Source organism: Pedobacter sp. NJ-S-72 (assembly GCF_053890575.1).
Window position 1 is genome coordinate 4,332,400 of the sequence record NZ_CM132681.1, and the last position, 115,343, is coordinate 4,447,742.

Consider the following 115,343-nt stretch of genomic DNA (forward strand, 5'->3'; position numbering starts at 1 on the left):
TTGGCAGCCATATTACTTGCTGGCTCCGTAAACACATATAATTCCTGTGCACACGCACGCAAGCTCCCGCCAAGCAGAAAAATTACTGCTGCTAATTGAATATATTTCATTCCGGGGCCTAGATGCTTAAGTGAAAAATGCGCGTTTCTTTGCCCTGTACAACGCCTTTCCCCTTAAGGTAGGTTTCAGACTTTAATTCAGCAGCTTTTTTCTTAAAAGCCGAAGAAGTAATAAAATCTTTGTCCATTATCTTAGCAATAACGGGTCCGTCCAGCGTTTTGCTTTTCGCATTGATAAACTGAAAAACATTCCCGTCAACCTCAGCAACACCGGCATCGTTCACCTTTGTGTCTTTGAAATTAATGGTTGCCGAAAGGTCACCGATAGAAAATCCGGCATCCTGAACTTTATCTCTGATCTGATCCAGATCTACTTTCTGATCTGCTTTAAAAGTAAGCACAAAAACATTCCTGTTAAGATCCGGAGACACATTTTCAATAAAACCAAGGCTTTTCAAAGAGGTTTCTGTGGCTCTTGAACACATAGAACAAGTAAGACCATTAACCTGTAACTCGGCCTTAGAAATTTGCTGGGCGAAAGTATTTCCGCCAATAAATAGCAATAAGAATACAATAGAATATCTGATCGTTTTCATCATGAAATATTTTATAAGATCCTGCTCAGCTTCCTGAAACAGTACCTAATAGATTTGAAATAAATTAATACAATGGAGTAATGGCGAATAAAAATCCGCGATTACTATTCAATTTATTCCTGATCTAATTTCTGAAAACGCAGTTATAGGCATGCAAGGCAAGGCAAGCGCGCGCGGACAAAGGAGGTACTTTGTTTTCTATTTTGCTGAAAATGTTTGGCAAAACAGACTCAACAACCTCTGCAAAGAATGAAGATAGAAATACAGGAAGACTGTAATTTTTAGGAACATCAACTTTCAGACCTGTCTGGTGACTGTCTTTGATCTTAGCATCAACCTTAGTGTTCTTACAGCATGAATTATCTGCTTTAACTGGCTTTTCTGCTTCCTTACATCCACTGCAATGTGCTACTTCCGTCAAATGAATACCAGATAGCTGACCCCCGCAAAAATGCAGACTCAAGGCAACACCTATTACGCTAACAAGGTAAAAGGCACATAATCCTAAAGCTATCTTTTGTTTCAGTTTCATTTAATTTTTTAAATCTGTTCTGATAAATATCAACTAACTAAAATTACCTCTTTTAGAAGTATTAATCCTAATTTAGTTTATCAGTTATCAAATTTATTATAAAATTTCAGAATAATCAAGAAGCCGCCACAAGAAACAGAAAGATTACAAGATTATGCCATACCAGTTTTTAAAAGCAGAATTCTGTCTTAACTTAGCCAAAAATACCATTTAAGATGAAGCCAATCCTTACTTTACTGCTCTTTTTTTGTTTGAACTCTGTTTTTGCTTCCGGGCCAAAACATCAGTATATAAAGATAACAACAGCGCAGGGCGAATGTATCATCATGCTATACAATAAAACCCCGCAGCATCGTGACAACATCGTTAAACTTGTCAAAAAAGGGTTCTATGACGGCACATTGTTTCATCGGGTAATCAATTCTTTTATGATTCAGGGGGGTGATCCTGATTCGAAAAATGCGTCCGCCGGTAAAGAATTGGGCAATGGAGATGTAGGTTATACAGTTCCTGCCGAATTTCGCGACAGTCTTTTTCATAAAAAAGGAGTGTTAGCCGCTGCAAGAGACGATAATCCGCTGATGGCCTCAAGTGGCTGCCAGTTTTACCTCGTACAAGGGAAAAAATTTACTGACGTACAGCTGGATAGCATGGAAGTTAAAAGACTGAAATTTAAAATCCCGCAATGGGAGCGCGAGATCTATAAAAATACAGGCGGCGTACCCCATCTGGATAAGAAATATACTGTTTATGGTGAAGTTGTAAGCGGTTTACCATTAATTGATACTATTGCGGGCGTGAAGACTGGCGCCAATAACCGCCCTCTGGTGGACGTTAAAATGACTATTACACTCTTAAAACGAAGGAAAGCACGTAAACTGGAAAAAGAAATGAGAAAATCCGGAAACACAGAAACTGCTTTTTTGCTTAATCAATAATAAAATATATACTACGATGAAACCTGCACAGCGTGTAAGCTTCATCACAATTAAAAAACAATATATACTACGATGAAAATCCTTTCTTACAACGTAAATGGAATCCGTGCAGCGTCAACAAAAAACTTTGTTGGCTGGTTACAATCAACGGATGCAGATATGATCTGTCTTCAGGAAGTGAAAGCACTTCCCTCACAAATTCCTGAAATAATAGGCATGATTGAAAACCTTGGTTACCATCATTACTGGTTTGCAGCAGAAAAAAAAGGATACAGTGGAGTTGCCATCTTTTCTAAGATTAAACCTAACCATGTAGAATATGGTTGTGGTGAAGAATGGATTGATAAAGAAGGACGCATTTTAAGGGCCGATTTTGATACCTTCTCCTTAATGAGTGTCTATCTGCCATCTGGTTCTTCCGGAGACGAGAGACAGGTTAAAAAGTATGAATTTATGGCGTATTTTGAAAAGTATATCACCAAGCTGCGTGAAACTTACCCAAACCTGATTATTTCTGGTGATTATAATATCTGTCATACCGCAATTGACATACATAACCCTAAATCCAATGCCAATTCTTCTGGTTTTCTGCCACAGGAAAGAGAATGGATGGGCATGTTCCTCGACGCAGGTTTCATTGATACTTTCAGACACATCAATAAAGATCCTCACCATTACACCTGGTGGAGTTACAGAGCAGGCTCAAGAGGCAAGAACCTGGGCTGGCGTATCGATTATCATTTAGCAACCCAACCGATGCTGGAAAGGATTAAACACGTAGAGATTCTGTCTGACGCTATACACTCTGATCATTGCCCGATATTACTGGAACTGAACGGTTAACTTAAACGGCCACTCGGTCTTTAAAATAAATAACCTGATCTGGTGTAATACACAAATCCAGACGAACATCATTTACGTGGGGATCAACAATGGTTCCCACGCTTTTAAAAAAGGACAATCCAACTTTCAGGATATTCTTTCCCACCAGAAAACGGTCATAGAAGCCTTTGCCATAACCAACCCGGTAACCCCGGTCATCAAATGCAAGTAAAGGCACAATAACCATGTCAATAGCCCCCTTATGTTCTTGCTGAGCCATCGGCTCCAGAATATTAAATGAGCTCTTCAACAGTTCTTCTTTGCCTGTATAATGATGATGGGTCATCAGAGAGGTCTTAAAGTCAGCACGGGGAACAATTATTTTAATCTGCGGATGATGCTTTTTTAACCACTCAATAAGCAGAAAGGTATTTGGTTCGTTCTTTTCTGCGATCGGTAAAAAGACGTGTAGTATTTTTACGCTGCTAAAATCAAGCGATGCAAACTGCTCAAGTAACTTTTCACTCAGTTCAGTCACCTGTTTCTGACTAAGTTCTTTTCTTCTTAAAGTTTCCTGTTTTCTGATTTCAGCTTTATTCATATTTTATTATGCTATGCACTGCAAGTTATAAATCCTGCACAAGATTACCATAAAAATTACCTGAACTGTCTGATTACAGGCACAAAAAAAGCCCGCAAAAAAATATGGCTTCGGGAACCACTCCGAAGCCAAAATCAACCTAAACCTAAAACTAAACTATGAAAATTCTTATTTTACTCTTTCTATATATTCACCTGTACGTGTATCAACCTTAACTTTATCGCCTTGATTGATGAACATCGGCACTTTTATTTCAACGTTTGCTCCAACGGTCGCATATTTCAATGCATTTGTTGAAGTGTCCCCTTTAACAGCGGGCTCTGTGTATGTAACTTCCAGCTCAACATGCTGAGGAGTTTGTGCCATAATAGGCTCTTCACTCTCGAATGCTATTACAACATTCATGCCTTCTTTTAAGAATTTAATCTGATCCCCAAATAATGATTTTGGGATGTTAAATTGTTCAAAAGAACTGTTATCCATTACAACGAGGAATTCTCCATCTTCGTATAAATATTGGTAATCATTTGTCTCTACTCTGCAAATTGTTACCTCTTCGTCCGTGCGGAATCTATATTCGACTAATTTGCCGTTTTTAATATTCCTCATTCTAGCCTGGTAGAAAGCTCTTAAATTGCCAGGAGTACGGTGCAAAAACTCTTCTACTTGTATTAACTCTCCGTTGAACCGAAGAATATTACCGCTTTTTACTTCTGATGCTTTTGCCATTTTTTTCTGAAATTCATTGCTCTACCAGCAGTGCTTTCGTGCCGCAAAGGTAAAAACAATTATCGGTTTTACAATAGTTATTTTAAAAATTATATATATAGCTAATTTTCCATCGATTTCTTGACATTAGCCTTGCAATTCAGCACATTTTGCTCTATTTATAGTCAGTTATCTTTATAAAATTATCGCAAAAAGAATACTCATTTTCCTGATTGGACCCAACCAGTACCAGCTTATCAGCGGTAAAATCCCGGATCAATTCATGATACCACTCAATTCCTTGTCTATCAAGGTTAGAAGTTGGTTCGTCCAACAACAAAAGCGGTGTATTGGTACAACAGGCTAAAGCCAGTTTCGTCCGCTGCTTCATTCCCGAAGAAAAATATTTCAGCGCCTTATCCTGTGCCTTCCCCAAACCTAAAAGATCCATCAGATGTGCCGCACCCGTTCCCGGATGAAACTCCTTAAATTTAAAATGAAAATCAATGGTTTCCTGCAGCGTAAATTCTTCAACAAGATCAAGATAAGGTGCAGCAAAACTCACTTGCTTATACCATTTTTCAACCGGAATCAACTTACCATCCTGCGTATAAGTAATATTACCCTCAGAGGGCTCCAGATTACCCAGAATTACACTCAAAAGTGTTGACTTACCAGAACCATTCGGCCCCAGTATTGCATATTTACCGGCAGCCTTAAACCCGTAAGTGAAATTCCTGAAAATCCACTCCTGATTAAATCGCCTGCCGGCATCTTTTAAATCGATTGTCATTTAAAATTTAGCTGCTTGTAGATCCAAAACCTTTCATCACACCTCTATTAGAATTCCTGATAAAATCAACGATTTCATCACGGATTTCAGTAGGTGCAAATTCAGCCTCTATCTTATCAAGAGCTTTGGTCACATTATTATGCTTTACGAACAGTACCCTGTAAATTTCCTGTATCTCATTAATCTTCTCTGAAGAAAACCCACGTCTTCTCAATCCTACAGAATTAATACCCGCATAAGACAAAGGCTCTCTTGCGGCCTTAACAAAAGGAGGAACGTCCTTACGTACCAGTGAACCACCAGTGATGAAAGCGTGAGACCCTACATTAACAAATTGATGTATAGCAACTAAACCAGCAAGAACTACATAATCACCAATGGTAATATGCCCTGCCAGCGTCGTACTATTTGAAAAGATGCAGTTATTACCGACCTCACAATCATGTGCAATGTGCGAATAAGCCTGAATCAGGCAATTACTCCCAATTACAGTCTTCCATTTATCTTTCGTCCCTCTGTTGATCGTCACACACTCCCTGATCGTGGTATTATCCCCGATTTCGGCAGTAGTAACTTCACCTGCGAACTTTAAATCTTGCGGAACGCCGGATATGACAGACCCAGGAAAAATCCTGCAGTTCTTTCCTATCCTTGCTCCATCCATAATTACCACATTAGAGGCAATCCATGTCCCTTCACCAATTACAACGTCTTTATGTATAACAGAAAACGGTTCTATTACTACATTATCTGCTATGATCGCATCAGGATGTATATATGCTAAAGGTTGTATCATGATACGCGTTCGCTATCTTTAACTTTTGAAATTTGAGCCATCATCTCTGCCTCCACTACTATTTTCTCTCCTACCATGCCCACACCTTTCATTTGTGCTATACCTCTGCGGATTGGCTCCATCAGATCACATCTGAAAACTATAGTATCACCCGGCAATACCTGTGCCCTGAATCTCACTTTATCGATTTTAAGGAAATAAGTAAGATAATTTCTTGGATCAGGAACAGTACTCAACACTAAAACCCCACCGGTTTGTGCCATTGCTTCAATCTGAATTACACCCGGAAAAACCGGTGCACCAGGAAAGTGTCCTTTGAAAAACTCTTCGTTCATAGTCACATTTTTCACACCAACTACGTGTGTTTTAGACAATTCAAGAATTTTATCAATAAACAAAAATGGTTGTCTGTGTGGTAAAATGTCCATGATCTGCATCACATCGTAAAGAGGTTTTACTGATGGGTCATAAACATGCTGATTTTTTTTTTTTTTTTTTCTTTTTTGATAGCTGCTTTAATCTTTTTGGCGAATGCAATATTCGCCGCATGGCCTGGTCTTGCAGCCATAATATGTCCTTTAATGTGCATACCAACAAGCGCAAGGTCACCGATCATGTCTAATAATTTGTGTCGTGCTGGCTCATTCTGATAACGGAGTTCCATATTATTCAGGATTCCCTGTGGAGCAACGTCTATTTTTTCTCTGTGGAATATTTTAGCCAGGTGATCTAATTCATCACGCGTAACTTCTTTGTCCACAATCACAATCGCATTATTCAAATCACCACCTTTAATCAGGTTGTTTTTTAACTGATATTCCAGTTCATGCAGGAAACAAAATGTACGGCACGAGGCAATTGCACTTTTAAATTCAGCAATGTTAGAAATTACAGCATGCTGACTGCCCAGAACAGGAGAATTATAGTCAATCATACAGGTAAACCTATAATCTTCAAGCGGCATAGCCACAATCTCCACTTTACGCTCAGCGTCAGTATAAGTGATATTATGAGGAATCTGGAAATATTCGCGGTCAATACTTTGATTAACCAACCCTACACTTTCCAGCGCCTCAACAAAAAGGATCGCACTTCCATCCATAATTGGAGTTTCAGGGCCATCCAGCTTCATTAATATATTGTCAAGATCCATTCCAACAAGAGAAGCCATCACATGCTCAACAGTGCTGATACTAGCTCCATTCTGCGTAATTGTTGTTCCCCTGGCTGTATCTGTAACATTGTCACAGTCAGCATCGATGATTGGTTGACCTGGTAAATCAGTCCTTTGAAATTTAAACCCGTGGTTTTCCGGAGCCGGACAAAAAGTTAAAGTGACACTGGCACCTGTATGCAAGCCTACTCCGTGTACAGAAACTTCGCTTTTTATGGTTTTTTGTTTAACGTTCATTATTGTTTTGTGTGGTACTAATTATACTATGACTGGAGTTTCGCTGTAATTTCAGCCTCTAATTTTGTAATCCGTTTTTCTATTCCCGGCAAATGCTTAAACAAAACAAAACAGATGCGCGCATCCAGTCTCTAAGCGGCTGGGCTGGTGTGCCATGCCATTGTTTATTCTCTTCTGTTATATTGGAATTAATCCCTGCCTGGGCCCCAATCTGAGTTCCTCTTGCTAATGACAAATGCCCGGCAATTCCTACCTGACCGCCAACTACTGATCTTTCTCCTACTTTACTACTGCCGGATATTCCTGCCTGCGCAGCAACAACTGTATGTTCACCAACCTCAACATTATGCGCAATCTGAATCAGATTATCCAGTTTTGAGCCCTTTCTAATAAAAGTTGAGCCCATCGTTGCTCTATCAATCGCGGTGTTGGCACCAATTTCCACATCATCCTCAATCACGACATTACCAATCTGCGCAATCTTAGTATAAGTACCATCGGGTTGCGGTGCAAATCCAAATCCATCACTGCCAATTACTGCATTAGAATGGATGGATAACGACGCATTTTTCCAATCACAGAACGGTTATAGATTTTAACTCCCGGATAAAACGTTCCGCCAGAGCCGATTTTTGAATCTATGCCAATGTGCACCTGCTGTAAAATTTTAGTATTGTCGCCAATCACGACATTCGCATCTATATAAGAGAAAGCCCCTATAAAGACGTTTTTACCTATTTTGGCTGTAGGATGAACAAAAGAAGGCTGTTCAATGCCTGTTTTTTCAGAAGATTGATTTAAAGCTTCATTGTACTTTTCCAGTAAAACAGAAAAAGCACTATATGGGTCCTTCACCTTTACCAGCGTACAGCTGATAGGTTGTGAAGGAACAAAATCTAACCCAACGATAACCACTGACGCGTTCGTTGAATAGATGTAGTTCTCGTATTTCCGGTTAGATAGAAAACATAAGGTTCCTTTTTTCCCCTCTTCTATTTTTGAAAGTTCTGAAACTGTGATAGTTTCATCGCCTTCAACCGTTCCACTTAAAAAGTCGCTTATCTGCTTGGCAGTAAATTGCATTCTACAAAGTTAAATGTTAAATTGATATGAACAAATAATCACAACCCCCTATTTTATCAGCCATTTGACCATTTCGACGCTCTTGTATAATCGGATAAAAAACGGGATAATTATTGGATTATTTTGTTAAATAATGCTAAATAATTCGTGGATAGCAAAGTATATGCTTTCTAACTGTTCTGTCGAGTGATTCCAGGTTAGATAAATCTGATGCTTTTGCAATATCTGTTGTCGCATTATTTTTCATTAAAATATTTATTGTGCTGTTTCCAGCACCAGTATTATAGGCTCTGTTGCTGATTATATCCGTAAAAACAAAGTAAGATACCTCATTCTGGTCAATTCCAAGACTAAATGAAGTATTTTCACTAATCAGCGCCACTCTGCTTGTCTCTGGCGGATCATTACTAATCTCAACCTTATACAAATTACGGTTAACCAGCATGTTACATAACATAGAAAGTATTCTGTCCTGATGTCCGCCCATACTTTTACAGAGGCAAAAATATCCTGATCGTCCAGTTTGGCAAATAGCAACAAGTGCACATTCGTTTCAAAAAACTCTTTTTGAGAGATTTCATTCTTCAAAAAATGCTGCAATGCAGGGGTTGCAAATAAATCCCCGCCATTAATTGCAAGTTCTTTGGCCCGTTTTAAAATTTTCACCAATAACATTTCTCCGGCAATGACTGTTTTATGTAAATAAACCTGCCAGTACATTAGTCTTCTTGCTATCAGAAATTTTTCAATAGAATAAATTCCCTTTTCTTCAATTACCAGCTGATCATCCGCGATGTTAAACATCTTAATAATCCGGTCAAAACTAATTACCCCCTCGCTCACACCCGTAAAAAAGCTATCCCTGTTTAAATAATCCATTCTATCCAGATCAAGCTGGCTTGAGATCAGCTGATGCAGAAATTTCTTTGGATACTCTCCTTTGAATATGGATATGGCCGTGCTTAATTTCCCTTCAAATTCCATATTCAGACGTTCCATCATCAGTATAGAGATGTCCTCATGCTGAATGCCTTTCACTAATGAATATTCCAGTGCGTGCGAGAATGGCCCATGACCAATATCATGGAGTAATATAGCTATCGTTGCGCCCTCTTCCTCATCTTTTGTAATCTCGTGTCCCTTACTGCGTAAGATATCAATAGCCAGGCACATCAGGTGCATTGCACCCAGTGCGTGATGAAAACGCGTATGCAAAGCCCCCGGATAAACCAGGTGCGTCATCCCCAATTGTTTGATATAGCGTAAACGCTGAAAAAAGGGATGCGAGATCAGGTCAAAGATCAATTCTGAGGGTATATTGATAAATCCATATACCGGGTCATTTATTATTTTCTTTTTGTTCAATCTTGGCAAAATAAATTATACGGTACAAAAATTGCTATTTTTATCCGTACTTAAGAAAGAGATATCTCTTTTTAAGGATTTATTTACACCTTATACATACAATAATGCAGGAAACCAGGATTCTATGGGCCGATGATGAGATAAACTTATTAAAACCACATATATTACTATTAAACGAAAAAGGGTACCACGTGACTACATTTACGAATGGAAACGATGCATTGGAGGCTTTTGGCAAGGAGCATTTCGACCTGGTATTCCTGGATGAAAACATGCCTGGCATGAGTGGACTGGAAACTCTTTCTGCCATTAAAAATATAAAAAGTGACATTCCGGTTGTCCTGATTACCAAAAGTGAAGAGGAAAATCTGATGGAGGATGCAATCGGGTCAAAAATTGACGATTATCTGATAAAGCCCGTAAATCCTAAGCAGGTACTACTGACAATCAAGAAGATTATAGATAATAAAAGACTGATCAGCGCGAAAACTTCGATGGCTTATCAGCAGGATTTCAGACGTTTAGGGATGACCCTGAATGATAAACTGAGTTATGAAGAATGGACTGAGGTCTATAAAAAACTTATTTTCTGGGAACTGGAACTGGAAAAACTGGATGAGATCCTCAGATGCATGAGATTTTAACTATGCAGAAGTCTGAGGCGAATACACAGTTTTCTAAATTTATTGAAGACAACTATATTGACTGGGTAAACAAGAGAGGCAAAACACCTTTATTGTCCAATGAACTGCTTAAAAAGAAAGCATTTCCACATATAAACTCAACTACACCTGTCTTTTTTATCCTGATTGACAACCTGAGATATGACCAGTGGAAGATTATCAACCCGCTGATTACAGAGCACTTCAGATTAGATGAAGAAGATATTTATACAAGTATCCTGCCTACAGCGACACAATATGCCAGAAACTCTATTTTTTCTGGTTTGATGCCACTTGAAATGGAAAAACGTTTTCCGTCACTTTGGCAGAATGATGATGAAGAGGGTGGAAAAAACATGCATGAAGAAGCTTTCCTTGCTGATCAGATTAAACGCAGTGTACGTAAAGACTGTAAGTTCAGCTATCACAAAATTCTTACTTACGATGATGGAAAAGCCTTAACTTAACGAGCAGATGAACAACCTGATGCAAAATGAGTTCAATGCAATCGTCTATAACTTTGTAGATATGCTTTCTCATGCCCGTACTGATATGGCTATGATCAGAGAATTGGCAAATGATGATGCAGCTTACCGCTCATTAACACTTTCGTGGTTTGAACATTCTCCTTTATTGGAGCTGCTTAAAAAACTTGCACAGAAACAAGTAAAAGTAATTATCACTACAGACCACGGTACAATCAGAGTAAAACACCCAAGTAAAGTGATCGGTGACAGGAACACGAATACAAATCTGCGCTATAAACAGGGCAGAAATCTGAATTTTAATGCAAAAGAAGTCTTTTTGATCAAAAATCCACATGAGGCACAATTGCCTAAAATAAATATTAGTTCAAATTATATTTTCGCTAAAGAAGACCGTTATTTTGTCTATCAGAATAACTACAACCAGTTTGTGAACTATTATAATGAAACGTTCCAGCATGGAGGGATCTCCCTTGAGGAAATGATGATTCCTGTAGCAACTTACAGCTCAAGATAGTATCTTTAAATGAACATTGAAATCAATCACCCGGAAGAATTAGGCAATGCTGCAGAAGCATTGCTTGGTTTTGCAGGAAACGAAAAAATATTCGCCTTTGAGGGCGAAATGGGTGCAGGAAAAACAACTTTTATCAAAGCACTCTGCAAAAAATTAGGGGTAGAGGATGTTGTAAACAGCCCTACATTTTCTATAGTAAATGAATATGCTGCGGATGGCCAGGTTATCTATCATTTCGATTTTTACAGGATTAAAAACCTGCATGAAGTATTTGATATTGGTTATGAAGAATATTTTTATTCTGGCAATATCTGCTTGATAGAATGGCCTGAGCGAATCAGGGAATTGATGCCTGAAAACTATGTTGAAGTTGGAATTACAGCACTGTCGGAAACGCAGAGATTGTTTTCCTTCACAAAAATTTAATATTTAGGAGCTGTTAATTTCAGCTTATTTTTTCTTAATTTTCAATCAAAAAATCAGATAGACAAAATGGCTACAGGATTACGGGAAGAAATGGCCTCTATTGCTCAGAAAGGGTTGCTACAGCCTAAAGAGACATTGTCAGAAATTAAACAGAAAAGCAATAGCCTTTATATTGGTATTCCAAAAGAGATCTCTTTTCAGGAGACCCGCATAGCGCTTACGCCATTATCGGTGGCACTCTTAGTCAATCACGGGCACAAAGTATTACTGGAAAGTGGTGCGGGTACAGGAGCAAATTTTTCTGACAACGATTACAGTGAACAGGGCGCACAGATTACCTTTAATAAAAAGGATGTTTATGATGCTGATATTATTGTAAAAATTGCTCCGCCTACACTAGAAGAAATAGAACTGATGCACAAGGGTCAGACACTAATTTCTGCTTTGCAAATGGGTGCACTGAAGGAAGGTTATCTCAAAGCGCTGCTCAATAAAAAAATCAATGCATTATGTTTTGAAAATCTGCGGGACGAACGAAGAAATAAATTTTTAACCGTAGTACGCGCTATGAGTGAAATTGTAGGAGCGACTTCCATCTTTATTGCGGCTGAGTATTTAAGCAGCGTTACCGGCGGTAAAGGTCTGATGCTTGGCGGGTTTACTGGTGTCCCGCCTACGGAGATTGTCATTCTCGGCGCAGGAACAGTAGGCGAATATGCAGCAAGAACAGCACTTTCCCTGGGTGCAGAAGTCAAAGTATTTGACAGTTCCATCTATCGCTTGCGCCGTCTTCAGAATAATTTAGGGAGCCGTGTATTTACTTCTGTAATGCAGCCTATAGTCCTTGGAAAAGCAGTAACAACCTGTGATGTGGTTATCGGAGCTATACGCGCTACAAACGGCAGAAGCCCTTGTATCATCATGGAAGAAACTGTTAGCCGGATGAAACCAGACTCTGTTGTTATTGATGTCAGTATTGATCAGGGTGGTTGCTTTGAAACCTCGGAGGTGACTAACCACAAAGATCCTGTTTTCAGGAAACATGATGTGATCCATTATTGTGTACCTAATATCGCATCCAGAGTTCCCAGAACGGCTTCATATGCATTAACTAATATCTTTACCCCAATCCTTGTAGACATAGGTGAAATGGGGGGCCTGATGAGCCTGGTATGGAACAAACCCGGTATAAGAGAGGCGCTGTACATTTACAAAGGCCACCTGACCAGTAAAGACCTGGCTGCGAGGTTTGGCCTGCCTTATAAAGATATTGAGCTACTGGTAGCTGCAAATCAGTAATTAAGTTATTTCGGCTGGTTTAGCTTTCCATACAAACTGAAGATACACCAAAGCCGCTATAGTGATCCCTGTACAGATAAAAAATGTATAGGGTATAGTTTTAATATTGTCTATAAATAACCATCCGGCCAATAAAGCACCCAATCCAATTCCGACTTCAAGGGCGATATACATCGTTGCCATTGCCTTTCCACGGTGTTTAGGGTCACTCAGATCTATTGTCCATGCATTGACTGTTGGCGATAACATACCATACCTGTTGCCACACCATACAATGCCGAAGCTGCCATTAAGGTAAAAGATGAATTAGCAAATCCTATGCAGAGTAGCGAAACTGCGAGTAAACCAAGTGATATTTTTAAGATTAAAACCCGGCCATGCTTGTCTGAGGCTTTACCTGCAACAAATCTGATCAGTAAAGAAGAGAGCGTAAATACCATAAAAAACAAGCCTTTATTACTTGTTCCCAGATACTTGCTCCAATCACCTACAACAGTCAGAATAACCCCATAACTCACATAACTCAGTAAAGTGATCAGGGCTGCAGGAATCACTCTCCATTCAATAATATCCTGTCTTTTAATTTTCAGTAAAGAAAAGCTGAAAGGTTGTTTTTCTTTCAGGGTTTCTTTCATATTTCCAAGGATAACGATCGATGATAAAGCAAAAGCAGAAGAACAGTAAAACAGCACATTAATCGAAAAATGATCAGTAATTGTACTTCCTATTGCTGGTCCGATAGCAAGTCCGGTACTAAAACAAATTCCATGAATCCCCATCGCTTCTCCCCATCTGTTTACAGGAACCAGATCTGCCACGTAAGCTGCGGTAGCAGTTGGTTTAAACCCGGTAGAAAATCCATGAATCAGTCTGAGAAATAAAAATCCGGCAACTGTTGTAAGCACAGGATATAAGAAGCCGCAAACAAAGCAAACGATAGAGCCTACAGCCATCACAGGAACCCGCCCGACGGTATCAGTCAGTTTACCACTAAAAGGTCTGGATATCCCGGCAGTAAGCGTAAACAAGGCAATAATTAGTCCTTTGTAGGAAGCGCCACCCATTGCACTCAGATAAGCAGGTAATTCAGGTATTAACATGTTAAAACTCGCAGAAAAGAGGAAAGAGCTTAAACATACCAGGCCAAATTGCAGGGTATAAATCGATTGATCAGACTTTTGCATATCCACGCAAAAGTAGAGATTAAATCCATAGCAGCTGTTAAGTTTTTGTGATCAAATAAAGATTGTTTTAAGCCCAGAAGACGTATTGTGTTCAGGATGAAAAGCCTATTGAAAGGGTATTAAAGGGATATTGGAAGGGGGTTGGAAGGACCAGGGTCATTGCAAGGTCCTTCCAACGTCCTTCCACCCCCCTCTCAACGTCCTTTCAACAGGGTTTTCAACCCCTTTTCAAACGCTTGTTTGACGCCGAACCGTAGGTAAACCGCTATTTTTAGTATTTTTCGTGAATATAGCCCATCAATCTGGCCATTTCGGCCTTGATTTCAGCGATTGGCTCCATGAAATTATTGTTCATCAGGGAGAAGACCAGCGTTTTTCCTTTTTTGGTTACGAGATAACCGCTTTGATTATAATTATTGGAAAAAGTCCCTGTTTTTGCAAATACAAAGGGATGGTCTGTTTTTGGATATGCATTTTTTAATGTTCCTCTCATGCCTCCGGCAGGCAGCATGCTGAATAGTTTTTGTCTGTTATTCACTTCTTTGTCAATCATTCGAAGCAATACCACCATATCTGCCGGACTAAACAGATTCATTCGGGACACCCCTGATCCATCTACCCAGCGAGGCCTTTGGGGCAAATCTTTCAGGTATTTATTCAGAACATAACGAATTGCGTCTGTTCCGCTTAATTCCCGCTGAAACTGATTTGCATAAACAAGCAGTAATTGTTCTGCAATGAAATTATCACTCGGAAGCAGCATTTCACGAAAGATATCCTCGGATTTCATATTATAAATTGTTTTTGCCGTAACCGGCATAACCATACTGATGAGCTTTACATTGCGATGTAATGTATCCCTGAGCAAGCTTAATGTCGTTGCTGTACCCGTTTTATAAGGAACAAGCTGTATAAAATCATCCGGAACAGCTCTTGAGGGATAATTGAACTCATTGGCTCCCGATTTTCGCATAACTGTAAAATCCTTTCCTTTCATTAAACTGTCTTTGGCAAAGCAATCGTTAAAATGCTGAGGAATAACGCTAATTTTCCCCTTTTCATTTTTGAAAGCAACCAGGTTATCCATCAATGGCAGTTCGGTAATTTCAGCTTGCGTATCATCGTTATAATCATCCCATGCCCATCCCTGACCATAAGCATTACCTGTATATCTGCCTGGAGCAAAAAATAACTGCTTAGAACTTGAGCTTAAAAAATTTAAAACATTGTCGCCCTTCATCCTCCGTTTCAAAAAAGAAGGATCTCCCGTACCCCAGAAAATCAGAGAATCACCCTGTTCTATGTAGCGTAAAGAAGGAATAGAGTCAGGTAACATTTTCAGTCCCGCATAAAAAGTATACAATTTCACATTGGAAGCCGGAATAAAATATTTGTCCGCATCCTTCTCATAAATCACATCACCTTTGTCAAGATCTGACAAGGAAAAACCGATAAAGTGATCATTCAGGATAGGGGAATCCTTTATAAAACGGGCTACATTTTTCGTCATTTGCTGACGCACAGAACAGCTCTCAAAAAACAATAAGATCAACAAAGCTAAAAGAAAAACTGACTGCATTTGCCCTGATAGTTTAAATCTCATTTCTTTGTTTCTCATTGATACAGACCGAATATATTGCTTTTTCAGAGAATATCCGCCTTCAATCGTTTATGTTTGTAACGTTGCAATTACGTTGCATCATTTTTGTTTTACAATGAATATTTTTATCCATTCATCCCAAACCTTAAATTTTTTTAATCCTAATGAATTCAAAGACTAAATTACTGGCCATTGCCGGTATATTTCTTTTAGGTATGTTCTGTAGTGAAACTATTTCCGCACAGAAAAAATCTAAGAAGACATCTGCTTCTGCAGCCACCGCTCCTGTTACTCCAGCCCCAAAAAAGGAAGGACTCAAACCCTTTTCTGAAGTGATTACTGCTAAAGCAAGAATAAAAAATGGATTATTCAAAACTTACAAAGTTGAAGATAAGTGGTTTTTCGAGATCCCTGACACACTATTAAACCGCGAAATGCTTGTGGTTACCCGTTTAAACAGAGAGTTCCTGCCGGTGTGTGTATCAGTTGGTAATCAGCAATATGCCGGAGAGAGTTTAAATAACCAGGTTTGGCAATGGGAACGTCGTGGCAAACAGGTCTTTATTCGTGTACCGGGCTATTCAGTAAGAGCAGACAGTGCTTCGGATATGTATCAATCTGTTAAAAATTCAAACTTATCGACGATTCTTGCCAGTTTTGAGATTAAAGCCTATAACAAAGATACAACGGGTGTAGTGATTGATGTAACTGATTTTTATAATGGCGATGTAGTGGCAATTGGTGCTACAGATGCTTTAAGAAAGGCTTACAAAGCAAGTTCATTAGATGCCGGACGTTCTTATGTTGATACAATTAAAACCTTTCCGATTAATATTGAAGTCGTAACCAGTAAGACTTATAAATCGGCAGAATCCCCTACCGACAATAGTATTGGAGCAGTAACTTTTGAATTCAATACTTCTATGCTCCTTTTACCAAAGAAGCCAGTTAAAGCGAGATTAACAGATTCAAGAGTTGGTTTTTTTGGACAATCACAAATTGACTATGGTACAGATGCACAAAAAGCAGAACGTACATCTTATATCCACCGCTGGAACCTCGTCCCTAAAGATACCGCTGCTTATATGCGCGGCGAATTGGTAGAACCGGTAAAGCAAATTGTAATTTATATCGATCCGGCAACTCCAAAAAAATGGGTTCCCTATTTAATTCTTGGGATTAATGACTGGAACGCTGCCTTTCAGGAAGCAGGATTTAAAAATGCAATTATAGGAAAAGAAGCCCCTACAACTGCACAGGATCCCGAATTCAGCGTAGAGGATTCAAGATATTCTGTAGTTAGGTATTTTGCTTCAAACATTGCCAATGCTTATGGTCCGCATATTTCTGATCCTCGTACAGGGCAAATTCTGGAAACACATATCGGCTGGTATCATAATGTGATGGCCATATTGAGGAATTGGTATTTCATACAAACAGCAGCAGTTAACCCGGCGATCCGAAAAGCCAAATTTGATGATAAACAAATGGGCGAACTGATCCGTTTTGTGTCTTCTCATGAGATTGGTCATACGCTTGGTTTACCACATAATTTTGGTTCAAGTTATGCCTATCCAGTAGACTCTCTTCGTTCTAAAACCTTTACCAATACTCATGGAACTGCACCTTCAATTATGGATTATGCACGTTTCAATTATATTGCACAACCTGGTGATGGCGTAACAAAACTACATCCCGAAATTGGTGAATATGACAAATGGTCTATTAAATGGGGATATACCTGGTTTCCTGGCAATTTAACCCCAAAACAAGAAAGAGAAAAACTGGATGTCTGGACAGTAGCTAAAGCAGGAAATCCTGCATATTTCTATGGCCGCCAGGGAACGAGTATTGATCCCCGTACGCAAAGTGAAGATTTAGGAGACAATGCGATGAAAGCAAGTACTTATGGTATTGCTAATTTGAAACGCGTCCTCCCGAATATAGAAAAATGGACTTATCAAAAGGGAGAAAGACTTTAGTGACCTGAAGGAAATCTATGGTGAGATTATTGCGCAGTACAACAGATATATGGGACATGTCAGAACCAATGTTGGTGGAATGAGTGAAAACTTCAAGACTTATGACCAGAAAGGCGCAGTCTACTCGTATTTGCCAAAGGCTAAACAAAAAGAGGCTATTGCCTTTTTCAATGCACAACTATTTACAACCCCGTTATGGCTGCTCAATAATGAGCAATTGAATAAGTTTGATAATGGACAAGTACTGAATAAAATAAAAGCAGTGCAAACCGGTACACTTAGCAACTTACTTACGCCATCGCGCATTGCAAGATTATTGGATAATGAAGCCAAAAATGGCACTGTAAATGCCTATACGCTTCCTGAATTATTTACAGACCTGAAAACTGGTGTCTTCCCGACAGGCAGACCAGATGCTTTTAAACGTAATTTACAACGCTCCTATGTAGAAACTCTGGCACAACTGATGACTAAAGAAATGGATGTTCCTCCTGGAGCCAGCTCTGAAGCACTTGCTAATTATGGCTTTACGCCGATCGATGTTTCTCTGTCAGATATCAGGCCACTGGTGAGAGCAGAGTTAAAATCACTTTTAACCCTGGCCAAATCAAGGTCTGTGGCAGGTGACAGCTTAACCAAAGCACATTACGATGACCTGGTTATCAGGATCAATGACATTCTTTATCCTAAAAAATAAAAGAGTATAGTCCCTATTTACAGCCCGTAAGCCTTAGAAACTCTTCTTTTTTGAGGCTTACGGGTTTTTGTTTTATTAATCCTGATTATGATTAGCAAAGAAAGCCTGATATATTTACAGGAAAAAAGCGTTGTCTGTTATATGAGAGCAATCACCTCCCTGTCAATTTTTTTAAGTTTCGGGCTGTTTCTTACAGCCTGTAACACTAAAGCCAAAAAAAAAAAATCGCCATCAACGGATAAACTGGATGTAACTACTGTCAAAGGAATCAGGTACACGGAAAACGAGTTTCAGTAATGGTTTATCGTTTGATACAGCAGGCTTTCAGCAGGTACCAAGCTGGATTATCCAGTTTAAATCAGCAGATACAGTACTGGCTTATGATCCCGCTCAAAAAATCATGCAGGGCTTCTATCTTCATCATGACCACGCTAATGTGTTTAATTTTGCCAAAGAATGGTTCAGGTTTAAGCTGATCAGCAAAGACAGCCTGGTTTTCCAACGTCTTCAGGTCACAAAAAAGGTGATTGCAGACGATATCCGTTCGGATGTGAACATGACCTTTTACGCAGACGATTACATCAAAAACAAACTAAAAACGACCGCCGAAAAATTACAGCGACCAAGTAAAGCCGATACAATTTTCATTGCCGAAATGGTTGCAAGGGCGAATAAATATCCCGAAAACAGAGATAGTGTTTTCGCTGGCAGACAAGTTGCCTCTTTGCGCCCCCGCGATAACCGGATTACCGTAGAGCGTTTGAGCGGTGTCGATAAATTAAATGGCATAACCGAATCCGAATCTTATGACTACCTCTATCCGCGATATAAACTAGTTATTCCTGATGCTTATAAAGATTTTGCTTACCAATTTAATGTCCTTGTTGATGAAAAAGGAAAATTACGATTGGGTTATTTCTTTACAAACCTTCCGGAATTCAGAGAAACCCGTAAAAAAGTCCTTGCCGGAATTACCAGTGTATACCTTCAAAATTTACTTATAATTAAACCTGGGAGCACATTAGGCATACCGCATGCAAGCGAAATTACTGTAGATGTAACTGGCAGAAAGACTGCAAAATAAATCTTTCAAAATTATATTTATCAAAAAATGAAGCATTTGCATATTAAAAAAAAAATAATTACTACATTGCAGACTTAATTATTAATACATAATACAATGCAAGAAGGAACAGTAAAATTTTTCAATGTAACTAAAGGTTTTGGATTTATCGTACCAGCGAATGGCGATAGCGAAATTTTTGTACATTCAACAGGCCTTATCGATGAAATCCGTGAAAACGACAAAGTAGAATACGATGTTGAAAGCGGTAAAAAAGGTTTGAATGCGATCAATGTTAAAGTAATCTAGATTATTATAACCATAATTCGTACAAGCTTCCTGATGAGATATCGGGAAGCTTTTTTTTTGCCCTTTAAAATCTGCTTTTGATTTGAAAAGGTTATTTCTTCGACTGCCGGATAAAAAAACAGCAATTACATTCGTTCTCTGTACAAGGCTTTTTTATCTTTAAAAATAAAAGCGCTTATACGCAGCAGGGATGGATAGCAATTACGGACTTTTAATTTCAAAGATAAATGAATTTAAACAGCAGTTTTATCTCAATAAACTGCTTCGCGGCCTCATTTATACCCTTGCGCTGTTGTTTGCCATTTATCTTTTATTGTTTGTTCTGGTGTATTTTCTTCACCCAGCCCCATTAATAAAAACAATCCTTTTCTTTTCTTATTTACTAATCTTACTCGCTTCAACCATCGTTGGTATTGTTAAGTTAAGCTGCGCTCGCTTATTTCAGACTGAGTAAAACCCTTAGTATGGAAGAGTCCGCTGAGATTATAGGAAATCATTTTCAGCCCGTCCGTGATAAGCTACTGAACACTTTACAATTAAAGGCTTTAGCAGATCTGTCACCTGCCCATAATCAGCTGATTTTAGCCGGAATTGATCAGAAAATCAATGAATTGACTCCTGTTCCTTTTAGCAAGGCCATTAACCTGGGAGACAATAAAAAACTGATCAGGTACTTCCTGATTCCACTTGCCTTGATTATACTTATCGGACTCATTGCTCCTGCTATATTAAGGGAAGGAACCAAGAGTTTTGTAGCCTATGATAAAGTCATTCAGCCCATTGCTCCTTTTGACTTCGTATTACAGAATAAAGCCCTTGTAGTTACACAAAGAGATGATTTGCAAATTAAATTAAAACTTGACGGTGACCCGTTGCCACAGGAGGTATATTTGAAACAGGGGCTGAATATATTTAAGTTAGAGAAAACAGCAGTATTTTCCTTTATACACTAAAAAACCTGCAGCAGACACAAGTCATTCAATTTAGTGCCGGTGGTTTTGATTCCAGATCCTATATACTTACCGTTAAGCCAAGACCTGCAGTATTAACAATGGAAGCGAGCCTTAATTATCCAGCTTATCTGAAGAAAAAGAACGAGGTTATTGCCAATGCAGGCGATTTAGTCTTACCCGAAGGAACAGCTGTTACCTGGAAAATTTCAACTGAAAATACAAAACAGCTTTTATTTGCAATGGGTAATCAAATACAGGATCTTCCGGTGCTGAATAATTCGGCGATTTTTAAGGCCGTGCTTAAAAAAAGTCAGGATTACAGGGTAGTCCCAAAAAATGAGTTCTCTTTACATAAGGACTCTATTATGCATAAAATTGAAGTTATTGCGGATCTTTCTCCTTCTATTGAGGTTAAAGAGACTGCTGATTCACTAAGCCTTACGGCTTTGTATTTTACAGGAAATATCCACGATGATCATGGATTCAGTTCATTGAAATTTGTTTATACACTTAAAGAAAATGGGATCGCAAAGAAAACAGTACGAACGGGTATTTCTGTGAAATCCACTCAACAGGAAAATGCCTTTTTCTACTTCTGGAATCTTAAAAATATAGAGATAAAACCTGGGCAGATACTTGAATATTATTTAGAAGTAGCTGATAATGACGCAGTAAATGGTCCTAAAAAAAGTCGCACAGCTGTAAAGATCTATGCAGAACCTAGTCTTGTGCAACTTGAAAAACAGACGAATACCGCCAGCACACAGTTGAAACAGAAAATGGAATCAGCAATTAAACTGGCGGCCCAGGTAGAAAAAGAAAGTAAGAAACTGGGAGAGACATTGCTCGATAAAAAAGAGCTCTCCTTTGAGGATAAAAAAGAAATCAGCCAGCTGCTTGAGAAACAGAAAAAACTGGAAGAAGCAGTAAAGGAAATACAAGAGGCAAAAAAGAAAAACACATTTAATAATGCAGCAGAAAATGATCAACTTAAGGAAGAATTGGCCGAAAAACAGAAAAAAATAGATGACCTGTTTAACAATGTCCTTGATACAAAAACTAAAGACCTGCTTGAAAAATTGCAAAACCTGATTACTCAGAACAACAAAGAACAAACACAGCAGGAACTGAGCAAGATGACTATGGACAACAAATCCTTAAAGAACGAGCTCGACCGGATTTTAGAGTTGTATAAACAACTGGAATTTGAACAGAACCTGCAAAATAAGATTGATCGTTTATCTGATCTTTCAAAGGCACAAAAAGAATTGAGCAAGGCAACTTCCGATAAAAAAAACACGCTGGAATCACTAAAAAAGGATCAGGAGAAACAGCAGCAGGATTTTAATTCCCTGAAAAAAGAAATGAAGGATCTTGATGCAAAAAATCAGGCTCTGGAACGCCCCAATGCATTTAAGCCACAAGAAAAAAAACAACAGGAAATTCAAAATCAGCAGCAGCAGAGTTTAGAAAATTAGGTCAGAACCAAAGACAGAAAGCTTCGGAACAACAAAAAAAAGCCGCTGATCAAATGGAAGAAATGGCACAACAGCTTAAAGACGAGCAACAGTCTTCTGCAGAAATGGAAAGTAATCTCCAGACCGGGGAATTAAGATTATTACTGCAGCATTTACTCAAAACCTCGTTCGATCAGGAAAAGGTGATGCTCAGTTTAAAGAAAATGGCATTTAACGACCCGGCCTACGTTCACAATGTACAATTACAACGTGGAATAAAAGACAATCTAAAAACTATTTCAGACAGCCTCTCTTCTCTGAGCAAAAGGGTACCGCAGATTCAAAGTGCTGTAGGTGAAGAAATGCAGCAGATCAATTTTAACCTGGATAAAAGTCTGGAGAATCTGGCTGAACGGAGAACTTATGAGGCCGTTAAAAATCAACAGTATACAATGACTTCAATAAATAACCTGGCTTTGATGCTTAATGAGGCTCTTGAACAGCTGGAAAAAAACAAGCGCAATTCAAAATCTGGTGGAAAGGGAAAAGGAAAGCAATCTATGCAGGCTTTACAGCAAATGCAGCAACAGCTGAACAAGAGTATGGAGCAGGCCAGACAACAATTGCAAAAAGAAGGTAAACAGGGCAGTGTTCCTAAAGGAGAAATGAGTGAGAGTTTTGCTAAAATGGCACAACAGCAACAGATGATCAGAGAAGCCTTACAGAAGCTAAATTCAGAAGGAGATAAAGACGGAAATGGAAAACCAGGTAATTTAAACCAGGTGATCAAGGACATGAAAAGTACTGAAACTGACCTGATCAACAAAAGACTGGAAGAGGCAACTATTAAACGCCAGCAACAAGTACTGACTAAATTACTGGAAGCCGATAAGGCTGCAAGAGAACAGAATGAAGACGGCAAAAGAGAAAGTAAGGCTGGAAAAGATTTTCCACCTTCCTATCCTAAGTTATTAGAGCAATTTAAAAAGAAACAAGCCAGTGAACAGGAACTGTTTCAAAAATTACCCCCTTCATTAAATTACTATTACAAAAATAAAATAGCAGACTATTTTAAATTGCTAAATTTGCAGCCGTAAATCGTGATCCATGAGTAAGCCAGCAATTAATTTTTTTTCAGAAGACGTTAAATATACCCTTAAAAATAAAACCCTGATCAGAAACTGGATCAATGATACAATCATTGCTGAAGGCTATCAGCTTGAAGAATTAACTTTTATACTTTGTTCTGATGAATATTTACTGGCTATAAACCAACAGTATCTTAACCATGACACTTATACCGACGTGATTACTTTTGATAACTCAGAGACTCTTAAAATGATCGAAGGAGATATCTTTATCAGTATCGAACGTATTCAGGAAAATGCGAAACAATTTAAGGGGACTGTACTACATGAGCTGTGCAGAGTAATGATCCATGGTACTTTACATCTATTGGGCTACAAAGACAAAGGTAAAGCGGCGAAAACCCTGATGACTCAAAAAAAAGAGGATGAATATCTTGCTTTATTTAGTGCTGCATTAGGTAAAACGGCTGTTTAGCCTTTTTTTTTTTATTACCCATCAATTAATTACTCGCTGATTATCAATGCATTACAGCTAAATATTTGCCCTTGAAATATCGGGCCATTTTAAAGCGCTATAAGCTCGTTTTAACTTTTCTTAGAGTTATCTGTTCAAAACAACAATAATCTTATTGTATCGTACCTAAAACCCCAAAAACAGGGGATTAGAGTCAGGTGCCAGCCAGAATATGCCATTTTGCTCAATCTATACTTTTTAAGCCTTAAATCACTTGCAAATAACACTCTTCCGATTAAATCTGGTAAATATCTTTTAAGCCTCCCGCCAATTCAAAAAGCAAATAATTCGTAGCTTTCTGATTTTCCAAATCATTGACTCAGCTCTTTTTTGATATATACTTATAACTCCGTACGTTACTTAATTGTAATATAATATTTAGATGTTTAAACACGTGAATATTATACCCACAAATATTGCTTACTTACTTTTGCCAGTAATTTCTTATCTGATAATTCGTTAAAAATATACTTTGAGCACATTAATTGCAGCAGAAAATTTAGGTCACGCCTATAATGATGAATGGTTATTCAAAAATTTAACCTTGGGCATCCAGACAGGTCAGCGCGTAGCGTTGGTTGGAATCAACGGAGCCGGTAAAAGTACCCTATTAAAATTATTGGCCGAGCGGTTTAATCCGCTGGAAGGGAAAATAGTAAAAAATAAATTTGTAAAGATTGGCTTTCTTGATCAGGAGCCCTCCTTCCCTGATGGATATTCTATTAGTGATTTTATTTTTTCAACAGACAATAAGCAGCAACAGTTAATCAAGGAATATGAAGAACTGATTGAAGATCCAAATCCTGATGAAAAAAAACTTAACCGTTTATACGAAGAATTAAGTGAACACAATGCCTGGGAATATGAGCATGAAATCAAAACGATTTTAAGCCGCATGGGTATTAATCACCTTCAGCAAAAAATCTCAACAACGTTATCCGGTGGTCAGAAAAAACGTCTGGCTCTGGCTAAATTATTGATTGAAGATCCGGAGATTTACGTATTGGACGAGCCTACCAATCACCTGGATATTGATACAATTGAATGGTTAGAGAAATTACTGACTTCAGGAAATAAGACAATTCTATTAGTAACGCATGACAGGTATTTCCTGGATAATGTATGTAATACTATTGTAGAACTTGATAGAGGTAAAATTTATAATTACAATGGTAATTACGCTTATTTCCTTGAAAAGAAATCAGAGCGCGAAGCTTCTGACGAAAGTACTTTCCAAAAAAATAAGAATTTACTGAAGAAAGAATTAGAATGGATGCGTAGAATGCCTGCGGCAAGAACTACAAAATCTCAATCCAGAATAGATGCTTTTTATGATTTAGAAAGTAAAACCAAACAGCGTTCTGATACCGGAAGTGTAACCTTAAGTATGAAAATGTCTCGTCAGGGAAACAAAATCCTGGAGCTGGATCATATTGGTCAGTCTTTCGATGAGAAGAAAATAATTAATGATTTCAGCTATACATTCAAACGTGCAGACCGTATTGGTTTAGCAGGAAAGAATGGTACAGGAAAATCTACATTACTGAATATTATTACTGGATTTCAAATTCCGGAAAAAGGGAATGTAAGCACAGGAGAAACTACTGTTTATGGTTACTATAAACAGGGAGGTCTGGCATTCAATGAAAAAAAAGAAAGAGTAATTGATATTGTAAAATCAGATGCTGAATATATTAAGATGGCTGATGGTTCTATGATTTCAGCATCTCAATTATTAACACTGTTCCTCTTCCCTCCTAAGAAACAACATGGGATGGTCGAAAAGTTGAGCGGTGGAGAGAAAAAGCGTTTACACCTGATGAAGGTTTTAATGCAGAATCCAAACTTCCTTATTCTGGATGAGCCTACCAATGATTTAGATATTGACACTTTAAATGTACTGGAAGAATTCCTTGAGAATTTCCCTGGTGTATTAATACTGGTTTCTCACGACAGGTATTTGTTAGACAAAATGAGTGAGCAATTATTCATTATGGAAGGTGATGGCATCGTTAGTATTTACAATGGTAATTATTCTGAATATAGAATCAGCCTGGATACACCTAAAGAAAAAGCAGAAAGTAAACCTGCTAAAAATGAACAAAAGACCACAGTAGCCCCTGCGAATAAATTAAGTTATAAGGAGCAAAAAGAACTGGATGATTCTGAAAAAAAAATAGCAGAGACTGAAAATGAAATTGATAAATTAACTACCTCCCTTCTTTCTATCAATAGTGCTAACTATATGGAAATACAAGAAGTAACCAAATCAATTGAAAAGTTAAATGCAAGCTTAGAACAAACCATGGAACGTTGGGTTGAATTATCCGAAAAGACCAACAAAACGACTTAATTAAAGAAACGGTTTAGATCAATACTAGCCTTTTTAAAGCTTTAGCAAGCTTAAACAAGCCCGTTGAGCTACAATAAAAATTAACGTTCCACGTGGAACACCTGGACTTCAGGAGAAGAAATACAATGGATGTTTCACGTGGAACATAAATATAAGATAAGATGTTTAAAGAATATGATGTGATTGTTGTGGGTGCCGGACACGCAGGTTGTGAAGCGGCAGCGGCAGCAGCAAACATGGGATCTTCCGTTTTATTAGTCACCATGAATATGGAGACAATTGCGCAAATGAGCTGCAACCCAGCAATGGGTGGTGTAGCAAAAGGACAAATTGTAAGGGAGATTGATGCCATGGGTGGTTACTCTGGAATCATCAGCGATAAGACTACTTTACAATTTAGAATGCTCAATCTATCGAAGGGTCCTGCCATGTGGAGTCCACGTGCACAGAATGACAGAAAGAGATTTGCCGAAGAATGGAGACTAGCTTTAGAGCGTACACCAAACGTAGATTTCTGGCAGGATATGGTTAGCAGCCTGATCATTGAAAACAATAAGGTTACTGGAGTAAAGACCTCAATCAATTGGTGTTGAGATCAGAGCTAAAAGTGTTGTGCTGACAAATGGAACTTTCTTAAATGGGTTAATCCATATCGGAGAGAAAAAGTTCGGCGGTGGCAGAACAGGTGAAAAAGCAGCAACAGGAATTACAGAACAATTAACTTCAATTGGATTCGAAGCCGGCAGAATGAAAACTGGTACTCCCCCACGCGTGGACGGGAGATCATTGAATTATTCATTGATGGAAGAACAATGGGGCGATGAAAATCCTGGGAGATTCTCTTATACCAATGTAGAAAGACCAACAGAAAAAAGATGCTGCTGGATTACTTATACAAACAGCAATGTACATGAAACCTTAAAAGAAGGTTTCGAAAAATCTCCAATGTTTACTGGAAGAATCAAAGGACTAGGCCCGAGATACTGTCCTTCAATTGAAGATAAAATAAACAGATTTGCAGAACGCGACAGACACCAGATCTTTGTAGAACCTGAAGGATGGAATACTTGTGAAATCTATGTGAATGGATTTTCAACTTCATTACCTGAAGATGTTCAATACAGAGCACTGATTCAAATACCAGGATTTGAAAATGCAAAAATGTTCAGACCCGGTTATGCCATTGAGTACGATTATTTTCCACCTACCCAGCTTTCTTTAACTTTAGAAACTAAGTTAATTGACAATCTATATTTCGCAGGTCAGATTAACGGAACTACTGGATATGAAGAAGCCGCAAGTCAAGGTTTTATTGCCGGAATTAATGCACACTTAAAAATTAATGAGAAGGCACCACTGATTATGAAAAGATCAGAGTCTTATATAGGTGTATTAATTGATGACCTGGTTACCAAAGGAACTGAAGAACCTTACCGCATGTTTACCTCAAGAGCTGAACATAGATTATTACTTCGTCAGGATAATGCGGACATCAGGCTCTCCCCTATTGGCCATGCTTTAGGATTGATTAGTGATGAGCGTTTAGACATCGTTCATCAAAAAATTGCTAACTCTGATATATTGTAGCTAGCTTTTACACGTAAGCAAGGAATTGAAATGGCTGAAGCAAATGAGATGCTGGAGAATTTAGGTTCTACTCCTTTAGCACAAAATGTTAAAATAGTCAGTGTCCTTGGCAGACCGCAAGTTGGTATTGATGATCTCAGAAAGGTGAGTAAAAGCCTGGATGAATATCTGATACCATTCGATCAGGAAACTATTGAGCAAGCTGAAATCAAAGTTAAGTATGAAAGTTATTTTCTGAAGGAACAAGAGATTGTAAACAAAATGCAGAAGATGGAGGATAAAGAAATCAATCCTGATTTTGATTATTCGTCATTAGGTTCTTTGTCTAAAGAAGCCAGAGAGAAATTATTGAAGATAAAACCCCGTACTTTAGGACAAGCATCCAGAATTTCGGGAGTTTCACCTTCAGACATCTCAGTTTTGATGGTACACATAAGTAAATAAAACATAATATACTGAATATCAGTATATTATAAACAAAAATAAAGAAGTCTGAAAGTGACTTGATTTTAAGCGATATAAGACACTTTCAGGTTTTTTAAATGTTAGTTATTAAAAAGGTTAGAGATTTTATTATATCGCATATAAATGGCCAAAAACAGCTTATTAAAGATTCTCAGGAGTTTCTTCTATATATTTTCAGGAATTTTCCTGATGTATGGTTGCGCGAGCATTGGACCGGGTCCTCAGGGAGGCCCAAAAGATAAAACCCCACCAAAAGTTTTATCTATGCTCCCAAAAAATTTAACGAGAAATTTCACCGCTAAAAAAATTGTGATTCAATTTGATGAATATTTCAAATTGGTAGATCAATACAAACAATTCTCTATTTCTCCTGATGTAGAAGTTTTACCAACATTAAAAGTAAAAGACAAATCACTGGAAATAACTTTTGCAGATACGCTAAAAAAAAACACTACCTATACACTGAATTTTGGTAAAGCCATTGCTGACGTTAATGAAGGAAATGTAGTCAAAAATTTTAGTTACGTTTTTCTCTCAACAGGCCCTTCTCTTGATTCGTTAAGTATTTCGGGAAATATTAAAGAATCGCAAACTGGTAAACCTTTAATAGAAGGTGTTGCTTTTGTAATTCCTCTGTCCAGGGATAGTATCTTTGGAAAAAAGAAAGCTTCCATTTATACCCTGACTGATAGCAGCGGGAATTACAAAATCAATAACCTGAGAGCCGATACCTACAGGGTATATGGTCTGAAAGAGCCAAGCAGTGATAAAATATATCAGCAGGTTTCTGATGAAATCGGGTTTATAAAAGACCCGATAGTCCTAAAAAAGGATACACAAAATGTAAATATGATCATCTTCAAAGAAGATGCAACTGTATTCAGAATAAACGACAGAAGACTAAATGCGGATGGAAGTATATCCATGAACTTCAATCAGAAGCTGAAAAAACCTGAAATTATCGTCATTGAGCCTAAAGATCTCGATCATAAAAAATTTGTTAAATTTAATAAAACAGGCGATTCTGTAAAGGTATGGCTATGGCTAACAGATTTAAGCTTCGACTCGACTAAAATAAGTGTTACCGATGGTGGTAAATTACTACAAACTGTTAATTTTAACAGGGGGAAAAAAGATTCTTATAAAAGAACTGTTGTAGCCTCAGATAATATAGAAACCAATCTGATCAACCCTAATAAGCCTTTTACTTTAACCTTTGGAATGCCAATAGCGACAGTAGACCCATCCAAAATAACTTTGATGGAGGACTCTGTGGTAAAAACCAATTTTACAGTAGTTCAGGATAGTTCAAATTTCCTCAGCTATCATATACAATATCCATGGAAAGCCAATAATATTTATGAAATAAAGTTTGGTGAAGGCTCTTTTATTGGCTTGTTCGACACTAAAAATAAAGAGTTTCTAAAAAAATTCCAGCTGGCAAAGAAAGACGATTACGGCACACTGATCGTAAAAATAGTTGTACCAGAACCTAATAAACAATTCTTGCTGGAGGTGACAAATGAGGCAAAAACTATTGTAAATAGTTTTTGGTGGTATCTAAAGATACCACCGTTAAATTTGCTAATTACAGAGCCGGAAGATACTTCATACGAATCATTTATGATACGAATAAAAATGGCATCTGGGACACCGGAAATGTTAAGTTAAGACTACAACCAGAAACCATCTATAATGAGCCTAAAGAGCTCTCCATACGGGCAAACTGGGATAGAAATGAGACCATAACATTACCAAAAGAAAAGTAGCTTATCTGAACCAGTCAGCGTACATAATATAGTTATCTGGTAACTTATTTAATAAAGCCCGTTGCTCTTCAGTAATGGGCTTTATTTTTTTTGCAGGCGTACCGGCATACAAAAAACCTGTTTCACAAATCGTATTCTCCAGAACTACAGATCCTGCTCCTATAATACAATACTCTTCTATAATTGCATTATCCATGATTATAGCGCCCATACCTACTAAAACATGGTCTTTAAGCATACAGCCATGAACGATTGCATTATGTCCTACAGAGACCTGTTACCGATCGTTGTAGCCGCTTTAAGATAGGTAGCATGAATAACAGCTCCATCCTGGATATTACTGTCATTTCCAATAGTAATCGTGTTCACATCCCCTCTGATTACTGCATTAAACCATACTGAACAATTCGTTCCCATGGTCACGTCCCCTACTATAGTCGCATTTGGTGCAATAAAGCAATTCTCTCCCCACTTGGGGCTCTTATCTAAAACCGGTAAAATAACGGGCATATTATATATGTTATTAAAAAATAGTATCTGTTAATTGTTCAGCATGGCCTGGATAGTCTGTTGTGTAATGCAGACCTCGGCTTTCTTTTCTTGCCATCGCAGATTTTATCACAGTAAAAGCAACCTGTATAACGTTACGCAATTCGCACAATTTTACTGAAACTTTATTGGCTTTATAAAATTCTTCTGTTTCTTCATGGAGTAAAAACAAACGTCTCATCGCTCTGTCCAGTCTGAAATCAGAACGTACAATACCTACATAATCACTCATCATCAGTTTTTGAGTTTCACGCAGGTTATGTGTAACCAGAATATCTTCATCAGATTGAACAACTCCATCATCATTCCACTCAGGAATATTTTCAGGAATAAAACTTTCCTTAAATCTTTCAACAGCATCCAGGTAAATACGGTGTGCAAATACAGGAGCTTCAAGAAGCGAGTTTGAAGCTAATCTGTTTGCCCCATGTAATCCTGTTGAAGAACATTCACCACAAGCATATAAATTATGAATAGAAGATCTTCCAAATTCATCGACTAAAATTCCACCACACATATAATGTGCAGCCGGAGTTACTGGAATTAAATCTTTAGTCATATCTATTCCTATAGATAAGCACTTCGCATAAATATTTGGAAAATGTGTCAAAATGTCAGCTTTTGCACGGTGCCTTATATCCAGATAAACAAAATCTTCACCCGATTTTTTCATTTCTGAATCTATCGCCCTGGCCACAATATCACGTGGTGCAAGGGAGCCTCTTTCATCATCATATTCGTACATAAATTCGTCACCATTCTTACGCTTCAGAACGCCTCCAAAGCCCCTTACAGCTTCCGAAATTAAGAAGGATGGATACTCACCAGGGTTATATAAAGCGGTTGGGTGAAACTGAATGAACTCCATATTCCTCAATTTTCCCTTTGCACGGTAAACCATTGCCATTCCATCTCCTGTTGCAATTACAGGATTTGTAGTGCTGGAATACACATGGCCGGCTCCTCCGGAAGCAAGCACAGTTACCTTTGCTAGTATCTTTTCCACATCGTTAAGTTCTGTGTTAAAGGCATATACACCAAAACAGTTAATAACTTTAGTGCTTTTGTCAACAAACTCACCGAGGTGATGTTGGGTAATTAACTCCAAACAGAAGTAATGTGTTAATATCTCTATGTTCGGATTTTCATGAATTTGCTTTAATAAAACACTCTCAATTTCATATCCTGTAACGTCTTTATAATGTAAAACACGATGCTCAGAATGCCCGCCTTCCTTCGCCAGATCATAGACACCTGCGGGGTCCTTGTCAAAATTAATTCCGTAATCTATGATCTCCTGTATACGCTGAGGCCCTTCCTTCACTACGATTTCCACAATTGCCGGATCGCAAAGTCCATCTCCGGCAATTAATGTGTCCTGAATATGTTTTTCAAAAGAATCATCTTTATCCACAACAACAGCTACCCCTCCCTGGGCATATTTCGTATTCGATTCATCTTCGTTTGATTTTGTAATAATCAAAACTTTACCATGCTTAGCGGCCTTTAAAGCGAAGCTCAAGCCCGCAATCCCCGATCCTATAACTAAAAAGTCTGTATTCTTCATTGAAATGTTCTGATTCCGCCTTGTTGTTAACAACGTTAGAAATATGTTGATTACTTGTCTAAATAAATAGAGTAACTATTTAAGAATGTTTAAAGCTAAGGTAAAATGAGAATTAGACACAATATTTTAAGTTATTTTTCAGCAACTTTGCATGAGTTATTACTTTTTACTACCAGACAACTAATAAACATCTGAGTATGGATAAGTTTTTAATCTGAAAAATATCTAATTGTAAATCAGCGGATATTTTCTAAAAAAAAGTGATTTATTTGTGGATAAGTATAGAACAAGTTATAAAAACGAATAAATATCCCAGAGTTACAAACATTACTAACACACTAATAAACAATAGAAATCTATTTATATTAAATAATTATTAATTATTGAAACGTTGAAAATGGATACCTTAGAAGAATTGAACAGAAGAGGATTTGTAGAAGAAAGTATCGACCCAACACTTGATCTTTTTGCGGAAATTGAAAAATTAAAAAAAGAGAAAAATGCGATAATTCTTGCACATTACTATCAAGAGCCTGATATTCAGGATATTGCTGACTATATTGGGGATAGTTTAGGACTTTCCCAGGAGGCTGCCAGAACTGAGGCGGATGTGATTGTGTTTGCAGGAGTGCATTTTATGGCAGAAACGGCTAAAATTCTCTCTCCGGAAAAAAAGGTTTTATTACCTGATTTGAAGGCAGGATGCTCATTAGCAGATAGTTGTCCGCCACATTTGTTTAAAAAGTTTAAAGAAAAATACCCGGATCACCTGGTGATTACTTATGTAAATTGTACAGCTGAGCTGAAAGCAATGAGTGATATTGTTTGTACCTCAACGAATGCTGTTCAAATTGTAGAAAGTCTGCCAAAAGAGCAGAAGATTATTTTTGGTCCGGATAAAAATCTTGGAGCATGGGTAGCAAAGAAAACTGGCAGAGATCTGGTTTTATGGAATGGTGCTTGTATGGTGCATGAAATATTTTCACGAGAGAAAATAATCAGGCTAAAAGAGCGCCATCCGAATGCGAAATTTATTGCGCACCCGGAATGTGAAGAAGCAGTATTGCAGATGGCTGATTATATTGGATCTACTACAGGTTTGTTAAATTATTCAATCAAAAGCGATGCAAAAGAATTTATAGTAGCTACAGAAAGTGGTATATTCACCAGATGGAGAAGGCAAATCCTACAAAAACTTTTATTCCGGCGCCGCCGAATAATAATTGTGCTTGTAATGATTGTCCGTATATGAAAAGAAATACTTTGGAAAAATTGTATTTGTGTTTGAAAAACGGATCTCCTGAAGTGACTGTACCAGAGCATATTATAATAGAAGCAAGAAAACCAATTGAAAGAATGCTGGAAATATCAGCAAGTCTTGGATTATAGGTTCCTGACCATTTTTTTACGTTATTAACAAATGTTGAAAATATGAAAAGGTTAAAAAACAGGAGCAAAAACCAAAGGAAAACTCCAGCGGTTAATATTTATGAAAAAAATATGTTTGAGAATAAAGAACGTACAGAATTAGGTGAATTGGGTGAATTTGGTCTGATTGAACACTTAACAAATAATTTTAAAATAAGACATGAAAGCAGTGTCAAAGGAATTGGTGATGATGCTGCAGTATTGCACGCTGGCGATAAAGAAACTTTAATTTCTACTGATTTATTGCTGGAAGGAATTCATTTTGACCTGGCTTATGTACCATTAATGCACCTGGGATATAAAGCCGTTCAGGTAAATTTAAGTGATATTTACGCGATGAATGGGGTTGCAACTCAAATTACCGTTTCTATCGGTGTTTCGAGCAAATTTCCATTGGAAGCAGTAGAAGAAATTTACAAAGGAATAGAGCTGGCTTGTAATAAATTCAACATTGATTTGATAGGTGGTGATACTTCTTCGAGTAAGCAAGGTTTAGTACTGAGTGTAACTAGTATTGGTTATGCTGCCAAAGAGGATATTTGCTACAGAAATGGTGCTAATGATGGTGATTTAATTTGTGTTTCGGGAGATTTGGGTGGTGCATATGTAGGACTTCAGATTTTAGAAAGAGAAAAACAAATTTTTCTGGAAAATCCTAATATTCAGCCTGATCTGGAAGGTAAAGATTATATTATTGAAAGACAATTAAAGCCTGAAGGTAGAAGAGATATTGTAGATCTGCTTGCTCAGATGAAAATTGTTCCAACTTCAATGATTGATATATCTGATGGATTAGCTTCTGATATCATGCATATCTGCAAGCAATCTGAAAAAGGATGTACACTGTATGAGGATAAATTTCCAATTGATCCGATGACTTATGAAACCGCAAGAGAATTGGGCTTAGATCCTACTGTTTGTGCGTTAAATGGTGGTGAGGATTATGAATTGTTATTTACAATCAAACAGGAAGATTATACGAAATTAAAGCATGATGTGGATATTACTGTGATTGGTCATATCACTGATAAACCTTCAGGATGCAAAATGATTTCTAAATCAAATGTTGTTCACGAACTGAAAGCTCAGGGGTGGAACGCATTTAAATTATAAGATTTCATCGTCTATTAAAGCTGGGTCTAAAAATTTACGATCAATTTGTTTCGTGGTTTTTGCACCCAGTTTTTTTATTTTGTCTGCTGTATTTGCAAGGTTTCCAGTACCTGTAGATAATTTTCCCAGGGCTTTGTCATAAGCATCCTGACTTTGACGGATATTTCTTCCAATACTCTCCATATCAGTTACAAAACCTACAAATTTATCATACATACTGCCACTTAAACGGGCTATTTCCAGTACGTTTCTATTCTGTCTTTCTTGTTTCCATATGCTTGAAATCGTGCGTAATGTAGCCAATAAAGTAGATGGGCTTACGATCACTACTTTTCTTTCCCAGGCATAATTGAAAAGTTCTGCATCTTTTTGAACAGCAATACCGAATGAAGATTCTATAGGGATAAAAAGTAAAACGAAATCTGGTGAATTGATTTGATAAAGTGCCTGATAATTTTTCCCTGATAAATCCTGAATATGATTTTTTAAAGAAAGTAAATGCTGTTTAACAAATATTTCTCTTTCTTCTTCTGTTTCGGCCGTTACATATTTTTCATAGGCAATCAGGGATACTTTAGAATCGACCACAATGTGTTTATCTTCCGGCAGATCGATGATTACATCTGGTTGAACCCTGTTGCCCGTTGCGGTACTGAAACTGGATTGTATGCGATATTCCTGATCTTTAACCAATCCTGAACGTTCTAATACGCGTTCCAGAATAACTTCTCCCCAGTTTCCTTGTTTTTTATTATCGCCTTTGAGGGCTTTGGTCAGGTTATTTGCATCTTCCTGTATTTGTCTGCTCTGATCCATGAGCTGTGAAATGACGCCTTTGAGTATATTTCGCTCATCTGACTCAGCTTTGTATACCCGGTCGACCTTTTCTTCGAATGCTTTAATATTTTCCTTTAGAGGGCTTAATATGAGATCCATATTAGCCTTGTTATTTGCTGTGAACTTAGAAGTTTTTTCTTCCAGTATTTTATTGGCGATATGTTCAAATTCCATTTTGAACTTCTGCTGTAACTCTGCTATATATTTTTCCTGTTCTGATTGTTTGTCCAATTGAGCTTTAAGCATTTCTTCTGCCTTTACTGCACGGCTTCTTTCGTCCATAAATCCAGTACGCAAATCAATAAGCTCATCTTCCAGATTTTGTTTTTCCTGTCTGTAATAAGATAAAATCTTCTCGTGTTCAGCTTCTTTTAAACACAAAAGATCATTTTGGTTATTAGCCGTAGCTGTTTTTTTTTTTAATAAGAGAAAAAAAACGGCAACAATGACAACGATAAGTAAGACTATAATCAGGATATTCATTTGCTAATATTTTTATCAAAAATCTGTATTATAAACCATTTTAACAAGTATTTTAGTATTATTTTAATTATTATTAACCGTTTTTATGAAGTTTTTATAAGACATAAAGTGTTTTTTATGAAAATAAACTGATTATTTTTAAGGATATTAATGATAATTAATTAACTAATTATAAATTAATTAAATTATTAAATTGTTTTTTGATCTAAATAACGCGTATGAGGGGATAATTCAGATTTAATTGAAGAATTGTGGAATTGCCGGATGATTAGGAACAATTTTTGATTTAAGGCTAGGTGTAAAATGAGATATTAAGAGAGAGATGGGAACCTATTTGTTTTTTATAATTCCGATGCTGATTCTAAGCATGTTTGTGCAATGGAAATTCAGAAATAAGTTTTCCAGGTATGCTGAAATGCAGTTAAATTCTGGATTTTCAGGACATGAAGTTGCCGAAAAAATGCTTCATGATAATGGTATATATGATGTAAGGGTGATGAATGCAGATGGGCAATTAACGGATCATTATAATCCAGCTGATAAAACGGTTAACCTGAGTACTGATGTTTATTATGGCAGAAGTGTCGCCGCAGCTGCTGTTGCTGCTCATGAATGCGGACATGCTGTACAGCATGCTAAATCTTATCATTGGCTGCAATTCAGGACTAACATGGTTCCTGTGGTAAGTATATCTTCTAATCTTTTACAATGGGTATTGATTATTGGTATTCTGCTGATTGGATTTACTGGTAATCCTTTTGTATTGGGAATTGGCGTAGCTGGTTTGGTATTGATTACTATTTTTAGCTTTATCACACACTTCCTGTAGAATTTGATGCAAGTAAAAGAGCTTTGATATGGCTCAAAAATAACCAGGTGGTTATGCATAGTAAAGAAGAAAATTCGCAGGCTAAGGATGCTTTATGGTGGGCAGCAATGACTTACGTGGTAGCTGCCCTTGGTGCATTAACTAATTTACTATATTATGCATCCATGTTATTTGGAAGAAACAAAAACTAATTTAAGCGGTAAGGTACGATGAGTTGAAATTCAGGAATATCAACTGTAAAATCGCTTTCATCAACCATACGGTGCATCAGGTAGTTTCCTGACATCGAGCCCATATCTGTAGTTAAATTACATCCTGAAACATAAGAATAACTCTCTCCCGGCTCTATCACTGGTTGAATCCCAACTACGCCTTCTCCTTCTACCTCACGCTGTGTGCCATTGGAATCAAATATAAACCATTGACGACGCATTAATTGTATAGCGTAATCCGACAGATTCTCTACAGAAATCTGTAAGCAAACATAAAATGTTCTTTCTCAGGATTGGAATATTCTTCCTGATACACCGTATCTACCGAAATCTTAACGCCTTGTGTAATCGCTGTGACCATTATAATCTAAATTCTAATCTAATTTATTAAGTAGTTTTCAAAAATCAAGCCATTTCTCCTTCCAGGAGCATGTGATGATATTTATCTGCCACTTCGTCTAAAATAGCATGAATTATTTCAATATTATCCTCTTTTACCAATAACATTCTATAATTTTTGAAATCAGGTAATCCTTTGAAATAATTAGCATAATGACGTCTCATTTCGAATATGCCTACTTTTGGACCTTTCCATGCAATGGATTTGTCTAAATGTGTCCTGCAAACTGCAACTCTTTCTGCAACTGTAGGGCCTGCAAGTTTTTCCCCGGTTTTAAAGAAATGGGCAATTTCTCTGAAAATCCATGGATAACCGATTGCGGCTCTGCCGATCATTATTCCATCAACTTCAAATTCTCTGCGCCAGTCAAGTGCCTTTTGCGGGCTGTCTATGTCTCCGTTACCAAAAACAGGGATTTTGATTCTTGGATTTCTTTTGATATCCCTGATCATCCGCCAGTCAGCTTCACCTTTGTACATTTGTGATCTTGTCCTTCCGTGAATAGTAAGCGCTTGAATACCTATATCCTGCAACCTTTCAGCTACTTCGTCTACGTTTTTAGTATTATCATCCCAGCCTAAACGGGTTTTAACAGTAACCGGCAAATGAGTAGCTTTTACTACTGCCTCTGTCATCTTTACCATTTTATCTATATCCTGTAAAAGAGCAGAACCTGCGCCTTTACAAGCTACCTGCTTAACGGGGCAGCCGTAATTGATATCAATCAGGTCTGGTTTAGCAAGGGTGGCAATTTCTGTAGCTTCCTGCATAGTAGATATTTCGCTTCCAAAAATCTGAATACCTATTGGTCTTTCGTATTCAAAAATATCCAGTTTCTGCCTGCTTTTTGCTGCATCACGTATCAATCCTTCGGAAGAAATAAATTCAGTGTACATCATATCCACTCCGCTTTGTTTACACACAAAACGAAAAGGTGGATCGCTTACATCTTCCATCGGTGCAAGCAATAAAGGGAACTCTCCCAAGTCAATATTTCCTATCTTTACAGACATTTTTCTATCTTCAATCCAAAATTAAAAGACAAAGGTACAAACTATTCCCAATAATGAATTTCATTTACAACGAGGCAGAAGAAAAGGATGCTTATATACAGCTACTTATGATTCTCTGTTATACTATATTAGGTTTAGTTATTGGCTCTGTTCTGAGTATAGCCGTAATACTGGGGGTTTATGGGACCGAAGGTCTCAGTAATGCTGTCCTTTTAACGGGTGGAGATTCTGTTTCTGCGGCGGTACTTAAGGCCTCACAAGTATTAACAACTGGCTGTATGTTCATTTTACCGCCTTTAATGCTTGCCTGGACAGAAAAAATTAAAGTCAGTAATTTTTATGGCTTTATAAAACCAAAGGCTTCACTCCTTTTTTTAGTATTAATGATTATGCTTTGCTCCATGCCTTTAATGGAATGGATTGGTTTAGCAAATCAGAAAATGGTTCTTCCTGAGTTTTTAAAACCAGTTGAAAACTGGATGAGAAATAAGGAAGATGAAGCCATGAAAATGACAATTTTATTATTAAAGACGAAGAATATTTTTGACTTTTTAATCAATATTGCGGTCATTGCACTGTTACCAGCTATAGGAGAAGAGCTCATGTTCAGAGGGGGCGTACAAAGATCGTTCACTAAAATGTTTAAGAATCCGCATGTGGCCATTTGGATCACTGCATTTATATTTAGCGCAATACATCTTCAGTTTTTTGGGTTCTTTCCAAGACTCTTCCTTGGTGCTGCATTTGGATATATCTATTTGTGGACGGGGAGTTTATGGTATGCAATGCTAGCCCATTTTATCAATAATGCGTATGCCGTTAGTGTTGCCTGGTATTTACAGGAACATAATATTCCTTTAACTGAAGCGGATAATTCTTCAAATTTTCCATGGTATGCATATGTTATTAGTTTAATTTTGAGCATCTTTTTATTTAAGTATTTAAAAAACAAAACCACAGTGAACCATGGAGAACAATTGGGTTAAGGTTTATACCACAGAAAATCCTGTTACGGCAGAGATTATTAAACAGGGATTAATTGAGAATGATATTGCAGCGGTAATTATGAATAAAAAAGATTCGTCTTACCAGACTTTCGGGATTATTGAAGTATTAGTTAATCAAAAAGATTTCGATACTGCTGATGCCTATATAAAATCTACAGAAACAGAATGAAAACCAGAGCAATAACAGCGTTTTTTTTTACGATTGTAATGTTAGGATCCATTTTTCTGGGAGCTTATACATTTACTTTCTTTTACCTGCTTTTAAGTGTTTTTTCACTGGCAGAATTTTATAAACTGATTAAAACATCAGGGATCAGACCGCATCGTAATATAGGACTGGTAGTTAGTTAGTGCAATGATATTTTTAATCACGGCGGCTTATCATTTATATCAGTTTGAAACAAAATATTTACTGTTGCTTATTCCAATGGTATCTGCGGTATTTTTGGGTGAATTATATAAAAAGGATAAGATCCCCTTTGGCAATATTGCCTATACTTTTGTAGGGTTTGTTTATGTGACTGTTCCTTTCTGTTTCTTCTATTCTTTAGCGTTTATACAAGATTGGACTACTCATAATTATCATTTACCGCTGGCTTTTTTATTATTGCTTTGGGCAAGTGATACTGGTGCTTATTTATTTGGCAGAAAATTGGGGAGCCACAAATTATTTGAACGTCATTCTCCGAAAAAAACATGGGAAGGTTTCTTTGGAGGGATGTTTACGAGTCTTTTAGTTTCTTTCCTGATCTCTTTAGTCTTCAAAGAAATATCTATGCTGATTTGGGCTGGAATGGCTGTTTTAATCGTGAGTTTCGGAACATTAGGCGATTTGGTAGAGTCTATGCTTAAAGAAGTCTGGATGCGAAAGATTCTGGAACACTTTTACCCGGGCATGGAGGTTTGCTGGACAGGTTTGATGGATTATTAATAGCTGCTCCTGTTGTTTTCGCGTATTTGTACCTGGTTTTAAACTAATATCTGATGAATAAACTGGCTTATTTTCTTTTGCTCTTTATACTGGTTTCTGCTTCCTGTAACCTGGATTCCGGATCTGGAAAAAACGCTGCTGATTCTACTAAGGATAAAGCATCGTCAGGGCAAAAGACTGATCCTGCTCAAAGAGTGTTGATTATTGCTGAGTTAAAACAAATGGAGCTGGCATTCAGGGATAAAGATGTGAATAGAATTGAAAAATATTTTAGTTTTCCACTTGCTGACACTACCCTGTCTCTATATGAAGTCAATGAGGATTTTGATCAGGCAAGAAAAGCAAATGGCGGTAAAATCAGCAGAGAACTCTTTATGAGGAACTTTAATGACATCTATGATTATTTTCAGTTAGGGGATTTCAGTGACTTGTTTAAGGCAATTGATTTAGCTGAACTGAAAGATAAACAGGAACTGACCAGTGAACAGCACGTTAAGGATGAGGCCTGTTATTCTTTCTACGAAATCAATATTGAGGGTGATACCGTAAAACTACGCTATGGAACTAATTCAGATGAGAAATATAGAGAGGCTCATCCTGATCAGGAGGAGGTTTGTGGTGAAGCTGCTTTTTTAACTGGATATTTAAACTGGAGGGAAACAAGCTCCGTTTTGTCAGAGAAATAACTGCCGGATAATATACCGGCAGCTATCTTTTTATCTTGTTTTCAAAGGCTTTAAGAGGTATTCCAGTCCATTTAACCGGATTTCATACATCGTACCGATCAGCTCTCCCAGTTTACCCGGAGGCAGACCCTGGTTACTAAACCAGATCAGATATGACTCTGGCAGATCACAGATCTTTTTGTCTTTGTATTTACCAAATGGCATTTTGAAGGTAACCAGTTCATTTAATAATTGTGGGGGTTCATCCTGTTTGATTTATTGTGGGACCATTTCCAGCATCTGAATTGCTTCGTCTACATTTTTCAGATCTTCAAAGGCTATACGTAAGGTGTTTTTGACTTCTTTCAGGTTACACATCCGCGGATGCTGCTGAGCAAAGTGCAGTATTTTATGAAACATTGGAGAATCAAAGAAATTAGATTGTTTATCGGCAATAAAATATCCTCTTAATACGCCCTTTTTAAAACTTAATTTTTCAAAACCAAGCTTTTTGGCAGCCCATTGTAGCCTCAGTACATTCAACATAGTCTTTACTGGCTTCGGAACAGTACCAAAGCGGTCTTTTAAGGACGTTTCGAAGGTGGCTAACTGTAATTCGTCATCCAGCTTGGAAAGTTCGGTATAGAGGTTGTAACGCTCTGTAATGTTCGTTACATAATCATCCGGGATATACAATTCCAGATCGGTATCTATTTGTGTGAAGGTAACAAAAGGACGTTCTTTATCGTCTTTGAACAATTCTTTAAATTCATCTGATTTTAACTCCTGTATGGCTTCATCCAATATTTTATGATACATTTCAAAACCTATTTCGGCAATGAATCCGCTTTGTTCAGCACCTAAGAGGTTTCCGCTGCCACGAATATCCAAATCGCGCATAGCTATATTAAATCCACTGCCCAGATCAGAAAACTCTTCAATTGCACTCAGACGTTTTCTGGCTTCAGAGGTAAGAGTTGATAAAGGAGGGCTTAACAGGTAACAGAAAGCTTTCTTATTGGATCTTCCTACACGTCCGCGCATCTGGTGTAAATCACTCAAACCAAACATATGAGCATGGTTGATAATGATTGTATTGGCATTGGGAATGTCCAGACCAGCTTCGATAATTGTAGTGGCTACTAAAACATCCTTTTCCCCGTTGATAAAGTCAAGCATGACGTCTTCAAGCGCATCACCATCCAGTTGTCCATGGGCAATACCGATACGGGCTTTTGGTACGAGTGTCTGAATCAGCCGCCAAGCTGTGGTAAGTCATTTACCCGGTTATGGATAAAAAACACCTGGCCGCCACGATCCAGTTCAAATTGTACAGCTTCTTGTATCAGCTTATCGTTAAATACGTGAAGTTCTGTATTTACCGGCTGCCTGTTTGGCGGCGGGGTGCTCATAATAGATAAATCCCTTGCACCCATCAGTGAAAAAATGCAGTGTTCTTGGTATCGGGGTTGCGGTAAGGGTCAGTGTATCTACGTTAACACGAAGCGCACGAAGTTTCTCTTTTGCAGTCACACCGAATTTCTGTTCTTCATCGATAATCATAATACCGAGAGATTTGAATTTCACATCTTTACTAAGCAAACGATGGGTTCCAATGATGATATCAACTTTACCTTCTTCTACTTGTGCCAGTGTTTCCTTGATTTGTTTATTTGTTTTAAAACGGTTGATATAGTCTACTTTGCAGGGAAAATCTTTTAGTCTTCCTGAAAATGTTTTGAAATGCTGCAGGGCAAGAATAGTTGTTGGAACCAGAATCGCAGCTTGTTTTCCGTTAGCTACGGCTTTAAACGCAGCTCTGATTGCTATTTCTGTTTTTCCGAAACCAACGTCACCACAAACAAGTCTGTCCATTGGATGCGGGGCTTCCATATCTTTTTTGACATCATTGGTGGCTTTCATTTGATCGGGAGTGTCTTCATAAATGAATGAAGCTTCCAGTTCGGTTTCCAGATAACCGTCGGGATCAAAAGCAGTTCCTACCTGTGATTTTCTTAAAGCATATAGCTTGATCAGGTCACGGGCAATGTCTTTTTTTTTTTTTTTTTGTAGTCTTTTTAAGTTTATCCCAGGCTTCTGTACCCAGTTTATTCATTTTTGGCGGCGTACCATCTTTTCCGCTATATTTTGCAATGCGGTTTAATGAGTTGATATTGACGTAAAGCAGGTCATTATCAGCATAAACCAGGCGGATCATTTCTTGTGTTTTACCGTTTACTTCTACTTTTTCCAGGCCGGCGCATATTTACCAATTCCGTGATCAATATGGGTGACGAAATCCCCGGGCTTCAGATCTCTCAGGTCTTTCATCGTTATCGCCTGACTACGCTGATAACCTCGTTTTAATTTGTATTTATAGAATCTGTCAAAGATCTGGTGGTCGGTATAAAAGGCAATTGACTGCCGCGGATCAATAAATCCTTCTCTTAACTGGATATTAACAGGAACGAACTTTGCCGTTTTGTCAATGTCATCCAATATGGCATATAACCGCTCCGTTTGTTTAGGAGAAGAGCTGGAAATAAAATTATGAATGCCGTTTTTCTCGTTTTCTTTGAGATTATGAATCAGCAGGTTGAAATCTTTGTTGAAAGATGGCTGTGGTTTGGTTTCAAACAGAAATACGTTGTCAGTTTTATAGAAAAACTGTTTTCCAAACTCAATTACGGAGAAATCATGCAGAATATCTCCGATCATTCTTTCATCTGAGAAAGCAAATTTAGGATCTATCCAGTCCAGTTTTCCTGTTTTTCTTTTGCAGGAAGTGCTTTCCACAATTCTACTGCTTTTTTATAGCCGGTTTTAATGACATCGAGTGTGAACTCTACATCTTTAAACCAAAGCTGGGTATCATTTTCAACGTAATCAAGCAGGTTTATATTACTTTCTGTAAGATATTTGGATTGTACGTTAGGAATAATAGTGAACGTTTTAACGTCTTCTGCAGAAAGCTGACTTTCTATTTCGAAGGTTCTGATACTTTCTACTTCATCGCCAAAAAATTCAATCCGGTAAGGAAGATCATGGGAAAAAGAAAATATATCTACAATCCCACCGCGAATGGAGAACTGACCAGGTTCATAAACGAATTCTGTCCGGTTAAAATCGTAATCAACCAGGAACTCATTGATGAAATCTATGCCCAGTTTTACACCCAGGCTAATTTCAAGGGTTTTTTCTCCAGAACATCTCTGTTAATTACTTTTTCGGCCAGTGCTTCGGGATAAGTAACGACTATTTTTCCAAAGGAAGAATTATGATTAAGTTCGTTCAGTACTTCTGCTCTTGCCAGTACATTAGCTGTATCTACCTGGGTGAAGTCAAAGGCTTTACGGAAAGAAGAAGGGAAAAGCAGGACTTCTTTTTCAAGAATACTTTCCAGATCGGCCATAAAATAAGCGGCTTCTTCTCTGTCAGGAAGAATAAACAATTGTGGTTTATGCAGCAGGAAATAGGTAGTTACGGCAATTAAGGCATCGGCAGAGCCTACTAAACCTTTTAATTGAAGTTTATTACCTTTACCCGAGTTGAGGGTCTTTGCAAGCGCTTCGATGCGCTCATCAGTTTTATATCTATTGATCAGGTCACGGATGTTCACTTCACAAAGATAATATTTATGATTTGCTAAAATGTAACAATGCGGCCATTTATGACTCTAAAATTCAAAACCGTGACGCTGAACTGGTTAAGCCGTATACCACTGGAATTAATTTTCTGGGTTATAGCTTTAATACTGCTGGCAATAGCTGAACCACAAGGACATAATGAGGTGCATCATTTTACTTTTTGCCCCTTAGCAAACCTTGGACTGGACTGGTGTCCGGGCTGCGGACTGGGCAGGTCTATTACGCAGCTGTTCCATGGTAACCTGAATGAGAGTTTTCATCAGCACTGGCTTGGTTTGCCAGCGGTAGTAATTATAGGGCTGAGAATTATAACACTCGGTCAGTATGAATGGAAAAAGAATAGAATAAATTAAAAATAAGGAGAAATATTATGTACAACTCACCATTTATGATGCTTCCGGGCATCACGCCTCAAGAGTTTTCCTACCTGCAATCAATGACTGCGGGTTTTAATGAGCAGCAATTGAATGGGTTTCTAATGATTTATAACAGTAAAAGAAGAAACCCTGATGATATGGTACTGTATTGTGTTTTGGGATTTTTTGTACCTGGATTATCCAGGTTTCTAGTGAACCAGATAGGGATGGGCATCCTTTATTTTTTCACTTATGGACTATGTATGATCGGCACAATTATAGATTTGGTAAATTATAAAAATCTTGCTTTTGAATACAATCAAAAGGTAGCTTTTGAAAGTCTGCAAATGGCAAAAATGGGAGCAATATCCCAATAATTAAACCTTATCGTATCTTTACGTATTATGAGATTAGCTGTAATTACTAAACATCTGGAGGCTTATGCGCCGCTGAACTATCAGGAAGATTATGATAATTCTGGTTTGCTCACGGGTGATATGAACCAGGAAATCACCGGGGCTTTAGTGGCCCTTGATTGTACTGAAGATATTGTTGATGAGGCAATTGCCAAAAACTGTAATCTGATCATTACACATCATCCTATCGTTTTTAAAGGGCTGAAGAAATTCACCGGGAAGAATTACGTGGAGCGTGTAATCATCAAAGCAATCAAGAATAACATTGCTTTGTACGCGATCCATACTAATCTGGACAGTGTGCAGAATGGGGTAAACGGAGTGATTTGTAAACGCTTGGTTTTAAAACAAGCGAAGATTCTTGTGCCGAAAGACGGCATTCTAAAAAAACTGGTTACTTTTTGCCCTACAGCACAGGCTGGCAGGTTAAGAGAGGCTCTTTTTGCTGCCGGTGCTGGAAATATTGCAAATTATAGTGAATGCAGCTTTAATGCGGTGGGTGTAGGTACGTTTAAAGCTTCGGCAGGTACACAACCTTTTGTTGGGCAGCAGGGAATACAGCATCAGGAACCAGAAGTTAGAATTGAAACAGTGTTTTTGATTCAGGATGAAAGAAAGGTACTACTTGCACTGTTGGAAAACCATCCTTATGAAGAGGTTGCCTATGATATTTACCCGCTGGAAAATAAACTAAATACGGTAGGCTCCGGAATGGTTGGCTGGCTTGAGGAAGAGATGGATGCGGCAGATTTTCTGAGATTTGTAAAATCGAGGATGAATGTCACACTGATCAGGCATACTAAGGATACTGGCCGGAAGATTAAAAAAGTGGCCGTTTGCGGTGGTCTGGTAGTTTTCTGTTGGGTAATGCCATTGCAGCTGGTGCTGATGCTTTTATTACAGCAGACTTTAAGTATCATGAGTTTTTTTGATGCGGACGGGAAGCTGATGATCGCTGATATCGGGCATTTTGAGAGTGAGCAGTTTACTTCGAATTTACTGGTGGATATTTTAGAGAATAAATTCCCTGAAATGAGCATTCATTTGACGGAGGTGAATACAAATCCAATAAATTACTTCTATTAGGAAGAATATGCTTATTAAAAAGGGAGGCAGCAAAGCTGCCTCCCTTTTTTTATTTTTTGGTTTCTTCTACCTGAGCATCATAATCGGCATTTCCTGTACTGATTCCTTCGGTTTTCCAATGGGCTTCTATCAGCTTCATCGTGTTTTTGAAATAGGTATAATCCTTACGGGATAAGTCCGTCCATCCTACTTCTGCATAAGCAGCTAAACGGGGATAGATAGCCTTTTGCATATCCGCTACTTCCGGAATAAACTCACTCCACATCTGACAGCCTAAACCCAACACATGTTTATCATATTTTGGATCCAGTCCTTCTGGAATCGGGTTAAAATCGTAAGCTTTTCTAATCGGTATTTCTTTATAATCGTAATCCAGATAAGTGTAAATGTGGTAAGAGTTGACCAGGTCATATCCTTTTGAGGCTGCACTGGTAATCATATCTGTTGTGCCTCTCCAGAAATGAACGATAGTGCCCTGATCAAGCTTTTCTTTGACAATAGTCTCTTTCTCGTCTGTAAATTCGTGGACTTTGCCCCCCATAATTTCGTTCCAGCCCATCATGCGACGGCCTTTAGAAGCAATGAACTTAGAGATTTTGTTCGTAAACCAGATCTGCACATCAGCAGGTGATTTTAAGCCTTCTCTGACCATTAATGCTTGTATTTGAGGGGAACTTTTCCATTGATCGTATAAAACTTCATCTCCGCCAATATGAATTACTCTGGAAGGGAATAAAGCCATAACTTCGGTCAGACATCTTCTAAAAAGGCGTATACTTTAGGATCTGCTACGTTGTAGGTATCTTTAAATTTGCCAAAAGTTACAGGTACTTCTACTTTTTCTCCGGTTGTACCCAGCCAGGGATAGGCCGCAATAGCTGCGGTGGCATGTCCTGGCATTTCAATTTCTGGTACAACTGTAATGTGTCTTTCGGTTGCGTAACGAACAATTTCTTTAATTTGTTCTTGTGTATAGAAGCCTTCATGTGGTTTTCCTGAGCGTTTTTCGCTTCTCCAGGCTAGTTGTGAATCTTTACGTTTAGAACCTATTCTGGTTAATTCAGGATATTTTTTGATCTCTATTCTCCATCCCTGATCGTCTGTTAAATGCCAGTGAAATACATTCATTTTCAGCATAGCCATATCATCAAGAAGTTGTTTAACCGCTTTTTTCTCCTTTAAAATGACGGCCTTCATCAAGCATTAAAGCTCTCCAGCCAAATCGTGGTTTATCTTTGATGGTTACGTATGGTACTGTGTGGCACTTTTACCTTTCTCCTTTACTGTAATTAATTGTAGCAGACTCTGTATTCCGTAGAATAAACCAGCTTTATCGGTTGCAGCAATTTTGATACCGTCAGCATTTACAATGAGTTTGTAGCCCTCTTTACCATAATCTGCTGACTGATTTTCTTCCAGATCCAGAAGGATATAATTCTTACTGGCTTTTGGCGTAATAGTTACCGGAACATTCAGCCCGGTAGTGGTTGAGAGTTTATCTTTCAGATAAAGTGCTTCTGATGGTTGTCCGCGAACAATAATTTTTGTTGCCGGACTAATTTTATAGGTTCCTTTAGCAGTTTCCAGTGTTAAAGGACGGGGAGAAATGAGTGGTTCCGTTTGAGCGGAGACTTTTTGGTTACTCACCAGTAAGCAAAGTATTGCAAACGGGACTAAAAGCTTTTTCATAATGGTTTTGGTTAAGTTGGGGAATTCTTAATATATTAATTTTTAATGAAATAGCTTAATTATGCATTTGCCATCAGGGGATCTGTAAAGCTTTCTCTGGCATGTTCTACATGGCCTGCAAATTGCTGGCTAAATGCAGAATATCCTTGTGCTTTGATCGTGAAATCATACCAGTTATAGCTGTTTTTCAGCTCAATGGGCAGGAGTTTTTCAGTTTCTTTAGTACCCATTGAAATGTTAATTACAGGCTGATGATAAGCGTTATCTGTCAGCGTTAATTTAAGGTGGGGGCCTTTTTTCAGACGTTTGATCTGCAACAGTACATTCCCGTTGAGTTTGTCAATCTTCCCTTTTTCATTTTGGTAATGGAGGGAGATCATAATTTCAGGGTCATTGGCATCGCCGATAAAGTGTCTGAAAAAGCCATTTATGCTGTATACTTTTAAATCGTAGCGTTGGTTTTCGAAAGTGTCTAATGGCCAGTTATAGGTAAGCGTATCTCCTGCGTCTGCTGTAAACGACCAGTTTTTGGCTTTTGCATAGACATTAAAGCCCGCTCCGCTGGCCAGTTTGCCAAAGTATTTATTACCGGCTGTAAGTGTAATTTTAAATTGATTTCCAGCTTCATTTAATCCTCCCTCCGCGTAAATTTCATAAGGAATGGCGTTAGCTGGCTTAACCCCTTTTTCCTGTTCAGGAAGATGTGCAGAGCCTTTTGTGTTTTTAATTACCGCAGCGATTTCATCCGGATTTAACTTTTTAAAGTTATCAGGCAGTTTCGCAAACTGTGCTTTGTGAATTCCTTCAATAAAAGGTTTTCTCTCTATAGCTTTTGGAAGCGGTATTTTCTCTCCGTTATATGGTCTGAAGACAGAGGTTAAGTCGCCGCATAAGCTCCTGCGCCATGAGGTGAGGTTTTCTTCGTGGATCTTCTGCCCTGTTTTATGACTTAAAAAGTGCTCTAAAAACTGAATGGAAGAAGTATGGTCAAAAACTTGTGAGTTGACGTAACCACCACGGCTCCATGGGGAAACAACCACCATAGGAACTCTGAACCCTAAACCTACCGGGCTTTCCCTTTTGCTTTGTCCTTTTTGTACAAACTCGGGGGCAATATCCAGACTTTTTGAAACGATACCTGTGGAAGGATCTTTAGGATTCGGGGCTGTAAATGGAGGGACATGGTCGAAATAACCGTCATTCTCATCGTAAGTAAGTACAAAAATTGTCTTTTTCCAAACTTCAGGGTTTTTGGTTAAAATATCTATCGCCTCTGACAGATACCATGCACCATACCAGGGAGCTCCGGGGTGATCTGAGAAATTACATGGGGCAACCAGCCACGAAACAGCGGGTAATTTGCCATTGTCTACATCCGAACGGAACTGATGCAATACATCACCTTTGGGAATTTCAGTAGTTCTTTCTCTGCCCTGGTCATTGTAAGTAATCGATTCCAGTTGATGAAAGTCAGGATCATTTCTATTCGTGGTAAAAGCCCTTTTGTGCAATTCCTGCTGTTCTGGAGTTAAAGATTCAAGCGGGTTGCTTTCCAGAAAAGTAAGATCTTTCTGATAGCGTTCTAATGTCTTTTGAAGTTTAGGGTCTGGTTTATTTTTTAATTTGGCGGCTAAGTCTGTTGTTGCTTTTTTGAGCCACTTAATATGTTCAGGGTGTCTTTTAACATGGTATTGCTGGAAAAATTCGATTGGGTTGTCTGTGAAATTTCCTAACCAGTCATCTTGTTCTCCTTCGAAACCTACACCAGCACTCAATTCATTCTGATATATTTTCCAATCTACGCCATGTTTAGACAGGCGTTCTGGAAAAGTTCCCCATGAAAGACGTTCTGAGCCATCAATATCTCCGTTGTCTAGGTGTGCTTTGGCTGTTCCGTTCTGTTCTTCTCTGATTTTTCCTGTCCAGAAGAAGGTCCGGTTTGGGCTTGTGCCCGTCAGGGATGAGCAAAAGCTATGATCGCAAACGGTAAAGGCATCAGCAAGGGCATAATAAAATGGGATATCTTCTCTGTTATAATAGCCCATGGTTAACGGCATATCCGCATAGTTTTTTGTTACCTGATCTTTTAGCTTCCAGCCAGCCGTTGAAGTCTCCATGATTCCGGGCATCAACCTGATTTTCCCACGAATGTGGTAAAGAATTCATCCAGGTTGCCCTGGTATCTTTAAGATCTAATCTGAAAGGTGCGTAAGTTTCTCCTTTTTTATTGCTTTGCAGCCAGACAGGATAGTTATTGGGGAGTCGGATCGCTCTTGGATCATTAAACCCCCGGACCCCTTTCAGTGAGCCAAATGCGTGATCGAAAGATCTGTTTTCCTGCATCAGGAATACAACGTGTTCTGCATCTAAAAAGGTGGTTCCAGGATCAGGATCGATGGCTAAGGCCCTTTGTATTGATCCTGGTAAAATTGTTGAAAGACTTAAAGCCCCGGTTAATAATGAAGCTTTCTTTATAAAATCTCTTCTGTTTTCCATGTACTATAAAAATCTAAAAATTATTTTAACAAGCAAGCTCAAAGGGCGATTTAATATCGATTTATATACATAATATCGTTACAAATCCGTCAGTTTTGAATCGTTCTAAATTATCTTACCTTTGGCGTTTAACCCATTCATCGTGTCTGAACAGTCAACTGATAAATTAACGAATCAGCTTAGAATTGATGAAGTATCTTTCTTTCATCTTTATGAACGCTACTGGAAAAAGCTATATCAGCTTGGATATAAATATCTTGGTGATGCTTATCGTGCTGAAGGTGTGGTACAGGAGGTTTTTACGTCTATCTGGCAACGCAAGGATAGTCTTTTACTCAGCGAGGATACGATAGAAAATTACCTGGTTCGTGCTGTCCGGTTCCGTATCAGCCGGATTTATAATGATGAAGTCCGTAAAGCAAAAAAAATGGACGAATTGCTGCAAAGACAGACGATTGGCAATAATAATCATACGGAAGAGGAAGTACTTTACCGCTTTTTAAGAGAAGATATTGATAAACTGGTCAACTGTCTGCCTGAACGTTGCAGGGCTGTTTATGTATTAAGCAGGGAAGGGGTTAAATAATCAGGAGATCGCGGGTAATCTGCTGATCTCAGAAAAAACAGTAGAAAATCAATTGACAAAGGCGTTGAAGTTTATCCGTAAGGGACTTGAAAAATATCCTTTGTAAAAAAAAAATAATAGTCTTTATCTGTTCAGACATAGGGGATAAAGGTGGGTTGTGATAATTATAATCAGCAGGCCAAATATATGAATCCGGAATTATTAAGAAAATGCTTATCAGGCAATGCTTCTGAGGAAGAACTCGAAATCTATGAAAAATGGATGGAAGGGGAAGATGATGAGTTTGCTGCTGAAGAATTAATTCCGGCTAATTTGCCCTTGCAGAGCGAGGTCTGGGCTAAAATTAGTGCGCAGAACTTAAAGCATGATCATTCGCAGCTTTATAAGAACCGGGTATTTAAAATGGCCGTTGCGGCAAGCTTACTGGCTGTATTCTGTTTTTGGGCGTTTCAACACGGTGTTTCTCCTGACCAGTCTATGGTATTTCATTATGATCAATCCAGGCCTTCAATGGAGCGGGATTTTGATGGATTACGGATTCGTTTGGGGTATAATGGTACGGTGAAGTTCGCACAGCAGGCAAATGATCCGCTTGATATGAGCTTTTCCGGAAATATGATGTTAAGCAATACCACTACTGCTGACAAAGAGATTCTTGTACTTTCCAAAAACAATGACGGACAGGTCTGGTCTAAAAAAATTAATTTACGAAAGGGGAAGTCTTATTTGCTGGCGCACTATCTTTTCAAAGAAGATGAGCTCGTAATGGTAGAAAATCGTAATCTTATGGATATGCCGCCTGCCCTGGCTATAAATATGAAGAGAGACTTTAACCTCTAAGTGATTTAAAGTGGATCAATATCTATCAATTAATCTTCGGGTACTGAATAGCATCAGTTTTTTATTCATTTTTCTTCTTTTTGCTTCTTGTGAAGGGAATAAGGCAAAAGAAGACTTCGATTATGGACTGATTGTTTATGATCAGGAAAGACGACGCGACCCGCTTCATGCCTGTTTACTCTATGCAGGATGGAATACCTGATTCGAAAGGGATTAATGTCCCGGGGATGACTATTGCAATTTATGATAGATGTTATTTTCTGATGGACAGATCAGATAAAAGCTTTCTTAAATATCGTGCAACAGCTCAGGGGTTAGTGCTGGAGCAATCAATTGATATGAAAGCTATTGCATGGGAGCCCTATTCCAGTTGGGTGAATTGGATAAATGACCATACAATCTTATTAGGAAGTGTGGTGGATGAGCAGTTCAGATTTACAGAAATAGATCTGAGGGAGATGAAAATATTGAGGAGTGGGTTATTAGCTGTTCCGCCTGCGCCAAAAGGGGTAAACTATACGGGTATGTCTTCACAATTGGTTAATAACAGACTTATTGTGTTTTATACTTTTCAAAAAGGGATGATGAGAGCACATGCTACTCCTCCTGATGATGCCGTACATACTGCAGTATTTAGTTATCCTTCATTAGCATTTGGAAAGTAATTTTGCGGATAAAAGAACTACATGGCCCGGAAGTTATAACATATGGAGTTCCAATTCTCTGGTATTAAATGATACAATTTATGTACTGGGACAGCCTGGAGGCAGGACGGGGAATCATCCTACTGCCCCTTCAGCTATTTTAAGACTGAATAAAGGTGCTCAAAGATTTGATTCGGGTTACTTGTTTAAATTAGGAAATCATGGTGGGCAGGAGGCTTATACGCTTTATAATCTTGGACGAGGGCTGGCTGTTACAAAAATAGTGGAGTCTTCACGAATTAGCCAGTTTGATGATTATATGATGAAAAGAATTTCGCGGTTTGAATTGCTTGATCTTCGCAGGCAAAAAAGGTTTACGCTGGCCATGCCTCCAATTTTTCTTGATTTTTTAATGAATGTTACTGCTGATGAAAACTTTGCCTATCTATCAGTTTATCAGCAAAATGATAAAAGTCAGATCTGGATTTATGATCTCCGCTCGGGGGTGCTTAAACGTGGTGCAGAGGTACATGGACAGATAATCCGTATAGATAAGCTAAAGGATTAAAATCTTTATTCCATTTATTTAAAATAATTCTAAATAGCCGTAGGGGTAAAGCTTCACTTATGATAATAGTATAAGTAGAAGCAGGGAATACTGCGGTTAATTATGTGAAAAGAATAAAAAAGAGCCATACAGTTCGTACCTGTATGACTCATCCCCAGGTGGGGTTACCTTTAAATCGTTTATTATTTAAATTAATGCAAATTAAGAAAATTTTTCTGACGGGTATTCTGTGCGCCCTCATATTTTTTGTTCAGGCCCAGGGTGGCAGGAATGGCACGATCAAAGGAAGTGTGTGTAATGATCAGTCGGAAGCTATTCCGGGCGCAATTATCAAATTATTACCGCTTAAAAAAACGGCTGTCAGTAATGAAAAAGGTGAATTTCATTTTGCTGGTGTTACTGCAGGAGCTTATAAACTGACTATTCATGCTCTGGGACATATTAAAACAGAGAAAAGCGTAACAGTTATTGCCGAAAAAGAGAGCTCTGTTAGTTTCAAACTTAAACAGGATGTAAGACAAATCGATGAAGTTGCTATTCTTGGCTTCAGCAAAAATCAGAAGACCAACAGGCAGGCTTATAATGTAATCTCAATAGACGCGAAAGCGCTTCATAATACGACGATGGATCTTGGGCAGGTCATGAACAGGGTTTCTGGTGCCCGTGTCCGTGAATCTGGAGGAGTTGGGTCGAATATGAGTTTTAGTTTAAATGGCTTTACGGGTAACCAGGTGAAGTTCTTCCTGGATGGCATACCGATGGAGAATTTTGGATCTTCTTTCCAGTTAAATAATATCCCGGTGAACTTTGCTGACCGGATTGAAGTTTATAAAGGAGTTGTTCCGGTATGGCTTGGCGGAGATGCGCTGGGTGGTGCGGTAAATATCGTGACCAATACAGATCCTGGAACTTATGTAGATGCTTCTTATTCTTACGTCTTTTTAATACACATAAAAGCTCTTTTAATGCTGGTTACACAGCAAAATCTGGGTTTACAGCGCAATTAAGCGCTTTCCAAAACTACTCTGACAATAATTACTGGATAAACGGAAATGTAACAGACAGTATAACCGGAGTAAATACACCAGAAAGGGTACGCAGATTTCATGATCAGTATCATAATGAAACTGTAATTGCTAATATCGGCGTGTCCGGAAAAAAATATGCTGATCAGTTTTTTAGTAGGGATTACTCTGGGACAAAATAAGGCAGATATACAGGTTGGAAACAGGATGGAAGATGTATTTGGTGCGAGGTGGAAATCTGGAAATACGATACAGCCTACCCTTAAATATGTGAAAAGAGATTTGTTTGTCAAAGGCCTGGATTTAAGGGTGAACGGAAACTTTAATTTCGGAGAAGAGCGAAGTGTTGATGTTGTTCCCAGAACATTTACCTGGGATGGGTCTTCGGTGCCCAGATATCGTGGTAAACCATGCTATTGGTGGAGAAGTTAGCCTGACTGATTTTAAGTTTAAAAATAACAGTGGTCTGGCTAATGCAGGACTGAATTATGCGATTAATGATCGTCATTCTTTTTCGCTTAATGAGCAATTTTCCACTTTTAACAGGAAAGGTCTGAATCGTTTTGATCCGGACAATCTGCAGGATAAACAACCTCAAATTTCCCGGAAGAATATGCTGGGGTTAGGTTATCGCTACAATCTTAATGAAAAAGGGAATTTTACTGCCTTCGTCAAACAATATAACCAGCATATAACCAGTAATGATATCGTAAATGGTCTGGATAGTGTGACTAAAGAAAAAGTCTATTCTGTACTGTCCAGGAGCAAGGATTTATCTAAGCAGGGATATGGATTTGCGGGTTCCTATTTTTTAACTGAAAATATTCAGCTTAAGGCTTCTTATGAAAAAGCTTATCGTTTGCCAGATAATGATGAGTTTTTTGGTAATGTATATACCAGTGTTGCCAACCTGGAACTAAAGCCTGAAAATAGTGATAATATTAATATTGGCGCCACTTATACTACAGAAATAAATAAAATACATTTCTTTCAAATCCAGGCTAATTATATTTTCCGTAATGCGAATGATTATATCCGGAGCAGGGTCATGCCTGGAGGAAGTAACGGAACATATTTGAGCAAATCTGAGAACATAGGGAAAGTAACCAATCGAGGGATTGATGCAGAACTGCGTTATGCTTATAAACAGTTATTTACACTGAATACCAATTTCACGTATCAGAATTTAAGGGATGACAACGAGTTCGAAAAATTGATGAATGGTGAATACTCTAAAACAAGAAGTGTCAATTACAAAGATCGTATTCCTAATACACCATACCTTTTTGGAAATGCAAATGCCAGTCTTTATTTCAATAATGTCCTGAAAAAGGGGAATCAGCTTACTTTAGGTTATAACCTTTTATACGTCAATAAGTTTTATCTGTACTGGCCTGGCCAGGGATCTAAAGAAGATAAGATGGATGTGCCAACACAGTGGGCACACGATGTCAATATGATCTATGCAATGGCCGGTGGAAAATATAATATCGCAGTGGAGTGTATGAATTTAACGGATTCTGAGCTATTTGATAATTATGCACTGCAAAAGCCAAGCCGGTCTTTTAACATTAAGTTCCGCTATTATTTTTCTAAAAAAAGGGGCCTCTGATCAGAGATGACCATTTAAATCAGATTTTTTTAAACAGCTTTTAATAATTAAATAAATAAAACAATGAAGAAGACTACTAATTTTTTAATAACAGGCATGTTAGGTATGGGTATACTATTGGGTGCTTGTAGTAAGAATACAGTTGAAACCCCGGGGCCTGTTGTTCCTGTTGATCCTGCAAAACCTGTTCGTTCAAAATATGTATTTGTTTATACAGGAAAGGGTGCTGCTGCCGCAACATATATCGTAAGTACAGATGATATTACCAAAGGAGGAGTTTCATCTACCAATAATGGTGTAGAGGTGGATGCCTGGTCTTTTATCGTCCAGAATAATACAGTATTTGCACAGGCGTATAATGAACAGGGGCTCGTAAGACCATTTCGTATTAATGAACAAGGTAAAGTCGTTGAAGCCGGAAGATCAGTTACAACTTTCCGCACAGGTGTATCTGGTAAAGTCGGTAAGGATTTCTGGGTAGGTGGTGGTGACCCGCGTTCGAGTGGTATTGGTGAATTATACCGTTTTGATGCGGTCAACCTTCAAATTGCAGGAAGAAGTACAACTGATTTAAATAAAATAACAGGAACAGGCTTTAATGCTGTGTGGACTGGCTTATTTGAGGTAGATAATAAAATATATCTTCCTTACTATAAGTTTAAACATACTCCAGGTGGCAGAGTTTACGAAGGTGAATATGGTAGTTTAGACAGTACATGGGTGGCTGTTTTCAGTTATCCTGAGCTTAAATACGAAAAAACAATAGGAGATGATCGTACTGGTTTTATCGGAGACTGGAGCAGCCAGCAGGGTGTTCAGCAAATTGAGAACGGCGATACTTATGCGTGGTCTACAGCAAGCGGTGATGGTGAACATAGAAAATCGGCAAAACCATCTGGTATTGTTCGTATCAAAAAAGGCGCAGGGCAATTTGATAAATCCTATTTCTTTAATATTGAGGCAGCTGCAGGATCAAAAATTTGTAGAGGTGAATATATTGGTAAAGGTAAATTCCTGTTAGCAGTTTATGCCAATGCCGGAGCAACCGGTGGAAAAATCAAGATGATCATTGCTGATGTATTTAATAATACAATTACTCCGGTATCAGGAGTTCCTGTACATGAATTTGGCGGATTTAAACTGATTGTTTATGCTGAACAAGATGGCAAAACAATCAATTATGCGATGCAGGATGACGCAGGTGAATACTATGTCTACATCATCAATGCAGACACTGGAGCAGCAACGAGAGGTGTTCATATTGAAGGTGCAGAAAGCGTAACTGCTATCTCGAAATTAACCTATTAAAATATTGTGTTTTGTTGGGCCGCATTACCAGGTGTAAGCGGCCTTTTTTTTTAAAGTTCCTAGATGTTCAAAAAAATTAATGCCTGGCTCCATTTGTGGCTGGGGCTTGCTTCAGGTATTGTCGTCGTTATTGTTAGCCTTACAGGCTGCATATTAGTATTTGAGCAGGAAATAAATAATTTCCTCTATCCATATCTGACTGTAAAGCCAGAGGCAGAAAGTAAATATCTCCCCCCTTCTCAGATTTATAACAGCATTGCAAAATCTTTGCCTGGTAAAAAAGCGGAAAGTATCTGGTACCATGGATTGAATAAATCAGCACATGTGACCATAAATTCTGATTCTACAGTTTATGTTAATCCTTTTACCGGAGAAGTATTAGCTGTTGCTGACCACGATGCTTTTTTTCATTTCATGGATGAAGGGCATCGCAACCTATGGATGGGCAGAAAAATTGGTAAAGCAGTGGTTGGCTGGGGGGGAACTTTTATTTCTTCCTGTTGCTAATCAGTGGACTTATTTTATGGTATCCGAAAAAATGGAGCAAAACTAATATCAATAACAGTTTTAAAATTAAATGGAAAGCAAAGTTCAAAAGGCTCAATTATGATCTTCACAACGTTCTTGGGTTTTATTCCTTATTAATAGCTGTTATACTGGCCTGTACCGGCTTAATTATGAGTTTCTCCTGGTTTTCAAAAAGTATTTACTGGTTAAGTGGAGGAGGCAGTATGCCTAAACGGGAAAAACAATCGGAAGTTAAAATACAGCCAGCACCAAATCCAATTGTCTACAGTGCTGATAAGGTTTGGTATAAGGTAAGAAAGGAAATGGCCGTACATGAAAAAAATGCCATCATTATTTCTATACCTGACCATGACGATGAGGCGATTTATGCCTGTACCGATATGCATAGTGGCAGTTGGAGGGATATTTATTTTGATCCGGCTACGATTGAAGCACTACCCTATTCCGGAAAACGTTTGTCTGATCTTGCTTGCTTTTGCAGACTGGCTGCGTAAATCAAATTATGCTTTGCATGTGGGGGCTATAGGAGGTCTTTTTACAAAAATCGTTGCCTTTATCACCAGTCTGATCTGTGCTAGTTTACCTATCACGGGGTTCTATGTATGGTGGGGTAAAAGAAAAAAAGCAAATAAAAATAAAAAAGCAACCGCATGAAAGTAATCCTGACCCTATTAAGTTTCTTTATATTCACTCAAATACATGCCCAAACGCATCAGGTAAGAGGACGTTTAACTGATGAACAGCAAAAACCGGTCGGTTATGCTGGTATATTTTTACTCAGAGCTGCGGATTCTACAAAAGTAAAAGCTGTTGTGAGCGATTCTACGGGTTATTTTAATCTTTCGGATGTTCCAAAAGGCAAATACTTTGTGAGGATTAGCTATATAGGTTATCAGCATTACAGCAGTGAGCCCCTTGAATTGAATGGTACAGCTATGATTTCTAATCTTGGCCGGATCAGGATGATTGCAGATCAGATGGCACTGAATACAGTAGAAATTAAAGCGAATAAAGCGGCTATCGTACAACAGCCTGACCGGATGGTGATGAATGTAGAGAATAGTGTCATGGCCGAAGGTGGAACTGCTTTGGAATTGCTGAATAAGGCACCCGGTGTTACGATTAGTGAGAGTGGCGAACTAAGTTTAAAGGGCAGGCCAGGAACTATGGTCATGATTAATGGTAAACCTACTTATTTATCTGGCAGCCAATTAGCAAACCTTTTACGTGGAACAGCTTCAAATACGATATCCAGAATTGAAATTATGGCAAACCCGTCTTCAAAGTTTGACGCTGCGGGGAATGGTGGAATTGTTAATATCGTTTTAAAGAAGAATGTTAAAGCAGGCTTGAATGGTACAGTCTCTGCCAATGGAGGTGCTGGAAAGGCTGCTCGTTTTGGCGGTGGAACAAGTCTTAATTACAGAACAGAAAAGGTCAGCCTATTTGGAAACTATAATTATTTCTATCAGGATTTAGAAGGTTCAGATAAAGTGAAGAGAGATTTTTATCGTGATGGAATTGGTACTGGAAAAAGCCCATATAATAGTTCAGTTCAGCAAATGGATGAAAAGGCGAAACTAAGATCTCAAAATTTTCAGGCCGGCATGGACCTGTTTCTGAATGAAAAAAACACCTTGGGGTTTCTTATCAATGGAGGAGTTGGTAAATACCCAGCAGTTCGGCCTACCCGAAACCGTTTGTTTGATAACCAGACCGGAGCGTTATTATGGGATGCTTATACCAATACAGAAGGTAAAGAGCGCTGGACGGATATGCTTTATAATCTTAATTATAAGCGTCTTTTTAATAACAAGGGCCATGAGCTGACTGTGGATCTGGATTACGTTACTCATTTTTCCAAGATGGATCAGCAGTTGGATACAAAGTTTAGCGGGGCTCAGGGCGCCCCTTTGCCAGTCGGAAAATCACGGATAGGTGACCTCCCTTCCGATAATGATATTTATTTAGCGAAGATAGATTATGCCTTACCGGTAGGTAATCTGGGGAAACTGGAAGCGGGCTGGAAAGGAAGTTTTGTTCGTATGATCAATAACCTGAAGTATGATACATTACAAAATGGAATATATGTTAAGGATTATTCTACAAGCAATGATTTTATTTACAAAGAGCAAATACAGGCAGGATACATAAACCTGAAAAAGGATATAGGTAAATTTAGTATACAGGCGGGGCTGCGCGGAGAGTATACCTATACAAAAGGACATCAGCTGACAACGGATTCTTTAGTAAAAAGAAGTTACTTCAAATTATTTCCAAGTGTATTTCTGACTCAGGAAATCAATGATAAAAACAGAGTGCAGCTAAGGTATAGTAAACGTATTGAGCGGCCGGGCTATTGGGATATGAACCCTTTCAGGGTTTACATGGATCCTTTTTCTTATGAGGAAGGGAATCCATATTTACGCCCTTCAATCGTCAATGCATTTGAACTAAGTTATGGCTTTCGCTCCCCCGTTATTATACGACACTGACATATAACTCTAGTACAGACGTAATCAGCAGTCTGGTAGGTGGAGATAGTAATATGGCCTTCCAGAGACCTGAAAACCTGGCAACTTTCAAAAATTATGGTGTTAGTTTTACGGCCTCGGTAGATTTTACCAAATGGTGGTCTGGAACACAGTTTGCAAATCTTTTCCGGAATGATTTTTCTATTGCCGGGCAAAAGGGAGAAGAAAATATTAAGGGTACGAGCTTTACATTTGATTCACAGAATACTTTTAAATTGGGAAATGGCTGGAAATCAGAACTTAGTGGGATGTATAAAACGAAAGTTATCTCTGGCGTATTTACTACTAAAGCTTATTATATGATCTCTGCCGGTGGACAGAAGGATATTCTTAAGGATAGAGCTAGTTTAAAACTTCTTGTGAATGATATTTTTCAAAGCAGACAGATTAAGCAATCTGCAACCTATGGAAATATTTCTACCTATAGCCATAGCAGGCCTGACTGACAGCCGTGCAGTAGTTCTTTCATTCAGTTATCGCTTTGGCGGAGAGGGAGCGGGTGGTAAACAACGTAGTACGGCTAGTGAAGACCTAAAAGGGAGATTGAAATAATACGGATCTGATACCGGGTTGTGTTCCGGTTGATATCTATGTTGGGAAGGGGTTGGTAAGGCCAAAGGCCTTACCAACCCCTTCCCAACATAGATATCTTACGCATGTTAAACACCTGGAGAACTTGTTTAATTCGTTTGTTCTGAGATTAATAGCAAATTATATGGCTGAAAGAAAATATAATACTTATCTTTGCAAGCTTTAGCAATAGACTATATGACAATTAATTCCAATATTTTAGGGGTTTTTTGTTGTTTTGTAGCTGTGCAAAAGCTAATAAACAGTTAAATAACTGACATTTAGTCAAATATAATTATACCCATACCCATAAATTATTTCATTTAATGGAACAAACTGTAGAGCAAAAGCTGAAAGCTTTATACGAATTACAAACCCTTCATACAAAAATTGATAAAATACGTCAGATTCGTGGTGAATTACCAATGGAAGTGGCCGATTTAGAAGATGAGGTAGCGGGATTGGAAACGCGTATACAAAAATTCAAAGCTGAATTGGATGAAACCGAAGATGCTATTGTAACACGTAAAAATATGATCAAAGAATCTCAGGCTTTGATTAAAAAATATGATACGCAGTTAAAAGAAGTAAAAAAAATAATCGTGAGTATGATGCTTTAACAAAAGAAGTTGAGATTCAATCTCTTGAAATTCAAGTTTGTGAAAAGAAAATCAGAGAATACGGATTTGATATTTCTTCAAAAACTGAAGTTTATGAGAAAGCTTTAGGTGATCTTGAATCTAGAAAAAATGATTTAGAGATCAAAAGAGGAGAACTTCAAACGATCACTTCTGAAACTGAAAAAGACGAACAAGGTCTAAATAAAAAAGCTGAGAAAGCTGAAGCAGTAATCGAAGAAAGATTATTAATCGCTTACTTACAGAAGATTAAGAGGAAACGCAAACAATGGCCTTGCTGTTGTAACTATTGACCGTGATTCTTGCTCAGGATGTTTTAATCAGATTCCACCTCAGCGTCAGTTAGACATTCGTCAACGTAAAAAAATCATCGTATGTGAGCATTGCGGAAGAATTTTAGTTGATGAAGCATTAACATTAGAAAATGTACCAGCATAATTAGATAATTATTGCTAATAGTAAAAAAAACGGTCAGATTGTAATCTGACCGTTTTTTTTATACAGAATTTTCTGAATTTGAAATAATAACACACTCTTTGTCGTTTTTATGGATTCACCATATAGAAATACTGTAAATATGCCCGCCAAAAGGAAACTTATCCTCCTGTTTAAATATTGTCTATTTCCTCTGTTTTTGATCCTTCCGGGTACCGTACATGCCAATTTCGATTTCAATGCCAATTGCCTGAAAGCTTATCAATTGATATTTGAGCTTAAGATAAATGCGGCTAAACAATTGATTGCCGCAGAAAAGAACGCACACCCCAAAAATTCAATTGTTCCGTTATTAGAGAATTATGCTGATTATTTTTATCTGATTACAGTAGAGAGCAAGCAGGATTTTGACAGGCTGAAAGAGCAGAAATCTGACAGACTGAGTCAGATTGAGGACGATGATGAAAAGTCTCCCTATTACCTGTACGCACAGGCGGAGATCAATCTGCAATGGGCTTTATTGAGAAGTCGTTATGGGGAGTATTTTACTGCAGCGAGGGAAATCAAGAAAGCTAACAGTTTGCTGCAGGAGAATAGCAGGAAGTTCCCGGGATTTCATTTAAATGGTAAGGGCATAGGTCTTATCAATGTGTTTTTAGGAAACTTACCTGATGGTACACTGAAGAGCATGCTTTCTACTTTTGGTGTAAGAGGAGATGTACAAAAAGGGTTGGTGATGTTGGATAAGCTGGCACAAAATCTTCCCCGCTCTGCTTTCGAGCCGTTTTATGAAGAAGTAGTCTTCTATTATTCTTACGTTTTATCGGATGTAATCCACTCTCCTGATGCTTATGCTAAAACAATGAAATATACTGCCAGGATAGCTGATAGTAGTTTGTTGAAGGCTTATTTGCAGGCGTATGTTTGTGCCCGGAACGGTCACAATGATGAGGCAATTGCTATTTTAGCAAAGCGTCCCGCTGGTGAAGGCTACCAGGCATTCCCCTATCTGGAACTTTTAATGGGTACAGCAAAGCTGAACAAACTTGATTATTCTGCTTCAAATAATTTTAAAAGATTTTTGCAGCTGAATAAGGGCGTTAATTACATTAAAGATGCCAACCTTCACTTGTCATGGGTCGCTTTGTTAAACGGCGACACGGGTACTTATAGAGGTTATCTTGCTAAAGTTAAGAGTGTGGGTTATACTTATGCTGAAAAAGATAAACAGGCGGTGAATGAAGCCGGTGCTCCAACCCCTGAATCCGGGTTGTTGAAAGCCAGGTTATTATTTGACGGGGGTATTATTCAAAAGCACTGGATTTACTATCCGGTGAAAGTGCAGCCGGTTATAAGTCCGTAAAGGACAAGGTAGAATATTACTATCGTATGGGCAGGATTTACGATGCGCTTGATAAAGATGATAATGCATTGCAGAACTACCAGAACGCTGTAAATAACGGGAAGAATTTAAAGTATTACTATGCGGCGACCTCTGCCCTGAATATGGGTAAGATATACGCCAAGAAAAAGAATGATGCCAGGGCTAAAGTATACTTTAACCAGGCAATCAGTATGAAAAATCATGAATATGAGAACAGTATTGAAACTCAGGCCAAAGATGGCCTGAGGAAACTGGGTAATTAGAACCTGTATACGAAGGCGTTAATGTGCATTCCTGCACCTACAGAAGCAAAGACTGCATATTCGCCTGCTTTTACCTTATAACCTGCAACTTTTTCTTTTAAAACAAGATCCAGTAAAGTAGGAATAGTTGCGACAGAGCTATTGCCTAACCATGAAATGGTCATGGGAACCAGGTTTTCAGGAACAGAATCCTTATCGTATAATTTGAAGAGTCTTTTCATAATAGCATTATCCATTTTTCCGTTCGCCTGGTGGATAAATACTGTTTTAATATCTTCAATGCTTAATCCGGCTTTATCTATGGCCATTTTAACTACATGAGGAACATTAACAACTGCAAACTCATATAGCTTGCGTCCGTTCATTTTCATGTAAGTGTTGCCATCTGTTGCAGCTGGGTTACAGCTTTTAGCCATGTATAAAAGAGAAGCGAAATTTCCTGCAAATGTCTGCGTTTTATGTGCGATAATACCAATTGGCTGATCATTTTCAGCTGCTTCAAAAACAACTGCCCCTGCCCCATCCGAAAAAATCATACTATCACGATCATGCGGATCTATTATTCTGGATAATGTTTCTGAGCCGATAACCAGTACACGTTTAGCATCTCCGCTTTGAATCAGGTAATTGGCTTGTATAGCGCCTTGTACCCATCCGGGCATCCGAAAATGATATCATAAGAAACGCAATCGGGATTAACGATCTCCAGTTGCTGTTTAACTTTAGCAGCAAGCGAAGGCAGAATATCCATACGGTTACTTCCATGATGAATATCACCGAAATTATGGCATACTATAATATGATCTAATGTTTCTTTATCGATTTTAGCATCATCCAAAGCCCTTTGAGCGGCAATTGCAGCGATGTTGCTGTTTAACAGGTTATCATCGATATAACGACGTTCTATGATCTCAGTAATTTCAGAGAATTTACTAATAATATCTGCGTTATCTTTTTCAAGAATGAGCCCGTTTTCGTAAAAAGTAGAGTTTAGGAATGAATCTCCTGAAACTATGTTCTCAGGAATGTAACTTCCTGTGCCTGCAATTACTGACGATATATGCTTTTTATTAACCATTCTGAACCGTATACTGTTTTAGTATTTAGTATAAAACTAGGATTAATTTATTGAAAACAAAAATTTAAGAGAAATCATCAATCAAAAAAAAAAACAAATAATTCTTTTGGGCCATGGGCACCAAGGACAAGCGTCTTTTCAATATCGGCTGTTCTGCTTGGTCCTGTAATGGTGCTGATCATAGATGGAATCTGTGATCCATATTTGTTTTTGATCAATTGGAAGCCATCTTTAAGATCCATTACCATCTGACCAGTTCTGGCGATAACGATATGGTGATGAGGAAAAATGCTCAGTCTTCTTCCTGCTTCATTTTGATTGCTAAGCAGTATAGAGCCGTTTCTGGCAATTAAAGCTTCACACATGGTAATCCCGACTTCGGCCATTTCAAAGTCCTTGTCAGTCTTGTAGAATGGGAATTCATAAGTAGAGAGCAGATTCTGAAGCTCAGTTTCCCAGCAATAGATTTTTCTCCATTTAAACTTATCAGCCAGTTCCAGGATGTTTTCAATAAATTCAACACCATCTTCACAATAAATAAAATTGCCGGATACAGCGGTTAGCTGCTCGGCAAATAAAATTTCAGGAATCTCTGTATTGGCTTTGTAAAGCGGGGCTTCTTCCAAATTAGGATAAGGGTTATCTCTTTTTTCAAGCAGAGCTTTCCTTATCTTTTTTAGCATTAACTCCTTTGATGAAATATTCTCTTGCATAAAAAAATGGATTTGCTGTCACCAGAATACCTGGCGACAGCTCCATAAAGTTAATTATTACGATTCTGAATTTAAAGGCGATACTAAAGGAGCAGACGGATCTGTTGTTTCTCCAACGCCATCGTGAAGTAAACCTTCAGCGGCAGGCTTTTGATCGCCGGTGCCATTCACGAATTCATCATATGTAGTACGATTGTCAAAAGGACGTTTACCTAAGATTTCTTCCAGATCTGCCTGGAAAAGAATTTCTTTCTCCAGTAATTTTTCTGCAAGTTTCTCTAAACCATCTCTTTTGTCAACTAACAACTGCATTGTTCTTACATAAACTTCATTGATCAGTTTACGTACTTCGATATCAATCAGTTCAGAAGTTTTCTCTGAATAAGGTTTATTGAAGTTGTATTCGTTTTGCGGATCATGGAAGGAAACATTACCAATAGTACTGTTCATTCCATAAATAGTCACCATTGCATAAGATAATTTAGTGATTCTCTCCAGGTCATTCTGTGCACCTGTAGATATTTTACCAAAAAACAAGATCTTCTGCAACACGGCCACCCATAGTCATACACATTCCATCAGTAAGCTGCTCCGTAGTGTACAGGAACTGCTCTTTTGGTAAGTATTGTGCATATCCTAAAGCAGCAACGCCACGGGGTACAATAGATACCTTAACCAATGGATCAGCATGTTCAAGGAACCATCCTGCGATAGCATGTCCTGCCTCATGGTAAGCAACTATACGTTTCTCTTCAGGAGAGATGATTTTATTTTTCTTCTCTAAACCACCAATAACACGGTCAATTGCATCCTGGAAATCCTGCATATCTACAGATTCCTTATTTCTTCTGGCAGCGATTAATGCAGCTTCATTACAAACGTTTGCAATTTCAGCACCAGCGAAACCAGGTGTTTGCGCGGAAAGCTTTTTAGCATCCACAACCACATCAGTTTTGATAGGTTTCAAGTGGACCTTAAAGATCTGCTCTCTGCCAACTAAATCTGGTTTATCGATAGAAATCTGTCTGTCGAATCTTCCCGGACGAAGTAATGCGCTATCTAATACATCAGGACGGTTAGTTGCAGCAAGAATAATAATTCCTGAATCTGTACCAAATCCATCCATTTCTACTAATAACTGATTCAAAGTATTTTCACGCTCATCATTACCACCCATCATGCTGTTTTTGCCACGGGCACGGCCAATCGCATCCACCTCGTCAATAAAGATGATACATGGAGCTTTGTCTTTAGCCTGTTTAAACAAATCACGTACACGCGATGCACCAACTCCAACAAACATTTCTACAAAGTCAGAACCTGACAGAGAGAAAAATGGAACCTGAGCTTCACCAGCAACAGCTTTAGCCAGTAAAGTTTTACCTGTACCCGGAGAACCAACAAGCAATGCTCCTTTCGGTATTTTACCACCAAGATTAGTATACTTTTTAGGGTTTTTAAGGAAATCTACGATTTCCATTACTTCCTGTTTAGCTTCTTCAAGACCTGCAACATCATTAAACGTTACGTTTACCTGGCTTTCTTTATCAAATAAGGTCGCTTTAGATTTTCCGATATTGAAAATCTGGCCACCTCCACCGCCAGCGCCACCGCCCATTTTACGCATGATAAAGATCCAGAATCCAATGAATAACAACACAGGAATAATTACTGTGAAGAACCATGAATTGAATGTACTTTGTCTGGTTTCTTTATCAGCCTGAACCTGAGCATCAACAGGGACTGCTTTCTGTGATTCTGATAATTGCTTATCCAGTGCATCCATTGATCCTGCAGTAAATGATACTGTAGGGCCTCCGGTTGATCCGAAATTGCTTTTAGTCTGATATTTTTTATACTTCTCCTGATTCAGACGGTCGGTCTGGTTTGATAAATACATCCGCCCTGACCAGGTCTTCATATTTGTAAGCGACAATTTTTTGAACATCTCCCGGAGCAAGCATGTTCTTTTCAAATTCCTTGTACGTAATTGTTTTATTGGTATCATTGGTAAATAAAACGGAAACCAGGACAAGGCCTAAAATGATAGCAGCGTAAACCCAGAATATGTTGAAGCTAGAACCCTTTTGAGGTTTTTTTGGAATGTTCGGTATTCTCTTAATTAATTTGGGCTTAGTATTTTCTTTCTCTTTCATCGTTGATTCAAAAAAATGTATAAGGTTGTAACTGGTTATGCGCTTTGATAGGAAGTGGTCTGAGCATCGCCCCATAAATCTTCGATTCCGTAAAAATCTCTTTTTTCAGTTTTGAAGATATGAACAACAACATCAAAATAATCCAGGATTATCCATTCTGCGTTCTCTTGTCCTTCTTTTCTCCACGGCGTGGCTTCTGTGTTTTTGTAAATTGTCTTCTACACTATCTATCTGCGATAGCTTTTACTTGTGTTGAAGAGTCTGCGTTGCAAACTATAAAATAATCTGATACGGAGCTGTTTAATTCTCTTAAGTCCAGACGGACTATATCGTGGCCCTTTTTTTCCTGCATGCCTTGAACGGCTATTTCTGAAAGGTAGGTAGAAAGGTTTACTAATTTCTTTTTTACCATTAAAATGTTTTATTTTTGATAAATAACAACTATAAAATCAACTATTGCAAAATAACACTTTTTCAACACTATTTGTTGGTCAAAATCTTATCAAATTATTAGCAGTTGATTCTACCAATAATTTTTTGAAAAGGATGGTGTCAAATTCCGAGCCATTACCCGAAGGAACTGTTATTATGGCAGAGAATCAATATGAGGGCAGAGGGCAGGCAGGAAGCAAATGGCACGCAGAACCAGGCAAAAACCTGACTTTTAGTATACTTCTCCGTCCTTCATTTCTGCCGCTGGGCGAACAATTTAACCTGAATATGACTATTAGTGTCGCCATTCAGAAAGCGCTTTTATGTATTACCGGTACTGGTTTAACTATCAAATGGCCCAATGATATCTATTTTGGAGATAAAAAGATAGGAGGGATGTTATTAGAGAATATCGTCTCTGGAAGCCGTATAAAGGCCTGTATAGTCGGAATTGGGATCAATGTTAACCAGGAGGTGTTTGAAGCAGGGTTACAGCAGCGAGCAGGCTCGATCTTTCAAATTTTACAAAGTCATGTTGATTTAATAACGCTTTTAGCAGAAATTTGTAGTCATATAGAGGCAGGATATTTAAAACTTAAAGCTGGAAATCATGCTGGCCTGCGTAATGAATACCTGAATTCTCTTTATCAATTTAATGTAAAAGCCAATTACAGACAAAATGGCGAGATAATTGAGGGGAAAATCACAGATGTAAGTGAGAATGGGTTGTTAAGTTTAGAAACCAGTAATGGATTAAAAACGTATAATTTTAAAGAAATTGAATTTATTCAACCATAAACAACAATTATCATTTCATAAACACCAATATAATTTATAAACATGAAAAGAATAACCTTAGTATTTGCATTGTTATTATTCACCGTTCTTGGAGCATCTGCTCAGATCGAGACTCCGGTAAACTGGTCTTACGCACAAAAGAAGATCAGTAATACAGAAGCAATTGTTTATCTTAAAGCAACTATTCAGGATGGATGGCATATCTATTCTCAAACAGTGAAGGCTGGTGGTCCAGTTAAAACAACGATTAAATTTAACCCATCAAAAGATTTTACTAAAGTGGGAACAACCATAGAGCCTAAAGCTCTTTCTAAATTTGAAAAGGTTTTTGATATGAATGTAGGCTATTTTGAGAATCAGGTTGTATTTCAGCAAAAGATTAAATTGAATAAACCGGCTACTGTTGTAACCGGAACAATAGAATTTATGGTTTGTGATGCTTCAAAATGTCTTCCGCCGGATGAAGTGAAGTTTTCTGTACAAGTCAAATAGATTAGCTAATAAAAAAAAAAGAGTGTCAGGATCCTGGGACTCTTTTTTTTTGCCGTTTCCTGCCGAATATCGAAGTACAGTAAAATATTGGCTATCCAGTGACTCTATCCTTATTTAAACAAGAAATTATAAGTAATTTCACAGCCTTATAGAATAGGGTAATACCCGATCAGGTTAAAAAAACATGAGAATGAAGAAGTTAATTTTAATGCTTGGCTTGGTGCTCACAATGCTTTTTATGCATTCCAGCCAGAGTTTTGCTTTGATACAAAGCCATGATTCTACAGCAGTAAGTGAGGATATTCAATTTACCGAAATTGGTTCTGCGGCAGACAGTGCTAATAATGCTATCGTTAAGGACAGTGTTAAAAAAGATGCTGTAAAGACAGCGGCTGTCGTTAAACCTGTAAAGGAAATACAGCAGACTGAACAGGAAAAAACATTATGGCAAACCTTTATACAAGGGTTAATAGGAGGTTTCATTGCTTTCCTGATGCCTTGTATTTTTCCTATGGTTCCGCTTACAGTGAGTTTCTTTACCAAAAAAGCAGGCAGCAGGAAGAAGGGGATCGGGCAGGCGGTAATTTATGGTCTCTCTATTATTGTCATTTACGTGGCTTTCGGCTTATTGATTACCCTGCTTTTTGGCTCTGCAAAATTGAATGAATTGAGTAGCAGCGGATGGTTTAACTTTACATTTTTTATCTTACTGATTGTTTTTGCCATATCATTTTTCGGTGCTTTTGAAATTACCTTGCCTAGCTCCTTCGTCAATAAAATTGATCAGAAAGCGGATGATACTAAAGGTTTAGGCGGTATATTCTTTATGGCTGCGTCATTAGCGCTGGTTTCATTCTCCTGCACCGGACCAATTATAGGTACGTTACTGGTACAGGCAAGTTCAAAAGGTGAGATCCTTGCTCCCGCGATAGGAATGTTTGGTTTCGCTGTGGCTTTAGCACTTCCTTTTACCTTGTCGGCAATATTTCCTGGTTTCTCTGAGCAGTATGCCTAAGTCAGGTGGCTGGTTAAATAGTGTAAAGGTTTGTCTGGGGTTTTTAGAGCTTGCATTAGCACTTAAATTCTTATCTGCTGCAGATCTGGTATGGCACTGGGAGTGGTTTGACAGAGAGATATTCCTTGTTTTATGGATCGTGATTTTCTTCCTCATGGGTATTTATATTCTTGGAAAGATTAAGTTCTCACATGACAGTGATGTGCCTTATGTTTCGGTTCCGAGACTGTTTTTCGCTATATTCTCTTTCTCATTTGCTATGTACCTTGTTCCTGGGCTGTGGGGAGCTCCTGTTAATATCTTAAGTGGTATCGCACCTCCTTTAAATACACAGGACTTTATTCTGGGTGGAAACAGCAGCGGAAATCCGCAAGTATCATCAGATTTCCCGGCTATAGTTAAATATAACGATGTATTACATCCCCCACACGGGTTCAATGCTTTTTTTGATCTGGATGAAGGATTAGCTTATGCAAAAAAAGTAAAAAAACCTGTTCTGATAGATTTTACAGGCCATGCCTGCGTAAATTGCAGGAAAATGGAAGATAAGGTCTGGATAGATCCGCAGGTGGGGCATTTAATTAAGGATGAATATGTTTTGATACAGCTATATGTAGATGAGCGTTCGGTGAAAATGTCACCTGAAAAAGTTCATTATTCTAAAATTTTAAGAACTACCACAGATGATCTTGGCCGTTGGAACGGAGATTTCCAGGCTACTACTTATAATTCTAACTCACAACCATTTTATGTATTGGGCGGACATGATCTCGCCCCTTTAGTTGCCCCTCAGGGAGCAATTTTTGACGCTAAAGAATACGCTGCTTATCTGCAAAGCGGTCTTGATAAATTTAAAGCATCCAGGAAATAATGAATAAAATTAAAAACATAGCTGTATTAACATCAGGGGGAGACGCACCCGGGATGAATGCTGCCATAAGGGCAGTAGTCAGAGCGGGTATATATTATGATTTAAATGTTTCAGGAGTACTTAGAGGATATGAAGGATTAATAAATGGTGATTTTATCCCCATGGACCGGAAATCCGTAGCAAATATTATCCAGCGTGGCGGAACTATCCTTAAAACAGCCCGGAGCGATGACTTCAGGACTAAAGAAGGAAGACAAAAAGCCTATGATCAATTGATAAAGCATGAAATTGATGCTATGGTTGTGATTGGTGGAGATGGTACATTTACAGGAGCGAATCTATTTACCAGTGAATTTGATTTTCCGGTGATTGGACTTCCCGGGACAATAGATAACGATTTGGCTGGAACTGATTTTACAATCGGTTACGATACAGCAATCAATACCGTTGTCAATGCGATCGATAAAATCAGAGATACAGCAGAATCACATGACAGACTTTTCATTGTGGAAGTTATGGGCCGAGATTCTGGATTAATCGCTTTAAGAAGTGGAATTGGTGTAGGTGCAGAAGCTATTATGATTCCTGAAGCCAATATGGGCGTAGAAGGATTGATTTAAAAAAAGATTAGAATACGGAAGGAAGGATAAAGCTTCTAAAATTATTATAGTTGCAGAAGGTGATGAAGTGGGCGGTGCTTTTAATGTAGGAGAAGTCCTTAAAGAGAATTTTCCTAATTATGATATCCGGGTGTCCGTTTTGGGACATATTCAGCGCGGAGGAAAACCAAGTTGTATGGATAGGGTATTAGCCAGCCGTTTTGGTGTGGCTGCCGTTGAAGGTTTGCTGGAAGGCAGATCTGGCGGTATGGTTGGGCAAATCAATAAGGAAATTTTATTTACTCCTTTCGATCACGCTATCAAACACATCGATGCAGAAGAAGTGAGTCCTGCCTGGTTAAAACTGGTAGAGATCTTGTCTTTATAAAAAATTAATATGCTCTATTAACTAATGGAGCATATTAATTTTGTGGCATCTTGCTTATCATTAGTATTTTACTTACTTTTGCATCCCCGCTAGCATGAAGCTCCGGGAACTATGTTGAATACATACAACTTATAAAGAAATGGCAACTAAAATCAGATTGCAAAGATTCGGTAAAAAGAGCAAACCTTTTTTCCACGTAGTGGTAGCGGATTCTCGCGCACCGAGAGATGGTAAATTTATTGAGCGTTTAGGTTCATATAACCCAAACACCAATCCTGCAACCATCGAAATTAATTTCGAAAAAGCATTAGACTGGGTAAACAAAGGTGCTGAGCCTACGGATACTTGCCGTACTATTTTATCTCACAAAGGTATCTTGTACAAAAAACACTTACAAGGTGGTGTTAAAAAAGGCGCTTTAACTACAGAACAGGCAGATGCTAAATTTGCAGAATGGCTTTTAGCTAAAGACAGTAAAATCGAAGGCAAAAAAGACAGCTTGACTAAATCTAAAGATGAAGTTAAGAAAACTGCTCTTGCTGCTGAAGCTAAGAAAAATGCAGACCGTGGTGCTGCTATCGCATTGAAAAATGCACCAGTAGTAGAAGAAGTTGTAGCTGAAGAAGCAGCAGAGGAAACTCCTGTAGCTGAAACTGCAACTGAAGAAGCTCCTGCAACAGAAGAAACCAAAGAAGAAGAAGCATAGTATTTTGTAATTCTTGATTATAGCGAAGAATCCTTCATTTGAAGGTTTTCTTCGCTATTTTTATTTAATGTATAATTGATTTAGATTTTAATGACGCACGAAGAGGCATTTTATATAGGGTATTTTACCAAAACCAAAGGGTTGAAAGGCGAGATTCAGTTGTATTTTGAATATGACGAGCCAGGTCTGCTGGATCTGGATGTTATATTTGCAGATATCAATGGCAAGATGGTTCCTTTCTTTGTCTCAGTTTGTAAAATGCAGCCTAACAGTACGGGAAATATCTATCTGGATGATATCGATCATATTGATAAGGCGCAGCCTTTACTAAAGAAAAAGGTTTATTTGCCGCTTAGCAAAATGCCTGACCGTGATGATGAGGATTTTCACTATACTGATTTAAAAGGGTTTATTGTTTCTGATGAGACGCATGGCGAGCTTGGAGAGATTATTGAAGTCAATGAATATCCTCAGCAATTTGTGGCTACAGTTTCCTATAAAGAAAAGGAAATCCTGTTTCCTTTAAATGATGATATGATTGTTGAGATTGATGAAGATGCAGGTACACTGCTTGTTGATCTGCCAGAAGGATTACTTGATATTTACCTGTCTAATTAAATTTGTTTCTATGCGTTTTGATATCATAACAGTTTTACCTGACTTGCTTCAAAGTCCTTTTGCTCATTCTATCTTGCAGAGAGCGCAAACTAAAGGGATTGCCGAAATTTTAGTGCATAGCCTGAGAGATTATTCCACTAATAAGCAACGTAGCGTAGATGATTACCCATATGGCGGCGGGAGTGGTATGATCATGTCAATAGAACCTTTTGCACGTTGTATTGATGCATTAAAAGAGCAAAGGACTTACGATGAGATTATTTTCATGACCCCTGACGGAGTAACTTTGAACCAGTCAATGGCTAATGAGCTATCTATCAGGGAAAGGGAATGTAATTATTTTATGTGGTCATTATAAAGGTATTGACCAGCGGATCAGGGACATCTATGTGACCCGTGAAATTTCCATTGGTGATTATGTCTTATCTGGAGGAGAGCTGCCTGCTGCTGTTCTGGTTGATGCAATAGTGAGATTGATACCGGGCGTATTGAATGATGAGACCTCAGCTTTATCTGATAGTTTTCAGGGGGGATTGCTGGATGCTCCATTGTATACCCGTCCGGCCGATTATAAAGGGCACCAGGTGCCTGAAATCCTGTTGAGCGGCCATGAGTTAAAGATTAACAATTGGAGGCACGAGCAGGCTTTAGCTCGCACACAGCGTTTGCGCCCGGACTTACTGGAAGATTAAAGCATTTCTGATATATTATTATCTATAAACTGTTTTTATTCTTTAATTAATAATTTATTTGCCAGAATGTTTATTTGCAAATGAAAATTATTTATATATTTACGAAATAATATTTGTGGCCTGTTCTGAGGGGCACTAATAAATTTGTAAATAAATCCAACAAGAATGAGTGAAAGTATAGATAAATATAAGATCAATTATTTTTTAGACAAGCTTACCGTTAAGGAATATAAGTTTGCAATGAAGATGATTCCTAAATTGCTGAATATTTCTATGAACACATTTCATAATTACCGGCGGATCAAGATTGGGGAGACTCAGGATATTCCGTATGAAAAAGTTAAACTCATGGAAATTTTATTTGACACAGAAAGCGGGGCGCTGGAAAACACAAAAATGAATGGAAAAAGCCTTGTACAACTGCTTAGAGGCCAATGATAAGGGGAATATAATTTCCATTTACAAAAAAAATAAAAGAGAATTATTGTGGATTTCGTAAAGAATGTTGAAAAAAAACAAGAATCACTTTTTTTTATTAAATAAAATTCCTAATATTGCAGTCCGATTTTAAACAACAAAAAGTCGGCTTAATAGCTTAAAATCATGGATTTAGTAAAATTTGTTGAAGAGCAGGTAATCGCAAAGAACGAGTTTCCTGCATTCAAATCAGGAGATACAGTGAGTGTTCACTATAAAATTCGCGAAGGTAATAAAGAACGTGTTCAAATTTACCAAGGTGTAGTCTTACAACGTAACAGCGTAGGTGCTAATGAGACGTTTACTGTTCGTAAAATGTCTAATGGTGTTGGAGTAGAGCGTATCTTCCCAATCAATTCGCCAAACATCGCTAAAATTGAAGTTAACAGTCACGGTAAAGTGCGTAGAGCTAAGTTGTTCTATCTTCGTGAACTGACTGGTAAAGCAGCTCGTATCAAGTCTAAGAGAGTTTAATCTCTTTACAAAATATATAGGCCTTCCCGATAACCTCGGGGAGGTTTTTTTGTTTGTACCTGCCCTACTTTATTCTTCTGGCAATTCCTGGCGGCGTAATTTCCTTTTTTTCTTCACGGCTATGTTTATGAATCTTAAGAAAGGATTCTAATCAGTCTATTTATTCATATGGGGCCTGTTATAAAGAATGCGTAAATAAAGAGGTGTGATGCCACAAATAGAATCATACATCCTTTTTCCCTAACGCATTCTTTTTGTTGATTAAGGAGACGGAGACGTCTTATAGTGTTTGATGAAATAATACAAATAAAAGAGGGTCAATATCACGTACATGTACGCAATATTGACCCTCTTTTATTTTGTGTTGAAAGCTAAGAACTAAGCTAGTTCAGCCAGAACAGTAATTCCACCTTTAACTACCTGGTTTATTTCCAGATTAACTTTTGTACCAACAGGAAGGAATATATCAACTCTTGATCCGAATTTAATAAATCCGAATTCTTTACTTTGTTCAACAATATCACCTTCTTTAACATACCATACGATCCTTCTGGCAAGAGCTCCTGCAATTTGTCTGAATAATACTGGTGTTCCGTTTGCGTGCTCTACAACAACTGTAGTACGCTCGTTTTCTGTAGAAGACTTAGGATTCCATGCGGCAAGATAATTTTCCCGGGTGGTATTTGAAAAATTTAACTACACCAGCAATTGGATTTCTGTTTATATGTACGTTTACAGGGGACATAAAAATAGAAACCTGTAATCTTTTGTCTTTGAAATATTCATTTTCCTGTGTCTCTTCAATTACTACAACTTTACCATCGGCCGGGCAGATTACCAGATTTCCACCAGTAACAAATGATCTTGAAGGATTTCTGAAAAATTGAAGAACAATAACGAATAATGCGAATGAAGCAATATATACAGCCCATCTTAACCAGGTAACGTCAGCGAATCTATAGTCAATGATGGCATTCAGGACGAAGATAAAAAGGAGTGAGAGTGCGATGGTTGTATAACCTTCTTTATGTATTGTCATTTAAATATAAATATGTTTAGTGCAAAATTGTGAAAAATTTACGGGAATCAGGCTAAAGAATCAAGATCAGGAAATTGTACGGTAAATATGTTTAAGATTTCTACCCAGTTCATCATAATCAAGACCATAACCAACCACAAATTCATTTGGAATCTCAAAGCCTACATATTCCAGCTCTTTAATTGGTGAAAGTATCGCTTCAGGTTTAAAAAGAAGGCTGCAAACGCGAACAGAAGCAGGTTCCTGTAAATAACTTTTTTTTCTAATATATATTTTAGTGTAAGACCTGTATCAACGATGTCTTCCACTAAAACCAGGTGGCGGCCCTTAAGGTTTTCCGGCAAGCCGAATATCTCTTTCAATTCTCCAGTGCTTGTTAAACCACCTTTATAGCTTGAAACCTTCATAAAAGCTACTTCGCAAGGAATTTCTGTTTCCTTAAGCAAGTCAGCCATGAATAAAAAGCTACCGTTTAATACCCCAATAAAAATCGGGCGTTTATCTTTATAATCTGCATTGATTTGTGCTGCAATTAATTTTGTACGCTCATTAATGCGTTCGTTCGTGATCGAGATCCCGAACTTTCTGTCTCCAACTTCTATCGTATTCATCATTTTCTTTATAGCGAATTAATTTGCTTCTTTTTCCAGACGACGTTTTTCCCGCCTCTCCCTTCGCAATTCTTTTCTTGTTTTTTTTACTGTATCCTGTACTGTTAATTGTCTTGTTGTTGTGTCCTTTTTAGACCGGCCAAATAACCTGTCAAAAAGATTTTTTGATTCATCCTGCATTTTAACTGGTGTATCAGTATCTGTATCAAAGGCAGCGGTGTCAACTTTTGCCGAGTCAGGCAGCAGATAACGGCGTAAACCTTCTCTTAATCTTACATTATAAAAGCCATAACCACTAGTATCAGCAGGTGTTAAACCTCGTTTAGCCATTATTCTGCCCATATACCTGAAATAAGGCAGCATATAATCTTTAAGACCTCCATCGCCGCGAAACTTGAACATTGCAATTTTAGGACGTGGCACTATATTGGCCAGAAAGATCCCCTCACCAATACTCAGTTCTGATGGGCTTTTTCCAAAATACTGTCTGGATGCCTCACCAATTCCATAAATGTTTCCCCATTTCAATGATATTGAAATAGACCTCAAGCATCCTTTGTTTGCTAATCAGACGATTGTTTTCAATTAACCAGACAATCAGGATCTCTTCTGCTTTACGTGCAAGTGTTTTCTGCCTGCTTAAGAACACATTTTTTACCAGTTGCATTGAAATGGTACTTCCTCCCCTGACGAATTTTTTCTCTTTGAAATTGATCACAAAAGATTTGCGGATTGATTCTTCGACAAAACCTTTGTGTGTATAAAAAGAAGGGTCCTCAGAAGTTAACAATGCATTTTTAAAATTACTGGAAATCTGGGAAAGAGGAGTGTAATTGGGATTAGAGGGGCCTATCGTGATGTCGCGCATAGGCTTTCCGTATTCATACGGCGTATATACAAAAGTATCGTTGATCTTTTGCAGGTTTAATTTGCCCCATTTAACTATTTTGAAATTATACGGTGTGAGTGCGGAAGTAAATTTTAAGCTATCGGGCGTTTTGCTGTCCAGGTAGAAATTAAGGTCATATTTGATCTTTCCTTTAACCTGCAATCCATCAAGGGATTCAAAGAGTCCTTCTGGAAATGCATTTAAAACAGCCTGAGCATCCTGTTCATCGGCATGAAGCTTCACTTCGTATATTTTATTCGGGGAAAGTGTGTATTTTAAATAAGGGTGAATAGCAGCTTCTTTTAAAAACACAGTTGATGTACTGTCCAGTGCAATGAAATTTGGTCCGATCAGCATGTCTGCATCAATCTTTGCATTCTTTACTATAATATCGTTAGAAGCGATCTTAGTATGGTTAATCAAGAGGTTTTTCACAGACCACGAACCGGTGATTTTGAAGTTATCACCACTGTATTCTGCACTTTTCATCTCCGTTCTGATCGTATCAAAACTAAGTTTTGCATGCAATTTGTTTTCCAGGTAAGGCAATTCTACTTTTTGACCATCAGCAAAGAAAATCACATCCATTTGCTTTTTCCCCGGTTTCAATTTACCATCAATATGCCGGTCGCCACACGGTCATTCACCAGAATGGTTGATTTTAAGTCGCCTCCATCAATTGTTGCTGTCGTAGTCAGGAAATTCAGTTTTGCAGTATCGTTATCATTCAGTGTAAACAACAGGTCCTTCATCTCCATATCGTCAGGGATTTTATTCAGAACCTGGTTAAGTACATCATGCGCAATTTCACTCAGATCAATTTTTGCTTTATTATCTTTTTTATCTTTCTTTTTTTTCTTTTAAGGATGAAATCCAGGTTTGTAAGGCTATCCTTTAAAACCACACTTACTTTTCCTGTATTTAAAGCAACTTCTGCCAGTTTAACGTCCCCGAAGAGTAAAGGGAGTAACTTCACTCCAATCGTAAGGTCACTAACTGTAGATAGCGTATCCCGGTCCTTAGGTACTACAGAAATATTTTTCATGTGTACGGTACTTAACCCGTTAAAGCCAGCACTGCCTATTTTTATTGCTAGTCCATAATCAGTATCTGCTTTCTTTATAGCCTTAGCTAGCTATCATTTGTTTAAGTAAAGCTTCTCTTTTGCTATAAGCAATGGAACCAAGGATGATCAATAACACAAGAAATACCCCTAGGACCCACGCACCTGCTTTGATGTATTTTTTAGGGATGTTTATTTTTGGAAGACGCATGCTGTAAAATAGATGTTTAGTTGCTTAACGTTAAATGCAAATGTTTATTTCGTGTTAAAATTACACTTAAAAAGCCTAAAATCAATTAATTGTAACGTCCTTTTGTTAATTTTGGGCAATGAATATTAGCAACGAACAAGTTTTAGCTGCTTTGAGAAACGTCGAAGACCCTGATCTTAAAAAAGATCTGGTGACATTGAACATGATTAAGGAGCTGAGCATCGAAGATAAAAAAATAAGTTTCACCTTAGAACTCACCACTCCTGCGTGTCCAATGAAGGATATGCTTAAAAATGCCTGCTTAAACGCGATCAAGCATTTTGTAGATAAGGAAGCGGAAATAAATATTAAGATTACCTCAAGGGTAACCAAACCAAACCAAATGATACCACCCAGTTGAAAGATATTAAAAATATCATTTTAGTATCTTCTGGTAAAGGTGGAGTCGGGAAGTCGACAGTTGCCAGTAATCTTGCTGTTACTTTAGCTGCAGACGGAGCTAAAGTTGGGTTAATTGACGCGGATATTTACGGACCTTCGGTGCCAACTATGTTTGGCCTTCTTGGAGCAAAACCAAGTGCAAGAGAAACGCCGGAAGGAAAAACACTGATCCTGCCAATTGAAAAATATGGTATCAAGCTGTTGTCATTAGGTTTCTTTGCCGATCCTGACCAGCCTGTGCCATGGCGTGGACCGATGGCTTCCAATGCAATCAAACAATTATTTAATGATGCAGATTGGGGAGAGCTGGATTATCTGATTGTAGATCTTCCTCCGGGAACCGGGGATATTCATATCACAATTACCCAGAGTTTCCCAATTGCGGGTGCTGTAATTGTGACAACCCCACAGCAGGTTGCTTTAGCAGAGATACAAGAAAAGGTCTTGCAATGTTCAGAATGCCTGGGATTAATATTCCCGTATTAGGAGTAATTGAAAATATGGCTTACTTTACGCCAGAAGAATTACCAGAAAATAAGTATTATATTTTCGGTAAAGATGGCGGAAAGGCTTTGGCAGCCTCTTTTGATGTGCCGTTCTTAGGGGAAATACCTCTGGTTCAGGGGATTACTGAAGGTGGGGATAGTGGTACGCCTATTGCAATGGATAAACAGAGTCAGACCTCAATTGCATTCTCTCAAATGGCAGGAAAAATTGCACAACAGATTGCAATTAATAATGCATTGCGAACAGATTGCTAAAAAATTAGTAAATTTATATTTTAAAATATATCATGGATTTAAAAAAGAACAAGTAGAGCAAGCATTAGAGACTATCCGTCCTTATCTTAAGGCAGATGGAGGTGATGTTGCGATAGAAGAAATTACGTCGGATAATGTCGTGAAATTGAAGTTATTGGGAAACCGGATCTTGCAAAATGAGCTTTATGACCATGAAAGCAGGGATCGAGCAGGCTATTATGAAAGCTGTACCGCAAATTACTGCGGTTGAAGCGATTAACCTGACTGAATCAGTTTAGCCATTTAACAAAATTTAACTAGTCACTGTAAGAATTACAGTTATTTTTGTAAGATGAAATACATTATTACGGTCGTTTTGATTTTTTTTACTGCAGGGCTGTTTGCACAACAAACGCCTTCAGGGAAGAAATTGATTCAATTTTCTGGTATTATAACAGACAGGGACAGTGGTTTTGTTGTCCCTTACGTGACTATAACCAATAAAACTAACCATGATCAGCGTTATGCTGCCAATTATAAAGGTTATTTTTCATTTGTAGCCAACCCGGGTGATACTTTAATCTACAACGCTATCGGATATACTGATAAAGTTGTTTTGATTCCATTTGAGGTTAAGGATTCAAAGTATACAGCAATGGTAAAAATGAAATCAGAGATTATTTAGCCGGCCGTTCGTGTTTATCCCTGGGCTACAGTCGAAGAGTTCACAAAAGATTTCCTGGCGATGAAAATAGCGGATGACGATATGGAAATCGCCAGAAAAAAAATATGTCCTCACATTCCATTAATGGGAAAATTCAATATCTCCCCAGGGATGCTGGAGAGATATCTTCTACTAATTTCCGTATAGATCAGGAAAGGGCATTGAATAAAAATATGGTGCAAAGTAATCCATTGTTAAACCCTTTTGCCTGGGGTAAGCTGATGCAGCAGATTTTTAGTGGTGATAAAAGCAGACAAAATAACAACTAGCGCTTCTTATTGCGCTGTTGTGGAAACTTCATCCTGTAATCTGCGTGAATATCTCCTCTTGAAATTGAATCCAGCTTAGATTTTAGCATTCTCTTACGTAATAAGCTTAGCGTATCCGTAAAGAGCTTGCCTTCTATGTGGTCATATTCATGCTGTACAACGCGAGCAGGCATACCTGATAACGATTCTTCATGCATTTTCCAATTCTCATCATAGTACTGAACCTTGATATTTGGTTTACGTAATACGTCTTCTCTGATTTCTGGAATACTCAGACATCCTTCGGTAAAAGCCCATGGCTCACCTGTTTCTTCCAAAATAACAGCATTAATAAATACTCTTTTGAAACCCTCTTTTCCGTCCTCATCTGCACCTGTATCTACGATGAATAACCTGATTGGCAGCCCGATTTGAGGTGCAGCCAGACCAACACCACTTGCTGCGTACATGGTGTCAAACATATTACTGATCAGTTTTTGTAAATCCGGATAGTTTTCATCAATGCTTTGGCAAACTTTCCTTAAAACAGGATCTCCATAAGCTATAATTGGTAATTTCATCTGTATAATATTTTTTGACCTGTTTAATGCATACAATTTGTATGATATTATTGCTATCGCTCATTTGAGGTGTGCAATATATTTTACAAAAGTACGAATATTAGAGCCTGTTTAAAATTTATCTTTTAACCGCGCCTTTAACCAAGTGGGTAAAAGGTTAAGACACTAAGATTTTTTTCATCCAGAATTTCATCTGCAATCTGCGCCATATCCTGTGTTTTGACAGCTTCTATTTTCTCAAATACTGTTTCCAGGCTATCTATTTTATTATAATCAATCAGGCTTTTTGCCATGGAAACAATTAAACCAATCCTGTTTTCTTCTCCAAGAGCAATTTGTCCGATGAATTTATTTTTTGCCTTTTGAAGCTGTACTTCAGTCAAAGGGTTTTCCCTGATTTTTTTAAATTCTTTGTAAATAAGAGAAGTTGCCTTGTTTACTTTTTCTTTATCAGTACCAAAGTATAAAGTGAAAATACCAGTATCGCTTAAAGGGCTGTATCCTGACTCTATACTATAGGCAATACCGTGCTTTTCTCTGATTTGTAAATTCAGAATAGAGCTCATTCCGGTACCGCATAACAGGTTATTCAGCAATAACAGGCCAGTTTTAAATGGGTGATGCAGAGAATATGCGGTCGAACCAATCATCGTATGTGCCTGCATAATCGGCTTTTGATCGATACGTGTAATTACGGATGATTTGGCAGGTGCTTTTCTGTTGTCCTGATGTGTGTTTTCAGGAATTGCTTCATAATATTTGGTGAAGATTTTAACTGCCTTAGGCAGGCTGTAATTCCCCAATACTGCAACAACGATTTTGTCTGTATTATAATTGTCTGCTATAAAATCTTTAATGTCTTGTCTGGAGAGCTTATTAACGCTTTCTGTAGTTCCCAGGATATTTCTTCCTAAAGAGTGATCCGCAAATACGAGATCTTCAAAATCATCATAAATAGCCTCTTCAGGCTGATCCAGATAGGAAGCAATTTCGTCAAGGATGACCCCTTTTTCTTTTTCCATTTCCTCTTCAGGAAAGGTCGAATGAAATACAATATCATTGAAAAGTTCCAGAGTCCTGTCTAAATAAGGATGAAGAAAGGACGCATGAATACAGGTATATTCTTTAGTTGTGTAAGCATTTAAATCTGCCCCAACACTTTCTAACCTGTTCAGAATCTGATTGGTATTTCTTTTTTCTGTACGTTTAAAGATTAAATGCTCAATAAAATGGGCAAGTCCGTTCTGGCTTTCGGTCTCATCGCGCGAACCGCTGTTCACTATAATACAAGCGTGAGAGATCGCTGATGCTGAGGGCACGTGAAGAAGACGAATGCCGTTTGGCAGTGTGTGTACATTATATTCCATTCTATGCAAAGATACAGAAGAACATTGCTAACCAATTGTAATATTCTTTCTTAAAAAGATGATGAAGAACCCCCACCGCCGAAATCGCCACCGCCGAACTTGTTTTCTGTTCCCTGTGGGGCATCCAGCTGAGTGGTTGCAATGATCAGGGATTCAACATTAATTCCGCCAGGGACCGTATCCTGCTGTAGTTCTTCGGATGTAAAGCCATATTTAGGTGTTTTAAGATGCCTGATAACCCAGTATGAGCCTCCAAGAGTAATCAGGCCTATCAAAACAAGTGTGCTTTCAATAGGCAGCACATGGTAATAGTTTTTAAAAGTAACCGCAGCGATAGCAATTAAAATTAATCCTGTACGCAATTGGATTACATCTTTTTTATAGAGACCAAGACCAACATATATGAATGGTACAAGAATCGTCCATGGCCAGAAAAAAACGGGATAAGGGACTTTATAGGGGCCAATAGTTGTATAACCATACAATTCGTTTCCCAGGTGCTGGACTACATAATAGTTGCCTGCAAGATATAAGGTGAGTAAACTACCTGCCTGCAGAACAAGGAAACAATGCTGGTAATGAATAAATTTCGGACTGTTATGCTTAATATAAGAAAAATAATAGACCGCAGCTGAAAGCAGCATAACTAAAAATGGAGTAATTGCTACACCAAAAGAAAGATAGAAAATGACTAATACCACAGCAAGGACCAACATTGATAAAAAGCAAAATAATGCCATCAGGCTATCTGCGAATCTTATAGTAAGGTACAGGCTCAGTAAAAGTGCAAAGCTGACAATAGGTATGGTAGGCAGAAGATCATTGTAGTTGCCAAAATGCCAATTATATCTTGCCGTGGTCCAGACGAATGCAACGCAGAATAGGCCGCCTGAAATCCAGATCAGTGCATCATCAGTACCAGATCTGAAATGATGTTTATTTTTAACCACAAGCTCAAGAGCTACGTAGCTTATTAATCCTAAAAATAAAATCCAGCCACTGCTGTCAACCATCCCGGAATCCCAGAACATATAGCTTAGCAAACAACCACCAAACAGTGCTATAACGCAGGTTAGAATAAATAATCCTGTTCTCACGAATATATTCGGGGAATAAAATCCAACGGGATTTTTTTTTTCTATATTTTTAAATTCTTCTTTAGTCAGGTCACCAGCTGCTAAAGACACATTCATTTGATCCTGTATAATCAGGTTCTTCAGCCATGTTTTATTATAGATGATCATATTTCTTTTTTTTTTTTTATTCAGATGAATCAGGGCTATAATTAAACCGATTGCTGATCCAATAAAATAAAGTAATCCAGTAACGAAAGCAAGCTCTGAATCCATGTTAAATAGAATTCTTACGACCAGTGTGCTGATTGCTGTATAAACGTAGAGAATAACCAGTAAAAGGAAATAGAAGGACTTGTTTTTTAATGCATCTCTATATAAAATGAAACCCACAATCAGTACTGCAATTAACCATAAAAAGCTTAAAGGGTTGTTGTAGAAGCTGAAATAACCAGTGAAAAGAGCGAGAAAAGAAATATTCAGTCCGAAATTCTGATAAGTGAATTTAAAGTGTTTTTTGAAATTGTAATGCTCGGAAAGGTAAGCCGCTGCCAATAAAATCAGCCCTAAAAAAAGATAAGGGATAATCAAGGGTGTGCTGCTGTACAGCCCATTTGAAAGTATCGTGTACGGGGTGATCGAGGCACCTAACCAAATAGCCAGATTTGTAATCGCCATACTTAATACCCCTATATGGTCAAATTCGTAAGCGACATAAAATAGGATAAGCATTGGAAGGAAGGTTGCCAGGCCATAATTATCACCAAAAACGTGATATTGAAACTGAAGATAGCCTAAAAAGGTCAGCAAGCTCAGGCAGCCCAATAACAGGATATAATCATAAAATGAATTTGGAGATTTAACTTTCTCCCTGCTAAATGGATTTCTTTTTTTTATACAATAAACAAAACAACCGGCACAGACCCCTGCGATGAAAAGTAAAATGAACTGATGACCAATCGTATCGATGTTTTTATAAATGAGGATTCCCAGGCCTGTACTCAAAAGTGTAACCCCTAGATAAAGCAGGGTTTTGAGTTCCCAATGCAAAGAGAATAGTGGGTTTTCATGTTTTTCTGCTATCTTTTTGAGCGTATCACTATTGATGAGCCCCTCGTCATGCAGTTTTTTATAGAGGTCAGTATCCATTGTAAGCAGATGAATTTTAATTTCTAATGTAAGCTTACGAAAATTTAATTGTTTAAGAGCCGGTTTAAAATTTCTCCGCTGATTTTTTTTTAGTTTAATATACTGTCAATTTGACAACCGGAATCAAATTGGAACATCCCTTGATAAAGCCGTTATGTACTTAAAAATGAGTTAACATATGAGCATAGAAGAAAAAGGGAGTATTTCCATACATACCGAAAACATTTTTCCTATTATTAAGAAATTCCTGTACTCAGACAATGAGATATTCCTGCGTGAGCTGGTTTCAAATGCGGTTGATGCGGTACAAAAAATCAAACGTTTAGCTGCGTTAGGACAATACAACGGTGAGTTGGGTAATCCTTTAGTAGAAGTTGCGCTTGATGTGGAGAAAAAGACGATCACAATCAGTGATAACGGCTTGGGGATGACTGCTGAAGAGATTAAAAAATATATCAATCAGGTTGCTTTTTCAGGTGCAAGTGAATTTGTAGAAAAATTCAAAGATGCTAAAGATGCAAATGAGATCATTGGTAAATTTGGTTTAGGGTTCTCTATTCTGCATTCATGGTCGCTGATCTGGTTGAAATACAGACTTTATCTTACCAGGAAGGTGCAGAACCTGCACGCTGGGTTTGTGACGGAAGTACTTCTTATGAAATTAATGAAGGTTCACGTACCACAAGAGGAACAGAAATTATTCTTCATATCAATGAAGAATCTGCTGAATTCCTTAGTCAGCATAAATTAGAAGAGATCTTAGATAAATATGGTAAATTCTTACCTGTACCGATTAAATTTGGTACAAAAACTCAGGAAATTCCTGATGGTGAGGATGAAGAGGGAAAGCCAAAAACAGTATCTGTTGAAACTGATAATATCATCAATACAACTGATCCGATCTGGACTAAAGCACCTGCAGATTTGTCAGACCAGGATTATCTGGACTTCTACAAACAATTATATCCATTTGGTGAAGATCCTTTATTCTGGATCCACCTGAATGTAGACTATCCATTCAATTTAACGGGTGTTTTTATACTTCCCAAAGTGAAGAAGAATGATTTTGATATGCAACGCAACAAAATCAAGTTATTCAGCCGCCAGGTATTTATTACTGATGAAGTAAAAGATATCGTGCCTGAATTCTTAATGTTATTGCATGGTGTAATCGATTCTCCTGATATTCCATTGAATGTTTCGAGAAGTTTCCTTCAGGCAGACAGCAATGTGAAAAAAATTAACAGCTACATCACTAAAAAAGTAGCTGATAAATTAGGTGAACTCTTCAATAAAGACCGTAAGGCTTATGAAGAAAAGTGGAGTGATATCGGCCTTTTCGTAAAATACGGAATGGTGAGCGAAGAGAAGTTCTATGATAAAGCAAAGGATTTCGCTTTAGTAACTAACACTAAAAACGAAAATTATACGCTTGATGAATATCATGCAAAGGTAAAAGATATCCAAACTGATAAAAATGGTCAGGTGGTATATATCTATACGAATGATCCTGCTAAACAGGATGGTTTCATCCAGTCTGCAAACAAAAAGGATTATGATGTATTGCTGATGAACTCGGCAATTGATAATCACTTTGTGACTTCTTTAGAGCAAAAGCTGGAGAAAACGTTATTGAAACGTGTTGACTCTAGTGTTGCGAGCAAACTGATCGAAAAAGATGAGGTTGTTGAGTCTGTATTGACTGACGAACAATCTGCGAAAGTGAAAGATGTTTTTGAGAAAGCAATTGTGAAACCGGGCTTCCAGGTTGAAATTGTTGGCTTACATCCGGAAGAATTCCCTGTAACAGTAACTATGGACGAGTTTATGAGAAGAATGAAGGACATGGCTCAAATGGGTGGTGGAATGAGTTTCTATGGTAATATGCCAGATAGCTATAAGGTTGCAATTAACGGGAACCATAAATTGGTAGGTAAGATTTTACAGACTGAGAGTGGTGAAGAACAAAATGCGCTGGCTAAACAGGCGGTTGATTTGGCTTTGCTTTCCCAAGGGATGCTGACTGGTGCTGAATTAACGGCATTCGTCAACAGAGAAGTGTTGAATTAATATAACCGGGTTTTTATCCCGACTTCGTGAAAAACCGGAACTGCTATGTTCTGGCTGCATTTTCTTATGCCCTTCGGGGCAACGAAATGCTATGCCATCACATTAGCAGATTCGGTTTTTTTCTGTATCTGACCGTTTCCCCGGTTATGATTAATTGCAGAATGGTTGACGGGATATGATGTTAATGAAGATGGCGTTGTGCTTTTGTTGGTTGGTGTCCAGGAAGAAACATGAGATAGCGCTTAAGGAGACACCCGGGGCAGCCTCTTATGGATAGTTGTTTAAAATCCCTGTTTTTCATATCCCTTTTTTGAAGGATTTATGGAAAACAGGGATTTTTTTTTTTGCTCTTTTTTAGAAAGTAAAAGCCTTTTGATTGAGTTCTTTATTTTTTAATGTTCTCGAGACTTAGAAGGAACGCATAGTTCAGGGCAATGTCTTTTAGATAATCAAATCTTCCGGATGCACCGCCGTGACCAAAGTCCATGTCTGTTTTAAGCAGAAGAATGTTCTTATCGGTTTTTGTAGCACGTAGCTTAGCCACCCACTTAGCAGGTTCGAAGTATTGAACCTGACTATCATGAAGGCCAGTGGTGACAAGCATGTTAGGGTAATTCTTTGCCTCAATGTTTTCGTAAGGGGAATAACTCTTCATGTAATGGTAAGCATCGGCATTCTTTGGGTTCCCCCATTCGTCAAACTCATTTGTGGTCAGAGGAATGCTTTCGTCGAGCATTGTGTTGATGACATCTACAAATGGCACCTGGGCTATTATGCCATTCCAAAGGTTTGGCTCCAGGTTAATGATTGCTCCCATTAGCAGGCCTCCCGCACTGCCTCCCTGAGCATAGAGATGCGTTGAGCTTGTGAATTTTTGTTCAATCAGGAATTTACCACAATCAATGAAATCAGTGAATGTATTGAGCTTTTTCATCAGTTTCCCATCTTCATACCATTGGCGTCCCATTTCCTGGCCACCACGGATATATGAGCAATGGCGTACACGAATCCCCTGTTTAGTAAACTCAGATTGCTGGTAGAGAAAGAAGCATCCATGCTGTGGCCATAAGAACCATAAGCGTAAAGAAGCAGTGGCGCATTGCCATCTCTTTTGAGCCCATTTTTATAAACAAGTGAGATTGGAACCTGAGTCCCGTCTTTTGCCGTGGCATAGAGACGCTCTGTGGTATATTCTTCCTTATTGTATCCACCTACAACCTCCTGCTGCTTCTTGAGCTGCTTTTCTTTGGTATGCATCCCGTAGTCATAAATGGAGACCGGAGTGGTCATCGAGGTGTACATATAACGGAGTGTTGTACTGTTATATTCTGGGTTATTGCCTACTGAAGCGTTATAGGTAGGTTCCCCAAAATCAATATAGTGTTCAGGTCCGCTTAGGTTCCGGATCTGTAATTGAGTAAGGCCGTTTTTACGCTCAGAGATCACAATGAAATCTTTAAAGCCTTCTACATCCTCAAGTAGGACGTCTGTACGGTGTGGAATTACTTCTTTCCAGTTTTCTATGCCGGTTTTGTCGAGGGGGCATTCCATTAAACGGAAGTTTTTAGCTTCCCAGTTGGTCAGTATCAGAAATTTATCAGCCAGGGCAGTGACGTTGTATATCACATCTTTTATTCTTGGCTGAAATACTTTGAATTCAGCATCAGGCTGATCTGAAGGGATTAACCATTCTTCGGCAGATAAAGTGGCGGAAGAATAGATAAAGATATATTTACCGGATTTTGATTTACCTACGCCAATGTAATTGGATTTGTCTTTTTCATGGTAAACTACGGTATCTTTAGTTGCACTGGAACCAAGTTTATGTTTCTTAATTTTCTCGCTTAATAAGGTCTTTGGATTTTTTGAGGTATAAAAGATAGTTTTGTTATCTGCTGCCCATACAGCATCTCCCTCTGTATTTGGAATATTATCTTTTAATAACTCTCCGGTCTCCAGGTTCTTGATATGGATTGTATATTGCCTTCTGGAAACTTTATCTACTCCGTAAGCCAGCAATTTGTTGTCGGGACTTACAGTATATCCGGTAGCAGAATAATACGGAAGGTCTTTTGCCAGTTCATCAATATCAAGGAGGATTTCTTCGCTGGCTTCTAATGTCCCTTTCTTGCGGCAGAATTTGGAGTACTGTTTACCTTCTTCAGTTCTGGAATAATAAAAATATCCGTTTTTGAATACGGGAACAGATTCGTCTTTTTCTTTAATACGGCCTTTCAGCTCTTTAAATAAATTGGCTTGTAACGTTTTTTTGTACCACTCATCATGGTCTCGAGATAGGTGTTCTCTGCGTTAAGATAATCGATTGTTTCTGTGCTGTCAGGCCCTTTTGTAAAGTAATCGATCATCCAGTAATAATTGTCAGTTACTGTGTCGCCATGCAGAACTCGCTGTTTAGGCTTGATATCCGCTACTGGTGCTTTTGCCGCAGGCCATTTATAAGTTTCCATTTTTGTATCTTTGTTTGTGCTGGGCCAGGGCTGATATTTGCTTTTACCTTAGCCACGGCTAATGCCAAAATAGGGATTAATTTTATAAACTATATATCATTATGAGTAAAATTCTTAACCGAAGTAATATTATTAACGGGATTCTGATTGTGCTGTTCCTGGTATTGCTGTTTGTTCCTCCGGCAAAAGCACTTGTGATGGAAGGATTAATGAAAATGGGCTTTTTCAGGCCAGATACTACTGCGGTAGAAAAACAGGTTAACGCCGAAGGAAATCTTTCAGGAATTAAGTTTAAGGACGTAAACGGGAAAGAGATTGATCTGGGAGAACTGAGAGGCAAAGTCGTTTTTCTTAACTTCTGGGCCACCTGGTGCCCTCCTTGTCTGGCAGAAATGCCAAGCGTGAATGCATTGCACGAGAAATTTAAAGATGATAAAGATGTAGTCTTTATTTTGGTAGATGCTGATAGTCAATTACCAAAAGCGCAAAAATTCATGGATAAAAAGGGATATGGACTAACCGGTATATGCGGTTGCCAGCGATATTCCAGAAGTGCTTTTTAAAGGCTCATTACCAACTACGGTAGTCTTTGATAAAAAAGGAAGAATTTCCTTTAATGAATCCGGTGCTGCAAATTATGGAGACCCAAAATTTATTGAATTTATAAATAAGCTAAAAACAACAAATTAATAATTATCAATTTATAAGCCCGTCTTAAAGGGTGTTTTTAAGAAAATAATCATGCAAGAACCATTTGATATTACTATAGGAGAAACTGACTATGCTATCTTTCCTGAAGGAAATGATACTTATGTTGTTTTTAAAGATGGAAAGGAATACCGTCATATACTTAAAGACACAGGATCAACCTGGCTGACACTGGACCCTGAAACCGCATTACCTCTGTTTGGAGAAGATGAAGAGGTTAATGCTATAGGCAAAGAGATTATCGCTTATGTGCCTGAAGAAGAGGAAGAAGATGCTGATCAGGAAGAAGAAACTGAAGAACAATAAATAATCTTATTTTAAACAGCCTATAAAAGATAAGCCCTTTTTAAAGGAGCTTATCTTTTGATAATTTTAATCTTTTTAAGGGTATTGCCATTTCTGGTAATTGTACCGATATATAAGCCTGTAGATAAAGCAGACAGATCAAACTGATACAATCCATTCGCTTCTTTCAAATAAATCTTTTGTCCGGATAGGTTATAAAGAGAAAGTGTATAAGGCTCAAAGTCTCCGCTAAGTACTGATAATATGTCTGTTACAGGGTTAGGATAAGTTACAAAATCATTTTCTTTCAGAAAGTTAAGCGGTAAAATATCAGAAGGGATCTTAATCCCATCATTCGTTTCCAAAGTCACTCTATAGAACTGTATTCCACGAACAAGGTTTTTATCTGTCTGGCTATAACTCAATAAGCCGGAGGTAACAGCGGTTTCTGCCATTTGTGCAAATACCCCAGGAGAAGTTTGCTTCTCCCAAATAATACGTTTCAGGTTATAAGTTGTACCGATTACCAAATCAAAGCTTACCTGCATCATCTACAATATTAGCCTGGAAAGTTCTTACATAACATACTACACCCTGTGTCGTGTAGTTTTTTGTTTCACTTTTTATCCCGCTGAAATCTGCGCCATTTGCTGATACGGTAAAATATGGGGTCGCCATTTCTGACTTGTCTATAATGACCACGGTATCTGTAAGCTGTCTGATGCTTTTTAAAACATTATCCTTTAAATTGTAAAGGGTATAACCTGTAGCTGATGGCTGCGGAGACCAGTGAAACAAAACCTTTTCCGCACAATTATACCCGACCTTGATATCTTCAGGCGGCGAGACTATGAAAGATTCAGTAATAAACTCTTTTCCGCCAGTTTCCATCTTCAATAGTGCCCGGGTAAATAAATTTGGAACAGTCCATTTAAAGAAAGGAGAGCTGAAATTAATATTACTGCTCAAAATAGTCCAGTTAGTGCCATTATCATAGCTCACAGAGAGTTTTCCTGTCTGACCTGATAAAAGTACTGCTCCATCTTACATAATTGTCCTGAGCGGCGAAAACTGCTGCGTCTTTTAAAGGAAAGGTCCAGTCGAAACTGCCAGTAGCTTTAAGTTGATAGGCGATGCTGAAATCCTGTTTGCCTTGTGTAACCGTTCTGCCTTTTACATGTACGGTATAATTTCCTGCAGGAGCATTGGTTAAACTAACTTGTTGTACGGTGTTAATATTGTCTATTCCCCTTTTAGCAGGTAATGATAAAGAGTCTGCACTAGGGTAGGTATTCAGTATCCATGGTAAAATAACGGGGCTCGCAGGCGTTTCCATTGATAAGTCGAGATGGTTAACTATACCCTGTACATTATTAATCGCTGCCGGCGGATCAATCCATGCCAGAGTAACTTTAAGCTCCTGCTGGTTTGCCGGCACCTGTAATTGAAAAGTATAATCCTGCTGATCGTTAACCGTTCCTGTTTTGAACCTGTTTTCTACGATGGTTTGTATGGCTTGTAAGGCATTTAATTTTCCAAATCCGGTGACATAATCGACCTGTGGGGCGCCTATATCATCAGCAGAATTCACAAAAACACTCTTTACAATGGCCTGAGTTGGTTGTTTCCCAAAAAGGCTCTTATATTTTTGCTGAAAAATAGCTACAGTACCAGATGTTAATGCGGCGGCGCCCGATGTTCCATCCTGGCCTAAAGCAACTATTTCTGGTTTGACCCTTCCGTCGTAGGCAGGGCCTCTGCTGCTGCGTGGCTCTGGAATATCTTCGAGACCGATCCCACCCACAACGATAACATTTTTTGCAGTTTTAAAGTTTCCTGTTATGTTTGCCATAAACGGGATGTTTTTATAGATTCCGTCTGCTGGTGTAATTAAACCAGAATTCCCTGCTGAAAAAACATGGATAATCGTATCAGATTCAAATACCTGTTTATCATATGCGGCTGCCTGCATACCGTAAAAATTATCTACACCCAGACCATAAGAGTGATTTTGTACACTCACCTTATATTGATTCAGCTCTTTAATGTCATCAGGCATCAGGTCATCATTATTCTTTCTGTAATCTGACGCGGTTAAAGAGGCCAATGGAGCTGCTCCCCGGCCCAGTATATAAGAATTACCTCTGCCGACCGCAAGTGTAGACATATTGGTTGCATGGTCATCCACAACAGGGGCATTAGATGGAGAAGCGACAATATTTCCAATCAGATCTATATCAGTCTTATCAAACATCTGCTCTTTCACAGATAATGTAATCCCTTTTCCAGTGATATCCGGATAACGCAGCTGTACCGCAGCGATCTCATTAACGGAAAGATCCAGGTCTTTAATCAGGGCTTCGTCTTTAGCAACCTGAATAATATCCGCAAAGATGACTTCGTTCAATTGTAAAATTGGCATCAGTTCGCTCATTTGGATGCTGGCCGTAACAATATGATTGTTCTGATCTAGGGTATAAGATTTTAAGGCCCTGAGGGATTCAGGTACAGCTGGTGTTTGTGGATTATCGCAATCCTTATTGTAAATTGTTTATTTTGAGTTATATATTGCTCGTATAGCCGGCTTAATTTATCGCTCGCCTTCCATAAAGAGTTGGCTTTTGACTGAGAAATAATTAAAGAACTGAATTTTGCAGCCATCTTTTCCGAAATAATCAGGTGATTCGAAGAGAGGCTACGTAAAGGTTTTAGTTCCTGAATTTCAGCGGATGTTAAGGGGCGCGACAACTCCACAAGCAAGAGATTTCCACCGTTTATCTTGGAATTTACCACAGTAGAGCTGTATTTGTGGAAAATATCTTTTTTTTCTGCAACCGATAAGTTTTGTGCTTTTGCAGCTGTGTTGCAAAGACAAATTATAATTAAAGCATATTTTATTTTGAAATTCACAATAATTTGAAATTAAAAATTTGTTTATGGTTAAAATTATATATAATTTTAGATTAACCTATTAGTTCACAAACATTCTACCTAAAAAACTAACTTAATGAAAAAATTTAATTTAACTTATTCTCGCTTGCCGTTGCCGGCATGCTTGCACTGTGCGTTTTCGGATGCCAGAAAAAAGACGCTGCTACTACAGCTGACACAAAACAAGATGAAATTTCAGCAACTACTAAAACTCAGATCTCAAATCTTGGTTTCAGTACTGAAAATGCAAGAAAAGTAGATGGCGGTTACCTTGTTGAAGGTGATATCCTTTTAAGTGAAGCGAATCTTACTGAAAAAGCAGAAACTCAACACTTAAGTGTTGCTGAAACTGAGCAATACAGGACAACCAATCTTGTAAAAGCTTTACCAAGAGTAATTACTATCTCTGTAACAAACTTGCCAACAGTTTATTCAAATGCTGTTAATGGAATGATTACAAGATACAATAACTTAGGCTTACGTTTTACATTCCAACGTGCAGCTGCAGGAACTACTGGTCAAATTGACGTAGTAGGATTTAATGAAGGTCCTTCAGGTGGTTTCATCACTTTAGGTTCTTCTGGTTTCCCAACTGCTTTGGTAATGCATACAGCCAGGTTAAAATGAATACTAATGCTGCGGCTTACGGTGCTAACCCTAACCTTTTATATCTTACTTCAGTTTTACAACATGAAATTGGACATTGCATTGGTTTCCGTCATACTGATTATTCTAACAGAGCTTATAGCTGTGGAGCTTCAGGAGCAGGAAATGAAGGTCAAAGTAATGTTGGTGCAATCCTGATCCCAGGTACGCCTTCTGCACCAGATGCAGCATCATTCATGTTAGCTTGCTCTAACGGCGGCGACAGAACCTTCAATGCTAATGATGTAAAAGCAATTAACTATTTATACAAATAAAAACCTAACCCTTAGATTTTTTGTGGATTAAAGGCTTTAAGCCCGGCAATATTTATTGCCGGGTTTGGTGCGTTTAATATTTTCTGTAATTAAATAGTTATTCGCTGATATTCAGTTAATTAAGGTGTTTAAAATTTGTTTTAATCTAAAATAGTGTATAATTTTAGCTTACCTATGACTTATTAATCATCTACCTAAAATTAACTTAATGAAAAAACTGAATTTATTGTCATTTGCACTTGTAGGTGCAATGACCCTAAGCATCTTTGGATGTCAAAAAAAAGATGCACCAACTTCTTCGACAGCGAAACAGGATCAAATTTCTGCAAGCACAAAATCTCAAATCAGTAAACTGGGCTTTAGCACTGAGAACGCCCGAAAAGTAAAAGGAGGATACCTTGTAGAAGGCGATATTCTTTTGACGGATAAAAATCTCGGAGAAACAGCTGTAACCAGTCATTTAAGTATCGCTGAAACAGAGCAGTACCGGACAACAAATCTGGTTAGTGCTTTACCAAGAGTGATTACAATTTCTGTATCTAATCTTCCTACAGTCTACAGTAATGCTGTTAACGCAATGATTACCAGGTATAATAATTTGGGCCTGCGCTTTACTTTTCAGAGAGCGGCAGCAGGAACTACTGGTGATATTGATGTGGTTGGCTTTGATGAAGGCGTAGGACCAGATGGCTATATTACTTTAGGCTCATCAGGTTTCCCTTCTGGAGGAGATCCTTACAATGAGATTCAAATGAATACCAATGTTGATGCTTATGGTGCTAATCCTAATCTGGGATACCTGACTTCTGTTTTACAACATGAAGTTGGACATTGTATTGGTTTCCGTCATACTGATTATGCCAACAGAGCTTATAGCTGTGGTGGTGCTTATGATAATGAAGGTAAAAGTGATATTGGCGCAGTAAGGATTCCAGGTACTCCATCAGGACCAGATGCAGCTTCATTTATGTTGGCTTGTTCAAACGGATCTGATAGAACATTTAATGCCAATGATAAAATTGCACTAAACTATTTATATAAATAATCATTAAACCATAGATATTTATAAGTCATGGTCTTAGGCCCGGCATTAACTTGCCGGGCTTTTATCAATTTTAACCTGCCCGGTTATTCCGGTGGAGGCTGCGGTAATGTATTGCTTCGGCTAAATGTTCCATTGTTTTGGGTTTTTCTTGCATCAACAATCTGGGTCATAATCTTAAGCGTTAACGAAATAAAAAAACTATTTTAGCATAAATTAAAATTACAAATCGGACAACTTTACTATAAAGCGACACGAACTAAGCGCTGAACATAACAGTATCTACTCAAAAAGAAGGGGCACTCGTGTTTCAGATCAAGTTTTGGAGCAAAAGTCCCGGCACATCATCAAGCAGAAAGCGTTAGGCACAACAATAAGCACCAAGCATTATGACTTATAATTTAAAAAAGTTTCTCGTAAAATCTGTTTTTGTACTTGCGCTAATACACTTAGCTTACTTTATATATGGTTATTTTAAGTTTAGAGGCATAAAAAAAACATCAATATTTATACAGAGTTTTATCGTTTCAAGTTTTACGACGACGTGTCTATTTCTCACATCTTCATAACAGGCTTATTTTTATTGACGATTCTTATTTTCCTGATACGGAATCATTCCAGGGAACGGTACAATGTTAAAATCTGATTGAAATTGGGGCTATTCTGCTTTTAATAGTTTTTTTTTTTATCATTGAGCTTTTTTATGAGTTATAGTTTCGGATTGAATGCTAAACTTAAGAATGAATTGTCTGAAAAAAAACTTCAATGCTGATAAAACGTTGTTAAATGTTTTAAATCCTTTTTTATACAGCTACACGTCGTACAATTCGGAGAAGTTATTTACTGTAAAAAATATTTTATATCCCAAGCCATATCCTGTTATCGAAGTAAAGGACACTATTTTTTACGATTTAACAAATAAAGAATTATTTAGTTTGGAATCTAAATATTATAGCATTGATACCTTAAAAATGCTCACATCAGGTTATGAAAAGTTTAAAAGTGCCTCCAACTCTGTTTATGACTTATTCGGGTTTGATAAGGAAGAATTACAGAAGAGAATCATTTCAAAAAATACGCGAAAAGACAGCACCGAAATTATATTTAAAGGTCTTGAAGTTAACCCAAAATATGATAATGACATTTGTATTTTTCTCGAAAACAATACTTTGATTAGTCCAATTAACGATTTACCTATAAAAAAAACAACAGCGGCAAAATGCTATAGATCGATACCGGCTACTTTACAAATTAAATAAGGATTCTTTGCTTTACTCCTTTAAAAAGCTTGATACGTTATTAAAAAAATACAATATAGAATCTTCAATTAAGCCAGCAGCCTTGACCGAAGATGCCTTTCATTTTCGGGATAAAAATCAGGAGGCTCTAAACGAAATCAGAAATAGCTTTGATCGAAATGCATTGATTGAAAAGATTAACACATTAAACAGGTTATTTTATCAGCCAGGCTACTTTCATTCATCTATCAGAATGATTTTCTTTAGCGTGCTGTTTTCGGCCTGGCTTTTTGGCTTTTTAATTTTTGTTTTTGCAAATTATATACGAAAACCGAAACATCAAAAGCCTGATCCTTTAAATTCAGACCGAATGCAGGGTAGCTATAAAAGCGACGCATAAGGCATAAGGAACACACAGATTTAATGAGACCAGCTGTCACGATCCAGGCTGCGGTAGTGTATGGCTTCAGCGAGATGTTCGAGGCAGATGGTTTCACTTTCAGAGAGATCTGCAATCGTTCTGGAAACCTTTAGAATTCTATCGTATGCCCTTGCAGACAACCCGAGCTTCTCCATCGCCCTTTTAATCAAGGTTCTTCCAGCATCATCGATTACACAAATATTTCGTACCATGTTTGGGCTCATCTGGGCATTGTAATGCAGTGTATTATTTCCGGCAAACCGGAGATCCTGAATCTCCCGGGCTTTAATAACGCGTGCCCTGATGGCGCTACTTTTCTCCGTTTCTTCCAAAGACGATAATTCATTAAAATTTACCGGGGTTACCTCTACATGTAAATCAATTCTGTCCATTAGCGGACCAGAAATTTTGCTCAGGTATTTCTGTACAACACCCGCACCGCAAACACATTCCTTTTCCGGGTGATTATAAAACCCGCACGGACAAGGGTTCATAGAAGCAATAAGCATGAAACTCGCTGGATATTCAACACTTAAGCGTGACCTTGATATGGTTACTTTACGGTCTTCAAGTGGCTGTCTCATAACTTCCAGTACAGATCTTTTAAATTCTGGCAGTTCGTCAAGGAACAAAACCCCATTATGTGCGAAGGATATCTCTCCCGGCTGTGGGTTGCTGCCTCCGCCAACCAGTGCGATATCAGAAATACTATGATGAGGGCTGCGAAAAGGTCTTTCAGTCATTAATGATGATGCTGCATTTAGTTTCCCTGCAACAGAATGAATTTTAGTTGTTTCGAGCGCTTCCTCTAAATTCAAAGGGGGTAAAATAGTAGGCAGACGCTTAGCAAGCATTGTTTTTCCTGCTCCAGGCGGTCCGATCAGAATCACATTATGGCCACCGGCGGCAGCAATTTCTAACGCTCGTTTAATACTTTCCTGACCTTTGACGTCAGAAAAATCATGATCATATAAACTAAATTTTTTAAAAAACTCTTCCTTTGTATTCACCATAACAGGTGCAAAGAATGCTTTTTCATTGAAAAAAGCGACCAAATCTGTAAGGTGGTGCATGCCATAAACCGGGAGGTCATCCACAACAGCAGCTTCCCTGGAATTGTCAGCTGGTAAAATAAACCCTTTAAACCCCGCTTTTTTTGCCTGTATGGAAATAGGTAATGCTCCTTTTACAGGCCGTATCCCCCCATCCAGAGAGAGTTCTCCAGCAATGATAAAGTCTTGTACTCTTTCGCTCAACAATTGCCCTGAAGCAGCTAAAATTCCGACAGCAATAGGCAAATCATAAGAGGTACCCTCTTTCCGGATATCTGCAGGTGACAAATTAACGACGATCTTTTGCCTTGGCATCTTTAGACCCGAAGACTGAATAGCGCTTTCTATTCTTTTTAGACTCTCCTTAATTGCATTATCAGGTAATCCGACAATATGATATTTATTTCCGCTGCTAATACTGACTTCAATGGTGATGGTTAGCATTTACACCAAAGACTGCGCTGCCGTAAGTTTTAATGAGCATAATGATTTACGAATTAGCACGTAAATTTAATCCCATATTAAACCTTATAGGTTAAAAAAATAAGGCATAAAAAAAACCGGATTGAGAGCCCGGTTTTTTAAAGATCAGAAAAGATGTTGTTACATTCTTCCCTGTGGCATTTTAGGCATACCGCGCATCATTTTAGCTGCGGCTGCAGGATTAGAAAATTGTTTCATCACCTTACGCATATCCTCAAACTGTTTAATCAGCTTGGTTACTTCTTCTATTTTATTTCCAGAACCTTTAGCAATACGTAAACGTCTGCTTTGCTGAATGCTGTCTGGATTTTCACGTTCATATTTCGTCATGGACTGAATAATCGCTTCCACATTTTTGAAAGCATCGTCTTCAATCTCCACGTTTTTCATCATTTTACTCACGCCTGGAATCATGCCCATCAGGTCTTTCATGTTACCCATTTTCTTGATCTGCTGAATCTGGTTGTAGAAATCGTTGAAGTCAAATTTATTCTTACGGATTTTCTTTTGAAGTTCTGCTGCTTCTTTCTCATCAAACTGCTCCTGAGCACGCTCAACAAGGGAAACAACGTCACCCATTCCCAAAATACGGGAAGCCATTCTGTCTGGATAGAAAACATCAAGTGCTTCCATTTTTTCACCAGTACCTACAAATTTGATCGGTTTGTTAACCACAGACTTAATGGATAAAGCCGCACCACCGCGGGTATCACCATCAAGTTTTGTCAGTACAACACCTGTAAAATCTAATCTGTCATTGAATGCTTTAGCTGTATTAACCGCATCCTGTCCGGTCATGGCATCAACTACGAACAGGATTTCATGCGGTTTAGTATGCAATTTTACATCCGAGATCTCATTCATCATCTGCTCGTCTATTGCTAAACGACCGGCTGTATCAATAATAATCACATTGTGATGTTCTTTCTTTCCAAGTTCAATACCTTCAAGTGCTTGCTACAGGGTCTTTAGAATCTTTGTTCGCATAAACAGGAACGCCAATTTGTTCACCCAATATCTGCAATTGATCGATCGCAGCAGGACGATATACGTCACCAGCTACCAATAAAGGTTTTTTACCTTTACTTTTCAGGTAATTTGCAAGTTTTCCGGAGAAGGTAGTTTTACCCGCACCGTTCAGACCAGCAATCAGTATGATCGTAGGATTCGCTTTTAAATCTAATTCTTTAACCTCACCGCCCATCAGCGCAGTCAGCTCGTCGTTCATTACTTTAGTCAGTAATTGTCCCGGAGAAACTGCAGTAAGTACATTCAGGCCAAGAGCCTTTTCCTTAACCTCGTCAGTGAAGCTTTTAGCAGTTTTAAAATTTACATCGGCATCCAGTAAAGCTTTACGAATTTCTTTCATGGTCTCGGCCACGTTGATCTCTGAAATGCTTCCCTGACCCTTTAGAACTTTAAATGCCCGGTCTAGTTTATCCTGTAAATTTTCAAACATGTTTTGTTAATTGATATTCAATTAGTTAATGTGTAATGGTAGAAGGGTACAAAGTTGCAAACATTTTTAATAACAATCAACATTAAAATGTGATGCAAAGGTATTTAACGCGGGAATACAAACATCACGCCCATGGCTAATGACTGACTGCCCTGAATCTTATTGCTGGTTGTCTTGTCATACAATCCGACGCCAGTAAGAGAAACATTCATAAAACGGTTGACTTTTGCAGTCATCGTCACATCCAGTCTGTGTCTCATGAATTCAAAATTATTGTAAGGTACAAATATCTCATACCTGCTTTTCAGGTTTACATTCTGAAAAATATCTTTTTCGAAATTACTTACAATTTGAAAGGCGATGTCATTTTTGAAGGTGTGACCAGCGAGTACGCCATAACTGTCATTTCTTGGTGTTCCGGCCGCCGCCGCTGCTGCAAGAAGTTCGTCGTTATCCAGAACGAAAGTTTGTCTTGCCGCTCCTGTACCAAACCTGGTATAAAAATACTTGTTTGGCTTATACTCCATACCGACAGACTCTGTTAAATAGCCTGGAGACATGAATTTAGAGATGATTGTTGGTTTTTCTCCTCCGTTACCATCAGGTGCATAAGAATATCCACTGTCAAACTGGGACTCAAAAGTTACTGAGGTATATAAATTCCAGTTTTTAGAGACTTTAAATGCCCCTGAATTATCCCAGAAAATACGGTCATTCGTTTTCTTTTGCAGCTGTCCCTTGTTTCTGATTTTTCCGTATTGCAAATTAACTACAGTAGTATAGCTGTAGCTATCTTTTTTATATTCAGCATTATAGTTAACCAATCCGCCAACTGCCAGTGAATTTACACCACCAGCGCTCCAGTTATTACTGAATGAAGATTGATTGACATTAATCCCGATCGCCGTTTTAGTTTTCCAGTAGTTAACCTTGGAACTCACAATCAGCGGTTTAATTTCCACCGGTTTAAACACGATAATACCTTTTAGTGAGGCATCGGACTCTTCTTAAGTTTAAGATCGAAATCCTTAATCGTAATAGGAACTGTATCTATCTCTTGTGCACTTACTTGTGCTGAAACTGCAAATACAAATAGTAAACATGCGTATATACCTCTCATTAATACAAAGAAAAGAAAAATGTTCTTAGGATTTAGTATAAATATTTAAACCATGCATACAGCCTCCTGTTTTTCAGATAATTCATGTTCTGATCGTTAGCGTAGGCCTCTTTTTCGAAACTAATATTAAAATAAGCTTTGCTGTGATTCCTGAATCTGATGAGGTTAACAAGGTAATTAGTCACATAAAGAATATAAAAAGGAAGAATCAGGAGTTCCAGCTGCTGGTAAAAATGAATTTTCTCGTGGTTGATCAGTAAAGTATCGTTTTTCTGATCAGGATCTTTAAAAAAAAAACATAAATGGAAAAATAGCCATTGCATGAGCAGGAAGTCCCCGCCATATCACTGGCCAGTACCTCATGGCTGTACAATTTTAATAGCAGGAAGCGGTTGTAAGCGGAATGCCTTCGGATTACGCTTATATGAAGCATAATTATTCCTCAGGAAGACAATAAAGGCGTAATCCGAAGCTGCCAGGACAAAATCGTAACTAGGACGGTATTGTTGCATAAAATCCTTCAATTCAAAATCCTTGAGTCTTAAAACACGTCCTACAAAAGCTGGACTAAATCTGTAATCGATAATCTCTTCCTTATAATCTCTTTCCAGGATAGCCTGCAGATGCCTTGCGTTTTTGCCTTTTCTGCTCAATAAGTTATAAATCGCATCAATTCCTAAGCCAACACCCCTTGAGCTTAGATTAAGCAGATCTTTGGAGCTTCCCAGATCAGTCGCATATTTAAACTCTCTTGTTCTCTGATCGTAACGCTGTTTTGGGGAAAGAGAACTACCAATAATAGAAACCTCTTTCAATTGAATGGCTAGTGGTTTTAACTGGAAAAAGATTGTATTCCCTTTATAAACAACCGTCCGGCCATAACCCTGACGTACAGCAAATAAAGTATCTCCAACAGCTGCCGGAACAGTAAACTCGCCTTTACTGTTGTTATAGATCCCATCATCCATATGAGAATTATAGATATACACGGTAGCCAAACGCTGTTTAGATACTTTGTCTATGACAAATCCCTGGACAGATTTCTTTTGAGCTATAGCAACACCACAAAAAAAGCAACAGAAAAGGAATAAAATAGTAGGTTTCATTGAGCAGCAAAAATACAAATAAGACTAAGCTAAATCTCTTATATTAACATTATTTAACTACTACCAGCTTCTGCCCGATTTTTACTCCTTCGTCTGTAAGACCGTTGAGGGACTTTAATTCATCTACGGTCATATTATACCTTTTTGAAATATTATAAAGTGTATCACCTTTCTGGACTGTATAATTAGGATCTGTAGTGTTGATTACCTGTTTGGAAACAGGTGTTTCTACAGGGGTGAATTTCTTGGTCTCCTTAGGAATGTTTGCATTGATCTCTGTAAAAACACGGTCTTCACGTTTAATCTTATCCGGTTCAGATTCTGACTGATCGTACTGATGTAAATTGTATTTTTCAATTGTACTGATCAGCATGTCAGGATACCGCGGATTTGTCGCGTAACCGGCCTGCTTTAGACCTTTTGCCCAGTTCTGATAATCGTTTTTATCCAGTTCAAATAATGCACTGTAACGTTTCCTCTTTAAAAATTCGGAGTGGTCCTTATAAGATTCTCTTGCATCTTTATAGACCCTGAAACAATCATTACTCTTGTCGTCATCTTTATAATACGCCTTTCCTCTCCACTCGGCTGTACACTTGATCCCAAAATGGTTATTCGCATATTTCGCCAGGCTGCTATTTCCGCTGCCTGACTCTATAATGCCCTGTGCCAGCGTAATACTTGCAGGAATCCCGTAAGTATTCATCTCCTCAATGGCTACGCCTTTAAAAGCATCGATATAGCTTAACGTATTATAGTCAGTAAAATTCGGATCGGATTAGCTTTATTTGCAGCTTTTTCAATCTGCACATTATTCCGGTGATACTTTCTCGTCTTACACGAGGATAAAAAAACGATCGCTATAGCGAAGAGGAAGAGTGTATGTTTCATTAAAGCTTGATTTTTTGCCCTGGTTTAAGCGCTGACCTCTTCAATCCGTTTTTACGCATCAGCGTGGTCGAAGAGGTGCCATGTGATTCAGCAATTTTATTCAGGTTGTCCCCTTTTTTAACAGTATATAATTTAACGGAAGCACGATTATGTTTAGTCTTATAACTACGGCTATGTATCTTTTTAAGACTAACAGGAGCAACTTTTACAGGTTCAACATAATCGTCCGGTCTTTCATCATACTGGTACAATTCGTACTTATTGATAATTGCGATCACCTGTTTTGCCCAGGTTCTGCTGCTGGCATAACCACCCCGCTGAATCCCTCTGGCCCAGGCTGCATAATCATACTGATCGCACTCGTCAAATAATTTACTGAAAGAAGATCTGTTTTGTAAAACCTCTACGAAATTGTCATAAGACTCATCTGCACTTTCAAAATCACGGTAAGAAGAATTGATTGTTGTGCTGCTGTTTGACCCTTTGATGCCAAAATGATTATTTAAATGACGGGCAACTTTACTTTTACCAGCGGCAGATTCGTGAATAGCGACCGCTAAAATTACGCTTGCCGGTACATCATATTCTCTCATTAGTTCCTGTGCATGATCTGTATGTTCTTCAACGTAATCAGTTACAGTCTGGCTTTGGGCAGCAGTGCCCAGTAAAATTAGTGCCAGCCAAATCAGCATTAGTTTTTTTGTTATCATATTTTTTTTTTTTTCTGATGATAAACAAGCCATCCCTGACGGGTAAGATTAATTTCTCAACCCTGTCATCTCCAGCGACTTTATCATTAAAAGTACTAATATTAATGGTATCTCTGTCCTGTTGAAGTGTTAGTACTTTTCCACTCCACAGTACGTTATCAACAATGATTAGCCGCCAGTCCTCACCCTGTCAAAGATGAGGTCATAATAGGTGCCATTGTTTTTCTTATCCGCATCAATAAAAACAAGATCAAAAGTCTCATTTAATCCATTGATGGTTTGGGTGGCATCACCCATGATATATTTTATTTGTGAATTATAAGGGGAAGCAGTGAAATAACCACGAACACGGTCTTCCAGCTCCATATTTTTGTCTAAAGTATAAATGATACCGTCATCGGCCAGCCCTTCTGCCATGCATAGCGTAGCATAACCAGTAAAAGTGCCTATTTCAAGAATACGTTTAGGGGTGATTAACTTACTTAACATGCTTAAAACACGTCCTTGATAATGGCCGGAAAGCATTCTTGGCATTAAAACTTTGAGATTAGTTTCCCGGTCAATCCGTTGTAATAATTCGGATTCCGGTTCGCAGAAATTCAGCAGTAAAAGTTGTAAGTCGTCTTTAATCAGGCTCATGTAATGTTCTATAAACGGTGTTCTTCCATGAAATATTGTAAAATAATTGTTGCAGCGATTGTATCTACCCGCTCTTTATTACGGCGATCTTGTTTTTTCAGACCACTTTGCATAATAGTCTGATGCGCAAGTTTAGAAGTAAAACGTTCATCAATCCAATGCTGGGGAATGTCCGGAAAGTTCTTTTTCAGGATCGTCGAAAAGCCTTTTACATGCTGTGCTGACTCAGAAGGGGTGCCATCCATTTGTTTAGGTTCGCCGATTACAAAGGCTTCCACCTGTTCAGTCAGCAAATATTTTTTCAAATATTCGACAATATCTTTTGGGTGTATGGTATCCAGTCCTGTAGCAATAATCTGCAGTGGATCTGTAACGGCAATGCCGATACGTTTGGTACCATAATCAAATGCGATAATACGGGGCATAGCTGCAAAGATTGTTATAAATTTACTATTTTGCACCAAATGCAGTTTAAAGAGATCGTTGGACAAGAGGAAATAAAGCGTCAGCTGATACAGACAGTTGTTGAAAACAGGGGTTAGTCATGCCCAGTTATTTCTCTCTGCAGAAGGGACAGGTGCTTTACCTTTAGCTATTGCCTATGCGCAGTATATCAATTGCTTAGATAAATCTGAGACAGATAGTTGCGGCGCTTGTTCGTCTTGCCGAAAGTACGAAAGATACATTCATCCTGACCTGCATTTCTCTTATCCATTTTTTGCCTCGAAGGATGTTAAAATTGCAGTCGATGTACTCGAAGAATGGAGAACAATGCTGTTGGCAGATCCATACTTTGATCTTGATATCTGGAGACAGCAGCTAAGTGCGGATAATAAACAGGCTAATATCAATATCGCTGAATGCCACGATATCATTAAGAAATTAAGCTATAAAGCTTTTGAGGCAGAAACCAAGGTTCTGATCATGTGGCTGCCGGAATATCTGGAAAAAGAAGGAAACTCATTGCTGAAAATTATTGAAGAGCCACCCGCAAATACATTATTCTTATTAGTGGCCAATAATCAGGAGCATATCCTTTCTACTTTATTGTCTCGGACACAAATTGTCAAAATTCCTAAGCTTCCTTCACAAACGATAGAAAACTACCTGATCAGCAATAATAATTTGTCGGAAGAACAGGCTTCGACCTATAGTTTCCTTGCAGATGGTAATTTAATTGAAGCAAAAATACAAGCAGCACAATCACATAACGATAATGCAGAGGTTTTTGCAGAGTGGTTAAGAATGGGATATGGGAACAAGGTGCTTGACCTGGTAAACTTTGTGGATCAGGCAGCAAGCTGGGGAAGAGAAAATCAAAAGAATTTTTTAAAATACGGGATCAGCTTTTTAAGAGAGTGCAGTTTGCTGATGAGCGGTGCAGACAGTTTAGTGAAATTGCCAGCCAGAACGCTCGATACTGCACAAAAATTAAGTAAACACGTGCTTGACCTGAATATGGCTTCTGCTATTATTACGGAACTCGAGCAAGCACATTATCATATAGAACGTAACGCTAATCCGAAAATACTATTTTTAGATGTATCTTTACAATTAGTAAAAATTATCAAGTTTAAAACGCTCCCGAAAGGGACTCAACATATATACAATTAGTTATGGGATGTGGAAGTTGTTCTACAGGTGGCGGTTGCGCCCCCTCAGGCTGCAAAAGTAATGGCTCATGCCTTACTGGAGGTTGTCAGAAAATGGAAGTTTACGATTGGCTGTCTAATTTGGACATGCCTTCTAATTATAAACCTTTCGAGGTTATAGAGGTTAAATTCAAAGGTGCAAGAAAAGAATTTTATCTGAATACCGACAATATTTATCTGGAAATCGGGGAACTGATTGCCGTAGAGGGATCTACTGGCGGATATGATATTGGCCACGTCTCTTTAACCGGAGAATTGGTTCGGATGCAGATGAAACGTCGTAAAACACCAATGGATCAGGTTACCCGAAAAGTTTACAGAAAAGCTACTGAGGCCGATGTAGATAAATGGAAATTAGCTAAGGATCTGGAATGGGAAACATGCACAAGGCCCGTACGCTGGCTCTTGATCTGCGTCTTTCGATGAAAATCAGTGATGTAGATTACCAGGGTGATAAAACCAAAGCGACTTTCTTCTATACTGCCGAAGGGCGGGTAGATTTCAGGGAGCTGATCAAGAAAATGGCTGAAACTTTCCGTATAAGGATTGAAATGAGGCAAATCGGAATGCGTCAGGAAGCTGGAAGATTAGGTGGAATAGGTTCTTGCGGACGCGAATTGTGCTGCTCTACCTGGTTAACTAATTTCAAAACAGTATCTACAGCAGCAGCAAGATATCAGAATCTTTCTTTAAACACGCTTAAACTTGCTGGACAATGCGGTAAGCTGAAATGCTGTCTGAATTACGAACTGGATACTTATCTTGATGCTTTAAAAGATATTCCGGATCGTGTAGAAAGCCTTCAGACAGAGGTTGGTACGGCTCGTCATCAGAAAACAGATATTTTCAAGAAATTAATGTGGTTTAGCTATCCAAATCAAAGACTGGATCCCATTGAAAGTAGACCGTGTGAAAGAAATCATGGCTATGAACAAAAAAGGTCAGAAACCGGTGAACTTAAAAGATGAAGCCGTAGAATTGACAACAACTGTTTTTGTTGAAAAAACGCCTGATTATGAGAATGTTGTTGGCCAGGATAGTTTGACACGTCTGGATGATAAGCCGAAAAAAATAAAAACGCAAGAAGTAATAATAACAGGAATAAAACAAATGCGCCAAACAGACCTGAGCGCAATGTTAAACCCGGACAACCATCAGTGAAACCGGGGCAACCTGCTGTGAAGCCAAATCAGGGAGCTGTAAAACCAGGGCAACCAGGTGTTAAACCAGGTCAGCCAGGTGTTAAACCAGGTCAGCCAGCTCAAAAAACAGCTCAGCCTAATCAGAAACCTGCTGAAAACAGAAAAAATCAAGAGGTGAAAAAAGTCCCTGAAGCCGTTAAAACGGAAGATAGAGAGGTTGTTAAAACCCCTTCTGCAAGCAGAAATAACAGGTCAAGGAATAACCGCAGACGTAACAAACCAACGGATAAGCCAAAGAATGAAGAGAATTAATTTTTTTTTGTATTGTTGTTTTTCAGTATGCTGGCGACAGGATTACTGGGATGTAATACAAATAACCTGATTGATACCAACGAAGAACTGCCTCAGCGTAACTGGAGCTATGTAAACAAGATTAAGGGCATTGCAGAGATTAAAGACCCTGCAAAGCCTGTTTCTCTTCGGTTTAAGCTTAGGCATACTGCAGATTACAGGTATTCTAATATTTATATTTTAATGAGCTTAAGCGGGCCTGGTCTGCCTAAAGTTACAAGACGATACGAGTACAAGCTCGCAGAGCCGGATGGACAATGGTTAGGTAAAGGATCAGGGAACTTATATACTTATGTTCTTCCTTTGTTAACTAATTATAATTTCCCTGCTGCTGGAAAGTATAACATTGAAATTGAACAAAATATGCGTGATAATCCGTTAAAGGAAATCAGTGATGATGCGGGAATTATGGTTTCGGGAATCCCGGAGAAATAAAGCCATGTTGTACTTATATTTATTGAAGAATCCGGTTGTGCAAACAGCCGGATTTTTTGTTGGGTTTTTATTTTACCTGTATAACTCATACAGGGCATAACACTAAATGTTTAACATGGGTAAGTCATTTAAGTTGGAAGGGGGTTGGTAGGGCTAATCGCCCTACCAACCCCCTTCCAACTTAAATGACAACAGGACAACTACCCGTCTCCAAATAGTCAGGTACTATTGCAATAAGATTATAAGATAGGTAAGAGCTGTTCCAGTGCCATCCCTCTTGACCCTTTTAATAAGACAAGGCTGTCTGTTATAGGATTGTTTTTCAGCCAGACCTCAGTATCTTGTGGTGTATTAAAGAATAAGCCTTGAAACTGGTCTTTGAAAGCATAAAAATGCTTGCCAATAAAAATGAGCTTGTCTAATCCTGATTTTTCAGCCAGAGCAGCGATCTCCTGGTGCGTTTTTTTTTCTGTTTCAGGACCTAATTCAAACATATCGCCGATAATGGCTACTTTGTTTTGGGCTTCCAAAATAGATATATTGCCCAATGCCGCGGCCATACTGCTTGGATTAGCATTATAGAAATCGCAAATGACAGTATTAGTAGCTGTTTTAGTCAATTGTGAACGGTTATTGTTTGGGAAGTACCCAGTTAAGCCTTTGTTGATCTGATCAGGGCTAAGCTCAAAGAATGAAGCAATACAAATTGCTGCCAGTATGTTTTCAAAATTATAGGCTCCGGTCAGATTAGCTTTGACTTTAAAAGATTCTCCTTGTTTTTTCCAGCCCAGTTCAATCAGCGGGTCTGATTTTAATAATTGTCCGGTAATCGAGTTTTCTCCTTCGGTTCCATAATAAATAAGATGAGTTAACCCGGCAACAATGCTCATCTCCATAATATATGGGTTGTCCCGATTGATAAAAGCAATACCATCTGTATTTTTCAGATACGTGAACAACTCCCTTTCCCTTTTTTACACCTTCAAAACCACCAAATCCATCTAAATGAGCCATGCCGATATTGGTAATCATGCCATGGGTTGGCTGGGCGATAGTGCATAGAAATTCAATTTCTTTCTGATGGTTCGCTCCCATTTCAATTACAGCAATCTCGGTATCCTTCGAAATTGATAAAATTGATAACGGAACGCCAATATGATTATTCAGGTTTCCTTTTGTGGCAAAGGTTTTATATTTTTCCGCAAGTACTGCGTTGATCAGTTCTTTGGTTGTTGTTTTTCCATTACTTCCGGTTAACCCGATAATAGGAATGCGAAGCTGTAACCTGTGGTAACGGGCTAAATCCTGTAAAGCAGTTAATACATCGGGTACTAAAATATATTGATCATTCAGCTGGTAGTCTGCATTATCTATGATAGCAAATGCAGCCCCTTGTTTTAAAGCTTCAGCAGCAAAGGTATTTGCGTCGAAATGCTCTCCTTTTAAAGCGAAAAACAAACAGCCTGCACTAATACTCCTGGTGTCGGTACACACAACAGGATTTGAAAGGTAATGCTGATAAATAGATTCAATTTGGGACATAGCTTAGGTTGTTGATATAATCGTGGGTAAAATTACATTATGGATTACAAACAAAAAATATTCTTTAGTACTTTGGTGTTAAATTAACCTATTATTAATAACCTGACGCGGCGGTTCTGTTGAAAACATATGTGCTAATGAAAAAAAAAATTATACTCTCATTTTTATCGCTGTTATTATGCTTTACGGCTACCCGGGCTCAGGTAAAATCTCCGGATGCTTTTTTGGGCTATCCACTGGGGACAAGATTTACGCCTCATTACCAGATCGTGGCTTATTTTAAATACCTGGCTGGTGCAGATAATAATATCAAATTAATCAATTACGGTAAAAGCTATGAAAATAGGGAGCTGCTGGTGGCTGTTGTCTCTTCAAAAGAGAATATGGGGAATCTGGAGCAGCTCAGGAAAAATAATTTAAGCTAAAGGCAGAAGGCGGACTGGTAAGCGTTAATAAGCAGCCGGCGATTTTGTGGTTAAGCTATAATGTTCATGGTAATGAAGCAAGTTCATCAGAAACGGCGATGAAAATGCTCTATAATTTATCAGAAGGCGTGAACCGGCAAACAAAAGAATGGTTGAAAAATACTATTGTGATTCTTGACCCTTGTTTGAACCCAGACGGAAGAGAAAGGTATGTTAACTATTATAATTCGGTAGCAGGGTTTGTTCCTGATGCAAACCCTCTTTCCAGAGAGCATAATGAACCATGGCCTGGTGGTCGCTCAAATCATTATTATTTTGATCTTAACCGGGATTGGGCATGGCAGTCACAAATAGAAACACGCCAGCGTTTAGCCTTATATCATCAATGGATGCCAGAAGTACATGTCGATTTCCATGAACAAAGTTACAATGAGCCTTATTACTTTGCTCCGGCTGCCGAACCTGTGCATCAGGATATTACTTCTTTTCAACGTGAAATTTCAGATTGTGACAGGAAAGAATAACGCAAAGTATTTTGATAAGAATGGATGGCGGTATTTCACAAAGGAACGCTTCGATTTGTTATATCCTTCTTATGGGGATACTTATCCTTTATATAATGGTGCAATCGGGATGACTTACGAACAAGGAGGAATAGGTGCCGGGCTGGTTGTCATTACTTCAAACGGTGATTCTCTGACCTTAAAAGACCGGATAAATCACCACCTGACCACGGGTTTGGCTACACTGGAAATTGTATCTGATAATTCTTATAAACTGGTAGCTGAGTTTAAAAAATATTTTACACAAGCAGTGGCTTATCCACCTGGAGTATATAAAACTTATGTAGTGAAAGCTGATAACCTGAGCAGAATGAAAAAGATGGCTGCCTTGTTAACGAAGAACAATATCAAGTATGCATTTGGAGGCGATAAAACAGTAGCGGGATTTAATTTTGGGACGAAGAAAACAGCTCTTTTCAGAGTTGGAAGAAATGATATGGTCATCAATCTTAAACAGCCGGCGTCAGTTTTGGCTAATGTACTTTTTGAACCTCAAACGGTAGTTACCGATTCAAATACCTATGATATTACGGCCTGGGCATTACCTTATGCATATAACCTGAATGCTTATGGGTGTAAAGAATTATTAAACGGAGAATTTCCTGATCTGGAAACGCAAAATGACAGTGTTGCAGTTTTAACAAAACCCTATGGCTGGATTTTATCGTGGGACTGCTTAGAAGATGCACAGGTTTTAATCGCCCTGCATCATTCAAATATTAAAGTACGTATTGCTGAACAGGCCTTTACTGTAGGAGGAAAGATTCATCAGGCAGGGTCATTGTTGATTTACAGGTCTGAAAATGAAAAACTTAACAAGTTTATTGAAACAGATATAATTGCGCTTTCTAAAAGACTTAAAAAATCTTTTACCCCTATATCCAGTAGTTATGTAGAAAAAGGGAAAGATTTTGGTTCATCTGTTTATCCATTATTACTTACTTCCTGTGCCAAAGGTTGCGATGGTTGCAGGAACTGATATTTCATCTCAGAGTGCCGGGGAGGTCTGGCATTTTTTTGAGCAGGAGTTGAATTATCCACTGAATATTATATCAGAACAAAATTTGGGGAACCTGAGCCTGGCTACTACAAATGTTTTGATTTTGCCTGACGGTACCTATGCACGCAGAAACATGGAAAAGCTAGAAGACTGGATTAATCTTGGAGGAAAAGTTTTGCTATTGGAGGATGCGATTTCGAGTGTGGGAGGAATAAAACCATTTGATATTAAAAAGAAAGAGTTTCCCGCAGCAACTGAAAAGGATGCTTTTTCCCGCAGTTATAAGGAAAAGGATAGGGATAATGCCGCAGATGCTATTCCTGGTGCAATTTATAAGGTTACACTTGATAAAAGTCATCCTTTTGCTATTGGGTTAGGAGATGTTTATTATACTTTGAAAACGGACGACAAGATTTATGAGCCGTTGGTAAAGGGCTGGGAATGTCGGTGTACTTAAGCCAGATGGGTATGTTGCTGGTGTTTCGGGTAAAAATGTGCAGGAGAAGCTAACTCAGGGGATGCTATTTGGGGTGCAGCCTGCTGGTAAAGGAAATATCGTTTACCTGTCGGGCAATTTGTTGTTTCGTTCGTTTTGGGAAAGCGGAAAGCAGCTTTTTGCAAATACTATATTTCTTGTTTTCTAATCTAAATCGCCTTTAAACAGTAAAGGAGCTATAATTTTTATATTTTATTCTTTGTGCAATATATTGTTTTGCATAACTGTTTTTTATCTGCGTCTTGTTTTGTAGCTATGGTCCTATATGATATTGTCATTTAAAGGTCATTTTGCTATAACTTTTTAGTACACAGCTAAATCGACATTTGTAAAAAATCTATCTTAGGTCTTCAATTTTTAACTAACCTAATAAATAATTAATTTATGAAAAAACTTATACTAAGTTTATTCGTGTTTCTAGTAGTTGCGGGAGTTGCAATCGCACAGGACCGGGTGGTAACTGGTACGGTGAGAGGAAAGGATGATGGACTTCCCATTCCTGGAGTATCAGTTAAAGTAAAAGGCACAGCCAATGGCGCTGCAACCGGATCAGATGGAAAATTCTCTATCAAAGCGGGGACCGGTGCAACATTAGAGTTTTCTTCGGTTGGCTATACCCGCCAGACCGTTACAGTAGGTACGGGTAGTACTTACACTGTTTTATTAATACAAGATTCACAATCTTTAGGCGAAGTTGTGGTAACCGCTCTTGGTATTAGTAAAGCGAAAAAAACAATTGGTTATGCAGAAACCACAGTTAAATCAGAAGAGATTAATAAATCTGCTGCTGTAAGTTTAGTTGGCGGTTTACAGGGTAAAATTGCCGGAGCAACGATTTCAAATACTTCGGGATCTCCGGGTGGATCTACTAAAGTTATCTTAAGAGGGTTCTCTTCTATTACAGGAAGTAATCAGCCATTGTATGTTATTGATGGCGTGCCTTTAGATAACTCAACGGCTGGGTCTAATGATAATTATGATTTTGGTAACAGTGCGAATGATATTGATCCTAACAATATTGAGAGCATGAGTGTTTTGAAAGGATCGGCGGCTACAGCACTTTATGGATCCAGAGGATCCAGTGGTGTAATCTTAATCACGACTAAAAAAGGTAAAGCAGGTGTTTTTCAGGTAGATTTCTCTACTGCTGCGACAATTACACAGGTTGCCTCACTTTACAAACCACAAGAAGTTTTCGGAAATGGTTGGGATGCAACTTATATCCCGTCTGAAAATGGTAACTGGGGTCCTAAGCTGGATGGTGTAATGAGATCTTGGGGTGCTGTTGTTGACGGGACTCAATTAGTGAAACCATTCTCTTTTGTTAAAAATAACGTGCGTAATGCATTAACAAATGGTTTAGAATTAAATAACAACCTTGCAATCAGCGGTGGGAATGATAATTCTACTTTTTACTTTGCTTATGGTAATATCAATAGTAATGGTTTTACCAACAACAGACGCGGATTCTTATAAAAGAAATAACGTTACTTTAAAAGGATCTACGAAATACAAAAATTTTAGTATTGATGGTTCGATCAACTATGTAGGTAAAAATCAGAAATTTGTTACTGGTGGTGGCGGTGACTCAGGAATAGGTTCTTCTTTTTATGAAGAAATTCTTCAAATACCAGTAGATATTAATATTAAAGATTTCAGAGACTACAAAAACAAGTTTTTCAATGTAGATAACTACTTTACTCCGTATGCTGAAAATCCTTATTACGCACTTTATGAGAACGGGAGTAAAAATAAAAGTGACCGTGTTTATGGTAACATAAACCTGGGGTACAAAGTGAATGACTGGATGAGTATCCAGTTACAACAAGGTGGAGATATCAGTAATTCTCAGGTTAAAATCTGGCATAATAAAAATGCACCTTCATTAGGTAGTTATAATAATGGAGGAAATATTGAAAGGTCTAAAAGAGCTCCTGATGTTGTAATGTGATGGAAGGATGGAAGGCGCGTATAAAACTTTTGAATATGATACTAAACTGAACGTTATTTTTAATAAAAAGCTGAGCTCTAAATTTGATTTGGATGGTTTAGTTGGTGCCAATTATAATGATAGAGGATTCAGGTATTTGACAACAACTGTTGAAGATCTGGCAATTCCTGATTTTTTTGATATCAGTAACAGTTCAAACAGTCCTATTAGTACAGAACAAGAATCTCACAGAAGATTGTTTGGTGCTTACGCTCAGGCGACCTTAGGATATGATAAATACTTGTATTTAACAGTAACAGGTAGAAATGACTGGTCTTCAACGTTAGCACCAGGTAAAAAAACAGCTATTTCTATCCTGCTGCCAGTTTATCTTTCCTTGCTTCCGAATTATTTGACCTTTCTAAAACACCAATCAGCTTTTTGAAATTCAGAGCTAGTTATGGTCAGACAGGTAGTGATACAGACCCATTCAGAATAAACAATATAATCACGAGAACCAATATTCCTATAGGTCAAAGCGTAGTACCTGGTCAGCCAGTAATTACTTTCCCGGTTCAGGGTGTTCCAGGGTTCTCAGTTTCTAATACTTTAAGAAATGTTGATCTGAAACCAGAAAAGGTGAGTGAGGCTGAATTTGGTGCAGAAATCAGATTGTTTAAAGACAGACTTGGTTTAGATGTGACTTATTATAACAGAATCAGAAAAGATCAGGTTCTTGCTGTTCCTATTGATCCTGCAACTGGATATACCGCTCAGTTCTTAAATTTTGGTAAAGTGAGAAACAGAGGTATAGAGGTTACTCTGAATGCTAAACCAATTGTTTCT

103 protein-coding genes and 29 pseudogenes (2 of these 132 only partly in view) are annotated in these 115,343 nt (G+C 38.2%); 77 read left to right on the plus strand and 55 right to left on the minus strand.

The window, feature by feature from the left end; genetic code table 11:
* The 3 genes from ACWYN3_RS28755 to ACWYN3_RS28765 form a co-directional block, all read right to left on the minus strand.
* Positions 1 to 110: the 5' portion of a hypothetical protein gene (locus ACWYN3_RS28755; RefSeq protein WP_456217397.1), read on the minus strand. The gene continues 703 nt to the left of window position 1, outside the view; 110 of the gene's 813 nt are visible here — the first part of the coding sequence; the start codon lies at positions 108 to 110; its stop codon lies off the left edge, out of view.
* Positions 111 to 118: 8 nt separating this feature from the next.
* Positions 119 to 658, minus strand: coding sequence for a heavy-metal-associated domain-containing protein (locus ACWYN3_RS28760; protein ID WP_456217398.1), 540 nt, complete (start codon positions 656 to 658; stop codon positions 119 to 121).
* A 121-nt stretch (positions 659 to 779) separates the two neighbouring features.
* Entirely contained in the window at positions 780 to 1,187 is a 408-nt protein-coding gene (locus tag ACWYN3_RS28765; protein WP_456217399.1) for an HYC_CC_PP family protein, read from the minus strand.
* 215 nt (positions 1,188 to 1,402) lie between these two features.
* Between ACWYN3_RS28765 and ACWYN3_RS28770 the strand changes: the two genes are divergently transcribed.
* Positions 1,403 to 2,125, plus strand: coding sequence for a peptidylprolyl isomerase (locus ACWYN3_RS28770; protein ID WP_456217400.1), 723 nt, complete (start codon positions 1,403 to 1,405; stop codon positions 2,123 to 2,125).
* Positions 2,126 to 2,197: 72 nt separating this feature from the next.
* On the plus strand, positions 2,198 to 2,968 hold the full coding sequence (locus tag ACWYN3_RS28775) for an exodeoxyribonuclease III (protein ID WP_456217401.1): 771 nt from the start codon (positions 2,198 to 2,200) through the stop codon (positions 2,966 to 2,968).
* A gap of 1 nt (position 2,969) precedes the next feature.
* Here the strand turns inward: ACWYN3_RS28775 and ACWYN3_RS28780 are convergent, their stop codons facing one another.
* The 8 genes and pseudogenes from ACWYN3_RS28780 to ACWYN3_RS28815 all read right to left on the minus strand — a co-directional run bounded on the left by ACWYN3_RS28780 (position 2,970) and on the right by ACWYN3_RS28815 (position 9,704).
* On the minus strand, positions 2,970 to 3,548 hold the full coding sequence (locus ACWYN3_RS28780; protein ID WP_456217402.1) for a 5-formyltetrahydrofolate cyclo-ligase: 579 nt from the start codon (positions 3,546 to 3,548) through the stop codon (positions 2,970 to 2,972).
* 168 nt (positions 3,549 to 3,716) lie between these two features.
* Entirely contained in the window at positions 3,717 to 4,277 is a 561-nt protein-coding gene (gene efp / locus ACWYN3_RS28785) for an elongation factor P (RefSeq protein WP_456217403.1), read from the minus strand.
* 154 nt (positions 4,278 to 4,431) lie between these two features.
* Entirely contained in the window at positions 4,432 to 5,049 is a 618-nt protein-coding gene (locus ACWYN3_RS28790) for an ABC transporter ATP-binding protein (RefSeq protein ID WP_456217404.1), read from the minus strand.
* A gap of 7 nt (positions 5,050 to 5,056) precedes the next feature.
* Positions 5,057 to 5,845 (minus strand): acyl-ACP--UDP-N-acetylglucosamine O-acyltransferase, encoded by a 789-nt coding sequence (lpxA, locus tag ACWYN3_RS28795; protein ID WP_456217405.1) that lies wholly within the window; start codon positions 5,843 to 5,845, stop codon positions 5,057 to 5,059.
* A pseudogene (locus tag ACWYN3_RS28800) lies at positions 5,842 to 7,256 on the minus strand (bifunctional UDP-3-O-[3-hydroxymyristoyl] N-acetylglucosamine deacetylase/3-hydroxyacyl-ACP dehydratase). Before ACWYN3_RS28800 ends, lpxA begins: the two are co-directional and overlap by 4 nt.
* A gap of 79 nt (positions 7,257 to 7,335) precedes the next feature.
* A complete protein-coding gene (locus ACWYN3_RS28805; protein ID WP_456223185.1) occupies positions 7,336 to 7,809 on the minus strand; it encodes a UDP-3-O-(3-hydroxymyristoyl)glucosamine N-acyltransferase in 474 nt (157 codons plus the stop codon).
* Complete coding sequence (locus tag ACWYN3_RS28810) at positions 7,791 to 8,339, minus strand: LpxD N-terminal domain-containing protein (RefSeq protein WP_456217406.1); 549 nt, start codon at positions 8,337 to 8,339, stop codon at positions 7,791 to 7,793. Before ACWYN3_RS28810 ends, ACWYN3_RS28805 begins: the two co-directional genes overlap by 19 nt.
* A 136-nt stretch (positions 8,340 to 8,475) precedes the next feature.
* Positions 8,476 to 9,704 (minus strand): annotated as a pseudogene (locus ACWYN3_RS28815) (HD domain-containing protein).
* A gap of 104 nt (positions 9,705 to 9,808) precedes the next feature.
* Between ACWYN3_RS28815 and porX the strand changes: the two are divergent.
* The 3 genes and pseudogenes from porX to ACWYN3_RS28830 all read left to right on the plus strand — a co-directional run bounded on the left by porX (position 9,809) and on the right by ACWYN3_RS28830 (position 13,093).
* A pseudogene (gene porX / locus ACWYN3_RS28820) lies at positions 9,809 to 11,368 on the plus strand (T9SS response regulator signal transducer PorX).
* Between the two features lie 9 nt (positions 11,369 to 11,377).
* Positions 11,378 to 11,794, plus strand: a complete 417-nt coding sequence (tsaE, locus tag ACWYN3_RS28825) for a tRNA (adenosine(37)-N6)-threonylcarbamoyltransferase complex ATPase subunit type 1 TsaE (protein ID WP_456217407.1) — start codon at positions 11,378 to 11,380, stop codon at positions 11,792 to 11,794.
* Positions 11,795 to 11,860: 66 nt separating this feature from the next.
* On the plus strand, positions 11,861 to 13,093 hold the full coding sequence (locus ACWYN3_RS28830) for an alanine dehydrogenase (protein ID WP_456217408.1): 1,233 nt from the start codon (positions 11,861 to 11,863) through the stop codon (positions 13,091 to 13,093).
* Here the strand turns inward: ACWYN3_RS28830 and ACWYN3_RS28835 are convergent.
* A pseudogene (locus tag ACWYN3_RS28835) lies at positions 13,094 to 14,277 on the minus strand (MFS transporter).
* 271 nt (positions 14,278 to 14,548) lie between these two features.
* A complete protein-coding gene (locus ACWYN3_RS28840) occupies positions 14,549 to 15,856 on the minus strand; it encodes a D-alanyl-D-alanine carboxypeptidase (RefSeq protein ID WP_456217409.1) in 1,308 nt (435 codons plus the stop codon).
* Between the two features lie 185 nt (positions 15,857 to 16,041).
* Here ACWYN3_RS28840 and ACWYN3_RS28845 point away from each other — a divergent pair, with 185 nt between their 5' ends.
* From ACWYN3_RS28845 to ACWYN3_RS28860, 4 genes are all read left to right on the plus strand, one after another.
* Entirely contained in the window at positions 16,042 to 17,859 is a 1,818-nt protein-coding gene (locus ACWYN3_RS28845) for a zinc-dependent metalloprotease (protein ID WP_456217410.1), read from the plus strand.
* A 28-nt stretch (positions 17,860 to 17,887) separates the two neighbouring features.
* Positions 17,888 to 18,556 carry a zinc-dependent metalloprotease gene (locus ACWYN3_RS28850; protein ID WP_456223186.1) on the plus strand — a complete coding sequence of 223 codons (669 nt, stop codon included), beginning with the start codon at positions 17,888 to 17,890 and terminating at the stop codon, positions 18,554 to 18,556.
* Positions 18,557 to 18,956: 400 nt separating this feature from the next.
* A complete protein-coding gene (locus ACWYN3_RS28855) occupies positions 18,957 to 19,640 on the plus strand; it encodes a hypothetical protein (protein WP_456217411.1) in 684 nt (227 codons plus the stop codon).
* Between the two features lie 96 nt (positions 19,641 to 19,736).
* A complete protein-coding gene (locus ACWYN3_RS28860; protein WP_037441187.1) occupies positions 19,737 to 19,928 on the plus strand; it encodes a cold-shock protein in 192 nt (63 codons plus the stop codon).
* A 272-nt stretch (positions 19,929 to 20,200) separates the two neighbouring features.
* Here the strand turns inward: ACWYN3_RS28860 and ACWYN3_RS28865 are convergent, their stop codons facing one another.
* Positions 20,201 to 20,329: a hypothetical protein gene (locus ACWYN3_RS28865; protein WP_456217412.1), complete on the minus strand. Its 129-nt coding sequence runs from the start codon at positions 20,327 to 20,329 to the stop codon at positions 20,201 to 20,203.
* Between the two features lie 63 nt (positions 20,330 to 20,392).
* On the opposite strand from ACWYN3_RS28865, the gene ACWYN3_RS28870 reads away from it, so the two are divergent.
* The 7 genes and pseudogenes from ACWYN3_RS28870 (at position 20,393) to ACWYN3_RS28900 (ending at position 30,016) form a co-directional block, all read left to right on the plus strand.
* Positions 20,393 to 20,881 (plus strand): hypothetical protein, encoded by a 489-nt coding sequence (locus tag ACWYN3_RS28870; RefSeq protein ID WP_456217413.1) that lies wholly within the window; start codon positions 20,393 to 20,395, stop codon positions 20,879 to 20,881.
* Positions 20,882 to 20,979: 98 nt separating this feature from the next.
* Positions 20,980 to 22,359, plus strand: a complete 1,380-nt coding sequence (locus tag ACWYN3_RS28875; protein WP_456217414.1) for a hypothetical protein — start codon at positions 20,980 to 20,982, stop codon at positions 22,357 to 22,359.
* Positions 22,360 to 22,412: 53 nt separating this feature from the next.
* Positions 22,413 to 23,435, plus strand: coding sequence for a hypothetical protein (locus ACWYN3_RS28880; RefSeq protein WP_456217415.1), 1,023 nt, complete (start codon positions 22,413 to 22,415; stop codon positions 23,433 to 23,435).
* Positions 23,436 to 23,445: 10 nt separating this feature from the next.
* Positions 23,446 to 23,901, plus strand: coding sequence for an rRNA maturation RNase YbeY (gene ybeY / locus ACWYN3_RS28885; protein WP_456217416.1), 456 nt, complete (start codon positions 23,446 to 23,448; stop codon positions 23,899 to 23,901).
* A 511-nt stretch (positions 23,902 to 24,412) separates the two neighbouring features.
* The gene (locus ACWYN3_RS28890) at positions 24,413 to 26,293 is read left to right on the plus strand and encodes an ABC-F family ATP-binding cassette domain-containing protein (protein WP_456217417.1); all 1,881 of its coding nucleotides are present in this window, start codon (positions 24,413 to 24,415) and stop codon (positions 26,291 to 26,293) included.
* Positions 26,294 to 26,454: 161 nt separating this feature from the next.
* Positions 26,455 to 28,324 (plus strand): annotated as a pseudogene (mnmG, locus tag ACWYN3_RS28895) (tRNA uridine-5-carboxymethylaminomethyl(34) synthesis enzyme MnmG).
* A 285-nt stretch (positions 28,325 to 28,609) separates the two neighbouring features.
* On the plus strand, positions 28,610 to 30,016 hold the full coding sequence (locus ACWYN3_RS28900; RefSeq protein WP_456223187.1) for an Ig-like domain-containing domain: 1,407 nt from the start codon (positions 28,610 to 28,612) through the stop codon (positions 30,014 to 30,016).
* Positions 30,017 to 30,115: 99 nt separating this feature from the next.
* Here the strand turns inward: ACWYN3_RS28900 and ACWYN3_RS28905 are convergent.
* Positions 30,116 to 30,624: pseudogene (locus ACWYN3_RS28905) on the minus strand (gamma carbonic anhydrase family protein).
* Between the two features lie 13 nt (positions 30,625 to 30,637).
* On the minus strand, positions 30,638 to 32,230 hold the full coding sequence (gene nadB / locus ACWYN3_RS28910) for an L-aspartate oxidase (protein ID WP_456217418.1): 1,593 nt from the start codon (positions 32,228 to 32,230) through the stop codon (positions 30,638 to 30,640).
* 397 nt (positions 32,231 to 32,627) lie between these two features.
* Here nadB and nadA point away from each other — a divergent pair.
* Both nadA and thiL read left to right on the plus strand, forming a co-directional pair.
* Positions 32,628 to 33,619, plus strand: a pseudogene (gene nadA / locus ACWYN3_RS28915) (quinolinate synthase NadA).
* Positions 33,620 to 33,730: 111 nt separating this feature from the next.
* Complete coding sequence (thiL, locus tag ACWYN3_RS28920; protein ID WP_456217419.1) at positions 33,731 to 34,771, plus strand: thiamine-phosphate kinase; 1,041 nt, start codon at positions 33,731 to 33,733, stop codon at positions 34,769 to 34,771.
* On the opposite strand, the gene ACWYN3_RS28925 is transcribed toward thiL, so the two are convergent.
* Positions 34,766 to 36,091: a DNA recombination protein RmuC gene (locus ACWYN3_RS28925; RefSeq protein ID WP_456217420.1), complete on the minus strand. Its 1,326-nt coding sequence runs from the start codon at positions 36,089 to 36,091 to the stop codon at positions 34,766 to 34,768. The genes thiL and ACWYN3_RS28925 overlap by 6 nt on opposite strands.
* A 322-nt stretch (positions 36,092 to 36,413) precedes the next feature.
* Between ACWYN3_RS28925 and ACWYN3_RS28930 the strand changes: the two are divergent.
* Positions 36,414 to 37,111 (plus strand): annotated as a pseudogene (locus ACWYN3_RS28930) (zinc metallopeptidase).
* Here the strand turns inward: ACWYN3_RS28930 and apaG are convergent.
* A pseudogene (apaG, locus tag ACWYN3_RS28935) lies at positions 37,108 to 37,493 on the minus strand (Co2+/Mg2+ efflux protein ApaG). The pseudogenes ACWYN3_RS28930 and apaG overlap by 4 nt on opposite strands.
* Positions 37,494 to 37,537: 44 nt before the next feature.
* Positions 37,538 to 38,545 carry a tRNA dihydrouridine synthase DusB gene (dusB, locus tag ACWYN3_RS28940; protein WP_456217421.1) on the minus strand — a complete coding sequence of 336 codons (1,008 nt, stop codon included), beginning with the start codon at positions 38,543 to 38,545 and terminating at the stop codon, positions 37,538 to 37,540.
* 53 nt (positions 38,546 to 38,598) lie between these two features.
* Here dusB and ACWYN3_RS28945 point away from each other — a divergent pair, with 53 nt between their 5' ends.
* From ACWYN3_RS28945 to ACWYN3_RS28965, 5 genes and pseudogenes are all read left to right on the plus strand, one after another.
* Positions 38,599 to 39,531: a CPBP family intramembrane glutamic endopeptidase gene (locus ACWYN3_RS28945; RefSeq protein WP_456217422.1), complete on the plus strand. Its 933-nt coding sequence runs from the start codon at positions 38,599 to 38,601 to the stop codon at positions 39,529 to 39,531.
* Positions 39,512 to 39,721 (plus strand): putative signal transducing protein, encoded by a 210-nt coding sequence (locus ACWYN3_RS28950; RefSeq protein ID WP_456217423.1) that lies wholly within the window; start codon positions 39,512 to 39,514, stop codon positions 39,719 to 39,721. The genes ACWYN3_RS28945 and ACWYN3_RS28950 overlap by 20 nt, the downstream gene beginning before the upstream one ends.
* Positions 39,718 to 39,903 (plus strand): hypothetical protein, encoded by a 186-nt coding sequence (locus ACWYN3_RS28955; protein ID WP_456217424.1) that lies wholly within the window; start codon positions 39,718 to 39,720, stop codon positions 39,901 to 39,903. Before ACWYN3_RS28950 ends, ACWYN3_RS28955 begins: the two co-directional genes overlap by 4 nt.
* A gap of 4 nt (positions 39,904 to 39,907) precedes the next feature.
* Positions 39,908 to 40,530: pseudogene (locus ACWYN3_RS28960) on the plus strand (phosphatidate cytidylyltransferase).
* A 6-nt stretch (positions 40,531 to 40,536) separates the two neighbouring features.
* Entirely contained in the window at positions 40,537 to 41,169 is a 633-nt protein-coding gene (locus ACWYN3_RS28965) for a hypothetical protein (protein WP_456217425.1), read from the plus strand.
* Between the two features lie 30 nt (positions 41,170 to 41,199).
* Here the strand turns inward: ACWYN3_RS28965 and ACWYN3_RS28970 are convergent, their stop codons facing one another.
* Both ACWYN3_RS28970 and mfd read right to left on the minus strand, forming a co-directional pair.
* On the minus strand, positions 41,200 to 41,424 hold the full coding sequence (locus ACWYN3_RS28970; protein WP_456223188.1) for a DUF3820 family protein: 225 nt from the start codon (positions 41,422 to 41,424) through the stop codon (positions 41,200 to 41,202).
* Positions 41,425 to 44,767, minus strand: a pseudogene (mfd, locus tag ACWYN3_RS28975) (transcription-repair coupling factor).
* A 51-nt stretch (positions 44,768 to 44,818) separates the two neighbouring features.
* Here mfd and ACWYN3_RS28980 point away from each other — a divergent pair.
* From ACWYN3_RS28980 to ACWYN3_RS28990, 3 genes are read left to right on the plus strand one after another with little or no spacing between them, the layout of a single operon-like run.
* Positions 44,819 to 45,148: a DUF2752 domain-containing protein gene (locus tag ACWYN3_RS28980; protein ID WP_456217426.1), complete on the plus strand. Its 330-nt coding sequence runs from the start codon at positions 44,819 to 44,821 to the stop codon at positions 45,146 to 45,148.
* Positions 45,149 to 45,165: 17 nt separating this feature from the next.
* Complete coding sequence (locus tag ACWYN3_RS28985; protein WP_183880309.1) at positions 45,166 to 45,528, plus strand: TM2 domain-containing protein; 363 nt, start codon at positions 45,166 to 45,168, stop codon at positions 45,526 to 45,528.
* Positions 45,529 to 45,555: 27 nt separating this feature from the next.
* A complete protein-coding gene (locus ACWYN3_RS28990; protein WP_456217427.1) occupies positions 45,556 to 46,653 on the plus strand; it encodes a Nif3-like dinuclear metal center hexameric protein in 1,098 nt (365 codons plus the stop codon).
* Positions 46,654 to 46,702: 49 nt separating this feature from the next.
* Here the strand turns inward: ACWYN3_RS28990 and ACWYN3_RS28995 are convergent.
* The 4 genes and pseudogenes from ACWYN3_RS28995 to ACWYN3_RS29010 form a co-directional block, all read right to left on the minus strand.
* Positions 46,703 to 47,850, minus strand: a pseudogene (locus ACWYN3_RS28995) (beta-N-acetylhexosaminidase).
* A gap of 45 nt (positions 47,851 to 47,895) precedes the next feature.
* Positions 47,896 to 48,342, minus strand: a complete 447-nt coding sequence (locus ACWYN3_RS29000; protein ID WP_456217428.1) for a glycoside hydrolase family 20 zincin-like fold domain-containing protein — start codon at positions 48,340 to 48,342, stop codon at positions 47,896 to 47,898.
* Between the two features lie 59 nt (positions 48,343 to 48,401).
* Positions 48,402 to 50,459 carry an alkaline phosphatase family protein gene (locus ACWYN3_RS29005; protein WP_456217429.1) on the minus strand — a complete coding sequence of 686 codons (2,058 nt, stop codon included), beginning with the start codon at positions 50,457 to 50,459 and terminating at the stop codon, positions 48,402 to 48,404.
* On the minus strand, positions 50,374 to 50,838 hold the full coding sequence (locus tag ACWYN3_RS29010; protein ID WP_456217430.1) for an alkaline phosphatase family protein: 465 nt from the start codon (positions 50,836 to 50,838) through the stop codon (positions 50,374 to 50,376). Before ACWYN3_RS29010 ends, ACWYN3_RS29005 begins: the two co-directional genes overlap by 86 nt.
* Positions 50,839 to 50,980: 142 nt before the next feature.
* Here ACWYN3_RS29010 and ACWYN3_RS29015 point away from each other — a divergent pair, with 142 nt between their 5' ends.
* From ACWYN3_RS29015 to ACWYN3_RS29105, 19 genes and pseudogenes are all read left to right on the plus strand, one after another.
* Positions 50,981 to 51,424 carry a sigma-70 family RNA polymerase sigma factor gene (locus tag ACWYN3_RS29015; RefSeq protein ID WP_456217431.1) on the plus strand — a complete coding sequence of 148 codons (444 nt, stop codon included), beginning with the start codon at positions 50,981 to 50,983 and terminating at the stop codon, positions 51,422 to 51,424.
* 22 nt (positions 51,425 to 51,446) lie between these two features.
* Complete coding sequence (locus ACWYN3_RS29020) at positions 51,447 to 51,530, plus strand: hypothetical protein (RefSeq protein ID WP_456223189.1); 84 nt, start codon at positions 51,447 to 51,449, stop codon at positions 51,528 to 51,530.
* An 80-nt stretch (positions 51,531 to 51,610) separates the two neighbouring features.
* Positions 51,611 to 52,264, plus strand: coding sequence for a hypothetical protein (locus tag ACWYN3_RS29025; protein WP_456217432.1), 654 nt, complete (start codon positions 51,611 to 51,613; stop codon positions 52,262 to 52,264).
* 10 nt (positions 52,265 to 52,274) lie between these two features.
* Positions 52,275 to 52,466 (plus strand): hypothetical protein, encoded by a 192-nt coding sequence (locus tag ACWYN3_RS29030; protein WP_456217433.1) that lies wholly within the window; start codon positions 52,275 to 52,277, stop codon positions 52,464 to 52,466.
* Positions 52,432 to 52,929, plus strand: coding sequence for a hypothetical protein (locus ACWYN3_RS29035; RefSeq protein ID WP_456217434.1), 498 nt, complete (start codon positions 52,432 to 52,434; stop codon positions 52,927 to 52,929). Before ACWYN3_RS29030 ends, ACWYN3_RS29035 begins: the two co-directional genes overlap by 35 nt.
* On the plus strand, positions 52,919 to 53,476 hold the full coding sequence (locus tag ACWYN3_RS29040) for a hypothetical protein (RefSeq protein ID WP_456217435.1): 558 nt from the start codon (positions 52,919 to 52,921) through the stop codon (positions 53,474 to 53,476). The genes ACWYN3_RS29035 and ACWYN3_RS29040 overlap by 11 nt, the downstream gene beginning before the upstream one ends.
* A gap of 194 nt (positions 53,477 to 53,670) precedes the next feature.
* Positions 53,671 to 54,483: a TonB-dependent receptor plug domain-containing protein gene (locus ACWYN3_RS29045; protein ID WP_456217436.1), complete on the plus strand. Its 813-nt coding sequence runs from the start codon at positions 53,671 to 53,673 to the stop codon at positions 54,481 to 54,483.
* Between the two features lie 156 nt (positions 54,484 to 54,639).
* Positions 54,640 to 54,933: a hypothetical protein gene (locus tag ACWYN3_RS29050; protein ID WP_456217437.1), complete on the plus strand. Its 294-nt coding sequence runs from the start codon at positions 54,640 to 54,642 to the stop codon at positions 54,931 to 54,933.
* Positions 54,902 to 56,113: a TonB-dependent receptor domain-containing protein gene (locus tag ACWYN3_RS29055; protein WP_456217438.1), complete on the plus strand. Its 1,212-nt coding sequence runs from the start codon at positions 54,902 to 54,904 to the stop codon at positions 56,111 to 56,113. The genes ACWYN3_RS29050 and ACWYN3_RS29055 overlap by 32 nt, the downstream gene beginning before the upstream one ends.
* A gap of 63 nt (positions 56,114 to 56,176) precedes the next feature.
* Positions 56,177 to 57,421 carry a DUF4374 domain-containing protein gene (locus tag ACWYN3_RS29060; protein ID WP_456217439.1) on the plus strand — a complete coding sequence of 415 codons (1,245 nt, stop codon included), beginning with the start codon at positions 56,177 to 56,179 and terminating at the stop codon, positions 57,419 to 57,421.
* Positions 57,422 to 57,484: 63 nt separating this feature from the next.
* On the plus strand, positions 57,485 to 57,928 hold the full coding sequence (locus tag ACWYN3_RS29065; RefSeq protein ID WP_456217440.1) for a PepSY-associated TM helix domain-containing protein: 444 nt from the start codon (positions 57,485 to 57,487) through the stop codon (positions 57,926 to 57,928).
* Complete coding sequence (locus tag ACWYN3_RS29070; RefSeq protein WP_456217441.1) at positions 57,922 to 58,443, plus strand: PepSY-associated TM helix domain-containing protein; 522 nt, start codon at positions 57,922 to 57,924, stop codon at positions 58,441 to 58,443. The genes ACWYN3_RS29065 and ACWYN3_RS29070 overlap by 7 nt, the downstream gene beginning before the upstream one ends.
* Positions 58,415 to 58,603 carry a PepSY domain-containing protein gene (locus ACWYN3_RS29075; protein WP_456217442.1) on the plus strand — a complete coding sequence of 63 codons (189 nt, stop codon included), beginning with the start codon at positions 58,415 to 58,417 and terminating at the stop codon, positions 58,601 to 58,603. Before ACWYN3_RS29070 ends, ACWYN3_RS29075 begins: the two co-directional genes overlap by 29 nt.
* Positions 58,600 to 60,444 (plus strand): outer membrane beta-barrel protein, encoded by a 1,845-nt coding sequence (locus ACWYN3_RS29080; protein WP_456217443.1) that lies wholly within the window; start codon positions 58,600 to 58,602, stop codon positions 60,442 to 60,444. Before ACWYN3_RS29075 ends, ACWYN3_RS29080 begins: the two co-directional genes overlap by 4 nt.
* 32 nt (positions 60,445 to 60,476) lie before the next feature.
* Positions 60,477 to 60,929: an outer membrane beta-barrel protein gene (locus ACWYN3_RS29085; protein WP_456223190.1), complete on the plus strand. Its 453-nt coding sequence runs from the start codon at positions 60,477 to 60,479 to the stop codon at positions 60,927 to 60,929.
* A complete protein-coding gene (locus ACWYN3_RS29090) occupies positions 60,889 to 61,035 on the plus strand; it encodes a hypothetical protein (RefSeq protein WP_456217444.1) in 147 nt (48 codons plus the stop codon). Before ACWYN3_RS29085 ends, ACWYN3_RS29090 begins: the two co-directional genes overlap by 41 nt.
* 344 nt (positions 61,036 to 61,379) lie before the next feature.
* Positions 61,380 to 62,129: pseudogene (locus tag ACWYN3_RS29095) on the plus strand (zinc ribbon domain-containing protein).
* A gap of 139 nt (positions 62,130 to 62,268) precedes the next feature.
* Entirely contained in the window at positions 62,269 to 63,489 is a 1,221-nt protein-coding gene (locus tag ACWYN3_RS29100) for a tetratricopeptide repeat protein (RefSeq protein WP_456217445.1), read from the plus strand.
* A 26-nt stretch (positions 63,490 to 63,515) separates the two neighbouring features.
* Positions 63,516 to 63,773: a hypothetical protein gene (locus ACWYN3_RS29105; protein WP_456217446.1), complete on the plus strand. Its 258-nt coding sequence runs from the start codon at positions 63,516 to 63,518 to the stop codon at positions 63,771 to 63,773.
* On the opposite strand, the gene ACWYN3_RS29110 is transcribed toward ACWYN3_RS29105, so the two are convergent.
* The 5 genes and pseudogenes from ACWYN3_RS29110 to rsfS all read right to left on the minus strand — a co-directional run bounded on the left by ACWYN3_RS29110 (position 63,770) and on the right by rsfS (position 68,132).
* Entirely contained in the window at positions 63,770 to 64,435 is a 666-nt protein-coding gene (locus ACWYN3_RS29110; RefSeq protein WP_456217447.1) for a 3-oxoacyl-ACP synthase III family protein, read from the minus strand. The two genes, ACWYN3_RS29105 and ACWYN3_RS29110, sit on opposite strands and share 4 nt — an antisense overlap.
* Positions 64,393 to 64,851 (minus strand): hypothetical protein, encoded by a 459-nt coding sequence (locus tag ACWYN3_RS29115; protein WP_456217448.1) that lies wholly within the window; start codon positions 64,849 to 64,851, stop codon positions 64,393 to 64,395. Before ACWYN3_RS29115 ends, ACWYN3_RS29110 begins: the two co-directional genes overlap by 43 nt.
* Before the next feature lie 77 nt (positions 64,852 to 64,928).
* On the minus strand, positions 64,929 to 65,564 hold the full coding sequence (locus ACWYN3_RS29120) for a LutC/YkgG family protein (RefSeq protein WP_456217449.1): 636 nt from the start codon (positions 65,562 to 65,564) through the stop codon (positions 64,929 to 64,931).
* A gap of 57 nt (positions 65,565 to 65,621) precedes the next feature.
* Positions 65,622 to 67,720: pseudogene (gene ftsH / locus ACWYN3_RS29125) on the minus strand (ATP-dependent zinc metalloprotease FtsH).
* A gap of 35 nt (positions 67,721 to 67,755) precedes the next feature.
* A pseudogene (rsfS, locus tag ACWYN3_RS29130) lies at positions 67,756 to 68,132 on the minus strand (ribosome silencing factor).
* A gap of 44 nt (positions 68,133 to 68,176) precedes the next feature.
* On the opposite strand from rsfS, the gene ACWYN3_RS29135 reads away from it, so the two are divergent.
* The 9 genes and pseudogenes from ACWYN3_RS29135 (at position 68,177) to rplS (ending at position 75,282) form a co-directional block, all read left to right on the plus strand.
* Positions 68,177 to 68,950, plus strand: coding sequence for a biotin--[acetyl-CoA-carboxylase] ligase (locus tag ACWYN3_RS29135; protein WP_456217450.1), 774 nt, complete (start codon positions 68,177 to 68,179; stop codon positions 68,948 to 68,950).
* Positions 68,951 to 68,992: 42 nt separating this feature from the next.
* Positions 68,993 to 69,442: a protein-disulfide reductase DsbD domain-containing protein gene (locus tag ACWYN3_RS29140; protein ID WP_456217451.1), complete on the plus strand. Its 450-nt coding sequence runs from the start codon at positions 68,993 to 68,995 to the stop codon at positions 69,440 to 69,442.
* Positions 69,443 to 69,650: 208 nt separating this feature from the next.
* Positions 69,651 to 71,328 (plus strand): annotated as a pseudogene (locus ACWYN3_RS29145) (protein-disulfide reductase DsbD family protein).
* Positions 71,328 to 72,315: pseudogene (pfkA, locus tag ACWYN3_RS29150) on the plus strand (6-phosphofructokinase). Before ACWYN3_RS29145 ends, pfkA begins: the two co-directional pseudogenes overlap by 1 nt.
* A 139-nt stretch (positions 72,316 to 72,454) precedes the next feature.
* A complete protein-coding gene (locus ACWYN3_RS29155; RefSeq protein ID WP_456217452.1) occupies positions 72,455 to 73,021 on the plus strand; it encodes a 30S ribosomal protein S16 in 567 nt (188 codons plus the stop codon).
* Positions 73,022 to 73,111: 90 nt separating this feature from the next.
* Entirely contained in the window at positions 73,112 to 73,639 is a 528-nt protein-coding gene (gene rimM, locus ACWYN3_RS29160) for a ribosome maturation factor RimM (protein ID WP_456217453.1), read from the plus strand.
* Between the two features lie 10 nt (positions 73,640 to 73,649).
* Positions 73,650 to 74,331, plus strand: a pseudogene (gene trmD / locus ACWYN3_RS29165) (tRNA (guanosine(37)-N1)-methyltransferase TrmD).
* A gap of 165 nt (positions 74,332 to 74,496) precedes the next feature.
* Positions 74,497 to 74,769, plus strand: coding sequence for a hypothetical protein (locus tag ACWYN3_RS29170; protein ID WP_456217454.1), 273 nt, complete (start codon positions 74,497 to 74,499; stop codon positions 74,767 to 74,769).
* A gap of 165 nt (positions 74,770 to 74,934) precedes the next feature.
* Positions 74,935 to 75,282 carry a 50S ribosomal protein L19 gene (gene rplS, locus ACWYN3_RS29175; protein WP_041883657.1) on the plus strand — a complete coding sequence of 116 codons (348 nt, stop codon included), beginning with the start codon at positions 74,935 to 74,937 and terminating at the stop codon, positions 75,280 to 75,282.
* A gap of 378 nt (positions 75,283 to 75,660) precedes the next feature.
* Here rplS and ACWYN3_RS29180 read toward each other — a convergent pair.
* The 5 genes and pseudogenes from ACWYN3_RS29180 to ACWYN3_RS29200 all read right to left on the minus strand — a co-directional run bounded on the left by ACWYN3_RS29180 (position 75,661) and on the right by ACWYN3_RS29200 (position 78,866).
* A pseudogene (locus tag ACWYN3_RS29180) lies at positions 75,661 to 76,321 on the minus strand (phosphatidylserine decarboxylase family protein).
* Positions 76,322 to 76,482: 161 nt separating this feature from the next.
* Positions 76,483 to 76,935: a phosphoribosyltransferase gene (locus tag ACWYN3_RS29185; RefSeq protein ID WP_456217455.1), complete on the minus strand. Its 453-nt coding sequence runs from the start codon at positions 76,933 to 76,935 to the stop codon at positions 76,483 to 76,485.
* Between the two features lie 15 nt (positions 76,936 to 76,950).
* A pseudogene (locus ACWYN3_RS29190) lies at positions 76,951 to 78,409 on the minus strand (biosynthetic peptidoglycan transglycosylase).
* A gap of 17 nt (positions 78,410 to 78,426) precedes the next feature.
* Positions 78,427 to 78,579 (minus strand): hypothetical protein, encoded by a 153-nt coding sequence (locus ACWYN3_RS29195; protein ID WP_456217456.1) that lies wholly within the window; start codon positions 78,577 to 78,579, stop codon positions 78,427 to 78,429.
* A 53-nt stretch (positions 78,580 to 78,632) separates the two neighbouring features.
* The gene (locus ACWYN3_RS29200) at positions 78,633 to 78,866 is read right to left on the minus strand and encodes a hypothetical protein (protein ID WP_456217457.1); all 234 of its coding nucleotides are present in this window, start codon (positions 78,864 to 78,866) and stop codon (positions 78,633 to 78,635) included.
* A 347-nt stretch (positions 78,867 to 79,213) separates the two neighbouring features.
* On the opposite strand from ACWYN3_RS29200, the pseudogene ACWYN3_RS29205 reads away from it, so the two are divergent.
* The 4 genes and pseudogenes from ACWYN3_RS29205 (at position 79,214) to ACWYN3_RS29220 (ending at position 81,269) form a co-directional block, all read left to right on the plus strand.
* A pseudogene (locus tag ACWYN3_RS29205) lies at positions 79,214 to 80,297 on the plus strand (Mrp/NBP35 family ATP-binding protein).
* Positions 80,275 to 80,575: pseudogene (locus ACWYN3_RS29210) on the plus strand (NifU family protein). Before ACWYN3_RS29205 ends, ACWYN3_RS29210 begins: the two co-directional pseudogenes overlap by 23 nt.
* 53 nt (positions 80,576 to 80,628) lie before the next feature.
* Positions 80,629 to 80,961, plus strand: a complete 333-nt coding sequence (locus tag ACWYN3_RS29215; protein ID WP_456217458.1) for a hypothetical protein — start codon at positions 80,629 to 80,631, stop codon at positions 80,959 to 80,961.
* A 104-nt stretch (positions 80,962 to 81,065) separates the two neighbouring features.
* Positions 81,066 to 81,269: a hypothetical protein gene (locus tag ACWYN3_RS29220; protein WP_456217459.1), complete on the plus strand. Its 204-nt coding sequence runs from the start codon at positions 81,066 to 81,068 to the stop codon at positions 81,267 to 81,269.
* Here ACWYN3_RS29220 and def read toward each other — a convergent pair.
* The 3 genes from def to ACWYN3_RS29235 all read right to left on the minus strand — a co-directional run bounded on the left by def (position 81,266) and on the right by ACWYN3_RS29235 (position 85,418).
* Positions 81,266 to 81,829 (minus strand): peptide deformylase, encoded by a 564-nt coding sequence (def, locus tag ACWYN3_RS29225; protein WP_456217460.1) that lies wholly within the window; start codon positions 81,827 to 81,829, stop codon positions 81,266 to 81,268. The two genes, ACWYN3_RS29220 and def, sit on opposite strands and share 4 nt — an antisense overlap.
* A 137-nt stretch (positions 81,830 to 81,966) precedes the next feature.
* On the minus strand, positions 81,967 to 83,196 hold the full coding sequence (locus tag ACWYN3_RS29230) for a M16 family metallopeptidase (RefSeq protein WP_456217461.1): 1,230 nt from the start codon (positions 83,194 to 83,196) through the stop codon (positions 81,967 to 81,969).
* Between the two features lie 50 nt (positions 83,197 to 83,246).
* Positions 83,247 to 85,418 (minus strand): DUF2157 domain-containing protein, encoded by a 2,172-nt coding sequence (locus ACWYN3_RS29235; RefSeq protein ID WP_456217462.1) that lies wholly within the window; start codon positions 85,416 to 85,418, stop codon positions 83,247 to 83,249.
* Between the two features lie 178 nt (positions 85,419 to 85,596).
* On the opposite strand from ACWYN3_RS29235, the pseudogene htpG reads away from it, so the two are divergent.
* Positions 85,597 to 87,488, plus strand: a pseudogene (htpG, locus tag ACWYN3_RS29240) (molecular chaperone HtpG).
* A 385-nt stretch (positions 87,489 to 87,873) separates the two neighbouring features.
* Here the strand turns inward: htpG and ACWYN3_RS29245 are convergent.
* Genes ACWYN3_RS29245 through ACWYN3_RS29255 form a run of 3 tightly spaced genes read right to left on the minus strand, consistent with a single transcriptional unit; the run spans position 87,874 to position 89,956 of the window.
* Positions 87,874 to 88,455, minus strand: a complete 582-nt coding sequence (locus ACWYN3_RS29245; RefSeq protein WP_456217463.1) for a prolyl oligopeptidase family serine peptidase — start codon at positions 88,453 to 88,455, stop codon at positions 87,874 to 87,876.
* Positions 88,422 to 89,726 (minus strand): hypothetical protein, encoded by a 1,305-nt coding sequence (locus tag ACWYN3_RS29250; RefSeq protein WP_456223191.1) that lies wholly within the window; start codon positions 89,724 to 89,726, stop codon positions 88,422 to 88,424. Before ACWYN3_RS29250 ends, ACWYN3_RS29245 begins: the two co-directional genes overlap by 34 nt.
* Positions 89,723 to 89,956, minus strand: coding sequence for a hypothetical protein (locus ACWYN3_RS29255; RefSeq protein ID WP_456217464.1), 234 nt, complete (start codon positions 89,954 to 89,956; stop codon positions 89,723 to 89,725). Before ACWYN3_RS29255 ends, ACWYN3_RS29250 begins: the two co-directional genes overlap by 4 nt.
* A 101-nt stretch (positions 89,957 to 90,057) precedes the next feature.
* Between ACWYN3_RS29255 and ACWYN3_RS29260 the strand changes: the two genes are divergently transcribed.
* Together ACWYN3_RS29260 and ACWYN3_RS29265 are read left to right on the plus strand one after the other, a co-directional pair.
* Positions 90,058 to 90,519 (plus strand): TlpA family protein disulfide reductase, encoded by a 462-nt coding sequence (locus ACWYN3_RS29260; RefSeq protein WP_456217465.1) that lies wholly within the window; start codon positions 90,058 to 90,060, stop codon positions 90,517 to 90,519.
* Between the two features lie 178 nt (positions 90,520 to 90,697).
* Entirely contained in the window at positions 90,698 to 90,970 is a 273-nt protein-coding gene (locus ACWYN3_RS29265) for a hypothetical protein (protein WP_456217466.1), read from the plus strand.
* Positions 90,971 to 91,020: 50 nt separating this feature from the next.
* On the opposite strand, the gene ACWYN3_RS29270 is transcribed toward ACWYN3_RS29265, so the two are convergent.
* From ACWYN3_RS29270 to ACWYN3_RS29280, 3 genes are read right to left on the minus strand one after another with little or no spacing between them, the layout of a single operon-like run.
* The gene (locus ACWYN3_RS29270) at positions 91,021 to 91,500 is read right to left on the minus strand and encodes a T9SS type A sorting domain-containing protein (RefSeq protein ID WP_456217467.1); all 480 of its coding nucleotides are present in this window, start codon (positions 91,498 to 91,500) and stop codon (positions 91,021 to 91,023) included.
* Positions 91,481 to 91,951: a hypothetical protein gene (locus ACWYN3_RS29275; RefSeq protein ID WP_456217468.1), complete on the minus strand. Its 471-nt coding sequence runs from the start codon at positions 91,949 to 91,951 to the stop codon at positions 91,481 to 91,483. The genes ACWYN3_RS29270 and ACWYN3_RS29275 overlap by 20 nt, the downstream gene beginning before the upstream one ends.
* Positions 91,941 to 93,383 (minus strand): S8 family serine peptidase, encoded by a 1,443-nt coding sequence (locus tag ACWYN3_RS29280; protein WP_456217469.1) that lies wholly within the window; start codon positions 93,381 to 93,383, stop codon positions 91,941 to 91,943. Before ACWYN3_RS29280 ends, ACWYN3_RS29275 begins: the two co-directional genes overlap by 11 nt.
* A 617-nt stretch (positions 93,384 to 94,000) precedes the next feature.
* On the opposite strand from ACWYN3_RS29280, the gene ACWYN3_RS29285 reads away from it, so the two are divergent.
* The 4 genes from ACWYN3_RS29285 (at position 94,001) to ACWYN3_RS29300 (ending at position 97,101) form a co-directional block, all read left to right on the plus strand.
* Entirely contained in the window at positions 94,001 to 94,507 is a 507-nt protein-coding gene (locus ACWYN3_RS29285; RefSeq protein ID WP_456217470.1) for a M57 family metalloprotease, read from the plus strand.
* Positions 94,504 to 94,800: a M57 family metalloprotease gene (locus ACWYN3_RS29290; protein WP_456217471.1), complete on the plus strand. Its 297-nt coding sequence runs from the start codon at positions 94,504 to 94,506 to the stop codon at positions 94,798 to 94,800. The genes ACWYN3_RS29285 and ACWYN3_RS29290 overlap by 4 nt, the downstream gene beginning before the upstream one ends.
* Before the next feature lie 208 nt (positions 94,801 to 95,008).
* Positions 95,009 to 95,845, plus strand: coding sequence for a M57 family metalloprotease (locus ACWYN3_RS29295; protein ID WP_456217472.1), 837 nt, complete (start codon positions 95,009 to 95,011; stop codon positions 95,843 to 95,845).
* 932 nt (positions 95,846 to 96,777) lie between these two features.
* The gene (locus ACWYN3_RS29300) at positions 96,778 to 97,101 is read left to right on the plus strand and encodes a hypothetical protein (protein WP_456217473.1); all 324 of its coding nucleotides are present in this window, start codon (positions 96,778 to 96,780) and stop codon (positions 97,099 to 97,101) included.
* A gap of 399 nt (positions 97,102 to 97,500) precedes the next feature.
* Here ACWYN3_RS29300 and ACWYN3_RS29305 read toward each other — a convergent pair.
* The 9 genes and pseudogenes from ACWYN3_RS29305 to ruvX all read right to left on the minus strand — a co-directional run bounded on the left by ACWYN3_RS29305 (position 97,501) and on the right by ruvX (position 105,386).
* A pseudogene (locus ACWYN3_RS29305) lies at positions 97,501 to 99,037 on the minus strand (YifB family Mg chelatase-like AAA ATPase).
* 119 nt (positions 99,038 to 99,156) lie between these two features.
* Positions 99,157 to 100,495, minus strand: a pseudogene (ffh, locus tag ACWYN3_RS29310) (signal recognition particle protein).
* A 104-nt stretch (positions 100,496 to 100,599) separates the two neighbouring features.
* Complete coding sequence (locus ACWYN3_RS29315) at positions 100,600 to 101,436, minus strand: DUF3078 domain-containing protein (protein ID WP_456217474.1); 837 nt, start codon at positions 101,434 to 101,436, stop codon at positions 100,600 to 100,602.
* Between the two features lie 211 nt (positions 101,437 to 101,647).
* The gene (locus ACWYN3_RS29320; RefSeq protein ID WP_456217475.1) at positions 101,648 to 101,938 is read right to left on the minus strand and encodes a hypothetical protein; all 291 of its coding nucleotides are present in this window, start codon (positions 101,936 to 101,938) and stop codon (positions 101,648 to 101,650) included.
* A gap of 36 nt (positions 101,939 to 101,974) precedes the next feature.
* Positions 101,975 to 102,721 carry a hypothetical protein gene (locus tag ACWYN3_RS29325; RefSeq protein WP_456217476.1) on the minus strand — a complete coding sequence of 249 codons (747 nt, stop codon included), beginning with the start codon at positions 102,719 to 102,721 and terminating at the stop codon, positions 101,975 to 101,977.
* A gap of 49 nt (positions 102,722 to 102,770) precedes the next feature.
* On the minus strand, positions 102,771 to 103,427 hold the full coding sequence (locus tag ACWYN3_RS29330; RefSeq protein ID WP_456217477.1) for a glucosaminidase domain-containing protein: 657 nt from the start codon (positions 103,425 to 103,427) through the stop codon (positions 102,771 to 102,773).
* A gap of 184 nt (positions 103,428 to 103,611) precedes the next feature.
* Complete coding sequence (locus tag ACWYN3_RS29335; protein WP_456217478.1) at positions 103,612 to 104,322, minus strand: glucosaminidase domain-containing protein; 711 nt, start codon at positions 104,320 to 104,322, stop codon at positions 103,612 to 103,614.
* 7 nt (positions 104,323 to 104,329) lie between these two features.
* Positions 104,330 to 104,961, minus strand: a pseudogene (locus tag ACWYN3_RS29340) (O-methyltransferase); the annotation flags it as partial.
* 8 nt (positions 104,962 to 104,969) lie between these two features.
* A complete protein-coding gene (gene ruvX / locus ACWYN3_RS29345; RefSeq protein ID WP_456217479.1) occupies positions 104,970 to 105,386 on the minus strand; it encodes a Holliday junction resolvase RuvX in 417 nt (138 codons plus the stop codon).
* A 100-nt stretch (positions 105,387 to 105,486) separates the two neighbouring features.
* Between ruvX and ACWYN3_RS29350 the strand changes: the two genes are divergently transcribed.
* The 3 genes and pseudogenes from ACWYN3_RS29350 (at position 105,487) to ACWYN3_RS29360 (ending at position 108,541) form a co-directional block, all read left to right on the plus strand.
* A complete protein-coding gene (locus ACWYN3_RS29350) occupies positions 105,487 to 106,575 on the plus strand; it encodes a DNA polymerase III subunit (protein ID WP_456217480.1) in 1,089 nt (362 codons plus the stop codon).
* A gap of 2 nt (positions 106,576 to 106,577) precedes the next feature.
* Positions 106,578 to 108,067: pseudogene (gene ricT / locus ACWYN3_RS29355) on the plus strand (regulatory iron-sulfur-containing complex subunit RicT).
* 27 nt (positions 108,068 to 108,094) lie between these two features.
* Positions 108,095 to 108,541: a gliding motility lipoprotein GldH gene (locus ACWYN3_RS29360; RefSeq protein ID WP_456217481.1), complete on the plus strand. Its 447-nt coding sequence runs from the start codon at positions 108,095 to 108,097 to the stop codon at positions 108,539 to 108,541.
* Positions 108,542 to 108,780: 239 nt separating this feature from the next.
* On the opposite strand, the gene ACWYN3_RS29365 is transcribed toward ACWYN3_RS29360, so the two are convergent.
* Positions 108,781 to 109,161, minus strand: coding sequence for a glutamate ligase domain-containing protein (locus ACWYN3_RS29365; RefSeq protein WP_456223192.1), 381 nt, complete (start codon positions 109,159 to 109,161; stop codon positions 108,781 to 108,783).
* Positions 109,162 to 109,296: 135 nt separating this feature from the next.
* Positions 109,297 to 110,083, minus strand: a pseudogene (locus tag ACWYN3_RS29370) (UDP-N-acetylmuramoyl-tripeptide--D-alanyl-D-alanine ligase); the annotation flags it as partial.
* Positions 110,084 to 110,220: 137 nt separating this feature from the next.
* Here ACWYN3_RS29370 and ACWYN3_RS29375 point away from each other — a divergent pair.
* From ACWYN3_RS29375 to ACWYN3_RS29410, 8 genes and pseudogenes are all read left to right on the plus strand, one after another.
* Positions 110,221 to 110,508 (plus strand): hypothetical protein, encoded by a 288-nt coding sequence (locus ACWYN3_RS29375; protein ID WP_456217482.1) that lies wholly within the window; start codon positions 110,221 to 110,223, stop codon positions 110,506 to 110,508.
* 44 nt (positions 110,509 to 110,552) lie between these two features.
* Positions 110,553 to 111,032 carry a M14 family zinc carboxypeptidase gene (locus tag ACWYN3_RS29380; RefSeq protein WP_456217483.1) on the plus strand — a complete coding sequence of 160 codons (480 nt, stop codon included), beginning with the start codon at positions 110,553 to 110,555 and terminating at the stop codon, positions 111,030 to 111,032.
* A complete protein-coding gene (locus tag ACWYN3_RS29385; RefSeq protein WP_456217484.1) occupies positions 111,001 to 112,050 on the plus strand; it encodes a hypothetical protein in 1,050 nt (349 codons plus the stop codon). The genes ACWYN3_RS29380 and ACWYN3_RS29385 overlap by 32 nt, the downstream gene beginning before the upstream one ends.
* On the plus strand, positions 112,019 to 112,528 hold the full coding sequence (locus ACWYN3_RS29390) for a hypothetical protein (RefSeq protein WP_456217485.1): 510 nt from the start codon (positions 112,019 to 112,021) through the stop codon (positions 112,526 to 112,528). The genes ACWYN3_RS29385 and ACWYN3_RS29390 overlap by 32 nt, the downstream gene beginning before the upstream one ends.
* Before the next feature lie 423 nt (positions 112,529 to 112,951).
* Positions 112,952 to 114,043: a TonB-dependent receptor plug domain-containing protein gene (locus ACWYN3_RS29395; protein WP_456217486.1), complete on the plus strand. Its 1,092-nt coding sequence runs from the start codon at positions 112,952 to 112,954 to the stop codon at positions 114,041 to 114,043.
* A complete protein-coding gene (locus ACWYN3_RS29400; protein ID WP_456217487.1) occupies positions 114,009 to 114,518 on the plus strand; it encodes a hypothetical protein in 510 nt (169 codons plus the stop codon). The genes ACWYN3_RS29395 and ACWYN3_RS29400 overlap by 35 nt, the downstream gene beginning before the upstream one ends.
* Positions 114,519 to 114,525: 7 nt before the next feature.
* Positions 114,526 to 114,942: a hypothetical protein gene (locus ACWYN3_RS29405; protein ID WP_456217488.1), complete on the plus strand. Its 417-nt coding sequence runs from the start codon at positions 114,526 to 114,528 to the stop codon at positions 114,940 to 114,942.
* Positions 114,921 to 115,343, plus strand: a pseudogene (locus ACWYN3_RS29410) (TonB-dependent receptor domain-containing protein); its annotated part runs 816 nt beyond the window's last position; the annotation flags it as partial. The gene ACWYN3_RS29405 and the pseudogene ACWYN3_RS29410, both read left to right, overlap by 22 nt.

Coding starts and splice junctions, on each gene's coding strand:
- ACWYN3_RS29090 (WP_456217444.1), top strand. CDS start 60,889: ATGGAAATATTTCTACCTATAGCCATAGCAGGCCTGACTGACAGCCGT.
- ACWYN3_RS29050 (WP_456217437.1), top strand. CDS start 54,640: ATGCTGATCAGTTTTTTAGTAGGGATTACTCTGGGACAAAATAAGGCA.
- ACWYN3_RS29215 (WP_456217458.1), top strand. CDS start 80,629: ATGAAATACATTATTACGGTCGTTTTGATTTTTTTTACTGCAGGGCTG.
- ACWYN3_RS29235 (WP_456217462.1), bottom strand. CDS start 85,418: ATGGATACTGACCTCTATAAAAAACTGCATGACGAGGGGCTCATCAAT.
- ACWYN3_RS29285 (WP_456217470.1), top strand. CDS start 94,001: ATGCTTGCACTGTGCGTTTTCGGATGCCAGAAAAAAGACGCTGCTACT.
- ACWYN3_RS28860 (WP_037441187.1), top strand. CDS start 19,737: ATGCAAGAAGGAACAGTAAAATTTTTCAATGTAACTAAAGGTTTTGGA.
- ACWYN3_RS29025 (WP_456217432.1), top strand. CDS start 51,611: ATGAATCCGGAATTATTAAGAAAATGCTTATCAGGCAATGCTTCTGAG.
- ACWYN3_RS28775 (WP_456217401.1), top strand. CDS start 2,198: ATGAAAATCCTTTCTTACAACGTAAATGGAATCCGTGCAGCGTCAACA.
- ACWYN3_RS29375 (WP_456217482.1), top strand. CDS start 110,221: ATGAAAAAAAAAATTATACTCTCATTTTTATCGCTGTTATTATGCTTT.
- ACWYN3_RS28760 (WP_456217398.1), bottom strand. CDS start 658: ATGATGAAAACGATCAGATATTCTATTGTATTCTTATTGCTATTTATT.
- ACWYN3_RS29120 (WP_456217449.1), bottom strand. CDS start 65,564: ATGCAAGAGAATATTTCATCAAAGGAGTTAATGCTAAAAAAGATAAGG.
- ACWYN3_RS29105 (WP_456217446.1), top strand. CDS start 63,516: ATGGGCAGGATTTACGATGCGCTTGATAAAGATGATAATGCATTGCAG.
- ACWYN3_RS28985 (WP_183880309.1), top strand. CDS start 45,166: ATGTACAACTCACCATTTATGATGCTTCCGGGCATCACGCCTCAAGAG.
- ACWYN3_RS28950 (WP_456217423.1), top strand. CDS start 39,512: ATGGAGAACAATTGGGTTAAGGTTTATACCACAGAAAATCCTGTTACG.
- ACWYN3_RS29400 (WP_456217487.1), top strand. CDS start 114,009: ATGGTTTTACCAACAACAGACGCGGATTCTTATAAAAGAAATAACGTT.
- rimM (WP_456217453.1), top strand. CDS start 73,112: ATGACGCACGAAGAGGCATTTTATATAGGGTATTTTACCAAAACCAAA.
- ACWYN3_RS29255 (WP_456217464.1), bottom strand. CDS start 89,956: ATGGAAACTTATAAATGGCCTGCGGCAAAAGCACCAGTAGCGGATATC.
- ACWYN3_RS28765 (WP_456217399.1), bottom strand. CDS start 1,187: ATGAAACTGAAACAAAAGATAGCTTTAGGATTATGTGCCTTTTACCTT.
- dusB (WP_456217421.1), bottom strand. CDS start 38,545: ATGTCTGTAAAGATAGGAAATATTGACTTGGGAGAGTTCCCTTTATTG.
- ACWYN3_RS29405 (WP_456217488.1), top strand. CDS start 114,526: ATGGAAGGCGCGTATAAAACTTTTGAATATGATACTAAACTGAACGTT.
- ACWYN3_RS28870 (WP_456217413.1), top strand. CDS start 20,393: ATGGAAGAGTCCGCTGAGATTATAGGAAATCATTTTCAGCCCGTCCGT.
- ACWYN3_RS29065 (WP_456217440.1), top strand. CDS start 57,485: ATGTTCAAAAAAATTAATGCCTGGCTCCATTTGTGGCTGGGGCTTGCT.
- ACWYN3_RS29395 (WP_456217486.1), top strand. CDS start 112,952: ATGAAAAAACTTATACTAAGTTTATTCGTGTTTCTAGTAGTTGCGGGA.
- ACWYN3_RS29230 (WP_456217461.1), bottom strand. CDS start 83,196: ATGGAATATAATGTACACACACTGCCAAACGGCATTCGTCTTCTTCAC.
- ACWYN3_RS28900 (WP_456223187.1), top strand. CDS start 28,610: ATGCTCCCAAAAAATTTAACGAGAAATTTCACCGCTAAAAAAATTGTG.
- ACWYN3_RS29195 (WP_456217456.1), bottom strand. CDS start 78,579: ATGGAGATGAAGGACCTGTTGTTTACACTGAATGATAACGATACTGCA.
- ACWYN3_RS29335 (WP_456217478.1), bottom strand. CDS start 104,322: ATGATAACAAAAAAACTAATGCTGATTTGGCTGGCACTAATTTTACTG.
- ACWYN3_RS29245 (WP_456217463.1), bottom strand. CDS start 88,455: ATGGGACGCCAATGGTATGAAGATGGGAAACTGATGAAAAAGCTCAAT.
- tsaE (WP_456217407.1), top strand. CDS start 11,378: ATGAACATTGAAATCAATCACCCGGAAGAATTAGGCAATGCTGCAGAA.
- ACWYN3_RS28955 (WP_456217424.1), top strand. CDS start 39,718: ATGAAAACCAGAGCAATAACAGCGTTTTTTTTTACGATTGTAATGTTA.
- ACWYN3_RS29000 (WP_456217428.1), bottom strand. CDS start 48,342: ATGAAAAAGCTTTTAGTCCCGTTTGCAATACTTTGCTTACTGGTGAGT.
- ACWYN3_RS29100 (WP_456217445.1), top strand. CDS start 62,269: ATGCCCGCCAAAAGGAAACTTATCCTCCTGTTTAAATATTGTCTATTT.
- ACWYN3_RS29035 (WP_456217434.1), top strand. CDS start 52,432: ATGCCTGTTTACTCTATGCAGGATGGAATACCTGATTCGAAAGGGATT.
- ACWYN3_RS29360 (WP_456217481.1), top strand. CDS start 108,095: ATGCTGGCGACAGGATTACTGGGATGTAATACAAATAACCTGATTGAT.
- ACWYN3_RS28990 (WP_456217427.1), top strand. CDS start 45,556: ATGAGATTAGCTGTAATTACTAAACATCTGGAGGCTTATGCGCCGCTG.
- efp (WP_456217403.1), bottom strand. CDS start 4,277: ATGGCAAAAGCATCAGAAGTAAAAAGCGGTAATATTCTTCGGTTCAAC.
- ACWYN3_RS29110 (WP_456217447.1), bottom strand. CDS start 64,435: ATGCCCGGATGGGTACAAGGCGCTATACAAGCCAATTACCTGATTCAA.
- ACWYN3_RS29295 (WP_456217472.1), top strand. CDS start 95,009: ATGAAAAAACTGAATTTATTGTCATTTGCACTTGTAGGTGCAATGACC.
- ACWYN3_RS29325 (WP_456217476.1), bottom strand. CDS start 102,721: ATGAAACCTACTATTTTATTCCTTTTCTGTTGCTTTTTTTGTGGTGTT.
- ACWYN3_RS29330 (WP_456217477.1), bottom strand. CDS start 103,427: ATGAATACTTACGGGATTCCTGCAAGTATTACGCTGGCACAGGGCATT.
- ACWYN3_RS28840 (WP_456217409.1), bottom strand. CDS start 15,856: ATGCAGTCAGTTTTTCTTTTAGCTTTGTTGATCTTATTGTTTTTTGAG.
- ACWYN3_RS28790 (WP_456217404.1), bottom strand. CDS start 5,049: ATGACAATCGATTTAAAAGATGCCGGCAGGCGATTTAATCAGGAGTGG.
- ACWYN3_RS28965 (WP_456217425.1), top strand. CDS start 40,537: ATGAATAAACTGGCTTATTTTCTTTTGCTCTTTATACTGGTTTCTGCT.
- rplS (WP_041883657.1), top strand. CDS start 74,935: ATGGATTTAGTAAAATTTGTTGAAGAGCAGGTAATCGCAAAGAACGAG.
- ACWYN3_RS29060 (WP_456217439.1), top strand. CDS start 56,177: ATGAAGAAGACTACTAATTTTTTAATAACAGGCATGTTAGGTATGGGT.
- ACWYN3_RS28780 (WP_456217402.1), bottom strand. CDS start 3,548: ATGAATAAAGCTGAAATCAGAAAACAGGAAACTTTAAGAAGAAAAGAA.
- ACWYN3_RS28830 (WP_456217408.1), top strand. CDS start 11,861: ATGGCTACAGGATTACGGGAAGAAATGGCCTCTATTGCTCAGAAAGGG.
- thiL (WP_456217419.1), top strand. CDS start 33,731: ATGTTTGAGAATAAAGAACGTACAGAATTAGGTGAATTGGGTGAATTT.
- ruvX (WP_456217479.1), bottom strand. CDS start 105,386: ATGCCCCGTATTATCGCATTTGATTATGGTACCAAACGTATCGGCATT.
- lpxA (WP_456217405.1), bottom strand. CDS start 5,845: ATGATACAACCTTTAGCATATATACATCCTGATGCGATCATAGCAGAT.
- ACWYN3_RS28875 (WP_456217414.1), top strand. CDS start 20,980: ATGGAAGCGAGCCTTAATTATCCAGCTTATCTGAAGAAAAAGAACGAG.
- ACWYN3_RS29140 (WP_456217451.1), top strand. CDS start 68,993: ATGAAAAGAATAACCTTAGTATTTGCATTGTTATTATTCACCGTTCTT.
- ACWYN3_RS28810 (WP_456217406.1), bottom strand. CDS start 8,339: ATGCAATTTACTGCCAAGCAGATAAGCGACTTTTTAAGTGGAACGGTT.
- ybeY (WP_456217416.1), top strand. CDS start 23,446: ATGAGTAAGCCAGCAATTAATTTTTTTTCAGAAGACGTTAAATATACC.
- ACWYN3_RS29265 (WP_456217466.1), top strand. CDS start 90,698: ATGCAAGAACCATTTGATATTACTATAGGAGAAACTGACTATGCTATC.
- ACWYN3_RS28945 (WP_456217422.1), top strand. CDS start 38,599: ATGAATTTCATTTACAACGAGGCAGAAGAAAAGGATGCTTATATACAG.
- ACWYN3_RS29290 (WP_456217471.1), top strand. CDS start 94,504: ATGAATACTAATGCTGCGGCTTACGGTGCTAACCCTAACCTTTTATAT.
- ACWYN3_RS28845 (WP_456217410.1), top strand. CDS start 16,042: ATGAATTCAAAGACTAAATTACTGGCCATTGCCGGTATATTTCTTTTA.
- ACWYN3_RS28855 (WP_456217411.1), top strand. CDS start 18,957: ATGCAGGGCTTCTATCTTCATCATGACCACGCTAATGTGTTTAATTTT.
- ACWYN3_RS28880 (WP_456217415.1), top strand. CDS start 22,413: ATGGAAGAAATGGCACAACAGCTTAAAGACGAGCAACAGTCTTCTGCA.
- ACWYN3_RS29080 (WP_456217443.1), top strand. CDS start 58,600: ATGAAAGTAATCCTGACCCTATTAAGTTTCTTTATATTCACTCAAATA.
- ACWYN3_RS29260 (WP_456217465.1), top strand. CDS start 90,058: ATGAGTAAAATTCTTAACCGAAGTAATATTATTAACGGGATTCTGATT.
- ACWYN3_RS29280 (WP_456217469.1), bottom strand. CDS start 93,383: ATGAGCGAACTGATGCCAATTTTACAATTGAACGAAGTCATCTTTGCG.
- ACWYN3_RS29170 (WP_456217454.1), top strand. CDS start 74,497: ATGAGTGAAAGTATAGATAAATATAAGATCAATTATTTTTTAGACAAG.
- ACWYN3_RS29115 (WP_456217448.1), bottom strand. CDS start 64,851: ATGGTTAATAAAAAGCATATATCGTCAGTAATTGCAGGCACAGGAAGT.
- ACWYN3_RS29045 (WP_456217436.1), top strand. CDS start 53,671: ATGCAAATTAAGAAAATTTTTCTGACGGGTATTCTGTGCGCCCTCATA.
- def (WP_456217460.1), bottom strand. CDS start 81,829: ATGAAATTACCAATTATAGCTTATGGAGATCCTGTTTTAAGGAAAGTT.
- ACWYN3_RS28925 (WP_456217420.1), bottom strand. CDS start 36,091: ATGAATATCCTGATTATAGTCTTACTTATCGTTGTCATTGTTGCCGTT.
- ACWYN3_RS29010 (WP_456217430.1), bottom strand. CDS start 50,838: ATGGAAAACAGAAGAGATTTTATAAAGAAAGCTTCATTATTAACCGGG.
- ACWYN3_RS29155 (WP_456217452.1), top strand. CDS start 72,455: ATGGCAACTAAAATCAGATTGCAAAGATTCGGTAAAAAGAGCAAACCT.
- ACWYN3_RS29005 (WP_456217429.1), bottom strand. CDS start 50,459: ATGGAGACTTCAACGGCTGGCTGGAAGCTAAAAGATCAGGTAACAAAA.
- ACWYN3_RS29220 (WP_456217459.1), top strand. CDS start 81,066: ATGTCCTCACATTCCATTAATGGGAAAATTCAATATCTCCCCAGGGAT.
- ACWYN3_RS29270 (WP_456217467.1), bottom strand. CDS start 91,500: ATGATGCAGGTAAGCTTTGATTTGGTAATCGGTACAACTTATAACCTG.
- nadB (WP_456217418.1), bottom strand. CDS start 32,230: ATGAAGAATACAGACTTTTTAGTTATAGGATCGGGGATTGCGGGCTTG.
- ACWYN3_RS29200 (WP_456217457.1), bottom strand. CDS start 78,866: ATGAAAAATATTTCTGTAGTACCTAAGGACCGGGATACGCTATCTACA.
- ACWYN3_RS29185 (WP_456217455.1), bottom strand. CDS start 76,935: ATGATGAATACGATAGAAGTTGGAGACAGAAAGTTCGGGATCTCGATC.
- ACWYN3_RS28980 (WP_456217426.1), top strand. CDS start 44,819: ATGACTCTAAAATTCAAAACCGTGACGCTGAACTGGTTAAGCCGTATA.
- ACWYN3_RS28770 (WP_456217400.1), top strand. CDS start 1,403: ATGAAGCCAATCCTTACTTTACTGCTCTTTTTTTGTTTGAACTCTGTT.
- ACWYN3_RS29320 (WP_456217475.1), bottom strand. CDS start 101,938: ATGCAATGGCTATTTTTCCATTTATGTTTTTTTTTTAAAGATCCTGAT.